General features: G+C 52.2%; 121 protein-coding genes, 5 tRNA genes and 3 pseudogenes (1 of these 129 only partly in view). 69 read left to right on the plus strand and 60 right to left on the minus strand.

The features are described 5' to 3' along the window. Window positions 1-392: 392 nt before the first annotated feature. The 6 genes from F8A88_RS04725 to F8A88_RS04750 all read left to right on the plus strand — a co-directional run bounded on the left by F8A88_RS04725 (window position 393) and on the right by F8A88_RS04750 (window position 4,345). Window positions 393-893: a hypothetical protein gene (locus tag F8A88_RS04725; protein ID WP_151149926.1), complete on the plus strand. Its 501-nt coding sequence runs from the start codon at window positions 393-395 to the stop codon at window positions 891-893. A 17-nt stretch (window positions 894-910) separates the two neighbouring features. Continuing rightward, the gene (locus F8A88_RS04730; RefSeq protein WP_151149927.1) at window positions 911-1,354 is read left to right on the plus strand and encodes a hypothetical protein; all 444 of its coding nucleotides are present in this window, start codon (window positions 911-913) and stop codon (window positions 1,352-1,354) included. 255 nt (window positions 1,355-1,609) lie between these two features. Beyond that, window positions 1,610-2,662, plus strand: coding sequence for a site-specific integrase (locus tag F8A88_RS04735; RefSeq protein WP_151149928.1), 1,053 nt, complete (start codon window positions 1,610-1,612; stop codon window positions 2,660-2,662). Between the two features lie 131 nt (window positions 2,663-2,793). Further along, window positions 2,794-3,063: a HigA family addiction module antitoxin gene (locus F8A88_RS04740; RefSeq protein WP_151149929.1), complete on the plus strand. Its 270-nt coding sequence runs from the start codon at window positions 2,794-2,796 to the stop codon at window positions 3,061-3,063. Between the two features lie 375 nt (window positions 3,064-3,438). Next, the gene (locus F8A88_RS04745; protein WP_151149930.1) at window positions 3,439-3,954 is read left to right on the plus strand and encodes a phosphoesterase; all 516 of its coding nucleotides are present in this window, start codon (window positions 3,439-3,441) and stop codon (window positions 3,952-3,954) included. Continuing rightward, complete coding sequence (locus F8A88_RS04750; RefSeq protein ID WP_151149931.1) at window positions 3,947-4,345, plus strand: hypothetical protein; 399 nt, start codon at window positions 3,947-3,949, stop codon at window positions 4,343-4,345. The genes F8A88_RS04745 and F8A88_RS04750 overlap by 8 nt, the downstream gene beginning before the upstream one ends. Window positions 4,346-4,813: 468 nt before the next feature. Here the strand turns inward: F8A88_RS04750 and F8A88_RS04755 are convergent, their stop codons facing one another. From F8A88_RS04755 to F8A88_RS04765, 3 genes are all read right to left on the minus strand, one after another. After that, on the minus strand, window positions 4,814-5,422 hold the full coding sequence (locus tag F8A88_RS04755) for a hypothetical protein (protein WP_151149932.1): 609 nt from the start codon (window positions 5,420-5,422) through the stop codon (window positions 4,814-4,816). A 105-nt stretch (window positions 5,423-5,527) separates the two neighbouring features. Then, entirely contained in the window at window positions 5,528-5,728 is a 201-nt protein-coding gene (locus F8A88_RS04760) for an antitoxin VbhA family protein (RefSeq protein WP_151149933.1), read from the minus strand. Window positions 5,729-5,753: 25 nt separating this feature from the next. Continuing rightward, on the minus strand, window positions 5,754-6,023 hold the full coding sequence (locus tag F8A88_RS04765) for a DUF6471 domain-containing protein (protein WP_151149934.1): 270 nt from the start codon (window positions 6,021-6,023) through the stop codon (window positions 5,754-5,756). Window positions 6,024-6,096: 73 nt separating this feature from the next. Between F8A88_RS04765 and F8A88_RS04770 the strand changes: the two genes are divergently transcribed. The 3 genes from F8A88_RS04770 (at window position 6,097) to F8A88_RS04780 (ending at window position 9,498) form a co-directional block, all read left to right on the plus strand. Further along, the gene (locus F8A88_RS04770) at window positions 6,097-6,321 is read left to right on the plus strand and encodes a hypothetical protein (protein ID WP_151149935.1); all 225 of its coding nucleotides are present in this window, start codon (window positions 6,097-6,099) and stop codon (window positions 6,319-6,321) included. 261 nt (window positions 6,322-6,582) lie between these two features. Beyond that, the gene (locus tag F8A88_RS04775; protein ID WP_151149936.1) at window positions 6,583-7,017 is read left to right on the plus strand and encodes a hypothetical protein; all 435 of its coding nucleotides are present in this window, start codon (window positions 6,583-6,585) and stop codon (window positions 7,015-7,017) included. Between the two features lie 282 nt (window positions 7,018-7,299). After that, window positions 7,300-9,498, plus strand: coding sequence for a DotA/TraY family protein (locus tag F8A88_RS04780; RefSeq protein WP_151149937.1), 2,199 nt, complete (start codon window positions 7,300-7,302; stop codon window positions 9,496-9,498). Between the two features lie 30 nt (window positions 9,499-9,528). On the opposite strand, the gene F8A88_RS04785 is transcribed toward F8A88_RS04780, so the two are convergent. From F8A88_RS04785 to F8A88_RS04795, 3 genes are read right to left on the minus strand one after another with little or no spacing between them, the layout of a single operon-like run. Then, entirely contained in the window at window positions 9,529-9,816 is a 288-nt protein-coding gene (locus F8A88_RS04785) for a hypothetical protein (RefSeq protein ID WP_151149938.1), read from the minus strand. A 10-nt stretch (window positions 9,817-9,826) separates the two neighbouring features. Beyond that, window positions 9,827-10,207 (minus strand): hypothetical protein, encoded by a 381-nt coding sequence (locus tag F8A88_RS04790; protein ID WP_151149939.1) that lies wholly within the window; start codon window positions 10,205-10,207, stop codon window positions 9,827-9,829. Between the two features lie 24 nt (window positions 10,208-10,231). Continuing rightward, the gene (locus F8A88_RS04795; RefSeq protein WP_151149940.1) at window positions 10,232-10,819 is read right to left on the minus strand and encodes a ParA family protein; all 588 of its coding nucleotides are present in this window, start codon (window positions 10,817-10,819) and stop codon (window positions 10,232-10,234) included. A gap of 930 nt (window positions 10,820-11,749) precedes the next feature. Between F8A88_RS04795 and tnpA the strand changes: the two are divergent. The 5 genes and pseudogenes from tnpA to F8A88_RS04815 all read left to right on the plus strand — a co-directional run. Next, window positions 11,750-12,043: pseudogene (gene tnpA, locus F8A88_RS16095) on the plus strand (IS66 family insertion sequence element accessory protein TnpA); the annotation flags it as partial. Next, on the plus strand, window positions 12,040-12,438 hold the full coding sequence (gene tnpB / locus F8A88_RS16100) for an IS66 family insertion sequence element accessory protein TnpB (RefSeq protein ID WP_151149941.1): 399 nt from the start codon (window positions 12,040-12,042) through the stop codon (window positions 12,436-12,438). The pseudogene tnpA and the gene tnpB, both read left to right, overlap by 4 nt. Next, a pseudogene (gene tnpC / locus F8A88_RS16105) lies at window positions 12,435-13,963 on the plus strand (IS66 family transposase). The gene tnpB and the pseudogene tnpC overlap by 4 nt, the downstream one beginning before the upstream one ends. Window positions 13,964-14,668: 705 nt before the next feature. Continuing rightward, window positions 14,669-15,025 (plus strand): hypothetical protein, encoded by a 357-nt coding sequence (locus F8A88_RS04810; RefSeq protein ID WP_151149942.1) that lies wholly within the window; start codon window positions 14,669-14,671, stop codon window positions 15,023-15,025. 121 nt (window positions 15,026-15,146) lie between these two features. After that, on the plus strand, window positions 15,147-16,130 hold the full coding sequence (locus F8A88_RS04815; RefSeq protein WP_241667342.1) for an HIT domain-containing protein: 984 nt from the start codon (window positions 15,147-15,149) through the stop codon (window positions 16,128-16,130). Window positions 16,131-16,251: 121 nt separating this feature from the next. On the opposite strand, the gene F8A88_RS04820 is transcribed toward F8A88_RS04815, so the two are convergent. From F8A88_RS04820 to F8A88_RS04845, 6 genes are all read right to left on the minus strand, one after another. Next, window positions 16,252-17,339 (minus strand): IS3 family transposase gene (locus tag F8A88_RS04820; RefSeq protein ID WP_151149943.1). Its coding sequence is split into 2 segments (ribosomal slippage): window positions 16,252-17,087 and window positions 17,087-17,339, totalling 1,089 coding nucleotides; the frame shifts between segments, so codons are not numbered across the junction. A 50-nt stretch (window positions 17,340-17,389) separates the two neighbouring features. Then, a complete protein-coding gene (locus F8A88_RS04825; protein ID WP_151149944.1) occupies window positions 17,390-17,851 on the minus strand; it encodes a DUF7830 domain-containing protein in 462 nt (153 codons plus the stop codon). Between the two features lie 94 nt (window positions 17,852-17,945). Continuing rightward, a complete protein-coding gene (locus tag F8A88_RS04830) occupies window positions 17,946-18,920 on the minus strand; it encodes an endonuclease/exonuclease/phosphatase family protein (RefSeq protein WP_151149945.1) in 975 nt (324 codons plus the stop codon). A gap of 173 nt (window positions 18,921-19,093) precedes the next feature. Next, window positions 19,094-19,585, minus strand: coding sequence for a protein-export chaperone SecB (locus tag F8A88_RS04835; protein ID WP_151149946.1), 492 nt, complete (start codon window positions 19,583-19,585; stop codon window positions 19,094-19,096). Beyond that, window positions 19,573-19,977: a hypothetical protein gene (locus F8A88_RS04840; protein WP_151149947.1), complete on the minus strand. Its 405-nt coding sequence runs from the start codon at window positions 19,975-19,977 to the stop codon at window positions 19,573-19,575. Before F8A88_RS04840 ends, F8A88_RS04835 begins: the two co-directional genes overlap by 13 nt. Before the next feature lies 1 nt (window position 19,978). Then, a complete protein-coding gene (locus tag F8A88_RS04845) occupies window positions 19,979-20,506 on the minus strand; it encodes a hypothetical protein (RefSeq protein WP_161598340.1) in 528 nt (175 codons plus the stop codon). A 489-nt stretch (window positions 20,507-20,995) separates the two neighbouring features. Here F8A88_RS04845 and F8A88_RS04850 point away from each other — a divergent pair, with 489 nt between their 5' ends. The 7 genes and pseudogenes from F8A88_RS04850 to F8A88_RS15950 all read left to right on the plus strand — a co-directional run bounded on the left by F8A88_RS04850 (window position 20,996) and on the right by F8A88_RS15950 (window position 25,682). Then, complete coding sequence (locus F8A88_RS04850; protein ID WP_151149949.1) at window positions 20,996-21,934, plus strand: zinc dependent phospholipase C family protein; 939 nt, start codon at window positions 20,996-20,998, stop codon at window positions 21,932-21,934. Then, entirely contained in the window at window positions 21,935-22,360 is a 426-nt protein-coding gene (locus F8A88_RS04855; protein WP_151149950.1) for a hypothetical protein, read from the plus strand. A gap of 14 nt (window positions 22,361-22,374) precedes the next feature. Beyond that, on the plus strand, window positions 22,375-23,259 hold the full coding sequence (locus F8A88_RS04860) for a nucleotidyltransferase domain-containing protein (protein WP_151149951.1): 885 nt from the start codon (window positions 22,375-22,377) through the stop codon (window positions 23,257-23,259). Next, a complete protein-coding gene (locus F8A88_RS04865) occupies window positions 23,259-23,921 on the plus strand; it encodes a Cap15 family cyclic dinucleotide receptor domain-containing protein (RefSeq protein ID WP_206666392.1) in 663 nt (220 codons plus the stop codon). Before F8A88_RS04860 ends, F8A88_RS04865 begins: the two co-directional genes overlap by 1 nt. Window positions 23,922-24,059: 138 nt before the next feature. After that, window positions 24,060-24,533 carry a GNAT family N-acetyltransferase gene (locus tag F8A88_RS04870; protein ID WP_151149953.1) on the plus strand — a complete coding sequence of 158 codons (474 nt, stop codon included), beginning with the start codon at window positions 24,060-24,062 and terminating at the stop codon, window positions 24,531-24,533. Window positions 24,534-24,615: 82 nt separating this feature from the next. Further along, window positions 24,616-25,014, plus strand: a complete 399-nt coding sequence (locus F8A88_RS04875; protein ID WP_151149954.1) for a hypothetical protein — start codon at window positions 24,616-24,618, stop codon at window positions 25,012-25,014. A 48-nt stretch (window positions 25,015-25,062) separates the two neighbouring features. Continuing rightward, window positions 25,063-25,682: pseudogene (locus F8A88_RS15950) on the plus strand (DUF5677 domain-containing protein). 38 nt (window positions 25,683-25,720) lie between these two features. Here F8A88_RS15950 and F8A88_RS04885 read toward each other — a convergent pair. From F8A88_RS04885 to rdgC, 6 genes are all read right to left on the minus strand, one after another. Beyond that, window positions 25,721-26,737, minus strand: coding sequence for a tyrosine-type recombinase/integrase (locus tag F8A88_RS04885; protein WP_151149956.1), 1,017 nt, complete (start codon window positions 26,735-26,737; stop codon window positions 25,721-25,723). 110 nt (window positions 26,738-26,847) lie between these two features. Further along, window positions 26,848-26,934: transfer RNA gene (locus F8A88_RS04890), tRNA-Leu, on the minus strand. A gap of 49 nt (window positions 26,935-26,983) precedes the next feature. Further along, complete coding sequence (locus tag F8A88_RS04895; RefSeq protein ID WP_151149957.1) at window positions 26,984-28,666, minus strand: YcaO-like family protein; 1,683 nt, start codon at window positions 28,664-28,666, stop codon at window positions 26,984-26,986. Window positions 28,667-28,700: 34 nt separating this feature from the next. Beyond that, complete coding sequence (locus tag F8A88_RS04900) at window positions 28,701-29,291, minus strand: arylesterase (protein WP_151149958.1); 591 nt, start codon at window positions 29,289-29,291, stop codon at window positions 28,701-28,703. A gap of 2 nt (window positions 29,292-29,293) precedes the next feature. Next, entirely contained in the window at window positions 29,294-29,815 is a 522-nt protein-coding gene (locus F8A88_RS04905; RefSeq protein ID WP_151149959.1) for a hypothetical protein, read from the minus strand. A gap of 10 nt (window positions 29,816-29,825) precedes the next feature. Further along, window positions 29,826-30,440 carry a recombination-associated protein RdgC gene (rdgC, locus tag F8A88_RS04910; protein ID WP_151149960.1) on the minus strand — a complete coding sequence of 205 codons (615 nt, stop codon included), beginning with the start codon at window positions 30,438-30,440 and terminating at the stop codon, window positions 29,826-29,828. 162 nt (window positions 30,441-30,602) lie between these two features. Here rdgC and F8A88_RS04915 point away from each other — a divergent pair, with 162 nt between their 5' ends. Continuing rightward, a complete protein-coding gene (locus F8A88_RS04915) occupies window positions 30,603-30,947 on the plus strand; it encodes a hypothetical protein (protein ID WP_151149961.1) in 345 nt (114 codons plus the stop codon). 3 nt (window positions 30,948-30,950) lie between these two features. On the opposite strand, the gene F8A88_RS04920 is transcribed toward F8A88_RS04915, so the two are convergent. Next, a complete protein-coding gene (locus F8A88_RS04920) occupies window positions 30,951-31,664 on the minus strand; it encodes a PilZ domain-containing protein (RefSeq protein WP_151149962.1) in 714 nt (237 codons plus the stop codon). Window positions 31,665-31,847: 183 nt separating this feature from the next. Here F8A88_RS04920 and F8A88_RS15855 point away from each other — a divergent pair, with 183 nt between their 5' ends. Continuing rightward, complete coding sequence (locus F8A88_RS15855) at window positions 31,848-31,991, plus strand: hypothetical protein (RefSeq protein ID WP_170283770.1); 144 nt, start codon at window positions 31,848-31,850, stop codon at window positions 31,989-31,991. An 84-nt stretch (window positions 31,992-32,075) separates the two neighbouring features. Here the strand turns inward: F8A88_RS15855 and rfbA are convergent, their stop codons facing one another. Continuing rightward, entirely contained in the window at window positions 32,076-32,945 is an 870-nt protein-coding gene (gene rfbA, locus F8A88_RS04925; protein ID WP_151149963.1) for a glucose-1-phosphate thymidylyltransferase RfbA, read from the minus strand. Between the two features lie 140 nt (window positions 32,946-33,085). Here rfbA and F8A88_RS04930 point away from each other — a divergent pair, with 140 nt between their 5' ends. From F8A88_RS04930 to F8A88_RS04945, 5 genes are all read left to right on the plus strand, one after another. Next, window positions 33,086-33,838 carry a DUF1614 domain-containing protein gene (locus F8A88_RS04930; RefSeq protein ID WP_151149964.1) on the plus strand — a complete coding sequence of 251 codons (753 nt, stop codon included), beginning with the start codon at window positions 33,086-33,088 and terminating at the stop codon, window positions 33,836-33,838. An 11-nt stretch (window positions 33,839-33,849) separates the two neighbouring features. Continuing rightward, the gene (locus F8A88_RS04935) at window positions 33,850-34,626 is read left to right on the plus strand and encodes a MogA/MoaB family molybdenum cofactor biosynthesis protein (protein ID WP_241667344.1); all 777 of its coding nucleotides are present in this window, start codon (window positions 33,850-33,852) and stop codon (window positions 34,624-34,626) included. A 103-nt stretch (window positions 34,627-34,729) separates the two neighbouring features. After that, a complete protein-coding gene (locus F8A88_RS04940; RefSeq protein ID WP_151149965.1) occupies window positions 34,730-36,073 on the plus strand; it encodes a TolC family protein in 1,344 nt (447 codons plus the stop codon). 3 nt (window positions 36,074-36,076) lie between these two features. Continuing rightward, window positions 36,077-36,289, plus strand: coding sequence for a dual CXXC motif small (seleno)protein (locus tag F8A88_RS16110; protein ID WP_421958074.1), 213 nt, complete (start codon window positions 36,077-36,079; stop codon window positions 36,287-36,289). Further along, a complete protein-coding gene (locus F8A88_RS04945; RefSeq protein ID WP_241667345.1) occupies window positions 36,189-37,220 on the plus strand; it encodes a lytic murein transglycosylase in 1,032 nt (343 codons plus the stop codon). Before F8A88_RS16110 ends, F8A88_RS04945 begins: the two co-directional genes overlap by 101 nt. Here the strand turns inward: F8A88_RS04945 and F8A88_RS04950 are convergent. Next, window positions 37,217-38,326, minus strand: a complete 1,110-nt coding sequence (locus F8A88_RS04950) for a glycosyltransferase (RefSeq protein ID WP_151149966.1) — start codon at window positions 38,324-38,326, stop codon at window positions 37,217-37,219. The two genes, F8A88_RS04945 and F8A88_RS04950, sit on opposite strands and share 4 nt — an antisense overlap. A gap of 223 nt (window positions 38,327-38,549) precedes the next feature. Between F8A88_RS04950 and F8A88_RS04955 the strand changes: the two genes are divergently transcribed. The 4 genes from F8A88_RS04955 (at window position 38,550) to F8A88_RS04970 (ending at window position 44,259) form a co-directional block, all read left to right on the plus strand. After that, on the plus strand, window positions 38,550-41,201 hold the full coding sequence (locus F8A88_RS04955; RefSeq protein ID WP_151149967.1) for a tetratricopeptide repeat protein: 2,652 nt from the start codon (window positions 38,550-38,552) through the stop codon (window positions 41,199-41,201). 72 nt (window positions 41,202-41,273) lie between these two features. Beyond that, window positions 41,274-42,017, plus strand: coding sequence for a 2,3-diphosphoglycerate-dependent phosphoglycerate mutase (gpmA, locus tag F8A88_RS04960; protein WP_151149968.1), 744 nt, complete (start codon window positions 41,274-41,276; stop codon window positions 42,015-42,017). Between the two features lie 12 nt (window positions 42,018-42,029). Beyond that, entirely contained in the window at window positions 42,030-43,127 is a 1,098-nt protein-coding gene (gene mutY, locus F8A88_RS04965; RefSeq protein WP_151149969.1) for an A/G-specific adenine glycosylase, read from the plus strand. A gap of 190 nt (window positions 43,128-43,317) precedes the next feature. Then, on the plus strand, window positions 43,318-44,259 hold the full coding sequence (locus tag F8A88_RS04970; protein WP_151149970.1) for a VgrG-related protein: 942 nt from the start codon (window positions 43,318-43,320) through the stop codon (window positions 44,257-44,259). A 49-nt stretch (window positions 44,260-44,308) separates the two neighbouring features. Here F8A88_RS04970 and F8A88_RS04975 read toward each other — a convergent pair whose 3' ends face one another. Both F8A88_RS04975 and dksA read right to left on the minus strand, forming a co-directional pair. Beyond that, the gene (locus F8A88_RS04975; protein ID WP_151149971.1) at window positions 44,309-45,817 is read right to left on the minus strand and encodes an NFACT RNA binding domain-containing protein; all 1,509 of its coding nucleotides are present in this window, start codon (window positions 45,815-45,817) and stop codon (window positions 44,309-44,311) included. An 18-nt stretch (window positions 45,818-45,835) separates the two neighbouring features. After that, the gene (gene dksA, locus F8A88_RS04980; protein WP_151149972.1) at window positions 45,836-46,198 is read right to left on the minus strand and encodes an RNA polymerase-binding protein DksA; all 363 of its coding nucleotides are present in this window, start codon (window positions 46,196-46,198) and stop codon (window positions 45,836-45,838) included. Window positions 46,199-46,401: 203 nt separating this feature from the next. On the opposite strand from dksA, the gene F8A88_RS04985 reads away from it, so the two are divergent. The 4 genes from F8A88_RS04985 to F8A88_RS05000 all read left to right on the plus strand — a co-directional run bounded on the left by F8A88_RS04985 (window position 46,402) and on the right by F8A88_RS05000 (window position 47,801). After that, window positions 46,402-46,476: transfer RNA gene (locus F8A88_RS04985), tRNA-Gly, on the plus strand. 8 nt (window positions 46,477-46,484) lie between these two features. Then, window positions 46,485-46,559 (plus strand) — tRNA-Cys (locus F8A88_RS04990). An 8-nt stretch (window positions 46,560-46,567) separates the two neighbouring features. Next, window positions 46,568-46,642, plus strand: a tRNA-Gly gene (locus tag F8A88_RS04995). A gap of 130 nt (window positions 46,643-46,772) precedes the next feature. After that, window positions 46,773-47,801, plus strand: coding sequence for a hypothetical protein (locus F8A88_RS05000; protein ID WP_151149973.1), 1,029 nt, complete (start codon window positions 46,773-46,775; stop codon window positions 47,799-47,801). Window positions 47,802-47,810: 9 nt separating this feature from the next. Here the strand turns inward: F8A88_RS05000 and F8A88_RS05005 are convergent, their stop codons facing one another. Further along, window positions 47,811-48,809 carry a metal-dependent hydrolase gene (locus F8A88_RS05005; protein WP_151149974.1) on the minus strand — a complete coding sequence of 333 codons (999 nt, stop codon included), beginning with the start codon at window positions 48,807-48,809 and terminating at the stop codon, window positions 47,811-47,813. A 126-nt stretch (window positions 48,810-48,935) separates the two neighbouring features. Here F8A88_RS05005 and F8A88_RS05010 point away from each other — a divergent pair, with 126 nt between their 5' ends. The 6 genes from F8A88_RS05010 (at window position 48,936) to leuB (ending at window position 54,938) form a co-directional block, all read left to right on the plus strand. Beyond that, entirely contained in the window at window positions 48,936-49,580 is a 645-nt protein-coding gene (locus tag F8A88_RS05010) for a phosphatidylserine decarboxylase family protein (RefSeq protein ID WP_151150270.1), read from the plus strand. A 35-nt stretch (window positions 49,581-49,615) separates the two neighbouring features. Beyond that, complete coding sequence (gene pssA, locus F8A88_RS05015; RefSeq protein ID WP_151149975.1) at window positions 49,616-50,386, plus strand: CDP-diacylglycerol--serine O-phosphatidyltransferase; 771 nt, start codon at window positions 49,616-49,618, stop codon at window positions 50,384-50,386. Window positions 50,387-50,536: 150 nt separating this feature from the next. After that, window positions 50,537-52,072 (plus strand): 2-isopropylmalate synthase, encoded by a 1,536-nt coding sequence (locus F8A88_RS05020; protein ID WP_151149976.1) that lies wholly within the window; start codon window positions 50,537-50,539, stop codon window positions 52,070-52,072. Window positions 52,073-52,074: 2 nt separating this feature from the next. After that, window positions 52,075-53,334 carry a 3-isopropylmalate dehydratase large subunit gene (gene leuC / locus F8A88_RS05025; RefSeq protein WP_151149977.1) on the plus strand — a complete coding sequence of 420 codons (1,260 nt, stop codon included), beginning with the start codon at window positions 52,075-52,077 and terminating at the stop codon, window positions 53,332-53,334. Window positions 53,335-53,345: 11 nt separating this feature from the next. Further along, window positions 53,346-53,837, plus strand: coding sequence for a 3-isopropylmalate dehydratase small subunit (locus tag F8A88_RS05030; protein WP_151149978.1), 492 nt, complete (start codon window positions 53,346-53,348; stop codon window positions 53,835-53,837). Between the two features lie 27 nt (window positions 53,838-53,864). After that, window positions 53,865-54,938: a 3-isopropylmalate dehydrogenase gene (gene leuB, locus F8A88_RS05035; RefSeq protein ID WP_151149979.1), complete on the plus strand. Its 1,074-nt coding sequence runs from the start codon at window positions 53,865-53,867 to the stop codon at window positions 54,936-54,938. Between the two features lie 57 nt (window positions 54,939-54,995). Here the strand turns inward: leuB and F8A88_RS05040 are convergent, their stop codons facing one another. Next, window positions 54,996-55,460: a hypothetical protein gene (locus F8A88_RS05040; protein ID WP_151149980.1), complete on the minus strand. Its 465-nt coding sequence runs from the start codon at window positions 55,458-55,460 to the stop codon at window positions 54,996-54,998. Between the two features lie 285 nt (window positions 55,461-55,745). Further along, complete coding sequence (locus F8A88_RS05050; RefSeq protein WP_151149982.1) at window positions 55,746-56,003, minus strand: GIY-YIG nuclease family protein; 258 nt, start codon at window positions 56,001-56,003, stop codon at window positions 55,746-55,748. Window positions 56,004-56,104: 101 nt separating this feature from the next. Here F8A88_RS05050 and F8A88_RS05055 point away from each other — a divergent pair, with 101 nt between their 5' ends. From F8A88_RS05055 to F8A88_RS05075, 5 genes are all read left to right on the plus strand, one after another. Next, window positions 56,105-58,069, plus strand: a complete 1,965-nt coding sequence (locus F8A88_RS05055) for an ABC-F family ATP-binding cassette domain-containing protein (RefSeq protein WP_151149983.1) — start codon at window positions 56,105-56,107, stop codon at window positions 58,067-58,069. Then, on the plus strand, window positions 58,059-58,451 hold the full coding sequence (locus F8A88_RS05060; RefSeq protein WP_151150271.1) for a (deoxy)nucleoside triphosphate pyrophosphohydrolase: 393 nt from the start codon (window positions 58,059-58,061) through the stop codon (window positions 58,449-58,451). Before F8A88_RS05055 ends, F8A88_RS05060 begins: the two co-directional genes overlap by 11 nt. A 121-nt stretch (window positions 58,452-58,572) precedes the next feature. Beyond that, window positions 58,573-59,445, plus strand: coding sequence for a methylenetetrahydrofolate reductase [NAD(P)H] (metF, locus tag F8A88_RS05065; RefSeq protein ID WP_151149984.1), 873 nt, complete (start codon window positions 58,573-58,575; stop codon window positions 59,443-59,445). Window positions 59,446-59,463: 18 nt separating this feature from the next. Then, entirely contained in the window at window positions 59,464-60,489 is a 1,026-nt protein-coding gene (locus tag F8A88_RS05070) for an aspartate-semialdehyde dehydrogenase (protein ID WP_151149985.1), read from the plus strand. Between the two features lie 20 nt (window positions 60,490-60,509). Next, complete coding sequence (locus tag F8A88_RS05075; RefSeq protein ID WP_151149986.1) at window positions 60,510-61,451, plus strand: aminotransferase class IV; 942 nt, start codon at window positions 60,510-60,512, stop codon at window positions 61,449-61,451. 37 nt (window positions 61,452-61,488) lie between these two features. Here the strand turns inward: F8A88_RS05075 and F8A88_RS05080 are convergent, their stop codons facing one another. Further along, window positions 61,489-62,385: a glycosyltransferase family A protein gene (locus F8A88_RS05080; RefSeq protein ID WP_151149987.1), complete on the minus strand. Its 897-nt coding sequence runs from the start codon at window positions 62,383-62,385 to the stop codon at window positions 61,489-61,491. Between the two features lie 368 nt (window positions 62,386-62,753). Here F8A88_RS05080 and F8A88_RS05085 point away from each other — a divergent pair, with 368 nt between their 5' ends. Further along, window positions 62,754-65,267, plus strand: a complete 2,514-nt coding sequence (locus F8A88_RS05085; protein ID WP_151149988.1) for a cyclic nucleotide-binding domain-containing protein — start codon at window positions 62,754-62,756, stop codon at window positions 65,265-65,267. Here the strand turns inward: F8A88_RS05085 and rfbD are convergent. The 11 genes from rfbD to F8A88_RS05140 all read right to left on the minus strand — a co-directional run bounded on the left by rfbD (window position 65,260) and on the right by F8A88_RS05140 (window position 74,167). Continuing rightward, a complete protein-coding gene (gene rfbD, locus F8A88_RS05090) occupies window positions 65,260-66,129 on the minus strand; it encodes a dTDP-4-dehydrorhamnose reductase (RefSeq protein WP_151149989.1) in 870 nt (289 codons plus the stop codon). The two genes, F8A88_RS05085 and rfbD, sit on opposite strands and share 8 nt — an antisense overlap. Further along, window positions 66,126-67,145: a dTDP-glucose 4,6-dehydratase gene (gene rfbB / locus F8A88_RS05095; protein WP_151149990.1), complete on the minus strand. Its 1,020-nt coding sequence runs from the start codon at window positions 67,143-67,145 to the stop codon at window positions 66,126-66,128. Before rfbB ends, rfbD begins: the two co-directional genes overlap by 4 nt. Before the next feature lie 94 nt (window positions 67,146-67,239). Beyond that, the gene (locus F8A88_RS05100; RefSeq protein WP_151149991.1) at window positions 67,240-67,683 is read right to left on the minus strand and encodes a tRNA (cytidine(34)-2'-O)-methyltransferase; all 444 of its coding nucleotides are present in this window, start codon (window positions 67,681-67,683) and stop codon (window positions 67,240-67,242) included. A 40-nt stretch (window positions 67,684-67,723) separates the two neighbouring features. Next, on the minus strand, window positions 67,724-68,437 hold the full coding sequence (locus F8A88_RS05105) for a molybdopterin-guanine dinucleotide biosynthesis protein MobB (protein WP_241667346.1): 714 nt from the start codon (window positions 68,435-68,437) through the stop codon (window positions 67,724-67,726). Next, window positions 68,434-69,111, minus strand: coding sequence for an ABC transporter ATP-binding protein (locus tag F8A88_RS05110; RefSeq protein WP_151149992.1), 678 nt, complete (start codon window positions 69,109-69,111; stop codon window positions 68,434-68,436). The genes F8A88_RS05105 and F8A88_RS05110 overlap by 4 nt, the downstream gene beginning before the upstream one ends. Then, window positions 69,108-69,800: an ABC transporter permease gene (locus F8A88_RS05115; protein ID WP_151149993.1), complete on the minus strand. Its 693-nt coding sequence runs from the start codon at window positions 69,798-69,800 to the stop codon at window positions 69,108-69,110. Before F8A88_RS05115 ends, F8A88_RS05110 begins: the two co-directional genes overlap by 4 nt. Window positions 69,801-69,861: 61 nt before the next feature. Beyond that, the gene (locus tag F8A88_RS05120) at window positions 69,862-70,680 is read right to left on the minus strand and encodes an ABC transporter substrate-binding protein (RefSeq protein ID WP_421958075.1); all 819 of its coding nucleotides are present in this window, start codon (window positions 70,678-70,680) and stop codon (window positions 69,862-69,864) included. A gap of 28 nt (window positions 70,681-70,708) precedes the next feature. Further along, window positions 70,709-71,116, minus strand: coding sequence for a winged helix-turn-helix domain-containing protein (locus F8A88_RS05125; protein ID WP_151149995.1), 408 nt, complete (start codon window positions 71,114-71,116; stop codon window positions 70,709-70,711). Between the two features lie 109 nt (window positions 71,117-71,225). After that, window positions 71,226-72,059 (minus strand): HesA/MoeB/ThiF family protein, encoded by an 834-nt coding sequence (locus F8A88_RS05130; protein ID WP_151149996.1) that lies wholly within the window; start codon window positions 72,057-72,059, stop codon window positions 71,226-71,228. Beyond that, entirely contained in the window at window positions 72,059-72,286 is a 228-nt protein-coding gene (locus F8A88_RS05135) for a MoaD/ThiS family protein (RefSeq protein WP_151149997.1), read from the minus strand. The genes F8A88_RS05130 and F8A88_RS05135 overlap by 1 nt, the downstream gene beginning before the upstream one ends. 153 nt (window positions 72,287-72,439) lie before the next feature. Continuing rightward, window positions 72,440-74,167, minus strand: a complete 1,728-nt coding sequence (locus F8A88_RS05140; RefSeq protein WP_151149998.1) for an aldehyde ferredoxin oxidoreductase family protein — start codon at window positions 74,165-74,167, stop codon at window positions 72,440-72,442. Window positions 74,168-74,345: 178 nt separating this feature from the next. Between F8A88_RS05140 and F8A88_RS05145 the strand changes: the two genes are divergently transcribed. The 4 genes from F8A88_RS05145 (at window position 74,346) to F8A88_RS05160 (ending at window position 76,398) form a co-directional block, all read left to right on the plus strand. Further along, the gene (locus F8A88_RS05145) at window positions 74,346-74,912 is read left to right on the plus strand and encodes a hypothetical protein (RefSeq protein WP_151149999.1); all 567 of its coding nucleotides are present in this window, start codon (window positions 74,346-74,348) and stop codon (window positions 74,910-74,912) included. Window positions 74,913-75,180: 268 nt separating this feature from the next. Beyond that, entirely contained in the window at window positions 75,181-75,474 is a 294-nt protein-coding gene (locus tag F8A88_RS05150; protein ID WP_151150000.1) for a hypothetical protein, read from the plus strand. Between the two features lie 55 nt (window positions 75,475-75,529). Next, a complete protein-coding gene (locus F8A88_RS05155) occupies window positions 75,530-76,024 on the plus strand; it encodes a hypothetical protein (protein WP_151150001.1) in 495 nt (164 codons plus the stop codon). After that, complete coding sequence (locus F8A88_RS05160; protein ID WP_151150002.1) at window positions 76,021-76,398, plus strand: phage GP46 family protein; 378 nt, start codon at window positions 76,021-76,023, stop codon at window positions 76,396-76,398. Before F8A88_RS05155 ends, F8A88_RS05160 begins: the two co-directional genes overlap by 4 nt. Window positions 76,399-76,477: 79 nt before the next feature. Here the strand turns inward: F8A88_RS05160 and F8A88_RS05165 are convergent. Further along, a tRNA-Val gene (locus tag F8A88_RS05165) sits at window positions 76,478-76,554 on the minus strand. Between the two features lie 292 nt (window positions 76,555-76,846). Here F8A88_RS05165 and F8A88_RS05170 point away from each other — a divergent pair. Together F8A88_RS05170 and F8A88_RS05175 are read left to right on the plus strand one after the other, a co-directional pair. Further along, the gene (locus F8A88_RS05170) at window positions 76,847-78,316 is read left to right on the plus strand and encodes an alkaline phosphatase (protein ID WP_241667347.1); all 1,470 of its coding nucleotides are present in this window, start codon (window positions 76,847-76,849) and stop codon (window positions 78,314-78,316) included. 70 nt (window positions 78,317-78,386) lie between these two features. Continuing rightward, window positions 78,387-79,535: a YibE/F family protein gene (locus tag F8A88_RS05175; protein WP_151150004.1), complete on the plus strand. Its 1,149-nt coding sequence runs from the start codon at window positions 78,387-78,389 to the stop codon at window positions 79,533-79,535. Here F8A88_RS05175 and F8A88_RS05180 read toward each other — a convergent pair. Continuing rightward, the gene (locus tag F8A88_RS05180; RefSeq protein ID WP_161598341.1) at window positions 79,522-79,803 is read right to left on the minus strand and encodes a potassium:proton antiporter; all 282 of its coding nucleotides are present in this window, start codon (window positions 79,801-79,803) and stop codon (window positions 79,522-79,524) included. The two genes, F8A88_RS05175 and F8A88_RS05180, sit on opposite strands and share 14 nt — an antisense overlap. Before the next feature lie 77 nt (window positions 79,804-79,880). Here F8A88_RS05180 and F8A88_RS05185 point away from each other — a divergent pair, with 77 nt between their 5' ends. Then, entirely contained in the window at window positions 79,881-80,528 is a 648-nt protein-coding gene (locus tag F8A88_RS05185) for a PilZ domain-containing protein (RefSeq protein ID WP_161598342.1), read from the plus strand. Here the strand turns inward: F8A88_RS05185 and F8A88_RS05190 are convergent. From F8A88_RS05190 to F8A88_RS05205, 4 genes are all read right to left on the minus strand, one after another. Then, on the minus strand, window positions 80,515-81,423 hold the full coding sequence (locus tag F8A88_RS05190) for an NAD(P)/FAD-dependent oxidoreductase (protein ID WP_151150007.1): 909 nt from the start codon (window positions 81,421-81,423) through the stop codon (window positions 80,515-80,517). The two genes, F8A88_RS05185 and F8A88_RS05190, sit on opposite strands and share 14 nt — an antisense overlap. A 156-nt stretch (window positions 81,424-81,579) precedes the next feature. Next, entirely contained in the window at window positions 81,580-82,680 is a 1,101-nt protein-coding gene (locus F8A88_RS05195; RefSeq protein WP_151150008.1) for a response regulator, read from the minus strand. A gap of 53 nt (window positions 82,681-82,733) precedes the next feature. Next, the gene (locus F8A88_RS05200; protein ID WP_151150009.1) at window positions 82,734-83,504 is read right to left on the minus strand and encodes an HD domain-containing protein; all 771 of its coding nucleotides are present in this window, start codon (window positions 83,502-83,504) and stop codon (window positions 82,734-82,736) included. Window positions 83,505-83,506: 2 nt separating this feature from the next. Further along, a complete protein-coding gene (locus F8A88_RS05205; RefSeq protein WP_151150010.1) occupies window positions 83,507-83,830 on the minus strand; it encodes an SHOCT domain-containing protein in 324 nt (107 codons plus the stop codon). Window positions 83,831-84,012: 182 nt separating this feature from the next. Between F8A88_RS05205 and F8A88_RS05210 the strand changes: the two genes are divergently transcribed. The 10 genes from F8A88_RS05210 (at window position 84,013) to lpxC (ending at window position 92,719) form a co-directional block, all read left to right on the plus strand. Continuing rightward, window positions 84,013-84,411, plus strand: coding sequence for a response regulator (locus F8A88_RS05210; protein WP_151150011.1), 399 nt, complete (start codon window positions 84,013-84,015; stop codon window positions 84,409-84,411). A gap of 34 nt (window positions 84,412-84,445) precedes the next feature. Then, window positions 84,446-85,153 (plus strand): TIM44-like domain-containing protein, encoded by a 708-nt coding sequence (locus F8A88_RS05215; protein ID WP_151150012.1) that lies wholly within the window; start codon window positions 84,446-84,448, stop codon window positions 85,151-85,153. 38 nt (window positions 85,154-85,191) lie between these two features. Next, window positions 85,192-85,911: a class I SAM-dependent methyltransferase gene (locus tag F8A88_RS05220; protein ID WP_151150013.1), complete on the plus strand. Its 720-nt coding sequence runs from the start codon at window positions 85,192-85,194 to the stop codon at window positions 85,909-85,911. Window position 85,912: 1 nt separating this feature from the next. Next, the gene (locus tag F8A88_RS05225; RefSeq protein ID WP_151150014.1) at window positions 85,913-87,634 is read left to right on the plus strand and encodes a YcaO-like family protein; all 1,722 of its coding nucleotides are present in this window, start codon (window positions 85,913-85,915) and stop codon (window positions 87,632-87,634) included. 220 nt (window positions 87,635-87,854) lie between these two features. Continuing rightward, window positions 87,855-88,172 carry a TusE/DsrC/DsvC family sulfur relay protein gene (locus F8A88_RS05230; RefSeq protein WP_151150015.1) on the plus strand — a complete coding sequence of 106 codons (318 nt, stop codon included), beginning with the start codon at window positions 87,855-87,857 and terminating at the stop codon, window positions 88,170-88,172. 157 nt (window positions 88,173-88,329) lie between these two features. After that, entirely contained in the window at window positions 88,330-88,557 is a 228-nt protein-coding gene (gene rpmE / locus F8A88_RS05235; RefSeq protein WP_151150016.1) for a 50S ribosomal protein L31, read from the plus strand. Window positions 88,558-88,801: 244 nt separating this feature from the next. Next, entirely contained in the window at window positions 88,802-89,677 is an 876-nt protein-coding gene (locus F8A88_RS05240) for a DUF1385 domain-containing protein (RefSeq protein ID WP_151150273.1), read from the plus strand. A gap of 2 nt (window positions 89,678-89,679) precedes the next feature. Then, window positions 89,680-90,750, plus strand: coding sequence for a peptide chain release factor 1 (prfA, locus tag F8A88_RS05245; protein WP_151150017.1), 1,071 nt, complete (start codon window positions 89,680-89,682; stop codon window positions 90,748-90,750). 14 nt (window positions 90,751-90,764) lie between these two features. Next, the gene (prmC, locus tag F8A88_RS05250) at window positions 90,765-91,619 is read left to right on the plus strand and encodes a peptide chain release factor N(5)-glutamine methyltransferase (RefSeq protein WP_151150018.1); all 855 of its coding nucleotides are present in this window, start codon (window positions 90,765-90,767) and stop codon (window positions 91,617-91,619) included. A 179-nt stretch (window positions 91,620-91,798) separates the two neighbouring features. Then, the gene (gene lpxC / locus F8A88_RS05255) at window positions 91,799-92,719 is read left to right on the plus strand and encodes a UDP-3-O-acyl-N-acetylglucosamine deacetylase (RefSeq protein ID WP_151150019.1); all 921 of its coding nucleotides are present in this window, start codon (window positions 91,799-91,801) and stop codon (window positions 92,717-92,719) included. A gap of 46 nt (window positions 92,720-92,765) precedes the next feature. Here lpxC and F8A88_RS05260 read toward each other — a convergent pair whose 3' ends face one another. From F8A88_RS05260 to F8A88_RS05320, 13 genes are all read right to left on the minus strand, one after another. After that, window positions 92,766-93,587 carry a hypothetical protein gene (locus F8A88_RS05260; RefSeq protein ID WP_151150020.1) on the minus strand — a complete coding sequence of 274 codons (822 nt, stop codon included), beginning with the start codon at window positions 93,585-93,587 and terminating at the stop codon, window positions 92,766-92,768. Beyond that, a complete protein-coding gene (locus tag F8A88_RS05265) occupies window positions 93,584-94,003 on the minus strand; it encodes a hypothetical protein (protein ID WP_151150021.1) in 420 nt (139 codons plus the stop codon). Before F8A88_RS05265 ends, F8A88_RS05260 begins: the two co-directional genes overlap by 4 nt. Window positions 94,004-94,085: 82 nt before the next feature. Continuing rightward, complete coding sequence (locus F8A88_RS05270) at window positions 94,086-94,409, minus strand: hypothetical protein (protein WP_151150022.1); 324 nt, start codon at window positions 94,407-94,409, stop codon at window positions 94,086-94,088. A 3-nt stretch (window positions 94,410-94,412) separates the two neighbouring features. Then, the gene (locus F8A88_RS05275; protein ID WP_151150023.1) at window positions 94,413-95,138 is read right to left on the minus strand and encodes a flagellar basal body-associated FliL family protein; all 726 of its coding nucleotides are present in this window, start codon (window positions 95,136-95,138) and stop codon (window positions 94,413-94,415) included. A 29-nt stretch (window positions 95,139-95,167) separates the two neighbouring features. Next, complete coding sequence (locus F8A88_RS05280; protein ID WP_151150024.1) at window positions 95,168-95,548, minus strand: chemotaxis response regulator CheY; 381 nt, start codon at window positions 95,546-95,548, stop codon at window positions 95,168-95,170. A gap of 19 nt (window positions 95,549-95,567) precedes the next feature. Further along, window positions 95,568-96,353 carry a FliA/WhiG family RNA polymerase sigma factor gene (locus F8A88_RS05285; RefSeq protein WP_151150025.1) on the minus strand — a complete coding sequence of 262 codons (786 nt, stop codon included), beginning with the start codon at window positions 96,351-96,353 and terminating at the stop codon, window positions 95,568-95,570. Then, on the minus strand, window positions 96,295-97,122 hold the full coding sequence (locus tag F8A88_RS05290; RefSeq protein ID WP_151150026.1) for a MinD/ParA family protein: 828 nt from the start codon (window positions 97,120-97,122) through the stop codon (window positions 96,295-96,297). The genes F8A88_RS05285 and F8A88_RS05290 overlap by 59 nt, the downstream gene beginning before the upstream one ends. 18 nt (window positions 97,123-97,140) lie before the next feature. After that, window positions 97,141-98,208: a flagellar biosynthesis protein FlhF gene (locus tag F8A88_RS05295; RefSeq protein ID WP_151150027.1), complete on the minus strand. Its 1,068-nt coding sequence runs from the start codon at window positions 98,206-98,208 to the stop codon at window positions 97,141-97,143. 6 nt (window positions 98,209-98,214) lie between these two features. Beyond that, the gene (gene flhA / locus F8A88_RS05300; protein WP_151150028.1) at window positions 98,215-100,317 is read right to left on the minus strand and encodes a flagellar biosynthesis protein FlhA; all 2,103 of its coding nucleotides are present in this window, start codon (window positions 100,315-100,317) and stop codon (window positions 98,215-98,217) included. A gap of 57 nt (window positions 100,318-100,374) precedes the next feature. Further along, a complete protein-coding gene (flhB, locus tag F8A88_RS05305) occupies window positions 100,375-101,436 on the minus strand; it encodes a flagellar biosynthesis protein FlhB (protein ID WP_151150029.1) in 1,062 nt (353 codons plus the stop codon). 12 nt (window positions 101,437-101,448) lie between these two features. Further along, a complete protein-coding gene (gene fliR, locus F8A88_RS05310) occupies window positions 101,449-102,234 on the minus strand; it encodes a flagellar biosynthetic protein FliR (protein ID WP_151150030.1) in 786 nt (261 codons plus the stop codon). Between the two features lie 121 nt (window positions 102,235-102,355). Continuing rightward, window positions 102,356-103,261 carry a M23 family metallopeptidase gene (locus F8A88_RS05315; protein ID WP_151150031.1) on the minus strand — a complete coding sequence of 302 codons (906 nt, stop codon included), beginning with the start codon at window positions 103,259-103,261 and terminating at the stop codon, window positions 102,356-102,358. Between the two features lie 68 nt (window positions 103,262-103,329). Further along, a complete protein-coding gene (locus F8A88_RS05320; RefSeq protein WP_151150032.1) occupies window positions 103,330-104,079 on the minus strand; it encodes a tRNA lysidine(34) synthetase in 750 nt (249 codons plus the stop codon). A gap of 183 nt (window positions 104,080-104,262) precedes the next feature. Here F8A88_RS05320 and F8A88_RS05325 point away from each other — a divergent pair, with 183 nt between their 5' ends. From F8A88_RS05325 to moaC, 4 genes are read left to right on the plus strand one after another with little or no spacing between them, the layout of a single operon-like run. After that, window positions 104,263-105,597 carry a DUF4340 domain-containing protein gene (locus F8A88_RS05325; protein WP_161598343.1) on the plus strand — a complete coding sequence of 445 codons (1,335 nt, stop codon included), beginning with the start codon at window positions 104,263-104,265 and terminating at the stop codon, window positions 105,595-105,597. Window positions 105,598-105,624: 27 nt separating this feature from the next. Then, window positions 105,625-105,846 (plus strand): DNA-directed RNA polymerase subunit omega, encoded by a 222-nt coding sequence (gene rpoZ / locus F8A88_RS05330; RefSeq protein ID WP_151150034.1) that lies wholly within the window; start codon window positions 105,625-105,627, stop codon window positions 105,844-105,846. 3 nt (window positions 105,847-105,849) lie between these two features. Beyond that, window positions 105,850-106,959 carry a molecular chaperone DnaJ gene (gene dnaJ, locus F8A88_RS05335; RefSeq protein ID WP_151150035.1) on the plus strand — a complete coding sequence of 370 codons (1,110 nt, stop codon included), beginning with the start codon at window positions 105,850-105,852 and terminating at the stop codon, window positions 106,957-106,959. Continuing rightward, on the plus strand, window positions 106,959-107,444 hold the full coding sequence (gene moaC / locus F8A88_RS05340) for a cyclic pyranopterin monophosphate synthase MoaC (protein ID WP_151150036.1): 486 nt from the start codon (window positions 106,959-106,961) through the stop codon (window positions 107,442-107,444). The genes dnaJ and moaC overlap by 1 nt, the downstream gene beginning before the upstream one ends. Window positions 107,445-107,497: 53 nt before the next feature. On the opposite strand, the gene hisF is transcribed toward moaC, so the two are convergent. The 3 genes from hisF to F8A88_RS16035 form a co-directional block, all read right to left on the minus strand. Further along, entirely contained in the window at window positions 107,498-108,277 is a 780-nt protein-coding gene (gene hisF / locus F8A88_RS05345; RefSeq protein ID WP_151150037.1) for an imidazole glycerol phosphate synthase subunit HisF, read from the minus strand. After that, window positions 108,270-108,908, minus strand: coding sequence for an imidazole glycerol phosphate synthase subunit HisH (gene hisH / locus F8A88_RS05350; protein ID WP_151150038.1), 639 nt, complete (start codon window positions 108,906-108,908; stop codon window positions 108,270-108,272). Before hisH ends, hisF begins: the two co-directional genes overlap by 8 nt. Window positions 108,909-109,029: 121 nt before the next feature. Continuing rightward, window positions 109,030-109,779, minus strand: the 3' portion of a protein-coding gene (locus F8A88_RS16035; RefSeq protein WP_151150039.1) for a J domain-containing protein. The gene runs 39 nt beyond the window's last position; 750 of the gene's 789 nt are visible here — the last part of the coding sequence; its start codon lies beyond the right edge, outside the window; it ends in the stop codon at window positions 109,030-109,032.

A 109,779-nucleotide genomic window follows, 5' to 3' on the forward strand; every position in this document is an offset into this window, starting at 1 on the left:
GCCGCAAGGGGGAATATGAGAGTTGTCAACAGGCCCGAAAATTAAGGAAGAGTTCCCTTTTGAGAAATATCATTAAGGAAGACTTCCCTCAACCAGGAAGACCGTTAAGGATGGCTTCCCCGAGTAATCGGGATTTAAGGAAGGTTTCCCTGAATGTTTAAGGAAGGTTTCCCCAAACGCGATGTTGCATCATATTATATATTCTTATCCTATTTCTTACCCCACTTACCCAAGAAAAGAAGAGAAGCAGAACGGTTTGGTGACTCCAAAAAAGGACCGCCAGAAAGCTGCCTACCGGCAGCGGCGGGTTACGAATGAAGTCGGCTTCGCCTCCAGCGCCTTCGGCGCGAAAGGCAGCCAATGAAAAAAGAAAGAAGCCAAAGGACCACCACATGAATAAATCAGGTGAAAATGAATGGCAAAGGACGCTAGCAGTCAATCATGTTTTGAGCGCTTTCTCTAATTGCGATGAGAATGGGGAAAAAGTTGAAAATGATGATCCATCTCTGTTTGAAGATCCGGCTTATTTTTTATGCTGGAAAACAGGAACATGGAAACTCGTGGATGTGGACGGTAAGCAGACTGATCCTGAGTTTGAGGAGAAGTTTCTTGTTGATCGAGCTGCATTCGACACTCAGGAGGGGGATATTGAAAGCCTGATTGGCCTTGCCGAGAGGCTATATCGGATTGAGGCAATGTCGAAAGCTGAAGTCGAATGTCTTGGAAAGCCCAAACATAAGGGCGGATGTTGGGTGAAGACCACGGGGAGTTTTTTGGGCAGCAGTTCGTGTCTTTGCCGAGCTCAGGAAGGTAAGCTCACCTGCCAGGTACACGAAGAGTTTGAAGAGGCCTCTAGGCTGTTCCTGGAAGCGTTGGAAAGATCTTCGAAGTAAAGGCGGTGGAGATGTCCTTGATCTTCGAAATGGCCCTTGATGATGAGCCGGAACGGGCAAATCAGGTGCGAACATATCGGGGAGAGCTCGATTCGCGCCTGAGGGCCTATGAGAGTCCGTATAAACCTCCCTACAACCATGACTTGGCGCATTTTCAAAGGCTATCACCGTCGGTCAAGTGGAACGCCTATTACTCTGGCAATTGCCACAATCTGCTGACCTATCAAGTCTGTCTGGCAAGCTGGTGCGTGCTGCCTGGTGCTGATCCAGAACGATTTGCATGGGATGTTTTGATGCAGATTTGCCAACGGACAGGAGAGGATCTTTGGAAGGCGGATATACCCGGTATTGAGCCTCGTGAATGGGCTCGTTTTGCTGTGCCGAACTGGCCATTACTCGCGATTGAAGACGCACAATCAGGTCGTGGGGGCGTGGATTTTCATGGCGCATTTGAAAGGTGAATCACGAGTAGTTTTGATATTCGCGGTAGGCGGTATTCGTCTACCGCGAATATAGGCTTATGGGACAAATTTGCTGCGAGAAGCATGACATTTTGAGCCTGCGAAAAATGGCGTGATTCACGCCGCGGATTTGGGCCATAAGCCGCCTAATCCCCTCTGTGAGGGGAGCTGCCCGGCAGGGCAGAGGGGAGGCTTGGAAAATCAAAATACACATCAATTGGGGCTGTCAAAGTGGATTTGAGGCAAGCTGAAATCATGGCTCGAAAGATCGTTGGTCGGAGCCTCAAAGCAAGTACACGGAAAGGGTATCTGAGATCATTTCATCAGCTCGATGATAGAGGGCTCACCCCGCAAGAGTATGCGAATTCGATGAGTCCGAAAAAGGCTCTTAGCAAGCGCAGGTACTATCCACTTAAGGCCGGCTATCAATACGGATTGGCCGATTTGATTGTCAGGCAACTTGAACAGGTGAAAGTGTTGCGAAGGATCTCCGAGGAAGGAGCTTTGGAGCAAGCTGAGCATCTTGAATCCAGAGTGTTGACCAACGCACGCCTGCTTGAGGAGCAGGCCCCAGATTATGACCGGCAGAGAAAGCGTGATGGGCGGCCTTCAGCACATCCAAAAGTGCAAGTAAATGAGAAGCCACGAAAGAGTAAACGTCAATATTTGGGTAGACTGAATAAATCTATTCCAAATTGGCAGATGGAGTTGTTCAGGGCTATTCCTCAGCAACACAGAATATTAATTCTTGTTTTGGCTGTGTCGGGTTGTAGGCCTGCGGAGTTATATCCGGGAAGGGATCTCGGCAAAGGCTTAGTGTCTGAAGGCGTACAGTTGAACATAGAAAACAATAAGCTTGTTTTGACATTTCACGGCGCCAAAACAGGCCAAGGCTATGGGCAGGTGAAACGCGAACTAATGATTTCACCCGTTTCAGTTTTGGAGCACGGACTCTATCGTTTGGTGCTGAAGGAGGGGGGAGCTCTCAGCGTTGAACCTGCAGCGAGTGATAGGGCCGTTCGAGGGGCTGTTGAACGTGCTGTGATTAAGGCTCTGGGGAAGCGATGGAAAGGTAAGGTCTCGATGTCGACTTTCCGGCATCAGTTCGCTGCTGATTTGAAGGGAGCTGGTGTCGCCAAAGAGCAAATAGCCTTGGCTATGGGGCATTGCTCGGATCGAACTCAAGGTCATTATGGGGTGGCCCGTCAAAGGCAAAAAGGAAGCAAACGTGGGCTCGTGCAGGCGACGGGATCACAGCCAGTAAAACGGCGTGTGTTGAAGCCTGCTTCGAATGAATCTCCGCGATAAATATGTGACTCACGCTTCCGGTGTTCGCCAACAACGAAATCATGGGGTAACGATGGCAATGACGAAGTAAAGCCGCCCACAAAAAAATGTTCAAGCTGTGATTATCGACTTTGGCAGAGAAGAGGGGAGCCGTGGCAGATTTTACTCCGATTCATCCTGGTGAGGTTTTGTTGAAAGATTTTATAGAGCCTTTGGAGGTGAGCCATGACAAGCTTGCTGCAGATCTTTGTACTTCTGAACAGCATATGGGCGAGATCATCACTGGGAATCGCTCAATTACTGTTGAAACAGCCATGCGTTTGGCTAGTTTCTTTGGGACTAGCCCGCAGTTCTGGTTAAATATGCAGCATCAGTATGATTTGGTTGTCTTTCAAAAAAATAATGGTGGCAATGGATGCTGACTCTCTCAATAGGCTTGCCGTTGGCTTTGATCATAATGATCGCCATCACTTTGTTTCATTTGGTGAAGCTCCGAAATATAGAGCGATTTGACCGTGGTCTATTTGCCCTGCATCGCTGTCAGCGATTGGCTTTTCATCTTTTTTTCAACAATTTTGAGAGGCTAGATAGGTGTGGGTTCTTGGCTCTGCAGAGAGTTTGTTCATTGTTGGAAGCTTTGATTGAGGAATATCGAGCTGGCAAAGGTGTTACATGTTCTGACTGTGAGAGGCTAAAAGAGGCTTATGAAGGAACGTTGTCGAATGAAGTGTGTCAGCAGCCGCATCACTGGTTGAGGCTGATTCGCGAAATATGTGACTCACGCTTCCGGTCTGTGGATGATTTGGAAAGTTGAGGGGGGAGACCTTTTGCATTTTTTTACCGCCGACGAGCATTATGGTCATACGAAGATCCTAGAATACGAGGATCGTCCCTTTTCTTCGGTCGAAGAAATGGATGAGGAGCTGATTCGCCGCCATAACTCCGTTGTGCGGTCGAGAGATACCGTTATTCACGCCGGAGACTTTGCTTTCTGCAAAACGCGGGAGCTGGCCCAGGAAAAGTATATTAGCCGGCTCAACGGCAAGCATGTATTTTTGTATGGATCACATGACAACTGGCTTGGGCCGCGTCGAGCTCCGGACATTCACACGGTCCAGGTCAACAAGCAGCTCGTTGTGATCTGCCACTACGCTATGCGAGTATGGCCACGATCACACTACGGGAGCTGGCACGTTTATGGTCATACCCACGGTAAGCTCGAATCCTTTGGCCTCTCTTTGGACGTGGGCGTTGATTGCCATGACTTTTACCCGGTGTCTTTTCAGCGGCTTCAGGAGCTATTTCGTGATTAAGCATATTCTCGCGGAGCAAGTTCTTCCAGGCTGGATAGCCAGTCTGGTTGATGCTGAGGATCATATCAAATGTCAGGAGGCGCTACGTGCTGAATTTGAGCAGCGCGTGGAGGCTTTAGGCCTGTCTCTTTCCAAAGAGGCCTACCGAGACTCACAGATTCATGGCGATTGTCGTGAGTTCCAACGCTTGAGCCTGTTCGTGAAGTACCACGCCAGCTATGGCGCTTGTGGGCTATGTACGAAAAAGCACTGGCTGGCGATCTGGACGTTCCCTAATGGGAAAGGGCCTACAAATGAAATTGAATTTGCGAGGGAAGTGGCCAAGGCCTTTGACCGGCGCTATCAAGATCTAGGGATTTTGTCTCTTCCTCCGGAGTGGTGGCAGATATGATTTTGATTGTAGGTGATCTTCATGGGGATTTTGAAGCCCTCAATGATTTAATAGAAGACAAACAGCCTGATGCCATTTTGCAAGTGATGACGGTGAAAAGTTTGAGGATACCTATTATTGGGAGGGGCCAAGCGAGCACATTCATACTAAGCTTCAGGAGGAAGTATGTCGAGATTAGCACTTTGTGATCGGAGCATCGAGCTCCCTTCTCTGATGAAGAAGCGGGAGAACTCATTGATAGGTATTTTGAGGCTCGAAGTCATCACGACGACAAGGGTGCTGAAAGGATAGCCAACATGTTCCCATTAGCTCCTTCTGTGGCCAGGGCATTTAAAAATGCCTACGGCGTAGACTACATCGAGAATTGTGGGCAAGACTTGTCACAAACGTAGAAGGCCTTTGGCGATGATTGGTTTGACGAATAGCCATACATACGAAGTGGGCTTAGTCATCCAATTTTATGTCTACTCAAAAAAAGCATCTAAAATCTTCAATGTGAACTATATTAGGCTGGTGTCTTTCGATGAAACATACGCTATTACCATCAACCTCTCCCCAGAATGTGTTGACATATAAAACAATTTTGACCCTAGAGAAGGTTAGGCCATTTTGAAGAGGCTCCCAGATGTTATCGAAGATTTCATTGGGGAGGCTTATCTGTAATGAACCACATCTGTTGTCTTTAGCGTTATTTCCAAGGATTAATGTTCCTTCGAGTGATTCGTTATGTAAAATGTTGGCTTCTATCTTGTCGAAAATTCTATGTTTTTTAGTATGCGGATCAAATCCTACAATTTCTCTTCCTATATTGCCAACTGCTTGAAATCGTTTGTTGTAATTGCACTCAGGGTGAACTGAGTTTTTGATTGTTTTCTGAGAAGCTGTGTCATCAAAAATGCAATTGACCCCAAGAGAGGCCTGAGTGAAGTTTAGGCAGAGAGAGAGGATGTCACGCTTTTTTTCAATCGTGCATTTTTTGTTTTTTTCAATCAATATCAAGTCATAGGCGTCGTCGGTGAGTTGGATGTATTTAACCTGGCTATTATCTATCAAGTCTTTTGTTCGTACTTGTTGCATTTTTTTGTAACCATTTTCTGTAGGTTGGAATTTTTTGGTATTTGTAACGGTTGGTAGAATGTTTAAAAATCACCAATTTCATTATATGTGAACTGGATGTCCTGACTAATCAATCCCCATACGTTTTTTAAGGTCGGCCACCATTTCATCACTCGTGTCGTAGGTCATCACAGTTTTGCGGACTTCTTTGAGGTCCTCAGGCGTCAGATTAAATCCCTCTATTGCGCATGATGCTAAGGCGTCCTCAAGAACACGCTCACGGCGTTTCATTTCTTCAGGTGTGAGTGTTGTGTGTTTTATGACCATCAATTGAGCCTGATAGTTAAATTTGTCATATATTCTTTGTTTCCAATTTTAGGTCGAGGGCTTTCAGGACTTGAAGAAACCATGCAAAGCTAAACGTTCCACGGTTCAATTTGAGTACGATGCTGTTTCTCGTCTCATTGACTCCTAGCTCCGTCAGTCTTTTTTGCAATTCCACCGCATTTACTCCATTCGATGCCATCAAGCCTTTCACGGTGTTGCGGGCTAATTCGTTCCACTCATTTTTCATCACAATTAAATACATGGTAAATTGTGAAATCACAAATGAATTAATCATGTCATTTTTGAGTTGAGATGTCGTGTCGAATATGACATGATAGTGCTGAATTTAACGCGAAAGGAGGCCGGAAGTGCAAAGCTATAGTTTAAAGGATTTTAAAAATGTGAACGCTGCAGAGTTTGAATTGTTGGCTGATCAAGTTGGTACTTTTGTTTTAGATCAAAGCGAGTTGTGTGATCTTCTAGATACGGCAGGGCAGGAAGCTCAGGAGACGGACGTGTATAAAAATCTCCTAGGCATTTTCTTACGCAGGGAGATTCTGGGGACAGGAAAACCGGGAATCGGCAATGCGTAATCCTGCAGACTCAGGAGGGATGAGGGATCAAAAGAGAAGGGGCTCAGTTTGTTCTGAGCCCCTTCAATTTTGCAATTTGGAGTCTCAAAATTCCAAAAATATGGCGACAAAATGGGAATTTGTGATGACAAAACACATTTCTCTGACGACAAATCTTGAATTTCATGTGTCGGATTTAAGATTTTGGAATTATTGAAATTTTGTGTGGTTGTGTTATGCTTTCAGCATTTAGCTCGTTAAATTTTGAATGGAGAATGAAGGATGAAGATTGTCAAAAGACTTATTGCTTGGGACGAGCATCGTTCGCTTCAAAAGACCATCGGAAAATTGATTTGCGGGTTGATTCCGGCGAAGCCAATCGCGCTCGACGATCCGGACGCACCGGACATGACGGACTGGAAAGAGGTCGAGAAGCATTGGGGCTTCACCGAAGAAGACAGGCCCCGCATTATTCGGGGCTATCAGATCGAAATGTTGCTGGCTCTTGTGCCGGCCTTCCTGGCTATTCTGATTATTTGGAATCAATTCACAACGTTTGGTCAGGAATGGAAAGGATGGTTCACTGTGGTAGGACTCTTCTTTCTTTCCTGTCTTATCATCTGTTCGCGGTGGTGGCGTATTTGGATGATGAAAAATAAAAAATTTCAGCCACTTTCGATGTGGCTTGGAGTCGAAGATGATGAAAAATATCGTTAAAGCATGGACCTCTTTTCTCTTCGTGGGACATGTCGTTCTCAATGTGTTGATTTCTTTTGTCTTGTCCTTCTACGCGGTTCTTTATTTATGGTTTCAGTCCAACGAAACGCACTGTTATAACTTGTTGGGAAATATCATATTATTCTCCATTTGGATCGCAGCCTGCCTCTACACACTCCCCATGCTTTTTTGGAGTGTTTTTGTTTTTCCCCGAAACTCCGAGTCCAGGTACAACGCGTGGCTTTTCAGAAAGGGAAAGTCCTCAGATAAGGCGGTGATCCAATGAAAAACCCCTACCCGTTGCCGGTTGACCCATCTCAGGGCTTCACCCTCCCAACCCTGGATCCAAACGATGTTTCCGGGCGGCTCCTTGATGCTGTTTTTGGCCCTGGTTGGCACTCCCTGCAGGCTGGCGGAGGTGCAAGTTCAGGCAGCAATGCAGCCGTTTCAATGATTCTGCCAATCTTTGAGCAACTGAATTGGTTGGGAACGAGCATGACCATTTTTTTGTTCGTTTGGATTTATACAAACGGAATGATTGGCACGGCGCACGAGGGTAAGCCGCTTGGACAACGTTACCACACACTTTGGGTCCCGGTGCGCGTTTCGTTTTCTCTCGGAATGGTTGCACCGGTAGCAAAGGGTTTTTGTCTTCTCCAAATTGCAATATTGTGGGCAGTCGCTTTTTCAATCCAATGTGCGAATTGGGCGTGGTTCGTCGCCCTGGACTACCAGGAAAAGCAAGTTGGGCAGATCGTGGCCACACTGCCGCCGAAAGTGGCAGAGCAGGCAAACAACCTGGCCAAGACAATCTTTGTGACTCAAGTCCATCAAGAATATTGGTCGCAGAATTACAGCAACCCCGACAATCCACTGTATTTTCCATTCAAGGGCAACAAAATTTATGAGCGCCGTGAGGAAACGCGAGACGGGCGCAAATACGTTCTTTTCGTTTGGACTGCCCCGCAAAACACAAACATACGTGACACCGAAATGGGCTACATCAGAATGCCGGTTGTGGCAGATTCGAATATTCAGGTCGCGCATGAACAGCTCATCGCAAATCTTGTTTCTCGATGCTATGACATTGCAAAAAATTATGTCGCAGATGAGCCGTTTTCTGTTTCTCCTCAAAAAATGCTGTGGCTCGCAGCAGACTCTTATAAAAAAGAACTTCGACAATACATGGCCGACTATTACGCCGCCGAAGTACCGGAAAAAAGGAAGGAAGCCTTTGCTGACTTCAAGGAAGAGGCCTTGTGGCGTGGCTGGGTAAGCGCCGGCGCGTATGCTTGGACCATGTCAGGGTTCCTGGAGGGTCTGAACCAGGATCTGAAAATATTCCCCTCGGCATTCAAGCCTGGCTATCGGGGAATGGGCAGTGGGCCAGACAAAGGCTTGTCGGTCATGCTGTCCAGGGCCGGGAAAACGGCTAATGAAGCCTTCGACATGAGCGTAGCCAGCGAAGCCGGCAAAGGCGGCAATGAAGAAGGTACTTTGTCAACGATGTTCAATGAGTTTTTCGGTGGCATGGTCAAGAAGGTGATCCGTGGCATGAATTCCGGAGATCCTGTTGTGTCGATGAGTGAAGTCGGCCACACCCTTATATCAATTGTGCACGTCTACATTACCGGAGTCGTGGCCATCAAAGCGGGATCTTCAGCAGTTAAACAAGCATCAGACAATGGTTTGATTGGAAAGATCGGAAATTTCCTTTCCGGAGGAATCTCCGGTTTTTTAATTGAGGCAGGAAACAAGGTCGTACAATTTCTTGGAGATTTCGCCATTGTTGGAGTAATTCCAATCTACCTTGCAGGCCTGGCCATGGCCTTTCTTCTGCCGGCGCTGCCGTTCGTTATTTGGTGGGGGGCTGTTATTAGCTGGCTGATCCTGGTCATTGAAAGTTTGGTGGCCGCTCCTCTTTGGTGTGTCGCCCATGCAATGCCAGACGGCGAGGGATTCGCCGGTCAGCACGGAAGAACTGGATACATGCTTCTCCTGAGCGTCCTCCTGAAGCCAATCCTCATGCTGCTTGGCTTGCTCTTCGCCCTCATCATCATCGCAGTTATAGGGCCGATTATCGCTGAAAGCGCAGAGATCATCATTTCGAGCGCTCCTATGTTGCCGGGAGGCACTGAACGGCACATAGGGTTGCCTGGCACGATCTTCTATATCGTGTTCTTTTGTGGGTTCATTTTGTTCATTGTGAACCGTCTCTACCAGCTCATCAATCACCTTCCGGATAACATCATGCGTTGGCTCGGCTCGATGGGAGCTGGAGCGCAGTTGATGAATGGGGCCGAGGATCACATGCGAGGATCCACGAACCAGGTCTTTGGGGTCTTCTCAACGACCGCGCATGCCGTAGGAGGTGGTGGGTCACCATCGGAGTCTGAATCGAAGTCAGGGCAAGACGAGGATGCGTCTTTGAATGAGAAATCGGAACGGGACTTTAAAACAAATCCGCTGAAAGGGCGTTAATAAAGAGGGGCGAGTTTATCTCGCCCCTCTTTATTTCATTTCCAACTTTGAGCGATGCCTATAAAAATCTTCATCAAGTTGTCTTTGAGAAACCTCTATTCCATGATTGTTCAGATATTCATGAAACATGTTGGTCATAGCATCAATTGTTAAAGTCGCCTCATCTAGCTCTTCGTCCAGTTTACGGATTCGCTCTCGGTATGCTTCTTCGGTTTCACGATGCTTCTGGAGAATCTTATCAGTCGCCTTTTTGTTGTAGCCCTTCTTGATTACAGGCTGACAGCTCCCAAAACCGAAGAGGCCTGTGTTTCTGGTCATATCTGACTCCTTACTTCACCGATGTGGCTGAAATACACTGTTCATTTGACTCTAGGCTCTCAAGGGCGTGTGCAGCAAGTAAGGCGATAACTTGAGCCTTAGGGCCTATTGTGTATTTGTCGAGTTTTGCAGCAAGGTCGGCAGGGATTGGGACATTCACGTTCTTCACGTTCTTTCGGGGCCCCTGGCCATAAACCATCACCAAAGGTGCTCGCTTCCCCATGCGGTTCTGCAGTTCGATTTGGAGACTTTTAACCGGAGGCTTCCCTTTTGCTCCGGGACGTCCCTTCTTAATGGCTTTCTTCTTATCCGTTTCTGCTGCGGCTAGGTCGTCGATCTTGGTGTCGCGACCGCTTTGTTCTTTTTCTAACCAATCGAATTCGTCAGACATTTAGATAAACTCCAATCAAAAATATTAATTGGTATTTTTAATCTTTTTTTTGGGCTTTGCTAGGATTCTTTTGATTTCCATTCTGGCGTCTTTAATAGCGTGGGCGGAGTTCAATGCTTCGTCAAAGATCGTGCGTCCTTTGTTCATGGCCACCCTGTAAACAGCACGATTTCTAACGACGCGTATATCTTCGATACCTAGCGTCTTTCTTGCTTGATTGTAGGTTGCCCTATCAACAGCGCGCCTGAAGTCGCAGTCATTAAACACTGTGATGACTTGTGCTGAGTTCTGCAAAGCCCTCATCGCTTTCAGCCCAGCCTGCATGTCAGGCCGACTTGGCCGCATTGGAAATACGACAAGAGGTGAATCTGGGAGTTCTCCGTACCCAGGAGGATGATCCAAGATGAGGAAGCTAGCCCCAGTTTTCGGGATCTCGGCACGAACTTCGTAAGGGAGATGGTTGTCTTCTGCTAGCATGGATGCTGTCCCTTGAGGATCTAAGTCTGCATAGATCACTGACTTTCCGCTGCAGGTAAGAGCAGCAGCTATATTGAGCGCAATTGTCGTTTTACCGACTCCACCTTTTGGATTCCAGATTGAAATATTAATCATATAACACTCTGATAAAATATAGTTTTAGTTAATTTTTATATAAATTATATTAATTAGTATTTTTTGTCAATATGGTGCAGTGTCAATATGTCACAGGGTGCCAACTAAGCACTTTCTTTTTTGCAAAGGGTTAGTGGACTTGACCTGGGTTATATGGTTCCATGTTTGGAAGTAATGTATAGCTCACATAATTATATCGATTGTCGGCAGAGTCAGGTCAAATCAACCTTTTTCTGTATCGTGGCATTGATTGCTGTAGCCATAGCCATTGATACCATTCCAATTTTTGCTTTGCTGTTTTCAGTAGTCTGGGCTGTTATCGCCCCATTCGTAATATGCAGGCTTGGACGGATGTTCTTGCCGACCTCATTGTTTTATTCAGCGTTTTTCTTGTGGTTTGGTATCTGTGATTATTTTGATTCTGTGCGAAATAGTGAGATCGAAACCGCAAGTAGAACAAATGACATCTTTGCCCAGATTGACTTCGCAACGAGTTCTCCATTTTACAGCAATGATTGGATTGTCGGCTCTGTTGCTGGGGTGTTGTTCATAGGAATGCTTGTGGCATTTATGTGGCCAACAAGGCTATATCGGCGGTGGGTATAATCTGGAGGGGCTGTGTTAGAGGTACGAAATGTTCTGGAACGGGCTGAGGATGCCGTCAACGCCTTGAAGGCTGGTGATGCTTTGAACTGGGAGTCTCTTTGGGTGAATGCTGTGGTCTGTTTGAGGTCCGTCGGTCATGTATTGGATAAAACAGACAGTAAGGCCAGCAAAGCTACCGGAAGAATTATTGCTGTAAGCGCTCAATGAACCCCTTATTACAGCAATACCCCATCAATGCCATGATGCCCTTCAGATCAAGGAGGAGCATCCATGGCCAAGACATCCCGAAAACAGAGAAAGCCCCATTAATCCGACTTTTGGCGTAAGTATGTCGATGGTTGGCGGGCAAGCAAGCTGACGCAGGCCGAATACTGTCGCAGGCACAAGCTCTCGGCAGGCGCGTTCTGGTACTGGAAGCGGCGTTTCCTTGATCAAAGCGAAGAATCCTCTCCCATCAACAAGCCGGACATCGTGCCCATCCCGGTGCAGCAGTTCACCATCAAGGAAGTCTGGCAGCCTATCATTTTGTATGCCTCAGGCTACCAGGTAGAGCTGGCAGGCGATTTTTGCCAGGCCACACTCGTTAAGCTCCTTGAAACACTTGGCCGGTTCGCATGATCTTGCCTTCAAGTACACGGGTCTACCTCGTGCTGGGTTCGACGGATTTACGCAAAGCCATCATCGGCTTGTCTCTCCTTGTCTCCGACATTCCAGAGATAGATGTTTTCAGCGGACAACTGTTCGTCTTTTGCAACAAAAGCCGGACGCTCATCAAAATCCTCTGCTGGGATCGCAACGGATTTTGTCTGTGGCAGAAGCGGCTGGAGAAGTATCGCTTCTTTTGGCCCGAGTGCAGGGAGCATACTCTGGAACTTGGGACACGTGAGCTTTCGTGGCTCCTTGAAGGACTCGACCCCATGCAGATGCAGGGCCATCCGAGTCTGAAATATTCGACAATTTTTTTGACTATTGCATCTATATTTCAATATATTATGTATACATATTTCCCATGAGCAACGCAGTCCTACCAAGTGACCCTAAGGCATTGAAAGCCATCCTTGCCGACCGGGACGAATACATTTCGGAGTTGCAGGAGCAGGTCCGGTGGTTCAAGGCCGTCACTCATGCGGCATCTTCCGAGCGCCGGATCAAACCCACCGCCAATGATCGGCAGTATTCGCTGTTCGACGAGGCGGAGGCTGTTGCTGCGGAGTTCTTGAAAGCCGACGACAGCAGCGTCTCCGCACCCAGTCATACCCGCAGGAAGCAAGGTCGGCGTCCCATCCCGCCAACTTTTCCCCGTGTGGAAGTTGTTCACGACCTGCCCGAAAAGGACAAGACATGCCCTTGCGGCTCTCCTTTGACCCTCATCGGTGAAGAAGTCAGCGAAAAGGTGGGCTTCATTCCGGCCAAAATTCGGGTAGTGCGCCACGTCCGGCCCAAGTACGCCTGTCGCGAGTGCGAGGGAGTGGAGGACGACGATCCCACCGTGAAGATTGCCCCCATGCCACCTAAGGGCATCGCTAAATCTGGTCTCCTGGCCTATGTCCTGGCATCTAAGTTTGTGGACGGGGTGCCGTTCTATCGCCAGGAGCGCATGTTCGCCAGATTGGGACTGGATGTCTCTCGGAGCACCATGTGCGGCTGGGCTTTGCGGGCTGCCGAAGCTTGCGAGCCGATCATGGATATTCTACACGAAGAGATTATGTCTGGGTCGGTCCTGAATTTGGATGAGACCACGGTGCAGGTGTTGAAAGAACCTGGCCGGAAGAACACGAGCAAATCGTATATGTGGCTCGCCCGAGGCGGACCTCCTGGAAAACCCGGCGTACTCTTTCATTACTCGCCCTCGCGTTCCGGCAAGATTGCCGAAGAGCTGGTGCGCGATTTTTCCGGCTACCTGCAAATCGACGGGTATGCGGGCTATAACGCCCTTGGTGAGCGTGAGGGCATCATCCATGTGGGCTGTATGGGGCGCACGTGCGGCGCAAATTCATGGACGTGCTCAAGGCCGGGACGAAGAAACGCGGCACGACTCAGGAGGTGGTCGATCTCATTGTTCAACTTTACGGACTGGAAAAACAGACCCGGCAAGCGGGTTTTGATGCGGATCGTATCCTGGCCATGCGTCAGAACCAGTCCCGTCAGATCATGGACACCATCAAGGCCTTGCTTCTGGAACGGGGACAGACCACGCCGCCGAAAAGTCTCCTCGGCCGCGCCATCTCTTATGCCTTGGGGCAGTGGGAACGGGTTGAAACGTATCTTGAAGACGGCATCTTGCTACCTGATAACAATCTGGCCGAGAACGCCATCCGCCCCTTTGCGGTTGTTCGAAAGAATTGGCTTTTCTCCGTTTCGCCCAGAGGCGCAGCGGCAAGCGCAGCGTTGTTTAGCCTGGGCGAGACTGCGAAGGCCAATGGGCTGGAATCGCTGCGATATCTGCACTTTTTCTTTGAAAGACTGCCGGGCATGAAGTCCGATGACGAGAGAAGAAGCTTGTTGCCGCAGTATCTTGCCGCTGAAGAGTTGGCGTGATAACAGGATGTGGAGGCTTGGAAGAGGTCAAAAAGTTTACGCTTACTCAGAAAAACTAAAAACAGTTCGCGGTCGGGTTTGATTGGGATATTCCTGCCAACACATCCTGATTACGGAAATATGCGGTTCAAACAAAAGACAATTCCAAAACGATTGTACCTAAACTACGAATGTGATTACGCAAACCTTTACGTTATTTCGCTCAGAGTTATTGACACTTCAGGCCAAGCTAAAGACATACACAAAGATGCTAGCTGATATGGCTGGTGTTGAGGATTTGACAGAGATGTCTTGAGTAATGAGTTAAATATAAACCATTCCCATTATTGTGCAGACAAAAAAAATGGACAAATGAACCGCATCCTGATCTTTGTCGTAGCCACCATCCTGCTCCTCCTACCCATCACAACCCTCGCAGGACACCTCCACCCCGAAGCGTACTACCAGGCCCAGTGGTGCGGAGATCACAACGGCACTATGGAGGTTGTTGTCGAGAGCGGGGCACGGTGTGACTGCCTGACAGCTACACATGCTGTCGAAGTGGGCTGAGGCAATCGGTCAGAGCCTTCATTACTCTGCCGAGACAGGTAAACGTGCTGGGATTGTGTTGATCATTGAGGACGAGGATAAGGACGCCTTGGAATATGGGCGTCTGGTTGATACGATTGTATATTGGAAACTGCCGGTGACGGTGTGGGGGATTAAATGAAAAATCTAGTCCTATGTTTTGTATTAGTCTTTGCGATTTTTGGTATAGCAAATTCAGGCAGCGACTTAGGTGTTGGCGATTCAAATGGGTATATTAAAATTACAGATATTACTATTGATCGTGTTGATTACGGTGCAACTATCAATATAACATGTCAGCTATTAAAAAAAATTCATTGGCTTTCAGACGAAGACGACTACACCATTCGTATTGATGAATACAACGAAAAGAATAGAGTTATTGAGACTTCACACCTAAGTTATTTCCGTAAAAATTTAAAAGAGGGTGAATACTATCAGTCTGCAATTTTTATCAAAAATAAAGTTAAAGATTTTAAATTATTTTTCAGATAATAAACCAAAGTATATAGCGATCATGACTGTCTGTTGTCTGGTATAGGTGTATGCGTTTGTTCGATGGCTGCATTTCGCCATCGCTGTATATCTATTTTTTTATTTATAAAATTGAAGCAACATGAATCAGCTCAACGACCTCATCGACTACCTCACCAACCGGATGAGGATGTCCCACATCTACCAGCCGTTGATGATCCGCAGCTTGGTTGAGGCGGACGGCACAGCCACGATCCGGCAACTCGCCCACGCCTTCATCATCCAGGACGAAAGCCAGCTCAAATACTACGAGGACCGCATCAAGAAAATGCCCCTGCGGATTCTCAAAAAGAACGGTGTCATCGACCGCCAAGGCGATTTGGTGGCCCTAAAAACCGGCAAGCTGACATTCGAACAAAGGGCCCAGATCAAGATGCTCTGTGACCAAAAGATGCAGGAATTTATCGTCAAGCGTGGCCTAAGCATCTGGGACTACCGACTCTTGGACACGCCTGTGAGCGGCAGTGTCTACTACGAGGCGATGAAAGAATCTGGCGGCCGATGTGCTCTGTGTGGGGCGACCAAGGACGAAAGACCTTTGGACTTGGACCATATCATCCCCAGATCCAAGGGTGGAAAATCCACCAAGGACAATTTGCAGGTACTCTGCTCCCGTTGCAACCGCACCAAAGGCAATAAGGACGACACCGACTTCCGCAAGCTCAAGCAGATCGATAGCTTGCCTGGGTGCAAGTTCTGCTTCACCGAGATCAACCCCGCTATAGTAGTCGAAGAGCACAACTCAGTGTTCGCTATCCTTGACAAGTATCCAGTATCTGAGGGGCATCACCTCATAATTCCCAAACGGCATGTGGCTGACTGGTTCACCATGACTACTCAGGAACGCCGGGAAGGCGAAGAGTTAATCCGGGTGCTCAAAAAACGTATCGAAATCGCTGACAAAACGATTACCGGTTTTAACGTGGGTATGAATACTGGCGAATCTGCCGGGCAGACGATATTCCATGCGCACATCCACCTTATTCCTAGACGAGATGGGGATACACCGCATCCTCGTGGCGGGGTGCGTGGGGCTATCCCCGAAAAAATGGACTATGGAGATTAGCCGGAGTTGATCCTGGCTAGTCGGTCTGAAATAAGTCTTTCAAAGGCACTTTCAACACGTGAGCTATTTTCTCAAGCGTCTCGGTAATCCTCCCATTTCTAGTAGTCTTGAAAAGTAGAGGCTACGCTACCTCGGCCAGTCTTGCCCTTGGGGGGATCCCCCCAAGGGCAAAATGCGGCCGTTCATTGTTGTATGTCCAAAGCCACTTGGTGGCATGATTCTGGACCTCTTGTATGCTTTCAAACAAATACTGGTTGAGCCAATCATAACGCACAGTCCGATTAAATCGTTCAACATATGCATTTTGCTGTGGCTTGCCTGGCTGGATGTAGTCAAGTCGGATACCTTTTTTCTTCGCCCTGGCCTGAAGACGATGGCTGATATATTCAGGCCCATTATCACAGCGAATAGCCTGTGGCATACCACGCCATTCAATGATTTGTTCCAAGGAGCGGATCACCCGACCGGCTGGCAATGAAAAGTCCACTTCGATGCCCAAGCCTTCCCTGTTAAAGTCGTCAATCACATTGAACAATCGATAGCTGCGGCCATCCCGCAACTGGTCGTGCATAAAATCCATAGACCATGCTTGGTTGATCGCCTTGGGTTGAACAAGCGGTTGCGGCTTCTCGCGCACTAACCGTTTTTTAGGCTTGATTCTCATGTTTAATTCCAATTCACAGTAGATGCGGTACACACGCTTGTGATTCCAGCCAAACTTTTTGACGTTACGCAAGTACAAAAAGCACAGGCCAAATCCCCAGTTGCGCTGATTCGTAGTCAGACGAATCAACCAATCCGCCACACGTTCATTCTCAGCCGACAGTTTTGGCTCGTATCGGTAACATGTCTGGCTGATATCAAAGGCTTCGCAAGACTGGCGAATGTTTAACCTCTTCCCTTTCACGGCTCTTTTGGCCATCTCGCGGCGACGAGACGGCCTTACCAGTTTTTTGCAAGTGCCTCGGCAACGATTTCGGCTTTGATTTTTTCGTCGGCATACATGCGCTTGAGCATTTGGTTTTCTTTTTCCAGCTCTTTCATACGTGCCATAAGTGAGGCATCCATGCCGCCGTACTTGGAACGCCATTTATAAAATGTAGCGTTACTCATGCCGTGCTCCCGGCAGAGCTGGGCCACGGGCACACCATTTTCGGCCTGCTTCAAAATATTCAAGATCTGACTGTCGGAATAACGGGACTTCTTCATGTAAAATCTCCTGCGTTGTCTTTACGAGAAAATTCTACTTTTCAGAACTACTATTTTTCGGGGGGATTACCATCTGGTTTACGCCATCTTCCTTCATCAGTTGTGCTCTTCCAGACTTTTTCGACTTTGATACTGCTAAAAGACGGGTCGACTTCAAGGCACTTGTACACAAAACCTTTCGTCTGTTTGTGTGCATGGCTTTCTCTCTGGCCATGAAAGCGCCTGGCCCTAATTTGCTCTTGTGAATATTCATGCTTTTCCATCCATCTGCAGGGCCAGTGCGCAAAGAATTGCCCTTGCCTTTCTACGCCGGATTTGAGGTAAATCGGAGTATGGCAAAGAGGACACAGATAAAGAGGAGCTCCTCGTAGTTTTGCTGTTTTGAGTTCTGTTCGAAGTGTTAGGCCGGTATGGTCGTCTTTCACCACATCACGAGCGGGGATCTCTTTCCCTGTCTTAGGGTCGTAAATCACGTCAATAAGAGAGCCTTTTTTAAAGCCATATGACGACATCTTTTCACCTGCCAATGGACAGAGTTAAACTCAATAGATTTTACACAATCCGATATGTTTCGCTAGATGTCTGTTGAAATAGAAAATCGTCAGTTTAATCATCATCACTTCTGGTAGACACAACGAACGCAACCGGATGGTGATCAGAATACCGCATTCGAAATCCCTTGTGGTTGTAAGGATTACCCGGGAAAACTCCTTCATTCGGATCCCACAATTCACCCATAGCATTTACCAGGTCGACAACCTGAAAGCGGTTGTCGCTCAGCTCCTGGGCGCTATACGCAGTATTGTAAATCACATGGTCATATGGCTTAGGGCCGTTGGGGTTCGTGTTGGTAGGGATGCAATCGCCATTCAGTGACGCATAGCCTGCCGGCATGATGCCGGCCAGCTCCTCACAGTCCTCGATGTTCATGTCCCCCAAGATGACGTAATCTCTTTCCTGGCTCTTCTGACCGTCAATCCACGCAAACATAGATTCAAACTCATGAGCGCGTCTTGCAGTCTCCTTTTGGCTTCCCCCGGGCTGCAGGTGTACCGAGATGAAAACAAGATCGGCATTCCCGGCCCGGAAAGGGAATGCGTAGGGAACACGTTCATAGTCCGGATGGTCTGAACGGTCATTGGCCAGAAATCCGTGCGGGAGATCCGGCGCCGGAGAAACCTGCAGGGGTTTGTAAAAGGCAACGAACCATTCGGTGGCAGAGGAGGCCTTGTGGTTCTCGGGGCCTGTCCCGGTATCTTCTTCGGAGAGGACGTAGGAGAAACCGCGGGATGCCATGGCGTCAAAAAACTCCTTGGATTCCGCGTCGGCCTTGTAGGGTGAGCCATCTGGATATGTGCCGGAAATAGGAGGGGCGACGAGCTCCTGGACAAAGACCAGGTCAAACGGCTCCAGGAGCGTTGCCAAGCTCTCATCGTCCTTGTTTTTGAAGTGCCCCAGAAATTGGATATTGAAGGACACTACTTTCAGGGAGTCGGCATATCCCAAAGTCCCGGAAAGAAGAAAAGCGAGTGAGAGCACTGTAGCCAGTGCTATCCGCTGTATGTGTGTTTTAAGAGGCATGGCAGATCTCCGTTAAGTACTGGAGGGGAGGGTAGATTATCAAAGAATCACGACTGTTGTTGATTAACAAGAAAGGCATTAATTTTGAAGTCTACTCAAAGTTAAAAAAAAAGGGAAAAGCAAAAGGGCCAAACTCCGAGAGAATGGCCCTTTAGAATGTGCTGGTTATGCAGTTATTCGATGATTGTGATATTGCAATCTTTCAATGATTCCTGCGCGTAGTGATGGATGTTAATAAGTGGGAAAATAAAATTGCCAAATCCTGCAGACGCAAGAAAGCCGGTTACAGCGCTTCTAAGATAGGGAAGCAATAACGTGGGAATGTGAAATTTCACCAACTTTTCTTCAATCGCCTTGTCAGCAAATCGTTCCTCGGTTGAAAAGGTGCCAACTATGCCTGCGTCTAGCTTCACCAGCTCTAGATCTTTGTCCCTTTCTGGGACTTCTTCTTTGGGGATAGTTAGAGCTAAGCGGATATCAAGGCCACCAAGATAGACCCCTCTCTTTACGAAGTAACTCGGGACACGAATTTTGAAGTCAATCTCCCATGCACTGGGATCTATAACGGATTGATCTTCAATCAACTCAACAAAAGGCTCAACGTTGAAAATAAACTTATCAACTTTGAACGAATTGAACTTGAAATCGGACCTTATGCTGCCCATTTGTAATCCATCCCGTCGTCTTCAATCGCGTAAGTCCTGTTTGTCTCAATATTGAAACTGATTTGAGACTCATACAGGTGGTAATGCTCAATAGAGACACTAAGATCAATGAAGGTTTTATAAAAGGATTTATTGGTAACAATTTTTTGGATAAAATCCTTATTAATGCTTGCAGACTGGATAAACGGTCTTTGGTACATCAAGTTGCAAGAGTATTTCCCCTCGTTTTGATAGTAACGATTGCCATCCACAAAGGCATTTGCTTCAACTAACATTGACGCAAATTCGCCATCACGGTGATCAGCCAGCGCTGCATTGAACTCATCGGTGTCCATTGACATCAAAGAATCAAACGCCTCGTTGATAGCGTTCTTCAAAGCATCATTAGACATTTTAGCACCACTCTTTATTTTTAATACTTATTAAATCAATGTCTTTAACAATGTAACAGTAGGGAAAGCCTAGTATCATTGTGTTATAGGTTGGTAGAAATTCCGGCTTAGGAGGGTTTATAGCCTTTCCAATGACTTTGAAAGCCACGTTTGCTTTTTCCTCTACGGTCTTAATAAAAAAATCGTATAATGCTGCAAGGCGCCCTCCAGTATTAACTCCTTTGGCCTGCGCAAGCTTATACACTTTGACCTTCGTGTCATCGTCCTCCAAGTTGAAGAACTCTGTTTCATCCAATGTCATGGATGCAAAAATTATGACACCGTTTTGATTCTCATCGCGCCGATAGCGTCCCTCGCTATAGCACTGATTGTACCACCCCTGTGCTAACTCGTTGGAATGAAGGCTGCTTTTCCAAAAATAGACACCTGTTCCTCCTCGACCAGGACGGTCTGGCATCTGAAAACCTGTCTCAGCGATCTGTCTATAGCGAGTAACGGTTGTTCCGTGGGTACCTTCAAGTGTCATCATTGTCATAATTTTAACAGTTCAATTTGCAATATTCGTGATTAAGACACCCAGCAAGAGTTAATCATATCGGAATAGAAAAGCAACCGGTTTATATTATATGGATTTTTAGATTAGTTCTAGACACTGAAAATGCACCGAAGAAACGCTTCGCTCCTTCTTGAGTCTGCTCTAGTCGATAAATGATATTAACTCAAGCCACATATAATAGCTATCAATTTTGAGAAAGAGCCCCTTTCTTCTCATCATTGGGGGCTTATGATTCAATGGGTTTTTTCGGTAATCGTTTAAAAAAAGAACCCACCGCCCCTCAAAGATATTACAGGCTCTTAGTCCTGGGGCGGTGGGTGTTGTCCATGTGGATGTGAGAACCTAAATAGTCTCGTATTTGTTGTCAACAATACCACTAGACTGAGCCCCATCATCCGTTTGACCTTCTTGAATTTAAGGCCTATATAGATCAATGAATGAATATTCAAATAAGGAGAATCCATGCCTGGAGCATATGCACATCTCACTATGGTCAATAGATTCAAGACCCCTCAATCTCTTGAGGGTGTTCAGGGCTTGCCACCTGACAAAGCCTACCAGGTAACGCGTTGGACCCGTTTTGTGGAGTTGGGGGCAGTCAGTCCGGATTACCCATACCTTTCTGTTATGGACGACGACGCCAAAGTTTGGGCGGACGCCATGCATTACACCAACGTCGGCGACCGGCTTAAAGCCGGTATCGAGGTCCTCCGGGATTTGGCTCCTCCCGTCCAGGACAAGGCCTTCGCCTGGCTGCTTGGTTTTTCTTCCCACATTGCCATGGACCTGACCATACATCCCATTGTCGAGCTGAAGGTCGGTGAATACGCAGAACACGCCGCTGAGCACCGGACGTGCGAGATGAATCAGGATGTCTTCATCTTCGATGAGATGAATTTCGGGCCGCTGGCCTTTGCGGAGTTCATTGACGCTGGCATAGGTCGCTGTAATGCCCCTGGAGACGATGAGTTGATTGATCCGGACATCAAGCAGATCTGGATGGAGATGCTCCAAAGAACCTCCACGGCCGCGGTGCTGGAGGAGACTCCCCCAGACATGGACAAGTGGCATCGCCGCTTCCGGACGATGGTCGACGACATCGCGGAAGAGACGCAGCGCTTGCCAGCCATTGCCCGTCACGCCCTCGCTGGCACAGGCGCGGCCTACCCGATTCGGGAAGAGGTCGACGACACATTCATAATAGGTCTTGAGACTCCTGATGGTGGACGTATTGACTATGCGCAGCTCTTCGACAAAGCGCAGGGCAGCGTTGCCCATCTTTGGTCCCTCGTGGCCAGGGGGGCCTTCGGGATCGACAACGAGTATGAAACAGCCATCCACAACTGGAATCTTGATAATGGCAGGCGTCCGGACGGGACGCTTGAGTTCTGGAGGTCATAAATGCAACGGAAAGCCATAATCCTTATCCTGCTCACGTTCCTCCTGATCGGCTTTGCCGGTTTTGGTTGTGCTGGCCAACACGACCAAGCAATGTACAGCTTGTCGGTCGAGCTCAACAAGCTCACGACCGCAGCCGAAGGATATGAACACTACATGAAACCCGATCCTGGCATGAGTGACGAAGAGTTCCTGAAAAATGCCACGGAGCATGATCCTGGACTTCTGAAACCCTTTGAGAGTTACAAGCTCAACGTGGAGCGGCAGGATGGGCACGTGAGCATCCTTGTTTGTACTCCGGATGGCCACCAGGCCCTCTTGCAAGACGTGGGCTGCACGAATCAATTTGACCAGCACCTTTGGCAGTCTGAACCGGCTATCCCCTGTGAAAGTGTCCAGGACGGATTCTCTGTCTGTGGTGCTAATTGAGGATTTAACACAGTATGACTGATTGGAATTCCAAATTCGAGACTTGGGGAAAGCCGCCGAGCCAGAGTGAAAAGGATCGATGTGACAATGCCGTTGTCGCGATCAAAAAGGCGATCAACAACTACGACGGATTCAAGGATAAGGATGTCAGGGTGTTCCTCCAGGGATCGTATCGCAACAATGTGAATGTGAAGCAGAACTCCGATGTCGATATTGGTGTATGCTGCCACAACACTTTTTATCCGGACTACCCTGAGGGAATGGGCGCCGAAGATTTCGGTGTCGAACCAGCCACCTATTTAAGTGGCGATTTCCGTCAGGATCTTCACAATGCGCTTGTTTGGCATTTTGGAACAGACGAGGTTGCGAACGGCAACAAAGCCTTTGATATCAAATCAAACACCTATCGTGTTGAGGCTGACGTAGCGCCATTTATGGATCACCGACGCTACAGCCCCAACAAAAGTTATCTCAAGGGTGTAACCCTTATTGAAAAGAGTGGTGGGCTTGGAACCGTCAACTGGCCTGAACAACATTATGACAACGGGGTCGAAAAAAACAAAGCGACTGGCGGCAAGTACAAACAGTTGGTGCGGGTGCTCAAAAAGCTCTCCCTGGAGATGGAAGCCGAGGGCAACGCAACAGCTCGTGTAATACCGGGATTCCTTTGCGAATGCCTCATGTGGAACGTTCCGAATGACAAGATCACCGGGAAGACTCTCTACGAAGGCCTGCGTGAGTCCATCGCCTACCTCTGGAATGCGATAAAAGACGACAAGCATACGGAATGGGGCGAGGTCAGTGAATTGAAGTATCTTTTTCGAACTGGCCAGAAGTGGACCGCTGAACAAGCGAAAGACTTCCTCTATGATGCATGGAATTACGTGGGGTATAAGTGATGCCCCTGAACATCAGAAGTGCGATCATCCTCCTTGCCCTGATCTCCATTTCGGCCTTTGTATGGATAGCCACCTTCACGGGGGCGGACATCTCAAAGCCGTTCGAGGTGTTCACGGTCGCCTCCAAGGTAGTGACCATAGACACAACCCTGGCGCTGGTGTTTCTGTTGTGGGCCTGGAAATGGCCCATGTTCCGGTGGGGAGGTTGGCTCGTGCCCTACCCCAACCTGAACGGGACGTGGACCGGATACATCTATTCCGACTGGCAGAATGAAAACGGCGACAAGACGCCGCCGATTCCGGTCATGATGACGATCAAGCAATCCTTCCTGAAGCTGAGCTGTGTCATGCGCACAGGCGAGATGCGAAGCGATTCCTATTGCAGCACATTCAAGATCGACGGTTCAGAACAGATCAAGAAGCTGATCTACGTGTACAACAGCCAGCCGCGGCCGTCGGTCCGAGGACGTAGCGAGTGTCATGAAGGAGCCATTGTGTTCGAAATCGTAGAGAAGCCCGAAGTCAAATTGAAGGGGCAGTACTGGACGGCACGTAAGACGACCGGAGAAATCATTCTTGACTATCATGGCAAGGAGATCCTGGACGATTTTCCAAGGGATTTTGAAGATCACCCCGTAACAGAGCCAGAGAACCAGAGGTAAACTACAAGAATTCGCCTATAGCCAAGGCCTGGTAACTTTCATTGAGATAAGTTTAGAGTGAAAGGAAGTTATGGCGACAAATGAATACAACCACTAGACTTGCAGAGGATGTGTATTGTCATTTTGCTTGGAGGTTGAATGCTTAGAGAAGCAACGCGTAGGGATTTTGATTTTATTTTTTCTCAGATCATCGAAGGGGCAGAGCATGGCCATTATGATAGAAAGATAGCCAATGATTCTAAAGCTGCAAATGATATGAATCGTGAACTTATGTCTATCATAGACAAGCAGCAGCGAATTGGTGGGATGAGTGCAAAAGCCTTAGTTTATGAAATCGAAAAGTGTCCTGTTGGATTTGTTGTTGTTTCATCAGTGGCTGCGAAAAATGGGATAGAGCTTTTGATGGCTGGAATTGAGGCGAGGCATAGAAGGAAAGGTCATGCAACGGCAATGATAAGACAGGTTGTTGATGAGTATAGAGGGCATAATGTCGTTTTATTAGCTAGGTGTGCACCGGAATCAGAATTTATGTTCAATATTCTCAAGAAGATTGGATTTGGTCATAAAAATACCGGTACGAATGGCTTTCGTGGTTTAGGCTATCTTGTCTAGTTTCGTTGATCTTAGTTCCTAACGATTTGCAGATTGTCGCGATTATTTTTGTGTATGAGTCTGCGTCGGAATAGCGCCGCTTATGAAGATACTCCATGAAGAATTTTTGAAGAGCTTGAGGGATGAATTGGGCGAACGGCAGGATAAAGCTGATGAAATACTCGATAAGTTAAATGACGAAAACTTCCTGTTGGATTTAACGAAAGATTTGTCTGCCGATGTCAAGCGCAGCTTATTAAAATATGTTGAGCAAGGACTTGAGGAGAACAAGGAGCAAACAAAGCAGTTTGTTGAAAAGAATTATAATCGTTGGAGAAGTGGATTCGACCTACTCGAAAAATTGATTTTGATATGCATTGATTCCGGCAATACTTTCAAGGACGATTACTTTGGGGATAAAGAGGAAATCCATAGTTTTTATGCCCATATTGTAGTCAGATTACATGCAAGATCGTGTCGTATTGCAAATGAAATCATGTGATTACTGAAGTCGGGATATGCGGATGCGGCACATGCTCGGTGGAGAGCTTTGCACGAAGTCACTGTTACTCAGCTATTTATTTCAAAGCATGGAGATGAGTGTGCTCAACGGTATGTTGATTATGAACTAATAGAGTCTTACAAGGGGATGTGTCAGCATAAAAAATATGAGCACCGCCTACAGGAGAAAGCTCCCGATGACAGTGAGATCGAGCTGTGTAAGAAGTACGTCGATGAGCTCACTGAAAAATATGGGAAAAGTTTTAAAAAAAGCAATATGGATGGGCTTTGCCGTTTGTCCATAAAGGCAAGGGCGGAAATTTTTCTGATTTAGAAGAGGACGTTAACCTTGACCACTTTCGTCCATATTATAAATGGGCAAGCCAAAGCATTCATGGTGGACCCAAAGGGCTTATGAGTCGGCTTGGACTCTGTGAAGCAGGGACAGACATCCTACTCGTTGGGCAAAGTGATTCGGGCATGACCGACCCTGCGCATTCGACGGCTTTGAGCTTAGTTCAGGCGACAACTAACCTTTTGGGGTTGGAACCGACAATAGATCATTTGGTTGTGACGATGATCATAGGCGATATGGCACATGAAATAGGGAAGGCATTTATTGAAATTGAGAAAGATGTGAAAAGTCTTTCTGTAGATACCTGGTCATAAATCCACAATTAAATGGCCCAAAAATGAATCACTTTGGGTTAGCGCTTTGCGCCCGCCAGTCTTTCTGCCAGCTTATTTGCCCTTAAATGGCTATACCGTGCGAGCATTTGCATTGACTTGTGCCCCGATATCATTTTGATCTCCATGGTGTCCAAATCTGTATTCTCAAATAAACGCGATATGGCCTCGTGCCTTAGGTCATGGAAGCGAAGGTCCACTATCTCTGCGGATTTAACGGCCCGTCTCATGTGGCCAGTAATCTGGTCTGCTGAAAGCTCGAAAACTGAGCCTTGGATTTGCCTGGGGAGTCGTTTGAGAATATCAATGGCTGTCGGGGAGAGTGGGATAGTTCTTTCTTCAAAGTTCTTGGTTTCAGCCAGGTAGAGAGAGGAGTTCTTCAAATCAACGCCAGTCCAATCAAGGCCGGCAATCTCAGCTCGCCTCATTGCGGTCTCAAGGGCGAAACGGATGATCGGCTTGAATTTGTCAGAAGCGTGTTCAAGCAATTTTTCCTCTTCTCCATCTTCTAGGCGCCGGGTTCGATTTTGACCCGTTTTGGGCTTGTGGGCTAATTTGGTGGGGTTGACTAGGGACTCCATGCCCCAGTCTCGACGCGCAACCTCAAAGAGCTTCGAGAGAAGAGCCAAATCTAGGCGGATGGTGTTCCCGACAACGCCTTCGGCTTCGCGCTCCTTAATGAAGGAAGCAATTTCTTTGCCGCGGATTCTGGCCAGGAAGAGTCTGCCGATGTCTCTATCCTTGATCGCATTGGCTCTGTCAGTTTCCCGTTTTGAGTGCTTTAGCCGAATTTTGATATACTCGTCGATGTAGCGCTCAATGGCTTCGGCTAGAGTGGTTCCTTCAGCTGCTTCCCTGGATACGAAAATACCTTTGTCCATTTCGGACTCGATGTCTCGCGCCCATTTGTCAGCATCGCCTTTGCGTTTAAAGGTCTTGCTTTGTGGCTTGTGTCCCTTGCGCCGAATGCGGGCTACATAGCGACTTTCGTTTTTTCCCTTGCTGTTGACGAATTTCTTTTTCCAGATTGTTGCCATTTGTGACTCCTTTCAGGTGTGATTTTTAATCATGGTGTCAATCAAATGTCAATTTGGCGGACGCAAGAAAAGGACTTATGGAATAATTATCCATAAGTCCTTTAATTTATTGGTGCCCGGAGTGGGGGTCGAACCCACACAGTATTGCTACCGAGGGATTTTAAGTCCCTTGCGTCTACCAATTTCGCCATCCGGGCAAATGGGGGATTATCTGTATCCCGGCCGGGCCGGGGCGTCAATGTTCCCTCAGTCGACCATACTCAGGTAATTTGCATACAAGCGCGGGCTGACGCGGCTGAACTGGTCGAAGTCCGAGATGATCTCAAGGCCCGGGATCAGGGCCCGGACAACCGGAATGTCGAGGTCCTTGCGGGTCAGGTCTGCGTAACAGGGCGTATAGCCGTTGGCCGTCAGCGTGTGCTCCAGCACCATGAGGTCGCCGTCCGCGCTGCCCGTTGCATGGTCGGGCAGGTCTTCCAGCTTGCGCGTGGGCAGGTCGGCCGGGGCCAGTGCGCTGGGCGGACCGGGGAAAGGGTACGGTGTTTCGGTCATGGCCGAGATCAGGGCGCGTTTGCCGCTCAGGTCTGCGCCGGTGCCGGTGTTTATGTCGCCGCGTTGTCCCGTGACAATGGCTTTGTAGCAGGGGATTCCGGTTTCCGGGGTCATGTCCATGAACCAGACGTGGATGCCGGAAAGCATGTAGTTGCCGAGCAGCTTGCTGATTTCCGGGTCGTCGCTGGCAATGCGGAAGCAGCGTTTTGGATCAAAGGGTGTGGTGGCTGCACAATCGCGTTCCACGGCTTCCAGCAGGCCGGAGACTTTTGCTTCTGCCAAGGTGTTGCCCGAAGCCAGCCCGGTGGACCCGAGCGCGCTGAACAGGCTTTGCTCGTCGCAGTTGCAGAAAAGATAGGCGAACTGCACCGGGATGAGCATGGGCGCGGGCGTGCCGTTTTGATCCGGCGCGGTCCCGGGCATCCACCAAAGCTTTTGGCCTTGATACGGCACTTCAAGGCCGAGGGATGCGGGATCGAGTGCGGGTTGGTCAAGCTCTTCATAGGCTGCGTGCGTGAGCGGGTATTCGTTTTTACAGCCGAGTATGCCGCGCGAACCGATGTTGGCATAGGATGAAAAGCGTTCGGCCATTTCCATGGAATAGGATGCCGTGGCCTGTTGTTCGTTCAGGCCGCGGCCATAGCTTGTCTGCATGCCTTGCAGGGTGTTGTTGTGGCGACCGTTGGATGTTTTTGTTGTGAAGCTCCAGTGTCGCAGCCGGGACACCGGGCTGAGCGCTGCCTTGTGAGCCATGGCCGGACCAAGAAAGGCGTCGGCCTTGCCCAGCGCGTCCAGTGCGTATGCAATGGTCTCTTCGAGAGGCTTGCGCTCCTTGGCGGGAGGAAGTTTGTCGGCCAGACGTTGGCGTATCGTTTCCACCGTCGTTGATTCTGTCTGTTGGGGCTGCGGCAGGTCGAGCGGTTCGATTTCCGCTTCCTGCGGCGAGAGCAGCGGTTGGTGATGAAAAATGTTGTTTCTGAAGAGGGAAGTCCATTTGCGGTGCAGGGGCTGGTCTTCAAGCAGGTGCGAACGGATATGGATGGACGGCGAGTGCTGGACCAGTTTCCTTGGGTCGATATCGTTGAACATGGGCAGGTATTTTGCGAGCCGTTCATGGGAAATGCAGGCCTCGAACAGCAGCGTTGTCAGCACCGGATCGGATTGCCCATTGTCGCGGACACATTCAACGATGAGTTTTTCCACCTTGCGGGGACGGTGTTTTCCCAGCGCCTGCAAGGCGAATTCGTGCAGATAGTCGTCCAACGGGGTAGCCCTGAGTTGGGCGACCATTTCGGAAAAGCTCAGGTTGGGACCGGGCATGGCCGCAAAGCAGCCCACCCCGGATTGCGTGTCCATCAATTGCAGCTTGTAGAGCATGAATACCCCCTGCAGCGGTTTGAAGAATTGTTCGTCATGACGGGATTCGGTTCAGATTGTGAACGAGTTTTTCGACCATTGGCAGCATGTCGCGTGCAATGGCGGCCACGCCGTCCTCGTTGGGATGCAGTCCGTCCATGAGGGTGAGCATGGAGTTGCCCAGATACGGGGCAAGGATATCCGGGTAGAGCGGAACCGAGTGGCGCTTTGCAAGGCGCTGAAAAATGGGGTTGAATTCCTTCCGGTAGTCATTCGGTATTTCCGCAACGGCCCGGATGCCCACGAGCAGAACCGGTGTTTTCGTTTTTGCAAAGGCCGACAGCATGGTGTCGAGATTGCGTTCAACAATGTTCACCGGTTCTTCAATATAAAAGTCGTTGGCCCCGAATTCCAGGATGACTGCGGAAGGCGGGTTGGCTGCAACGAAACCCAGCACTTTGTCGATGCGGGCAAGGCCGTCCGCAGAGGTGTCGCCGGATACGCCGAAGTTGACGGCGTTGACGACAATGCCCTGTTCAGCAAGGAGTTGCTGGAGCACGGCCGGAAGCGCATGTCGGGAAGACAGCCCGTATCCTTCACTGAGACTGTCTCCGAAAACGGCCAGTGATTCAGTGGTGGCACTCATGATCAGCTCTCGATCCAATCCTTGATCTTGTCGGCTTCGGCGTCCCAGCCTTTGTCCAGTCGCACCTTGAGGAAGACCGCGAACACGGTGTCCAGCATGTCGAGGCATTTTTCCAGCAGATAGATTTTTTCAAGGAATTTGGCGTCCGGATCGTCGCCTTCCTCGTCCTTGGTATTGATTTTGGGCGTCTTGAAACCGCTCAGGGAAAAGTCGTCGGCTTTGAGTTGCACGAACCATTCGTCCTGATCCATTTCAAAACGAAGTTGGGCGCGTTGCACCTTTTTTCCTGTACGAAGTCCGGTTTTGGCTTCGGTCAGTTCGCCGCGCGGGCTGCTGACGGAAGCTGTTTCCTTGCCTTCGCCTTCGCCGCCTTGCACGGAAATGCGTTGTTCCATGTTCACGTGAAAGGTGTGGTTGTCCCTGTTGGTGAACAAGGGTGATTCCGACTCGGTCTTGAACCAGAGCCAGGTCAGAAAGTCCTGTCCGATGAGGGTGTTTTCGCGTTCCACCAGTGCCAGATCCATTGTGCGCCTCCTATATGAAAATGGTGGGGTCGAGGTTTTCGAGTTTGCCTGCCGCGTCTTCGCCAAGGATTTCCATAGCCAGGAAGAACGGCGTGAGCGGTTCGATGTGGAGGTCGAAGGTCAGGGTGAAGTAGTCCTCGAATAATGCGCAGGCCTTGGCGTTTGTCGTGTCGATGTATATCCGGTTGGAGGCCGGGTCCCAGATGATATCGAACACGGCGGGGATGGGCAGGGACTTTGCGCGCAAACGCAGGGTGACCTGTTCCTTGATTTCCCGTTTGCGGTCGCGGGAAACGAAGTTTTTTCCCTGTTCCTTGGCTTGTGCCAGTTCCTTGTTCAGGGCGATGGTGAAATGCTTTTTGAGCACGGCCGGCTGGATGCGTCGGGTGTCCAGCCTGAGGGCAAATGTGAAGTAGTTGGCCTTTTCCGGAGGCGATTGCACCCACTCCATGTCGAGCATGTCGTCAAAGTTGGTCCAGCCGAAAGAACGCTCCTCGGCCGTGTTGTCGATGTCGATGAATTTGAACTGCTTCAGTTTTTCGGGAAGCTCGCGGAGAAAGTCGTCGGAAACTTCCTCGATGACCCGATAGCGGGTGAGTCCCGTGCTGGCGGAAAGAATGCTCAAGGCCGTGGCCCTCCGTTTCGTTGCTCATGAAAATGAATGGAATCATGGGTAGAATCATTCGCTTGTGTTGTCCAGTGAATTTGATTTGATCATGGAGTTGGTGCTGAGGACTTGCGGCGTGGCGTGAGGGCTACTATATACAAGGCAAACAGGAGAAAATGTATGCGTTCTCTCGATATTTATGCATTTTTATTGCAGCGGATCAATGCGGTTCACGATTTCGAGAAACTGGCCGAAGCCGAGCTTGGCAGCGAGGGGCAGCAGGCCTACGAAAGAGTGATGCGCCAGAAGGCAATGTTACTGGCCAAATTGGCCGACGATGCAAGGGAGCGTTTTCCTGATGCGGATGAGTGGGTACTTGACGGGTTGGAGCGTTTTTCAGCCAGTGCCCGCAATTCCTTGAAAATCGGGAGTGTCTTTTACATGTCCGCCCTGTTGTACCCGGAGGACCACAAGCCCGGACAGCCCAATGATCTTGAAGTGTTTGCAGAGAACCTTAAGGAATGATGCCTAGGCTGGCGGCTTCCATTCCTCGTCCCGTTTGCGTTGCCGCTTTTCCGCCATTTCCTTCTGTCCGATGACCACGAGTTCGTGGATTGCGTCTTCCTGATGTCGGTCCATGGCCAAGAATTGGCAACCTACCACGCCTCGGTCATGACGCATTATCTTGCAGGGCACCTGTTCGGCCCGGATGTTTTTCTTGTAGACGATGTCCAGTTTGATCTTGACCCCCAGCTTCAATCTGCGGCTGGTGTATTTGAAACCGATTCCCAGCGCGCTGATATCCACTGATTCCAAAAGGCCGCCCAATGGCTCGCAACGAATCTTCAGCCCGTCGAGCGATACCCGGAAGGCCTTGCGGCGGCTGGCCTGTTGTGCCTCCTGGTCCACGGATATGCCAAAACCGAGACTGTCCTCATCCACGGGAGCGGAGGTGAACTGCTTTGCCGGTTTCTTGTTTTTGGCGGTCTTCAGCTTGATGTTAGCCAGCAGTCCGGTTTTCTTTTTCTTCTTTTTCTTTGGTGTGGTTTTGACGTTCAGGGTCGTTTTTTTTGCCTTGTTGTTTTTTTTCTTGGTTTTTGCCGACTTGTTACGAATGATTTCAGCATCTTTTGCAATCTGTTCAGCGTTGATTGCATCAGGGTCTTTGGACGTATGCTTGCCTTTGGCTGGTTTTGCCTTTCGGCGGGGGAAAAACGATGAAAACAAGCGTGTGAATTTCATGAGGCACCACGGTGAATGTTGGTTTTGGAAACCATACGTGAATTATCAACGAGTGTTCAAGTTTATTATATATGCAAATTATCATTCGTGGTTTCGCTGACGAAGGCTTGACAAATCTCATGATTCCGGGGAAAGAATATTTATTGTTTCAATGTCGAGGGTTGCGAATTTAGGAGGAGCATAATGATTGGCGAATTGCTTTCCGGCATGGCGCATAGCACGGGCCCCGGTTTTGTCGGGGTTTCCCTGATTTTCATTTATCTTGCTTGGATTGTGGTAATCGGTTGCATTCGTGTACGCGAGGCCATGGCCGCAGATCATCACTAGAAACGGTTTTTTTGTACAAACGCAAGGCGCGGTTTCCTCTTGAGGAAACCGCGCCTTGCGTTTGTTGATGACTTTCGTGAGGCTTTATTCCTCGTTGAGAATATCCATGAGATATTTTCCATACTCGTTTTTGAGCATGTCTGCAGCGAGAGCTTCCAGCTGTGCCTTGTCGATGAATCCTTTTCTGTAGGCGACTTCTTCCACGCAACTGATGAGGTGACCCTGCCGTTCCTGAACGGCCTGGACAAAACCGGCCGCCCCATAGAGTGATTCGTGCGTCCCCATATCCAGCCATGCGTAGCCGCGGCCGAGCAGACGGACTTCAAGGTCTCCCCGCTTCAGGTAGGCATTGTTCACGTCCGTGATTTCCAGTTCACCGCGCGGTGACGGGCTCAGGCTTTTGGCTATCTCGATGACGTCGTTGTCGTAGAAGTACAGACCCGTGACAGCGTATTTGGATTTGGGTTTTGTTGGCTTTTCTTCGATGCTGATGGCCTTGAGGTTCTTGTCGAATTCGGCAACGCCGTACCGTTCCGGGTCCTTGACCTTGTAGCTGAAGACAATGCCTCCCTGCTTGAGGGATGCGCTTTCCTGGAGCATGCCGGAAAGGCCTTCGCCGTAATAGATGTTGTCTCCGAGGATCAGGCTGACCGAGTCATCACCGATAAAATCTTCACCGATGATGAAGGCCTGTGCAAGACCTTCCGGTTTGGGCTGTTCCCTGTAGGAGAGGTTGATGCCGAACTGGGAACCGTCGCCGAGCAGGTCCTTGAACCGGGGCAGGTCCTGCGGGGTGGAGATGATGAGGATGTCCCGGATTCCACCGAGCATGAGGGTGGAAAGCGGGTAGTAGATCATGGGTTTGTCGTAGACGGGTAGCAGTTGTTTGCTGACAACGCGTGTCAGCGGATACAGTCTCGTTCCTGAACCGCCCGCAAGGATGATGCCTTTCATGGTGCCCCACAGAGGATGAATTTACTTATGGTTCAACATGCGCTATCGCTTCTGCAAACGCGCAAACAGTGTTAGTATATATGCGTCATTGCGCAAAAAGCAACAGGCCGCGCCCATGGGGGCGGCCGGAGAATATGCACATGGTTCGTCCCCCGTATTTTCATTTTTCCGGCGGCCTTGTCTTTGCCGTCCTTTTTCTGCTCGCACTGTTTTTCTTTTTCATTTTTGTTCCGGTCAGTATCGTTACCGAGGCCTTTTCCCGTCTGGGCGTTACTCCGGGGCAGGGCATATTGCTTTTGACGGCCACGTTGTTGGGGCGCGCCGTGAATATCCCGGTGTACACAAGCGAACGGCTGGTCATGGTGCCGAGAGCCGGGGCGTTGGAGATTTCACAGAATCCTTTCGATGGACATATCCGTATTAATGAGCAGCCGGCAAATGAATTGAAAAAACAGGAGTTTGCCGTAAATTTTGGTGGATGTGTCCTGCCGGTCATCCTTTGTGTGTCGTTTTTTCTGCATTCGGTTCTGGGCAAGGGGCCGGACGTACCCGATGCGGGCGGGCTTTTGCTGTGGACCGGTTTGTGCTCCGTAGTTGTGGCCGTGGCATGTTATGCGCTGGTTCGTCCTGATGCGGTGCACGGTTTGCGTATCCCGCTTTTTGTTCCCGCCCTGGTGACCATGGTTACGGTTTTTCTTCTCGTGCCGCACGATATAGCCCCTGTTGTGGCGTATATTTCCGGTACACTGGGAACCATCCTTGGTGCGTGCGTCGCCCCTGTTCTTTCACCAAGGGTGCGCAACGGTATTGCCGCCCCGGTTGTTTCCATTGGCGGGAGCGGTACGTTCGGTGGCATTTTTCTTGCCGGAATTCTGGCGGTTATTTTTGTTTAGGAGGACAGGGCGTGCAACAGGACATGATCGTATCGGTCAGGCAGTTTCTGGGAAAAGGCGCCATGGTCGTTATCGGAGCCGGCGACACATGCGAAGTGCGATATCACGGTTATGCTCCGGTTTTGCGCGTAGGTGATCGGCTTGAATCCGATTCCGGGGCCTTGCTGGTCGTTTCGGTGCGTTGGACAACAGCGGACGGCCATGGTCCTGCCCGCAGGGAATTCGTGGCCGAAGTTGTCGAGGATTGTAACCCGGCTGAAGAAGTGGTTTTCGACGTTGTTCGTGAAGGATACGCCCTGGCTTGGGTTACCTTGAGCGACAAGGGGGCTGCGGGTTTGCGGGAGGACGCCTCCGGCCCGTCCATAGAGCGCATGGTGCGGGAGACGCTTGAATTGTCTCACGTGCAAGGATTCATTATTCCGGACGACGAGCCGGGAATCCGGGCACTGATCACGAGTCTTGCGCTTGAGCAGGGCTATGATTTGGTTCTGACAACTGGCGGGACTGGTGTCGGGCCGAGAGATGTCACTCCACAAGCAACATTGAGGGTGATAGATCACCGTTTGCCGGGATATGAACGCGCCATGACCAATGCCAGCCTGCAAAAGACGCCGCATGGGGCGATTTCTCGTGCCGTGGCCGGATGTTTGGGGAATGCTCTTATCATCAATCTGCCGGGCAGCCCCAAGGCCGTGGCCGAGTGCCTTGCGCCGTTACTGCCGACTTTGCGGCACACATTGCAGAAGTTGCACGGAGATCCTTCGGATTGCGCGGCATTGTATTTGTAATCAAGATGTTAATGGGCTTGCGGCCTGCCCTGTCAACTGGTAAGGCTGATAAAGATTGCGCTGTGGCGGATTTTCTCATGAATATCATTTCAAAGGCGATAGAATGAAATCCAGAGTTTTGTATATTTTAGCATTGGCTGCTTGTTGTACTCTGTGTCTGATGGGTAACGCGTTTGCCCAGCAAGAAGATGTACAGAAGAAGGCTGATATAACGGGTGATTACACTTTGGAGCGTTGTGTTACTCGGGCTTTGAAAGCCAATCCGTCGATTCTTGCTGCACGCGCAGCCCTGAAAGGATCCGAGTATGGCGTTGATGCAGCGACGGGCGAATTCCTGTTCAAAGTGAGCGGCGATTACGGCTACACCCATTACGATCGTGACCAGACATACGGCGATAATGACCAGTGGGTTGCCCATCTTGGTTTGAGCCAACCTCTGTTCACGGGTTTTCGCCTGCTTTCCTCGTATCAGAAATCCAAGCTGCTCAACGAGAAAAGCGATCTTCAGCTCTACAACGCCGAACTGATCGTCATTCAGGACGTTCAGAGCAATTTCCTCTCCTTGCTCAAGGCCCGCATGGATGTGAAAAGCGCCGAAGACTCGGTGGAGCGTTTGAAGTCTCAGCTCAAAGTCAACAATGCCTATTACGATGTCGGTCTTTATCCGAGGGTTGACGTTTTGCAGGCTGAAGTTGAATTGGCTACGGCCGAGCAGGACTTGCTGACGGCTCGAAATACGGTTTCCATTCAGGAGGCCCAACTCAATACTTTGCTGAACCTGCCTCTTGATGCCGATATTAACTATGTGGGCAGCCTTGACTATGCCCCCACCCAGTTTGATCTCAAACTCTGCCTTGAGCGGGCGTACAAGACTCGTCCCGATCTGAAGATAGCGTTCAAGAGTGTTGAGACGGCTCTCAAGGATGCCAAGATTGCTGCCAGCAGTTTTTATCCTCAAGTATCTGCAGATCTTGATTATTACCGCTCTGGTGATGATCCTGATGTTGATGGAGGCGACAACTGGTCCCATTCGGCGTCCGAGAATTGGCAGGTGGGCGTGAACATGAATTGGACCATGTTCGAATGGGGTGCCGATTACCATGATTGGAAGCAGACCAAGGAAACAGTCAATCAGTTGCAGGCCGAGTTGGAAAAATCACGGCTCAATGCCGGTTTTGAAGTCAAACGTTCCTTGTTGAGCCTGAAAGAGGCCGCGGATCGTATTCGGGTCGGTCGTAAATCCGTTGAGTCTGCAAAGGAATCCTACCGTATGGCCATGGCTCGTTATCAGGCGCAGGTGGGCACCAACAACGATGTTCTTGATGCTCAGGCCCGTGTTTCCGAGAGTGAGGCTCAGTTGAATACGGCCCTTGCCGATTATAACACCGCGCTTTCCACCTTGTATGTCGCCATGGGTGAAAAGAACCCCGGACTTGAGGCCCGTTAGTTCATGACGTTTTGGGGCAAGGGGCGCGAACCCCGTCTTGTTTCGGGAATGCGTTGCAGCAAGTGTGACGGACCGCTTGTCCGAATCCGCCGCTGTACGGAGGTTTTTCTCCGTTGTGAACGTTGCGGTGCTCGTTTGGAGGTCAGGGATTATGCACGATACATCGACGATTCTTTTGAAGAGGATGTCGCCCATGTCCCCATGGATCGAATATGATTTCAATACACGTATGAATCGACTCGGAGCCGTCCTTGTGACGGCTCTGTTCGTATTGTGTTGTGTTGTTCCGCTTTCGGTGCAGGCCGAGGAGGATCAATGGAAGCCGCTCAGGGAACGGTTGATCCTGGATGGTTTTGATCGACAAGAGGTCAATGCGATGTTCGCAAGGGCGGGCATGCGTTTTGATCCTTCGGTGATGGCCAGGAAAATGAATGTGCTGCTGTCCACGCATCTGACCAAATCCGGCTCGGTGGAAGTCGCGCAACCGAAACCCCTTACGCGGTATCTCAATCCCGTCCTTCTCGCCGGTGCGTATGCGTATCTCAGGGAGCACGCCGATTTGTTGCAGCGTATTGAAGGTGAATACGGGGTTTCAGATGACATCGTGGTTGCCGTTTTTCTGGTGGAAACCAAGCTTGGCAAGACAATAGGCGATGATCGGGCTTTTTCGGTTTTGGCAAATATGGCCTTGGGCGGTGACTTTTCTCGTATTGACCAGTATGTGGATACAGCCGGGCTGGATGATGACACGCGGCAATGGCTTGTGCAACGAACCTTGCGCAAGGGAAATTGGGCTTTTGAGGAGCTCAAGGCGTTGCTTACGTACTGCCGCCAGGCCGATGCCGATCCCGTAACGCTTCCCGCCTCGGTGTACGGAGCCATCGGGTTGTGCCAGTTCATGCCTACAAGCGCGTTGCACTACGGCAGGGACGGTGACGGAGATGGAAAGATTGATCTTTTCGTTGAGGCGGATGCCCTGTTCAGCATGGCCAATTACCTGAAGGAGCATGGTTGGAAAGCGGGGCTTTCTTTTGATGAGCAGGCGGAAGTCATCTACGCGTACAATCATTCCATGCATTACGCATTGACCATTCTGGAAGTCGCTGATCGCCTGCGCAAGACCGACAGCATTTTTGGCCGCAGCTAGTTCTTCTCCAACAGACCCGTGTACAGGTTGAGCGTCCTGTTCAAGAAATCTTCCCCTCCCAGTTGCGACATGGTTGCCTTGTGCAGTGCCAGATTCTTTTCCCTGAACTCTTCATCGTTGACGGCTTTGTCCAGAACTCGGGTCATTTCGTCCACGTTGCCCGGCTCAAACAGGGCTTCGGCCGGAACGATGTCGGGCATTACCCCAACGTCCGAACTGACAAGGACACGTTTTGCCGCCATTATTTCCAGAGCCGCCCGTGCAATGGCTTCGGACCATAGTGAAGCCACCACTCCCGTATCCATAGCCGAGATGCACGCGGCAACGTCGTCGCGTTTGCCGCTGATACGGGTGATGTCCTCGACATGGTATTCTTGAAGCCATTGCCGGATCTGGCTGGAATCCATGGCCGTGTCAAAGCCAATCAGGAACAGACGGATGTTTTCATTTCCCTGCGACCGCAGGCGTGCCACGGTCTCGATGAGCTCGCGGTGCCCTTTGACGCGGTCGAAACGTCCGAGCAGGCCGACAACATGGTTTTCGGAAGCGAAGTCGAATTCTTTCCGTACCGAGGTGCGTCCTTTTTCATCAAAGGCGAATTTGGTTTTGTTCACACCTCCCTGAATGAGCCAGACAGCGGATTCCGGAGTTTTCATCTTGCTCAGGAAATGTTGTGCCATGCGCCGATTGGTCACCACGACCGCATCTGCGACTTTGGCGTGCAACCAGCGGTTGAAGGCATCGCTTTTGGGTAAACGTTGGTCTCCTCGGGTGCGTATCAGCCGGTACCCGAAATTCGCGAGTTTGAGCAGGCCCCAGAGAAAAAAGCCCTCGCCGCGGTGACAGTTAACGATGTCCGGCCGATACGTGCGCAGGAGCGCGATTATCTGGCCACACGTTTTTGCCAGGCGCAACGGGTTATTAGTGTTGAGGTCCAGCGGGATCGTTTTCAGGCCCAATTCCCGCGCCTTTTGATCCGGAGGTGTGTTTTCAAGTGTCAGTACAATGACATCATGACCGTCGTCGGACAACAGTTTGCTCAGGTATATGGCGTACCATGCCGTGGCGTTGAACCATCGTACGTTGATGACTTGGAATATTTTCATGGGAAACTCCGTGTATATACTGTATCCTGCTGAAAGCATGACAGTTCCGTGTTTCATTGGCAAGCTTTGCCATTGGTCGTATCCTCTGTGGCGGCTACACCGTGTTGGTATGTATGCGTTCGTATTTGTTGTGGAACCGGTTTTGCATACATGGGGTAGAACGGGGCCGTGCATGCGTGCGGTTGCCCGCGTGTCGTGTGTATATGGAGTGTAAGGAGAAATAATGCCGAGTCTTTCTTCGTTGCTGGCGGAGTTGCCGGAAATAAAGCAGTCCCGCATGGTCAGTTCCGGTCTGGGCGTGTGGATGGCCTGGAGTGGCAAAAAACATAACGCCATTGAGAATACCATGCGCGATTATGGCGCGCTGCTGATGACCGAGGATAACAATCAGGCATTATGGTTTTGTCCTGACAACGAAGTCCTGCGCGCTGTAGCCCGGCTTCAAAACTGGGCTCGCGTCAATTCGCTTCCGGCATTTTGTCAGGTTTTTCCGGTAACATTTCTTGTAGCTCCCGACCTTTCCATTTCATTGTCTGTGCCGCAGGAGATCAAGGTCCAGGATGTGGTTGCTCCCTCCGATTTTGAAGTATGGCTGCATCCCAAGCTCAAGGAGCAGGTAGCCTCGGTCAAAGGGCTTGCCGTTCGTCCGGCCAATGCCATGGATGGGCTTGCCCCTCTTGAATGGAACACGCTGCATGCGGATTCGGGGCTGGACTATGAGTCCATGCTCAAATGGTATTTCATCATCAAGCCGCTCGGCAAGTTGGGGGACAAGGAAAGCATTATCGGCTGGAGGGATTTTTCCGCGGAAATTCAGGATTTATTGCAACGCCTTGGGCTTCGGTATATTTCCGACGTAAAAGAAGGGTTCATTTTTTTTCCGTTGAACAATATCCGCCTTTTGCGCACGTTTTGCAGCGATGTCCTGAACACCATTGCTGCGGCCAAAGCAGACGAGGAAAAGAAGTATTGGCCCGTGGTCATGGCGGCCGTGCCCCAGCAAGGACACAATTTTACGGAAGAATTGCCCAAGAAGGTGGGGGTTGACTGGAACCGTCTTGTGCCGGATTTTCCTCACCTGCGTTATGTTGACGCCTTTTTGCTCTCCAATTGGTTCAAGCTCAACGAAACTCGCTACGGTGGTGCCCAGGTCACTCTTGATTCCTGGTGCAACATTCGGCTGAAAGATGGAGGAGACGATGCCCGTTACGGCACCATGGAGGTAATGCTTCCCGTCAACATGGTGCAAAACGATGGCAGGGAGTGCTTTTATTGTGGCCAGAAAAACCATTTGCCGAGCGAATGTCCCACAAAACAATTTACTCAGCCAGCCTCACAGGTGTGGACGCAGCTGTCCAAGCTGGACCTTGATGCGCTGAATGACGCCGTGGTCGAGTTGGACAAGGCTGTTGATCCGGAGAATTTCGTTGCCACCATGGAAGCCCTGTTGGACAAGAAGAAAGGTCCGGCGGCTCTTTTGGCTCGTTGTATTTTTGAGATAAATTCCTGTGTGCAGCTTCGTCTGCTCAAGCTGGTTTGGCGCAGTCGTGGCAAGGAATGGCCCGAGGGTTTGCGGCAATTGGCACCGGAAGAAAGCAGCAATGCGTGGAGTGCCCTTGCGGCCTTGCAGGGCGGTGATATCGATGAAGCGGCCTTGCAGGCAAAGGAGGCCAGCCTCAAGCATCAGCGCAGTTTTCAGCCCCATTCATTCATGGGCTTTTTGTCCATGGAGCAGGAAGACTTCGGGCAGGCTTTGTTTCAGTGGCAGGAAGCCGAGCGTCTTGGCTACACGCCGCTGCAGCAGGGGTATCTGGAGTTTCTTCAAGGGCGTCTGCATGAGGTGGAGGGGGCCTACAAAGATGCGGTTTCTGCCTACAAACGTGCCTACGTTATTTCGCCCATGTGGCAGGAATGCCTGTATCGTCAGGCTGTTGCCATGGTCAAAATGGGGTTTGCCGGCCAGGCAATGGACCTGTTTCATGATCTGATTCAACGCGATCCCCACATGTTCAACCGTATCCTCATTGATCCGGAGCTTGACCGGGGGCGTGTGCAGATTCTCAGTGCATTGTGGGATTTATGGTACGATGTGGAGACCCGGGCTGAAGAGGCGCGCAAGCAGGTGGATGAATATATCGAGGACATCAACAAGCGTTTTGACAAAAAGCATGCGTTTTATGAGGCGGCTGCGGAAGATCTTGATCGTCTCAAGAAGATCGGTGCGATACGGAACTATGTTGCTTATCGGCAGCTTCTTCGAGGCGCGGAGAAGTTCAAGGAACAGCTCGACAATCAGGTCAAGCTCGAGGTTCGACGGGTCAACGGTACCGTGGAGTTTTTGACGGAACGCATCAAAGAGATTCAGAAAGAAGCGGCGTGGTTTCCTTTTCCGAGCCTGTTGCGTGATTTCAATCGTGATTTCAATTTTTGTGTAGAGAAGATCAACTGGATCAAGACGCAACAGATCAAGCAGGCCGAGAATTTTCGAAAGTCCCTGGATTTCATGACACAGATCGAGGATCATATCGATACTTTGCAGAAAAAGCTGGTCACGCTTCGTATTATCCGTGACGGAACGCTCTTTGTGCTCATGCTTGGCAAGAGTTTCATTTGGTTTGAGCTGGTCGGGCTGGGGCTTGCATTGATGGCGGTCCCTGCGTTCCTGTATTTTACCCACGGTGTTGAAGGAAGCTGGATTGTGGATACGATTCGAACGCAACAGTGGGAGTTCACAAAGGGGCTGGTGATCATTCTCAGCGTGTTGGCCCTGCTTTTTTCCGCGGTCAAGACGGCCCTCGGGTTCGAAAAAAAGAAGCGGGAGATGTTTGAGCAACTCGAGGAAGAGTTGCGTACGGTTGCGCCCAAGCGTTATTGATCGTATCTTCCAGTATCGGCTTTTTTGCGTGGCAATTGTTGCGCATCGTTTTCATGAACCTCGGGAGTTGGCATGCATACGCTTGTTCTTCTTCGTCATGGCCAGAGTATCTGGAATCTGGAAAACAGGTTTACGGGTTGGACAGATGTTGATCTGTCCGAGCAGGGGATTGGCGAGGCTCGGGAGTCCGGGGAATTGCTTCGCCAGCAGGGCTATGAATTCGATGTATGCCACACTTCGTTGCTCAAACGAGCCATCCGTACCCTTTGGCTGACACTGGATTCGCTGGATCGCATGTGGTTGCCTGTGGAGCGGACATGGCGCCTGAACGAACGCCATTATGGAGCATTACAGGGGTTGAACAAAGCGGAAACGGCACGCAAATATGGTGACGAGCAGGTTTTTGTCTGGCGTCGCAGTTTTGATACACCGCCTCCGCCTCTTGAGTTGGGGGATGAACGGTTTCCCGGGAATGATTCTCGTTATGCTCAAGTGGACAAAGGATTACTGCCCCGTTGCGAGAGCCTGCAGATGACCATTGAGCGGACCATGCCATACTGGTTTGACGTTATGGCACCCCAGATTCGGACCGGAAAACGTCTTTTGGTGGTTGCGCATGGCAATTCATTGCGCGGGTTGGTCAAGTATCTTGATGATATGGACGACCAAAGTATCACCCGGCTGAATATTCCTACCGGAATCCCTCTCGTGTACACGTTGGATGAAAATCTCAGGCCCATTGAAAGTCGTTATCTTGGCGATGCAGACAAGGTCGCCCAACGCGCTGAAGCTGTTGCCAACCAAGCCAAGTCCTAGTACGCCTTTCGGGTGAACGAATCCATTCTATCTTCCGCTTTGCTCGGCTGGTTTTCTGCCCATGGACGTGATTTGCCGTGGCGTCGCACCTACGATCCCTACCATGTCTGGATTTCCGAGATCATGGCCCAGCAGACACAGATGAGTCGTGCCGTGTCCTTTTTCGAGCGTTGGGTGGAGCGGTTCCCGTCCATATGCGATGTTGCCCGGGCCGATGAAGACAGTGTGCTCAAACAATGGGAAGGGCTGGGCTATTATTCTCGTGCGCGAAATATCCGCAAGGCGGCCCGGTTGATTTGCGAGCAACATGAAGGGGTGTTTCCTCGTGACTTCCAAGATATCCTTTCGCTTCCCGGAGTGGGGGAATACACGGCCGGAGCAATAGCCAGCATTGCCTTCAATCTTCAGTATCCCTGCGTGGATGCCAATGTGAAGCGCGTCTTCTCCCGACTTTTCGATTTGGACTTTTCCTTCAAGAGTTCTGCGTTGCACAAGGCTGTTGCGCGTCTGATGCGCGAACACATGCCCGAAGGTCGTGCCCGGGAGTTCAATCAGGCTGTCATGGAGTTTGGCCAATTGGTGTGTTCAAAGCGTCCGGATTGTTCGTTGTGTCCGATTTGTGAACACTGCAGGGCCTTTTCGCGCGATACTGTCTTGTTTCGTCCTGTCATGGAGGAGGCTGTGAAGCCCATGCGCATTGACATGGCGTCCGGTTTTTTGCTCCATGAGGGGAAGGTGCTGATACAAAAACGCCGAGCTGACGATGTTTGGCCCGGGTTGTGGGAGTTTCCCGGGGGAGTGATCGAAAAGAGGGAAACCCCTGAACAGGCAGTTGTTCGCGAATATCGAGAAGAGGTTGCCCTTGCTGTTCGACCGGTGGAAAAGATCGGTGTGGTGCGATTTTGCTATACCCGTTATCGGGTGACTCTGCATGGTTTTTTGTGCGAACTTGCCAATGGTGATTCTTGGGAACCTGTATTTCACGAGGCGCAGGAAGGGGGGTTTGTTGCACCGGTAGATCTGGGTGAATTTGCCTTTCCTTCCGGGCACCGCAAACTGTTGGAAACCATGCGGGCCGATGTTCGCTACTCGTCTTTGTTTTTGAAGTAATCCCCATAAAAACAGACTGTTGCAGTTGCTGGCGCAATCCTTGCTTGTTCCTTGTTGCCGTGGTGTACGCCGACGGATAATTGACAGCGAGGTATGTGTCATGAGTTTTGATATCAATCAGATTACCGCGATGATGCGGTCCGCCGACTCTGGGCAAATCTCTGCCGGCAAAGGCGCAGATGCCAGAAACATGGACGCAGGCAGGGCCATGCAACTGCAGGCGGCCTTCAGCAGCCAGATGCAAATGGCCCAGAGCCTTCTGGGACAGGGGGATACCCGCCCAGGAGTGGATGGGGCCGCAGGGTCGTTTGACGAAAGCATCATGAATGATGCCCTGATGTTTGACGCACTTTCCTCTTTGGCCAGCATCATGCGCGGCAGTTTCGGTGCGGCAAAGCCCATGAAACCCATGCAGGCTGTTGCCGATTATTCGACGGGTCGCGTCCCCAACGAGATTCGGCGCGCCGTGACACAGGCCGAGCCTGAGATTCGCGAGGCATTGGGGAGCATGAGTGCCATGTTTGAATCCGGCTCCCGTGGCATTGCGGCTATCGGATATGATCGTGTGGGAGGTACTTCCTACGGAAAATACCAGATCGCATCCAAGGTCGGTACCATGGACGCTTTCTTGTCATATCTCGACAAACACCAGCCTGAATGGGCGGATCGTCTGCGCGCTGCAGGGCCTGCGAACACGGGATCAAAGACCGGCGGCATGCCTGAGGTCTGGAAGCGGCTTGCCGCGGAAAGCCCGGAGAAATTTGAAGCCGTTCAGGGCGATTTCATCAAACAGCAAAGCTATGAGCCGGCACGGCGTATGATTTTGACCGGTACAGGGGTGGATATGGATAATGCCCCGAAGGCCGTGCAGGAGGTGCTGTGGAGCACTGCGGTGCAGCACGGCCCTACCGGCGCCTCACGAATATTCGGCAAAGTCATTGAGGCATTCCGCTCGGTCGATACGGGCGGGGATTTCAACCGAAAACTCGTGGAAGGCGTCTATGACCAGCGCATGACGCAATTCGGAGCGTCAACCGAGCGCGTACGGGCCAGCGTGCATTCCCGCCTCGGCAGGGAAAAGCAGTTGGCCGTGAACATGCTGGAAGGAAAGTCCCTGAACAGAACCGTATGAGTATGGAAAAAAGGAATTTATATGGGCGCGTCCACTTGGGCGCGTCTTTTTATTTGGCCAGTTTTGATTCAAGTTGTCGGGATGATTTCATGTCTACCTGAATCGTGCCGATGACCGAATCAACACGCACCTGTCCGTGGGCAAATCCTTTGACCTTGCGTACGTCCTTGACCTGAGCATACATGACCGTGGCTTTGGTGTCTTCTTTTCTGTAGCTTTTGAGGGCACACAGGGCCGCAGCCTGCTCCAGCGTTGTTTGCGGTATTTCGCGGTTCGGATGGTCGCGGCGGAGGATGACGTGGGAGCTGGGGCCGTCCTGAAGGTGGAACCAGTAGTCGAAGGCGCTGGCCGCCTTGCTAATGATGTCGTGATTGGCCTTTTTGTTGCGGCCGCGGATGATGGTGAATCCGTCCGTGGACGTGAATACGGATGCGGCAATGCCTCTGTATCGTTTGGGCAGTGTCGGAGCGGGCATGGCCGTTTCCCGTGTTGTCTGCCTTTCCGGAAGTCGGCCGCGTTCAAGGTCGTTCAATTCACTGTGGAGCTGTTTGCGTCTGCGTTTCACATGGCGCAGCCCCCGTTCTCCCTTGGCTGCCAGGCGGAAGTAACGTTCCATGTTTTCCGTGGGCGTCAGGAAGCGGTTCATGGGAACCGTCATCTCGCCGTGTTCAGGATGGGAAACGGTGACGTTTTCCAGTCCTTCTTCCTGTTTGAAACGGTACAGTTCGGCCTGCAACGCCTCGGCCATGATTTTGTCTTGAATGAATGAGCGCAGGCGTTCCTCTTCCTGCTCAAGTCTGGAAAGGTTGCGCCGCAACCGTTTGCGTTCCCGTTTAAGGCGGGTATTGTCTTCGCGCCCGGCTTCGGTATTCAACTGTTGAAACAGTGCTGATTGGCCAGAGGCGTTGGCCGCTTCAAGGGCGGAGGAGTACGTTCGGTCATGGTTCCCTGTTTTCCAGGTCAGAGGGATGGAATGAGCGGAGTCCTGACCAAGGTGGAATTGGTCGTTCATGCCCGCGGCCAGGTTCAGGTATTGCGCATGCGCCTCTGCCTCGGGCAAGGAATGCAGGTGCTTGCGAAGCGGGGGAGAGATGTGCGGATATTGTCGCCAGATTTCATTGTTCGCGAGGATGTCTTCAAAGGCTGGCCATTCAACGGCTGCAGCAAAAGAGTCGGGCAATTGGGTTGTCAACGAGACTTCGGTTCTCAGGTCAAAGAGAATGTAGTTGAAATCGTTGACCCGTGACGGAGTCAGTTCCCATGCGATTTTCAGATTGGTCCAATCCGTATGGAAATCAAGCAGGCGTCGCCCCTGTAGGTGTTTGCGGAACCACATGACCTGTGCCGTCGGTATGGCCGGGTTGTCTGGCTTGACCGGGGAAAGAAAAAGATGGCCCGCCGATTTGGCGGGCCGGAAGAGCAAATGCAGAGTTTCACCCTTTGCCTGCAGCTTGAATGTCCAGACTCCGGGAGCGGGGCCGAATATTTTTTCTATTCTGCGCCCTTTGAGTAGCGGACCAATTTCGGCCGCCAGAGAACGGAAGAAAATGGCTTCCATGATTATATGTTGCGAATTCTAGTCGCCGCGAACTTTTTCGTCTTCTTCCTGTTTGCTTTTGCAGTGTATGCACAGCGTGGTCATGGGGCGGGCCTTGAGTCTGGGGACGCTGATATCTTCTCCGCATTCCTGACAGACGCCAAAGTCGCCATCTTCTATGCGCTGCAAAGCCTGGTTGATTTTCTTGATGAGTTTACGCTCCCTGTCGCGCAGACGGAGGGTGAAGGCCCGGTCGGATTCGGCCGTTGCCCTGTCCGCGGGGTCTGCGTAAACCTCGCCGGATTCGGTCATGTCTTCAATGGTTGCTTCGCTCTTCTCAAGTATATCGGAGAGCATGCCATTGAGAAGTTCCTGAAAGTACTGAATATCACTAGCTTTCATTCACTGTCCTCCTAGAGGTTGGAAGAACGTGGCCTGGCGTTGCTTCAAAGACTATAATAATGAACTAAAGAGGTTGCGTAAACCAAAAAGCATCGGAAAGTAAAGTGTTTCTTTCATTGGTCATATTTTGGTTATTCGTGAAGTTTTTTGGGAAATTTCCTTGACACCTGATTGGGGCACGTATAAAAGAACTTCCCTCGTGAGCGGGAATAACTCAGTGGTAGAGTGCAACCTTGCCAAGGTTGAAGTCGCGGGTTCAAATCCCGTTTCCCGCTCCACACAACGAGGCGGCATAGCCAAGTGGTAAGGCAGAGGTCTGCAAAACCTCCATTCTCCGGTTCAAATCCGGATGCCGCCTCCATTTTTCGAGCGGGAATAACTCAGTGGTAGAGTGCAACCTTGCCAAGGTTGAAGTCGCGAGTTCAAATCTCGTTTCCCGCTCCATATTTCAGGGCCGTCCTCAGGACGGTCCTTTTTTTTGTTTTTTTGCCATGCTTTTTGGTGATTGCGGTACGGTCCGTGCAAAGTCGGGGCAAACGGAAAAGAATTCCTGATACCCAAGTGAGAAAAATGCATGGAACACAGCATATCCGATCCCGTCGCCGAAATATTGAAAATTGAACGCCCGACCGAGCGTTTTTGCCTGTCTCCATTGACCACAGCCGGATTGCAGGCGCGTAATTTCACCCGGGCCAGCATTTCTGTCTCGGAGTGTATGGCTCCCGAATTCTACGCGCCGAACAGGTCGCTTCAGGAAGAGTTTGAACGGCTGTGCGATCCAGGGTTTCCTGTTTCAAGCGAGGTTTTGCTTAACCTCGTGGTCAAATACTTCTGTGCCTATGTGGACGACTCTCTGGGGACGCGTCCTGTGGACTTTGCCGAGCTGGCAGGCGTGTTCGAGGCTTTTGGGAGGCACCAGAGCCTGAACGAGCCGCATGATGATATCGAGCGCATGAATCGCATGCGTCAGTGGTCAGGTGTGCTGCGCCTTTTGGCGGACGCGCCGCGCATGGCCCATGTGTTGCGCGATGTGCTCGGCATGAGGATACGCAAACAGGACGAGCGGTTCATTGGCGTGGATATGGGAACGGCTTCCGGGCTTATGGTTGTGGCCATGGCTGCCAACGCACGCAGGAACGGATTTGCCGATCCTCTGGTGCGCGGGTTTATGCACGATCCGGTAGCCGGGGAGCGAACCCACGATTTGTTGCGGTTGTTGGGAGCGGGAGATGTGCTGGCTGTTCTGCCTGCTGATCGCCGTTCTTATGCGTGGCTGCAGGGCCGGTCTCCATCGATGGTGGTGAATGAACGCCTTGTGGGCATGCAGCAACCGTTGGGCGAGCGGGACTTTTTTGCCCCGTATTCTACACTGGCCACAGTAATGCGTGACAACGCGGGTGATACTGTTTTTTACCCTGAAGGCGTGATTGCCTACTGTCGCGATGCCAACATGTCCATGGTCATCAGTCCGGATGCGGGGCTTCAGGTTTCCGAAGAGTATATGAGAGCCGGGTTGGCCATGCAGGGCTTTTTGCATGGTGGACAGGTTGTTCCAGTGCACCGCATGGGAGAAGAGTTTTACGGATATTTTTGCGGTGATTGATTGGAAAGGTCACTGGACGGCCTCTTCCAGAGTCTTGCGCAGCGAATGATTGAACTGCCAACTCTTCAGTCGGCCTTGGTCGTCGACAGTGCCTACGAGACGGAATGGTGGCTTTCGTTCGGTAAAGATTGACGTCATTACCGGATGGACGCTTGAAAAGCGCAGGTCGTCGAAAATCATTTCCGTACCGTTGCCTGTGTCGCGGGTCTTTATGATCGGATACCGGGCAAACCATTTCCATGTAGCAAACATGGAGGTTTGCGTCCCTAACTCCTCAAGCAGGCCCGGATTGGCCCTATGCCCGGAAATGGAAGGATATTCTTTGCCGGGGACGAACGTGTTGACCAGGGTCAGCGTATAGGTGTCCTTTTGCCGGGAAACGACCTTCCAGTATATAGGGGTGAATGCATCTGGGATAAAGTCAAATTCTTCGAATTGTATTCCCTGATTGGCGTATTGCTTGCTCATCATGTTTTCGAGCAATGATCCCGTCCCCAGGCTGGCAAGCGGATAAATGAACACGAATGCCAGTGCCCATTTGCCGATGACGCTTTCTTTGTTCTTTCGGATGAAAGCGACCACCATGAACAGCAGCAGGGTAATTGTATATATGGGGTCTATGATGAAAAGTGCATCCAGCGAAAAGCGTTCATTGGAAAACGGAGCCAGAATTTGGGTTCCGTACGATGTGATGTAGTCCAGCCAGATGTGAACATATATGAGGAAGAGTGCCAGCAGGAACGATTTGGCCAATGGAACTTTACGGGCCACAAACCTGTAGAGGATTGCCAGAATAACGGCCATGACCGCCCCCCCCGCAATGGATGTGCTCAGCCCGCGATGATGGAGCAGGGACCATTCAGGGTCTGCGTTGAAAAAGAGGATATCCACGTCTGGAATCCATGCACAGAGAATGCAGAAGGGCATAAACAGACGGGCTTTGGGAAAGTTTCGCCTGAAAGCCTGTGCGCCGATAACGCCTGAAGCCAAGTGGGTAACAGGATCCATGACGTATATATACGTATAAGTGCCGTGTAAGTAAAAAGGAATTTCCGTTAAGATATTGTCAGTTGATTTTCAGGGGATTGGTGAGTACCTTCCCCGAAACGAACCGGAACAAGGATGACGAGCATTATGCGTACCCCCTCTGTAGGCGTAGCCCTTGAAGGTATTCCTTATATTGTTATAGCCGCTTTTACCACGCTGCTTTTTGCTGTGCTGGAATGGCCCGTGCCCGCTCTTGTGGCGCTCGGTTTGACTGCATTCATCGGCCATTTTTTTCGTGATCCGGAACGGGTTGCCCCCGAGGATCCGGACGCGGTGTGCTCTCCGGCCGACGGCCGCGTATGCAAGGTCTCCCGCGAGGTTGACCCCGTGAGCGGCGATATGCGTCAGGTCGTCTGCGTATTCATGAACGTATTCAACGTGCACGTGAACCGCATGCCGGTTTCCGGCAAGATCGAGCGCACCCGGTATATCCCGGGCAAATATTTCAATGCCTCGCTGGACAAGGCCAGCACGGACAACGAACGGTGCGTGCTGGAAATCGTGGGCAAGGGCAACCAGCGGTTTACAGTTGTTCAGATTGCCGGACTGATTGCCCGCAGGATCGTGTGCTGGGCCGAACCGGCTGATAAACTCAAGCGTGGCGAGCGGTTTGGTTTGATCAAGTTCGGGTCCCGAGTTGACCTTTACATCCCGGATGGCTATGTTCCAACTGTGCATGTCGGTGACAAGGTCGTTGCCGGTGAGAGCACCATGGCCGTTCGCAAGGCGTAATGACGGCTACTGTCACAGCACAGGAATGAGATACGATGACTGGGGAAAAGAAATTGCCGCGCCATAAGAGCGTGTACATTCTGCCGAACCTGCTGACTGCAGCGAGCCTGTTTGCTGGCTTTCTGGGCATGACGTTGGCCATCAAAGGAAACTTTGAAGGGTGCGCGTTGTGTATTTTGATCAGTTGTGTGCTCGACGGTCTGGACGGCAAGGTCGCCCGGCTCACGGGAACCACCAGTGAATTCGGCATCCAGCTCGATTCTCTGGCCGACCTTGTGGCTTTTGGCGTCACCCCGGCCATCATGGCCTATCTCTGGCAGTTGCATGCGTTCAACCGTCTCGGCCTCATGGCCGCGTTCCTCATGATCGTGTGCGGTGCGCTTCGTCTTGCCCGTTTCAATGTGCAGACAAAGACATCTTCCAAAAAATTCTTTGTGGGCCTGCCCATCCCTGCGGCAGGGTGCACGTTGGCGACTCTGGTCCTGTTCTCTTCCTATCTGCCTCCCGAATTCGCCGCCAAGGCGTTGCCGGTGAGCACGTTGGTGCTGGTCTATGTGGTATCGTTCTTCATGGTCAGTTCCATTCGTTTTTACTCCTTCAAGGAGTTTGGGGCTCTCAAGGCTCACCCGTTCAGTGCGATGGTCACCGCGATTCTGCTTTGCGTGCTGGTGGCATCCAAACCCAAGCTCTTGGGTTTTCTGATCTTCCTCGGGTACCTTGTTTCCGGGCCCGTCTACACCATTTTCTTCCTTTCCCGCAGGAGCTCCCGACTACTAGGAGACTCCACTTCCAAAAAGCTATCCTAGCCCGATAGCGCGATTCGTCTTTTTCCATAAGTTTATCATGCGGTTTTCGGGCCGTGACCCTGATGCACAATTGCGTTCCGGTCACTGCAGAAATCGTGTTACAACCAGATAATCCCTGTTCGGTACAGGGCCTCATAGCAGGAGGAAATCATGTCTGAACGTGTGTATATTTTCGATACTACGTTGCGTGATGGTGAGCAGTCTCCCGGCGCCACCATGAACCTTGACGAAAAGATTCGTATGGCAAGACAGCTGGAAACGCTTGGTGTGGATATCATCGAGGCGGGTTTTCCCATTGCCAGTCAGGGTGACTTCGAGTCGGTGCGAGCCATAGCCAATGCTGTTGGCGATGTGCAGGTAGCCGGGCTGTGCCGTTCAGTGGTCAAGGACATCGACCGCTGCTGGGAAGCGGTCAAGGTTGCCAAAAATCCCCGAATTCATACGTTCCTGGCCACCAGCCCCATCCATATGGAGCACAAGCTCGGCAAAACCCCGGAGCAGGTGCTGGTAATGGCCGACGCCGCAGTGCGCCATGCTGCCCAGTATACCACGAACGTGGAATTTTCCGCCGAGGATGCGTCCCGGTCCGATTGGGATTTTCTGGTCAAGGTTACGGAAACCGCCATTTCCGCCGGGGCCACGACCATCAATATCCCCGACACCGTGGGCTATACGCAGCCGCATGAATTTCATGAACTGATCAAGTACCTCATGGACAATGTCTCCAATGTGGACAAGGCTGTTATCTCGGTGCATTGCCACAATGATCTCGGACTGGCCGTGGCCAACACGCTGGCCGCCATTCGTGCCGGTGCGCGCCAGGCCGAGGTTACGGTGTCCGGCATTGGCGAACGTGCGGGAAACGCCGCCCTCGAAGAGGTGGTCATGGCCATGAATACCCGCAAGGATCAGTATCCGTATGAAACGGGCATCAACACCCACGAGCTGTTTCCTTCCTGCCGCAGATTGTCGCAGATTATCGGGCAGCCCATTCCTCCGTACAAGGCCATTGTCGGTCCCAATGCCTTTGCCCATGAGTCGGGCGTGCATCAGGACGGGGTCATCAAGAACCGCCTTACCTACGAAATCATGACCCCGGAATCCATTGGCCGGGCCGGAAACGAGATCGTCATCGGCAAGCATTCCGGCAGTCACGCCATTCGCAAGAAGGTCGAACAGCTCGGTTATTCGCTGGACGATGCGCAACTCGGCGTGCTTTTCAATGCGGTCAAGGAGCTGGCGGACAAGAAGGAACAGGTCTTTGACGAGGACGTGGAAGCCCTGATTCTGGAAAAGGTTTTCCGCAGGCGGGACAAGTTCCGCCTTGCGGACATGAGTGTGTTTTCCGGTGCCGGAGAAGTGCCGCCCCATGCGGCCATGGTGCTGGAATTTGGTGAACCGGGAGTTGACGCTGACGTGCGCACGGTTTCCGAGTTCGGTGAAGGATGCGTTGACGCCGTGTTCAAGTCCATCTATTCGTTGGTCGGAGTAACACCCCGTTTGGTTCGCTACTCGGTCAACGCCGTAACCGAAGGTTCGGATGCCCTGGCCGGTGTAGCCGTGCGCATTGAACACGACGGCGTAAGCGCCGTGGGTCGCGCCAATGACGCGGACGTGGTCAAGGCAAGCGCCCTGGCAATGGTCAACGCGCTCAATCGCATGGAAAAAGCAAAAGAGGAGAGATAGGAATGCCACAAACTCTGGCAGAAAAGATATTGCAACGGCACACGGATCAGGACGTGCGCGAGGCCGGACAGATCGTCCAGTGCCGCGTGTCCATGGTTCTGGCCAACGACATTACTGCGCCGCTGGCCATCAAGTCGTTCAAGGCCATGGGAGCCAGGCAGGTGTTCGACAAGGACAAGGTCTCCCTTGTCTGCGACCACTTTACTCCGAACAAGGACATCGAGTCTGCGGAGCAGGTCAAGGTGGTCCGTGATTTTGCCGAACAGATGGGCATTACCCATTATTACGAATGCGGCGAAGTGGGCGTGGAACACGCCCTGCTGCCGGAAAAAGGCATTGTCGGCCCCGGCGACATCGTCGTGGGTGCGGACAGCCACACCTGTACCTATGGCGGGCTGGGCGCTTTTGCCACGGGTATGGGCTCCACGGACATTGCCGGGGCCATGGCCCTCGGTGAAACGTGGTTCAAGGTGCCGCCCACCATCAAGGTGGAAATCGAGGGCACGCCGCAGGAATATGTGGGCGCCAAGGATTACATGCTCAACCTCATCGGCAGGATCGGTGTTGCCGGCGCCCTGTACAAGGCTCTGGAGTTCAGCGGCACTGCCGTGGATGATCTTACCGTGGAAGGGCGCATGACCATGGCCAACATGGCCATTGAGGCCGGAGGCAAGGTCGGATTGTTCGCCTCGGACGCCAAGACCCTTGCGTATGCCGCTGCTGCGGGCCGTTCCGGCGACATCGAACTGAGTGCCGATGCGGGCGCGATATACGAGCGGGTGGTGAACATTGACGTGAGTGACATGGCGCCGCAGGTTGCCTGTCCGCATCTGCCGGACAACGTCAAGCCCGTGGATGAAACCGCAGGGTTGCGGATTCATCAGGCCGTGATCGGCTCGTGTACCAATGGGCGTATCGAAGACATGCGCGAAGCCGCAGCCATTCTCAAGGGGCGGACCGTTGATTCCAAGGTCCGCTGCATTGTCCTGCCTGCCACGCCCGGCATTTGGAAGCAGTGCCTCAAGGAAGGGCTTATGGAAATATTCATGGCCTCGGGCTGTATTGTGGGACCGCCCACTTGCGGACCGTGTCTTGGCGGGCACATGGGCATTTTGGCGGGCGGCGAGCGTGCCATTGCCACCACCAACCGCAACTTCAAGGGCCGCATGGGCAGCCTGGAGAGCGAAGTATTCCTTTCCAATCCCGCTGTTGCCGCTGCCAGCGCCATTGCCGGCGAAATCATCAACCCCGCCAAACTCTAGGAGCGAGAATCATGAAAGTGACAGGAACCGCCCACAGAGTGGGCGATCATATCGATACGGACGCCATCATTCCGGCCCGTTTTCTGGTGACCACGGACCCCGATGAGCTGGGCGCCAACTGCATGGAAGGCCTTGAAGAGGGCTGGATCAGCCGCGTCAGCAAGAATGACGTGATTGTGGCCGGAGAGAATTTCGGCTGCGGCTCTTCGCGTGAACACGCGCCCATTTCCATTCTCGGAGCGGGCATCCCGGTGGTCATCGCCAAAAGCTTTGCGAGGATCTTCTATCGCAACGGTTTCAATATGGGACTGGTTCTGCTGGAGGTCGGCGACGGCATCGAAAAGATTGGCGATAGCGATTCCATTGAAGTGGATACGGAAAAGGGCGAGGTTCGCAATCTGACCACCGACGATGTGATCCCCTGTTCCCCGGTGCCCGAGTTCATGCAGGAAATTCTGGATGCCGGCGGACTCGTGCCGTACGCCAAAAAGAAATTGTCCTGACCCGTTGGTCAACTATCAGGAGAGACAATGAAAAAGATATGTGTATTGCCCGGAGACGGGATAGGACCGGAAATTGTTGCGCAGGCCTTGGCCGTGCTGGACAAGGTCGGTGAACGGTTCAACCATTCCTTTGAGTATGAGGAAGCCCTGATTGGTGGCGCGGCCATTGATGCCGACGGCGTGCCCCTGCCCGAAGAAACCGTTGCCAAGTGCAGGAAGGCCGATGCCGTACTGCTGGGCGCGGTGGGCGGACCCAAATGGGACGAAATTGATCCTTCCATCCGACCGGAAAAGGGCCTGCTGGGCATCCGCAAGGAATTGGGACTGTTCGCCAACGTGCGCCCCGCAACCCTTTTTCCGCAACTCAAGGAGTCCTGCTACCTGCGTCCTGACATCGTGGAAAAGGGACTGGACGTCATGGTCGTTCGCGAACTGACCGGGGGCATCTATTTTGGCGAACCGCGTATGGACGGAGAAAAGGACGGACAGCGATACGGCTTCAACACCATGGTCTACTACGAGGACGAAATCCGTCGCATTGCCCGTGTTGCCTTTGAGGCAGCCCGCAAGCGCGACGGCCGCGTCTGCTCGGTGGACAAGGCCAATGTGCTGGATGTTTCCCGGGTCTGGCGCGAGATCGTCATCGACGAACACGCCAATTATTCGGACGTGGAGCTGACCCACATGTATGTGGATAATGCGGCCATGCAGCTGGTGCGCGATCCTTCCCAGTTCGACGTCATGGTTACCGGCAACCTGTTCGGCGACATCCTTTCGGATGAAGCCGCAGCCATTACCGGTTCCATTGGCATGTTGCCCTCGGCCTCTCTGGGTGCGGGCAATCCCGGTCTGTTCGAACCCATCCATGGTTCGGCTCCGGACATTGCCGGGCAGGACAAGGCCAACCCTCTGGCCACGATTTTGTCCATTTCCATGATGCTGCGGCATGCCTTTGACATGGCGAAAGAGGCGGACTGCATCGACAAGGCCGTGCAGGATACCCTGTCCAATGGGTTGCGGACCGGTGATATCATGTCGGAGGGTTATCGTCTTGTGGGCTGCAGGGAAATGGGAGAGGCCGTATTGAGCGCCTTGGATTAGCCTGTCGGACCGATGCAAGACAAAAACGAGGCCCTGCCGAATGGTGGGGCCTTTTTTCTATTTTTCGGCAAAAAGCGGGGAATGGTGGAGTTGCAGACTTTTGACGATCCCGCGGGCCTTGTCCAGATCGATATAGCCGAGGGCGAGGCATGTTCCCAGAAAGTCCATGTTCAAATTTTCCATTTTATCGAGAGCTTTTTCATTTTGTTCCACGGTGAGGAGCCCTTTTGTCACCATGTGGTCGCTGATGCGCCGTGTGTCGTCGCGTTGGGCATTTTCTTCCTCGGGAACGTCCAGGCGCGGCTTCATGTCGTGCGCCATCAGGGTCAGGGCGTTCTGCATATCCGCGATTTGTTTTTTGAGTTCCTTGTTGCGCCTTCTGTTGAACAGATATTTTTCCTCGACGGCCTGTTTTTCCTTGTCGAGCCGCTTGATGTGCGCGTCCAGATTCGACTGCATGCCGCGTATGACGGCAATAAGCAGTATGACGGAAAGGGTGCAGAGCGCGAGGGAGAGCCACATAATTATCCCCTGCAGGCCTCGACCTCATTTTTGAGGTCGTCCAATTGCTGGGAGAGAATGTCGTTTTCCTGGTCGAGAACTTCGATTTTTTCCCCGAGGCGTTTTTTCAGCGTTTCAACGATTCTGGTTTTTTTTTGAAGTCTGTCGCTATAGTTTTGGTGTTGCAGCACCAAAACGGCAACTTCGACGAAAAAAACGAGTGCCAGAAGCATGTATGTGGTGTTGTCCATATCGTTTAACGTGGTCGTGGATTAGTGTGAGAATAATTCTTACATGAAGATTGGCTCAGGACCATGATTTGTTATGCACAGCAGCGATTTTTTTTTCTCGGGGCAATCTTTTTACAAACAGTTCTGCTCGCAATGCCTCGGATTTGTCGCCTACCAAAGTGCTGGCAGTCAGGGATGCCGGAAGTCTGGCGCGTGTGTATTTCGATGCCTTGCCTGCGTTGTGCTGTGCGAGTCTGCGTTGGACATCGGTCGTGATGCCGCAATAATAGGACTTGTCTGAACAGGTCAGCAAATATATGAACCATTGAGCCATGCGTGGGTTTACTCTTTGGCTTATCGTTCGTCAAAAGCCTTCTTGCCATTCGTAGGTCGGCGATTTATTGCTCTCGCCGAACAGCAAGGAAAACAGGATATATGTCACGAATTACCATACAATCTCTTGAGAAGTCATACGGTGGAGAGGCTCTTTTCTCCAATCTTTCTTTTGAAGTGGGGCCGGGCATGCGTCTGGCTGTTGCCGGTCCCAACGGCTGCGGAAAAAGTACACTGCTGAAAATCGTGGCAGGACGAAGCGAAACGGATGCCGGGACCGTGAATATCGAGCGGGGTGCGCGTATCGGTTATGTGGCGCAGGAGTTTGCCGAGCATGATCTGGACAGCAATCTGCTTACCTGGGTGCTGGCCGCGTTGCCGTCATGGAATGAATTCTGGGAAAAGTGGGAAAAGGCCGTTGCTGCCAAGGATCAGGAGGCCATTGAGCGCCTTTCGCACCGTCAGGCCGAGTTCGAGGTGAAATACGGATACAATCCGGACCACAAGGCCAGGGCCATCCTCGGCGGGCTTGGCTTTTCGGAAACGGATCTCTTCAAGCGAATACGAGAGCTTTCCGGTGGTTGGCGCGAACGCGCCAAGCTCGGGCGTGTGCTGTTGCAGGGAGCCGACATCCTGTTGCTGGACGAACCTACCAACCATCTGGATCTTGAAGCCGTGGAGTGGCTTGAGCAGTATTTGCTTTCCTTTGCCGGGACGCTCCTTTTTGTGGCCCACGACAGGGTCTTTCTGAATCGTGTCGGATCCCATGTGTTGTTTCTTGGGGGAGAGCGTGCCCAGCTGCGCAAGGGATCGTTCGATGATTTTTTGGAATGGGAAGCCGAAACTTCCCGCCAGCGGGAGCGGGAGGCTCAAAAATTATCGGCCCGCATTGAACATGAGCAGAGCTATATCCGCCGCTTTCGTGTCAAGGCACGCAAGGCCGCGCAGGCCCAGAGCAAGATCAAGAAGGTTGAAAAGCTGGAGTCCGAGCTTGCCCGTCTCAGGGATTCCGGCATGGGCGGTCATTCCGGCCGTTCGTTGAGCTTCCAGCTGCCCAAACCGTCCCGGGGGGACAAGGTGGCCGTTGCCGCCGTTGATCTTGAGTTTTCGTATGAAAATGGACCGAGCGTCTGGCCTGCATTGAATTTTCAGGTGTATCGGGGGCGCAAGATTGCCTTGGCCGCTCCCAATGGTGCGGGCAAGTCGACGTTGCTCAAGATTCTGACGGGCGAACTTGAACCCTCCAAAGGGTTTTCCAAGATCGGTTCCAATACGAAGATGGCATATTTCAGCCAGCATCAGACCGAGATATTGCGGCCGGAGAATTCCGTGTTGTCTGAACTGCGGCGGCTGTGCGATCCCAAGCTCACCGAAGAGCAGCTCATGAGCGTGCTCGGACTTTTCCTTTTGGGAGAGTCCTATTTCGAACGCAAGGTTTCTGCTTTATCCGGCGGCGAAAAGAGTCGCTTGCTTTTGGCCAGTCTTTTTCTTTCCGGCGCAAATCTGTTGGTGCTGGACGAACCCACCAACCATTTGGATATCGAGTCCCGGGAAGGGTTGATTCAGGCTCTGCGGCATTTTGAAGGCACGCTTTTCTTTGTGGCCCATGACAGGTACCTGCTGACCAGTGTGGCCGAAGAGGTCTGGGAATTGACCGGCGAGGGGCTGCAGCACCATCTTGGCGGTTTTGAAGCTTACGATGCGTCCCGTCGGGAAGCCCTCGCTGAATCCGAACCGGAGCGGGAAGCCCCGGAAAAGCGGCGGATGAGTAAGGAGGAAAAGAGGCGGCAGGCGGAATTGCGCAACCGCATGTATCGAAAGCTCAAGCCGCTGAAAAAGGAATATGCCAAGATGGAAAGCGAGCTGGAGGAGGTCTTGAGCGAGCAGTCTCAGCTGGAATCCGAAATGAACGATCCGCAGACCTATGAACAGCCGGAAAAAGCTCTGAAGCTCAATGCCCGATACCGGGAGGTGGAGGATTGGGCCGAGCATCTTATGGAACGTATGGCCGAAATCGAACAGGAAATGGAAGCAATTTCCGGGGAGGGCGGTCTTGATGAAGAGTGACGTCATGGAGGTCGTGGCCGGAATCCTTTGGGACGGTGACCGTTATCTGGCCGTTGAACGGCCCCAAGGTACGCGCATGGCCGGACGGTGGGAGTTCCCCGGCGGCAAGATCGATGCCGGGGAAACCCGGGAGCAGGCGCTTGTACGTGAATTGCGCGAGGAGTTGGGCATCGAATGTTTGCACACCGAATTTTGGCGTGAAGTACGTCATGATTATGCCGAATTTCCCGTGCGGCTGCACTTTTTCCATGTACATGAATTTGAAGGCCCGGTGCGGCCCATGGAAGGGCAGCGCATGGTTTGGGTCTTGCCCTGCGAAGGTACCGATTTGAATTTTCTTGAAGCGGATATTGAGATTGTCGAAGCCCTCAAAAGCCGGTAGCACATGCCTTTTGGGCCAAATTGACAAAATCGTGCGTTGAAGGTTTGCGCGTTTCCCGCTATTATTTTCGACCTCGTCGCAAATTCATGCGAATCGCGTATTTTGATTCAAGGAGTGCACATTGCGTATTGTCGATCTCATTAAGCAGGAGTCTCCGTTCCTGTCGCTTGAGTTTTTTCCCCCGAAAAACGAGGAGGCTTGGCCTTCTTTTTTTGGAGTGGTTGAAAAACTCAAGGAACTCAATCCATTGTTTGCGTCCGTGACCTATGGCGCAGGTGGAGGGACGCAGAGCAATTCTTTGGAGATAGCTCGTCGGCTGAAACAGGATTACGACCTGGAGCCGTTGGCTCATTTGACCAGTGTCGGCGCTACCAGTTCAGGGCTGACGGAATTTGTTTCCAAACTCGAGGAGGCCGGGATAGAGAATATTCTGGCTTTGCGAGGCGATGCTCCCAAAGATGTTGAAAATTTTGATTTTTCGGCTCAGGAATTTCAATATGCCACGGATCTTGTCACGTTTTTGCGAAGCAAGTTCAAGAAGATGTGCGTCGGTGTGGCCTGTTATCCCGAGGCTCATCCGGAATCCCCTTCCGTGAGCTTTGACCTCGCCATGTCCAAGCTCAAATGCGAAATGGGCGGCGAGTTCATGGTCACCCAACTCTTTTTCGACAACCGTATTTATTTCGATTTTGTGGACCGCATGAAGTCCATGGGAGTCAATGTTCCGGTCATTCCCGGGGTGCTGCCCATCATGAGTATCAAATCCGCCAAGTTCATCCTGTCCTTGTGTGGGGCGAGCATTCCCGGTTCATTCCTCAGCGCACTGGAAAAGGCGCACGACGAGGGCGGTGACGACAAGGTCTATGAAGTGGGTATGGCGTATGCCATCCGGCAGGCGCAGGACCTGCTTGATAAGGGTGCGCCAGGGGTGCATCTGTATACGTTGAATCGCGCCAAGGCCTGTCTTGAAATTGGCAACAGCCTCAAATTTTAAATATTTCAGAGGAATACGATGAGCAAAATGTATCGAGTAGCCGTGTGCGGCGCCACCGGAGCAGTCGGCCGTGAAATGTTGAAGGTGTTGGAGCAGAGGGATTTTCCCTGTTCGGAAGTGATTCCCATGGCCTCTGCCCGTTCGGCCGGTTCCAAGGTCGAGTTCCGTGGCGAGGAGTTGACCGTCGTTGAAATGAAGGATGATTCCTTTGCCGGGATTGATATAGCTCTTTTCTCGGCGGGCGGATCGCCTTCCAAGCATTTTGCACCGCTTGCGGCAAAAGCCGGTTGCGTTGTGGTGGACAACTCCAGCGCGTGGCGCATGGACCCCGAATCCCCGCTGGTGGTTCCCGAGGTAAACCCGCACGATCTGGACTGGCACAAGGGCATAATCGCCAACCCGAACTGCTCCACCATCCAGATGGTTGTGGCCTTGCAGCCCATTCATGAAAAGGCCCGCATCAAAAGGGTGATCGTGTCCACATATCAGGCTGTATCCGGCACAGGGCACAAGGCCATTGCCGAGTTGGAAAATCAGGTGGCCCGACTCATGAACGGACAACCTGTGGTGGCAGACGTGTACCCGCACCAGATTGCTTTCAACTGTCTGCCGCATATCGATGTTTTTCTGGAGAACGGCTACACCAAGGAAGAAATGAAGATGGTCAATGAGACCGTCAAGATCATGGGAGATGAAACCATCAAGGTCAGCGCGACCTGTGTTCGTGTCCCGGTTTTTTACGGTCACAGCGAATCCGTGAACATCGAAACCGAGGAAAAGCTTTCCGTGGAAGAATGCCGAACCATTCTTGCAGCGGCTCCCGGCGTGACCGTCGTGGATTACCCGGAAAAACTGGCGTATCCCATGGCCATAGACGCGGCCGGTGAAGACGATACTTTCGTGGGCAGGATTCGCGAGGATGAAACCTGCGAAAATGCCCTGAACATGTGGATCGTGTCTGACAACATCCGCAAGGGCGCGGCGCTCAATACGGTTCAGATTGCCGAGAATCTGATCGAGAGAGACCTTGTTCGGGTCCCGTAACAGGAACAAAGGGGATTGATGTGAAAGAGGTTGTGGATTTCGAGTCCTACCTCAAGGACATGCTGGCCGCCTATCGACCAGGGATGTCCGAGGTGCAGGCCTTCTATGAACACCGCGTGGGCAAGATCTGCAGAGATCCCAAATTGATGCTCATGCCGTGGGACGACCATCTCGTGCATCGCGGGGATGGGGTTTTCGAAACCATGAAGTTCGTGGACAGGAAGCTGTATCAGCTCGATGCCCATGTGGACCGCATGAAGCGGTCGGCCAAGGCCATTCATCTCAAGGCCCCATGCTCATGGGAGGATCTTGGTGAAATCATACTGGATGTGGCTCGGGCCGGGGATGCAGACAGCGGCCTTGTCCGTGTTCTTCTCGGGCGCGGCCCGGGCGGTTTCGGCATTGCTCCCGACGAGTCCCCGCTTTCCAGCTTGTATGTGGTTTCATACAACATGCACCCCAGACCGGAATCCCTGTATGAAAAGGGCGGAACCGCCTTCAAGACGTCCATTCCGGCCAAACAGCCGTATCTGGCAACCATCAAGTCTATTGATTATTTGCCCAACGTGCTCATGAAGCGCGAGGCTTCGGAAAAAGGATACGATTTTCCCTTCTGTTTCGACAGCCATGGCCTTTTGGCCGAAGGTGCCACGGAGAATGTGTGCATTGTGACGCAGGATGGCAAATTGGTAATCCCCGAGTTCAACAACGTGCTGGCGGGCACCACGCTGATGCGCGTTGTTGATTTGATGAAAAATGAGATTCCCATTGTTTTCCGTGGCATTCGTGAAGACGAGATTCTTGAGGCCCGGGAAGTGATCATCGTGGGAACGTCCGGTGACGCCATCCCTGTGGTTCGTTTCAAGGACAAGCCGATTCATAATGTGAAGCCCGGTCCGGTTCAGCAGAAGATGCGGGAGCTTTTACAGAAAGATCTGGCAGAAAACGGAATACCGCTCTGACATAAAGCATACGGCCGCTCCTTGGGGGCGGCCGTTTCTATATGGCTTCGGTTGTGGAGCCTTCGTCCTGAAAGTCTTGGAACGCCTGTTCCTGTAACCTGTTTCCTCCCATCTTCTGCACGCAATGATCGTGCATCATCTGCGTTACCTCCAGCGATGTGGGAATGCGCATGAATGCCCACGGAGAGGCCCATTGATCGCCTCGCAAATATGCCATGGCCCAGCGAACCGTGTGCATGTGGAAGAATGCATGATTGTTGATCACCAGCAGGGCCTTGCCCCTGCCGTCTTCTGCTCGCTGCCGGAAGCCGGGTGTGTTGACCTCACCGGATACGAGGCATTCCTGAATATGGGCAAAGCTGAACTCGAGCAGTGTTGCCTGAATCCATAGATCCCATTCATGGTAAATGGCATTGCTGCGGAAATGGGCGGCTTCCCATACCCGTTTTCGTACAAGTACCGCAGGACCAAGGATGTTGCTTCGACGCAGCATGTCGGCGTTGAAATCCGGAAGTGATGCATAGCCGGAGGTGGAACGGATTTCAGGGGGGGGCATACGCAAGTGGTCCGGATAAATGATGTCCGGCGGGTTTGTGTCCGTTATGAGTTGCTCCATTGACCGCATGTAGTCCGGGGAGAGACGGTTGTCCTGGGTCAGGCAGGTGAAGCAGGAGCCTCTGGCCTTGAGCAGACATTGGTTCTTAGCTTCGGCTGTGCACGTCCCATTTTCAATAAGACATGTATAAATGGTGTTGTCACCGTTGATCGTGTTCCATTGTTGCAATTCGGCGATGACTTTGGAATCGGACGTACCGATAATGATTTCATAATCAAGCCCGTGCGGATGCTGATTCCGAATGGTTTGCAGCAGTCGCGGCAGGGTCGGCATTTGTTCGTCGACATAAATGATTATGGAAAGCAACTCATTGTACACGGCACATTCCTGTTTCGTCCGATAAAGGATATTTTTATGCTTTGTCGTATCGATAATATCGGTTGGTTTAGGGTAAACTTTAGGGGCTGCCCTGAAGAAAATGAAAGAGATTTGTTCAAGAACCTGCTGTCGCTTGCACCGGGCCGAGGCTTAACGTATGATTGTTAAGTCCTTATCCAAATCGCCGGAGCCGGGCTGGCCGGTTCTTGTCAATCCATGGAGTTCTTGTGGCAATATTCAGGTGTGTCGGTTGCGGGCTGGAGAAGAAGGTTTCTGATATTCATGTGGACAAGCGCGTCAAGTGCCCCAAGTGTTCGCATGTAGTTCGTGTTTTTCCCGACTCGGATACTACACAAAATGAACTCTCAATGGACGATGTCAATGATGCGGTCTCGGTCACAGAGGGCGAAAAGTCGGATATACTTTGCCCGGCCTGCGGAACGGTTCATTCCGGGAACGGTAACCATGAGCGTTGCCGTAAATGTGATCGTCCTTTTTCCTCTGCCGTCGTTGACGAACCAACCGAGGATGACGTCGCTCTTGACGATTTGGCAGAAGTGAACCCACCACCCCGGATATGGGAAGGAACAACGATGGAGGAGGGAGGCGCTTCCGTCGGAGAGGGAGCTTCGGTTGACACAGATCCTGCAACGCAACACTCCATGTTGCTTGCCGGAGGCATCTTTCAGAATGTGTACGCCGGGTGCGTGACTGGACTGACCGGCTTTTTCTTTGCTGTTGTTTATGGAGTTTTTGCTTCTTCCCAGGTCGATTTGCCCGGATTCATGCCGTATCTTGTCAGTACTGCACTTCTGGCAACGGCTGTCGTCGGCTTTGTCGTTGCCTCAAGGAGTCGAATCCCCTTTGCCGCGGGCGGTCCAGATGCCATTTTGGCTGCATTGCTGTTTTTGTTTCTTGGTTCGATATATCGATCCATGGACGGTGTTCAGCCAGTGGATGTGATTTTTCCCACACTTGCGGCCGCAGTTGCTGTTGCCGGTTTTGTTACCGGGGTCGGCCTCTGGCTCATGAGCCTCTTCAAAGCGGGGCGCTGGATGCGCTATATTCCAACTCAGGTTCTCGGTGGCGTGTACGGCGCCATGGGAGCAATGGTCTTGCTCGGGGCTTGGAGCGTGATTTCGGTGGGAACCAATCCTGAAAGCAATCAGTTCGTCTTTGTCAATTCCCTGATGCGTTTTGTTGCCCAAGGGAGTTGTGACTCGCATTGGATACCAAGTGCGGCGTTTGCTTTGGTTTTGTTCGGATTTTTGTATCGGACTCGCAATACGCTTGTCCTGCTGGCCTTGTTGATGGTCGGTGTCGGTATAGGGCATGCGGCCGATTTTTTGAATATTCCGCATGTTGGCACCATGTTGGGGGCGGGGCTTTCGCCCTCGCTTGGAGGATTGGACCATCTTGTTGCCATGCTTGATCCGCAGGTAATTGAACGCATCGATTGGCAGGCCATTTCCCGGCAGAATCTGTATCTTGGAGCCATGGTGGTGCTGACCTTGCTGCGCATGATGGCCAGAAGCACTCGAATTGAAGCCGAGTGTGATATTCGGGCGGACCTGGATAACGAATATGGTGTTGTCGGTGGCGGCGGGATGCTGGCCGGCCTTGTTGGCGGAATGCCGGCTTCCATTTCTTATGGGCGGACATTGGGCAATTTCGCATTGGGAGCACGCGGCAGGCTCTCCGGGGCCGTGGCTGCCGTTGTGGCGGCCGCACTGTTCTTTTATTCGGGGCAGGCTATGTCCATGGTTCCGCGTTTCGTGGTCGAAGGGTTGCTCATCTATGTGGGGATAGGCCTGATAAAAAGCTGGCTTTTTGATACCGCAACGGCGTTTACCCGTCGGGACGACAGGCGGTTGGCCCTTTTCGTTTTCGTGTCTTCATTGGTGTTTGGCATGCTGGTCGGTGTTGGTGTAGGCGTTGCTTCGGCCATGATGTTGACCGTGAGCCGCAACAGCCGTAACGCGGCCGTCAAAAACGAGTTGTCTGGTGCCTATTACAGGAGCAATGTTGACCGTGCCCCGGCACAGTTGCGGATTCTCAAGGAGTATGGGGATCATATTCACATCTTGCGGCTACAGGGCTTTGTTTTCCTGGGAACGATTTACGACCTTATTGATCGCATACGGGCCCGAATGGATTCTTCGGAACACTTGCCCATGGAGTATATCGTTATCGACTTTTCCCTTGTTTCCGGTTTTGCTTCTGCCACTGATCTGGGATTCTCCATGCTTCGTGATTTTGGCCTTGAGCATGAGGTGAACATTATTTTTACCAATGCGCCCTTGGAACTGGCCGACCATCTGGAACGGTCGGGGTACGTGCTCAATGACGTCGAAGGTTCCTTCAAGTTGTTCATGAATCTGGATTATGCGCTTGAATGGTGTGAAACCCAGATTCTTGACGGGGAAAACCATGCCGACATGCATCAGCTGTCATTGCATGAGCTTCTTGCCCCGGTTTTTCCCGAGCCCCGCTATATTCCATTGTTCATGAAGATGCTCACCAAAGTCCATGCAAATAAGGGCGAGGTGGTTATCGAGCAGGGGGACTATTCAGATACCATGTATTTTGTGGAATCGGGCACGCTGAACGTTGTCATTGAATCGGAGGACCACAAGCCCGAACGCATCAAGAAGGTCGGCCCGGGGGCAGTTTTTGGGGAAATGGGTTTTTATACGAATGCGCCGCGATCCGCCACGGTTCAGGCGGCCGAGCGATGCGTGTTGTATCTTCTGGACAGGAAAAAACTGGCTCTTCTGGAAAAGAAGGCACCGGTGCTGGCGACAGCCTTCAACCGCTATCTGGTCAATGTTTTGTCTGAGCGTCTGGTGACCGCAAACAAAAAGGCACAGGAACTCAGGTAGATTCCAGTTCAGTAATGTATTCCTGTAATGCCTGCCGCCAATGCCGTGGGGTCTGTCCGGTAATCTCACAGAATGAAGTTAAATCCAACACCGAGTAGGGGGGGCGCACTGCCTTTGTGGGGTATTCGCTGGTGCTGATCGGTTGTACCGTGCACTTCAGTCCAGCAAGAGAAACAGCCTCGCTGGCCAGGTCGAACCAGGTGGCAATGCCGGAGTTGGCTACGTGTACGATGCCGAAGTGGTCGCGTTTGACAAGTTCAAGAGTGCTGGCGGCTACGTCCGGTGTGTATGAGGGGGAGCCTGTTTGATCGCTGACCACGTTCAGCCTGTCTTTGTCTTTTGCCAATTCCAGTATCTTTTGCACGAAATTCATTTTGCCGGGGCCGAAGAGCCAGGATATCCTGACGATCAGTGTCTTGTCATATCCGAACTCGAGAAGGCTTTTTTCACCGCCTGCCTTGCTGATTCCGTATACGGATTTTGCATTGGGCCGGTCTTCTTCGTGGTAGGGGGTATTCTTTCTTCCGTTGAACACAAAATCCGTACTGAAATGCACAAAGGGTATGTTCCGGGACGCTACAAGCCGTGCGGTGAGTACGGGGGCCGTTGCATTGAGGGCAAAAGCCTTTTCTTCTTCTTCCTCTGCCAGATCAACCTGCGTGTATGCTGCGGCGTTGAAAACGATATCCGGTTGTTCGTGATCCAGGATGGTGTTCATGGTGTTCTGGTCGAGCATATCGGCGTCTTGGCTGGATAGCGGCTGAACGGATGCTCCTTCATTTTGAAGCGCGTTCGTCAGGGCTTGGCCGAGCAGCCCTGTTTTACCGCCAAGGACAACGGCTTTGGCTCCTTTCAGGTTCATGCCTTGCGCTCCTTGTACCAGTCGTTCATGAACGTACGGTATGAACCGTTCTGCACGGCTTGAAGCCATGGGCCGTTGTTTTCATACCATTCGATTGTTTTGGCCATGCCGTCCGCAAAACTGACCGACGGGGTGAAGCCCAGTTCCCGCTGAGCCAGCGAGTAGTCCATGGCGTAGCGTCTGTCGTGGCCGGGACGGTCTGTGACATACGAAATCAGGGACTCGGGCTTGTTGAGTATCTGTAGAATGGTTTTGACAACATTGATGTTGGTTTCCTCGGCATTGCCGCCGAAGTTGTAGGCCTGTCCCTCGCGTCCCTTGAGCAGGGTCAGTTCCACGCCTGTGCAGTGGTCGTCCACGTATATCCAGTCGCGCACGTTGAGGCCGTCCCCGTATACGGGCAACGGCTTGTCGGCTTTTGCGTTCAGGAATATGAGTGGAATGAGTTTTTCCGGGAACTGGTACGGACCGTAATTGTTGGAGCAGCGCGTGATGAGGATGGGCAGTCCGTATGTTTCAAAGTATGCCCGCGCCATGAGATCCGCCCCGGCCTTGCTGGCGGAATATGGGCTGTTGGGAGCAAGCGGGGTGGTTTCCGAAAATTTTCCTTCGGAGCCAAGAGAGCCGTAGACCTCGTCCGTGGAAACGTGCACGAAACGTTCGATGCCGTGAATTCGTGCACATTCCATGAGGTTTTGGGCGCCTTGCACGTTGGTGGTCACGAATGGCGAAGGGTCGTTGATGGACCTGTCCACATGGGATTCGGCGGCAAAGTTTACCACGGCCTTGATGTCGTGCTCCTCAAGGACCGACTGAACCAGCTGTCGGTCGCAGATGTCGCCTTCGACGAAATGGTATTTGTCGTCTTCCTGTTCAAGACGGGCAAGGTTGTTTCGGTTGCCCGCGTAGGTGAGTTTGTCCAGGTTGACCAGAGTCCAATCCGGGTGCCGTTGGCGCATGAGCCGGACAAAGTTGGTGCCGATGAATCCGCAGCCGCCGGTTATCAGAAGTCGCATTGAATTTCCTTGGCCTGTCGTGCGCAGGCAGCGTCTGTGTTGTCGATATCTGGCAATATAGCCGTGTGAGGGGTTCCCGGCAAGGCGAGAATGTCTAGAAACCGTCAGTTTGCCGCAATCCTTCGTAGAGCATGATACCGGTGGCCGTGGACAGGTTGAGACTGCGGACCTGTCCCTTGATGGGCAGGTTGATGACATCGGGATACTGGTCCGTCATGGTTGCGGGCAGTCCCGTTGTTTCGGGGCCCATGACAATGCAGTCGTCCTGCCGAAAGGAAAAATCGCAGTAACGGGTCCCGGTGCGGGCGCTGGTCAGCACGATGCGGCCATATTCGTGCCGTGCAAAGTCCTGCCAGTCGGAATGTACGGTTACGTTTACATGCGGCCAATAATCAAGGCCGGCGCGCTTGAGGTGCTTGTCGTCAATGGTGAAACCCAGCGGCTCTATAAGATGCAGCGGAGTTTTCGTTGCCGCGCAAAGCCGGGCGATATTGCCCGTATTGGGCGGTATTTCAGGATGATAGAGTACAATTCGCATGATGATTGCTCCAAAAGGGCAAGCTATAGCCTTGCCGGGCCTACACGTCCAGCTTGATTACGGCCTCGCCGTTGGTGAACCCCTTGAATTCGCGGAGCAGGCCGCGAATGGTGGAAGCCACCAGCCGTCCCATGAAGGTGTTCATGCCCAGTTGCCTGCCGTTGATTTCCACATGAACCGGGGAATCAAGGGCGACACAGTCTTCGGGATCGGCCTGTCCGGCAACGATTTCACGGGCCAGCTCGCCGCAATCCGGCCTGCCGCACGAGCCGCAGTCCAGCCCGGGGAGCATAAAGGCCTTTTTCTGGATCAGGTCGGCCAGTTCCCGTATTGATGATATTGTGGGTACGCCGGGAATTGAGGCCTTGCCAAAGACCGCGATGGCTAGTTTCGGGGAGAGCCAGTCAAGACCTTCGTCCGGGATCGTGTCCAGAACCAGAATGCGCGGCAGCCATTGCAGTTTCTTGCAGCCTTCCACAAGCAGCAGGTCCGCGTCGACGAGTGGCAGCAGCGAAGTCAAATCCCGCTTTTCGGGCCAGCGCACAAAGCTTTCGTCTGGCCCCATGCCGAGAACAGCGCATCCCGTTTGTGCATATTGTTCGGTATCCGTGTCCTGTCCATCGAATCCATGGTGGCTGGATTTGGCGACGGCCACGCTCAGGCCCTGCTGGCGCAGTTGATGTATCAGTTGCAGTCCCAGAGTTGTTTTTCCGGATTTTTTTGGTCCGACAATGGAGATGGCCCGCATGTTCATGCCTCGTTTGTAGGATTTGTGGTTTCAACAATTCTGCCGCGTTCCATGAAAATGACATGGGTGCTTACGGATTGCAGCCATTTGATGTCGTGGCTGACAATGACAAGGCTGGTGCCATGCCTGTTTTTCATTTCCGTTGCTGCGTTGCGGACGGTCTGCGCACTTTTCGCGTCGAGGTTGGCCGTGGGTTCGTCCAGCAGGAGGAGCATGGGGCGCAGGGCCAGCCGGGCAGCAAGGGCGACCCGTTGCGCTTCGCCCCCGGACAGTTCGTGCCACATGCGGCGCAGAAAATCATCTTCATCCAGGCCGACCATGCGCAGGGATTCGCGGATTCGCGCATCGGTCTGGTCTGCGTTTCTCACTTTCAGGCCGTAGCCGACATTGGCGCGTACGCTTCGTTTGAGCAGGTAGGGTTCCTGACCAAGCAGGCAGATTTTACGATGCACTGAATTTGGGGTGATTCCGTAGGGGACGCCCTCGAACAGCACATTTCCGCTGTCCGGCTTTTCCAGAAAGGCGAGCATGTTCAGCAGGGTGGATTTGCCGCAACCGTTGGGACCGGAAATCCCCAGAATATCTCCGGCTTCGATACTGAGATGTTTGATGTCGAGAACCGTGCGGGAACCGAACGAGTGCCGTATGTCGCGGATTTCGCAGAGGGGATGGGTGGTCATGCGGCCCTCCTGCGCAGTGTGGCGACGCCGAGATTGACGGCGAGCGCCACGGCCATGAGCACCAATCCGAGCGCAATCCCTACGGAAAATTCTCCCTTGCCCGTTTCCAGGGCGATCGCCGTGGTGATCGTGCGGGTGTGCCATTTGATATTGCCGCCGACCATCATGGAAATGCCCACTTCCGAGACAATGCGGCCATACGCGGCCATTGCCGCCAGCATCAGGCTGTGGCGTGCCTCCAATATCGTGGTGAAGAGCATTTGGCGTGGGGTGGCCCCAAGAGTGGTCAGTGTGGGCTTGAGCCGTTTGTCGAGCGTTTCAACGGCCGTAGCTGTCAGGGCCACGATGATGGGCAATCCAAGAATAGTCTGGCCCACGGCAACGCCGGGCAGGGTGAACAGCAGGCCGAAATCGCCCAAAGGGCCTTTGCGGGAGAGAAATGCATAGACCAGCAGGCCGATGACCACCGTGGGAAAGGAAAGCAGAGTGTCCACCAGTGTGCGGACGGCTTTTTTGCCCGCAAAGTCGTTGACCCCAAGTCCGAAACCGAGGGGAATGCCGATCAGCAGGCTGGCGGCCATGGACATGGTGGAGACCGCCAGCGTGGTGCCGATGGCGGAGTACGTTTCCGGGTCTCCGGTCCAGAGCAGTTGAAATGCCTGAAAAAAACCGTGCAGGAGAAAATCCATGTATGTTCCCGTAAGCGGACCGAACAATCCTGTCCGGCCCGCCTGTCATGTACGTGCTACGTTATTTGGCGGCGTTGGGGGTGAAGAGCACCTTGCCCAGCAGTTTGAACTGGCCGATGGCCTTCTGGGTGGCCGGAGAAGCCATCCAGTTGATGAACTTGGTGGCCAGCTCGTATTTGACTTTGGGGCACTTTTCGGGATTTACGGCCAGAGCGCTGTACTGGTTGAAAAGGGTTTTTTCGCCTTCCACCAGAATTTTTAGCGGAGCGTTGCCGTTGTGGTTGGCCTCATATTTGATGTAGGTGCCGCGGTCGGTCATGGTGTAGGCGTTTTTTTCCGCTGCGATGTTTATGGTGGAGATCATGCCCTGTCCGGTCTGGACATACCACTCCTGGGCATCGGGAACGGCCATTTCAGCTTCTTTCCAAAGTGAGATTTCCTTTTTATTGGTGCCGGAATTGTCGCCGCGGCTGGCAAACACGGACTTCGAGTCCGCAATGGCCTTCAGCGCCTGAGCAACGGTTTTCCCCGTGATCTTTGCCGGGTCTGCTGCCGGGCCGATGATGACGAAGTCGTTGTACATCAACTGGGTGCGGTCGATGAGCACGCCGGCGTCCACGTATTTCTGTTCGGCGGCCGGTGCATGAACCAGCACCGCGTCAACGTCGCAGTTTTCGGCCATTTTCAGAGCCTTGCCCGTGCCCACGGCCACGAATTTGATTTCGATTCCCGTATCCTTGGCGAATTGGGGAACGATGAGTTCATCAAGCAGGCCGGTGTTGGCGGTGCTGGTGGTGGTGGCCAGCATCATGGTTTCTGCGGCATGGGCAGGAACCGACAGCAGCAGCATCAGCGCGAAAGCGCACAGAAGTTTTTTCAAGACATCCTCCAGATTGTTTATGGTTGTTTTATTCCATGTCGTCGACATAGAATTCACTGCATTTGACGACATCCATGTTCAGAATGTCGCGGGCACGCTCAAGGGCGTATTGTTCGATATCCAAATAAAAATACAAAAATTTATCCATGATTTCGCGGCCCTGAGTCGTGAGGGTGAACCGCTGGCCTTCTCCTTTGCGTTTTTCGACTAAAGGAAAGCCCATGCGTTGCTCGATTTTCTTGAGTTTGCCCCATGCCCGTCTGTAGGACATGCCAAGCTCTTCGGAGGCACGTTTGAGGGACCCGAGTTTGTCCAGCTTTTGCAGCAGCAAGGTGCTGCCGATGCCGATATACAGGTTGTTTTCACGCTCAATCCAGACGCGCAAGCGGAGGGCTGCCTTGTCGTGCGGAACAGAGTTGCAGAGTGTTTTCTTCATGATACCCCCGTAGCGTCTTTGTCGTTCCTGTTGAAGTATTATGTCCGTTTCGACAGCTTTTCCGTGTACACGCGCACCAATGCCCGGCCATGGAGGAAAACCATAGGCGTTAGATAGTGACGATTTCCTGTGTCAATGTGTTGAGATCGACAATGAGCATGCGGCCCGAGAGCGGGCTTTTCCCCGTGCACAGCAACCGTATGCATTCATGGATCATGATCGAGCTGATGACGTTTACTGTCGTGACCGGGCACCCCAACCACTCCTCGGCGGCATTGTCCGTTCCCATGAAATGTGCGGGGCCGGATTGTCCCGGCATGACAACGGCAACGTATCCGGTCCATCCGGCGAGTGCGCCGCTGACCATGGGGATGTTGTTTCTCGCTGCGGCCTGTTCCAACGGCAGGCGCATCTCCAATCCGCCAAGGGCGTCAATAACGACATCCGCGTCGCGGAGAAAGTCATCCAGTGATTCATTCGTCAGTTGTTGTGCAAGAGCCTCGAACGCCACTGAAGGGTTGATGGCGGAAAGTCGTCGGCGCGCGGTCTCGGCTTTGGTCATGGACAGTGTGTCCATGGTGGCCAGAGCCTGACGGTTCAGGTTGCTTGGCTCGAAAGAATCATGGTCCGCCGCACGAATCCGTCCGACACCTGCACGGGCCAGCGTTTCCACGGCAATGCCGCCGAGACCGCCCAACCCGACAACAGCCACGCGGGAGTTGAGCAGTTGCGTCTGGCCGGTGGCATCCATGGCCTGAGCGTTGCGTTTGTAGCGCGAAGGCGTGATGCCGAGTTCCAGACTGCGGGCTTCGATCTGCCACCCCTGCAGGCCGGTTTGTCCGGCAATGTGCATAACAGATTCCGGCACGAGTTCACGAGAGTCGGAATTCGTGTCGTTTGATAATTTTTGGATCAGCCCGTCCAGTTGTGCGTGCGCGTCCATCAGCCGCCACCCACTGCCGGGAAAAGGCCGAGCCTGTCACCATCCTGCAGTTCAGTGTCCAGATAGGCGCGGGCGCTGTTGACGAAGATCAGGTTGATCTCGTCGGGATCGATGCCGATCCTTTGGGCGACTTCCGCAACGGTTTCTCCCTTATTGATAGGGAAATCATCTGAATTTTCAGGCAGGTGAGGGGCCAGCGTGGCAAAGCATTTCACGATGATTTTCATGGGGTGACAATAGCGCTTTTTGTGGATGATACGCAATCAAGTCGTATCGCATACGACTTCTGGATACAGGTTGTGGCATCGTCGGCATGTGCTGCCGCACAACAAGCGGGCCGCACTGCAGTATGCAGAACGGCCCGCAATGGTGTTGTTCGATTATTCTACCTTGGCGGCCTGCAGTTCTTCGACCGAGAAATCCCAGACCACATTGTGCGGCGGCAGTTTTTCGGTGGAGAAGAAGCGCGGGAGCTGGTCGTCGGTCTTGGTGAATCCGGCGCGTTTGTTGAAGTCCAGCTCGTCCTTGAGGCAGTTGACGCCAAGGGCCAGGAAGTCGTCCACGCTGAAGGGTTTTCCGGTTTGCGCGGTCACGAGATCAGCCATGATCTGTGCTCCGTTTTCCGCATCCAGAACAGCAAAGGCCACGAACAGGCACATGCCCAGGGCGTCGATGGAGGCCGTGGCGATTTGCAGGTTCTTGGAGGTCTCCACGTTGCCTTCCTTGCCAAGGCCGTCCACGTCGCCGCCGACCTTGAGCACGTTCTGGCACACGCCGTAGCCTGCGGTGTGGTCGCCGCCCATGGGGGTGGTGGCGTACGTTACGCCAACGCCCTTGACCGCGCGCGGGTCGTATGCAGGTAGGGATTGGCCTTTGCAGGTGGGCAGGCGGTCCACGCCAAATGCTCCGCCGCAGAAGTCCACGCCGTTGGCGATGATGCGGCCCAGATGGTCTTCGGATCCGCATTTTTGCAGCAGGTCGATGGCGGCTTGGCCATCCCCCCACGGAATGATTCCGCCTTCCATTGCAATGGCGACCGAGTTGCCGATTTCGATTGTATCCATGCCTTTTTCATCACAGATGCGGTCCATGGTGGCAATGGCGTCGATGTCCTTGATCATGGAGTTGGCGCCGAGTGCCCAGATGGTTTCGTATTCGAAACCCGAGGTCAGGTATTCACCGTTTTTGTCGTTGTACTGCTGGGAGCACTGGATGACGCAACCGGTATGACAGCCTTCCTTGACCTTGCCGCCGCGTGCTTCAATGAGTTCGGCGATTTTCTCGCCGGAAATGTCGGCTGCGTGGTCGCATTGACCGTAACGGAAGTTCTTGGTGGGCAGTGCCCCGGCTTCGTTGATCACGTTGACCAGAACGGCGGTGCCGAATCCGGGCAGGCCCTGGCTGGTGACAGGGTGGTTTTTGAGGATGCCCACCCATTCCTTGCGTGCGGTCTTGAACGCTTCGGCGTCGACCGGCTTGTACGGCTCGTTGGCTTCGGGATCAAGTACGATTGCCTTGACCTTTTTGGAGCCCAGCACCGCACCCATGCCGCCGCGACCTGCGGAGCGGGCCGGGCGTTTGTACGGGTCCGTGAACTGGATTGTTGCGGTCTTGCCGCATTTTTCGCCCACAGGGCCGACAAGGGCGGCAATGAGTTTGTCGCCGTATTCGTCCAGCAGCTTGTCGTGGGCAGGGTAGTTGTCCATGCCCACGATATTGGAAGCGTCCTTGAATTCCACCTTGTCGCCGGAAATGAAGACCGTGCAGAAGGGTGCATCGGCTTCGGGTTTGTCTTCAAAGACGATGGCCAGCAGGTTGAGTTTGGGCATTTTGTGGGCAAACAGACCGCCGGAATTGGATTCCTTGATGCCGCCGGTCAGCGGGGATTTTGCACCCACGGAGACTCTGCCGGAGTTGGCTGCGGTGGAGCCTGCCAGAATGCCGCCGGCAATGACGAGCTTGTTTTCCGCGCTCAGCGGATGGCAGTTTGCCGGAACTTCCGTGTTGATGAGCCGTGAAGTCAGGGCGCGTCCGCCGAGGTTGGCGTATTGCCCCATGTCTTCAAAAGAATATTCCCGGGTTCGGGTATTGATGCGCAAAATTCTCATGCCTACCTCACCTGTTGTGTTTGTTTGATATTTCGATAGATTACTCGTTCAAGTAATCACATACTATTAACTATACATCCTTGAAGAAAAAAATGTCAAAAAAAACAAACCATTGTGCTGTGTCAGGCATAATGCCTCAAGGTCAGGAAAGTGGTATGTCCTTGCGAGGAGGAAGGACATGTCTGAAATGATTCGAATCGAGTTGCCGTTACGTCCCGCTGTGGTTGCCCGGTGGTCTGCTTGTGCGCAAAAGGGGATGGCGATTCCCTGTCGTATCGGCGAAAGTCTCGCTGATATTCTTACCAAGCAGCTGGGGATGGACGCCCAGTATCTGGAGACCGTTGTGCGGACGGTGTTTCATAATTCCAGTCCGGTGGATTCTTTGGACACGATCATGGTTGCCGATGGAGACATGATCGCTTTGGCCGGTGCCATGCCGGGGCTGGTAGGCATTGCCATGGGGCGCAACAGCCCGGTGGGCGGATTTCGGAGCGATATCAGCAACCATTCAATGGATGTGGTTGATGCAGGCAAGGGCCGGATAACAATCAAGGCTTTCAACGTGGTGGTACCGGAATTGGTGCGCTTGGCATTGGGGCACGGCGTGTTTGTTGAAGCGGAATTGGCTCTGGAGCTGTTGCAGGATGCAGTGGGGAGTACGGACGATAAAGGACCGGGTGTGCTGGAAAGAATCGGGCAAATGCGTGGTGAGGTCTTGCTGGGCGTGGATTGGCAACAGACGTGAATCGAGTGTAGACGACGTTTTCGGACGTCGCATGGTGCGAATTTTTTCCAAAAAGAAACCCCGACCTCGGCCGGGTCGTGGCCGCCAAGGACATAACGGATTGGTCCGGCGGGCAGGGCATGTCCATGCGCTTCCCTGTCCCGTTGACAGCTTTAAGGGGTATGCTTATGAAAAACACCCCACCTCGCAGTGAAAAGCTTATAGGTATTGAGTGTTGCATATAGGAATGTCAGACCAAATCTTTTTGAAAAACGCGCAGAAACTCCCCATGAAGGTTGTTGTTACAAGCCTGTTGTTTGTTACAGCGCTTTTACCTGTTCCTTGGTTGGCAAACGGCATCAATTTGTCCGACTCCATAAACATTGCATGCCATACGCACCCCTTTGTCGTATCCTTTATGATCGCTGCGTATGCCATTTTCTTTTGGTCGGTCTTGGTCGTGTGTCGCAAACCAACAAAAAAGAATTTGTTGGGAATGTTTTTTTACGGATTGTTTCCAGCCAATTATCCCGGTTATCTGGTGGCAATGTTTCTGGCCATGCGCTTCTTTGGCAGCCGGTAAACCTCTTTCCCTTCCATTCCCATTCCCATAACCCCATCTCGCAGGAGGTGGCGGCATGATAGCACGCATCGAGCAGAATGCCGGCGGCTGCGGCTTCGATCTGGTGCGCGACCCGGAGTCCGTATTTCCCGCGAGTGCCATGGCGTGGGCGGCGATTTTTATGTGTATGCGCTTCCTGAAAAGATTGAAGGTTGGGAGGCAATCAGTTATGAAATATAGCTATGAAGATCATTTGTGCTCGAATATATTTGGCTTTACTGGCCGGAACCATGCTCTTTATTTTTTGGTGGACCAGAGTTGGTCCCGAGTCTGTGGCATGGTGGGGAATCCCCGTTGCCTTGGCCGGTTTAGCCTGTGCGTTTTGGAAACCTGTCCGCTGGCGGGTGACGCTTGCCAGCGTTCTGCCTCTGTTTTTCCTTTTTGTGTTTGTATATATCATGCTGCAACCTCCGGTGTTTCCGGGTGGCGGCGGCACCTCTCCCTTTTAGCCTCCCGCTTTCCCTCCCATTCCCATTTTCATAACCCCATCTCGCAGGAGGTGGCGGCATGATAGCACGCATCGAGCAGAATGCCGACGGCTGCGGTTTCGATCTGGTGCGCGATCCGGACACCGGGCGGATTCAACTGTCCGGCACCGAGCAGCAACGCCAGACCTCGCTGACCATCATGTCCGTTTTTTCCAACCGGCTGGCCGAGGGCGGCGACGAGCTGCCAGCGAGGCGCGGCTACTGGGGCGATTATCTGCTGCCGCGTATCGCGGGCAGTGAGGACAGGCTCGGTTCCAAACTCTGGACCCTCTCGCGCGAGGTCATCCGGCAGCAGGTGGGACGGACGAAAAGGACCGGATGTGATGAAATGCATCAGGCAAATGCGTGGGGAAATTTTGCCGGGCGTGGATTGGCAACAGACGTGAATCGAGTGTAGATGACGTTTTCGGACGTCGCATGGTGCGAAATTTTTCCAAAAAGAAACCCCGGCCAAGGCCGGGGTTTTGTGTGCTGGGTGGTGGGCGATACAAGATTTGAACTTGTGACTTCCACCGTGTGAAGATGGCGCTCTAACCAACTGAGCTAATCGCCCAACAGGAGGTGGTTTATATACGTTGGCGTGGTGGTTGGCAAGAGCTTTTTTAAGTTGTCGGTCATGTTTTTGTTTTTTCGGTTTTCATTCGGTTTGGCCCTTTTTGATCAAAGGGGGGCATGTCTGTGTTTCCATGCATGACCCTTTGATAATCCCGGATTCAATTTGTTTCAGTTTCAGTGGAGATGTGTAACAAAGACGATACATTAGCGCGTTATTTTGTAACACTGCATTGTTACTTCAACCTCACTACAAAAAGATGTTTCAAACCGTTTTTATGGAGGTTGAATTGATGATTATCGGCAACAAGACAATGAAATCATTCATTGCCATTCTGATTATGGCTGCTGTCATGATTTCCGGCAGCATTGATGCCCGGGCCGCAAAAGGCGCGAAGTATGTCTTTTTCTTCATCGGCGACGGCATGGGCATCCCCCAGCGCACCGCAGCCGAGCAGTTCACCGGCAAGAAACTGCTCATCGACACCATGCCTGCACAGGGCATTACCACGACCTACGCCAACGACCGTTTCATCACCGGGTCCGCGGCTTCTGCCACGGCGCTTGCCTCGGGCCAGAAGACCAATATCAACTATATTGGCGTGGACCCGAATTTCAAGGCGGTCAAGACCGTTGCTGAAATGGCCAAGGAGCAGGGCAAGAAGGTCGGCATCGTTTCCAGCGTTTCCATTGACCATGCCACCCCGGCCGCTTTCTATGCTCACGTGAAGACCCGCAAGATGTATCATGAGATTGATTGTGCGCTGGCCAACAGCGGTTTTGACTTTTTTGGCGGCGGCGGTTTGAAGGATCCGGCAGGAAAGAAGTCCAAGAAACCTCTGGGCGATGCCCTGAAAATGGCCAAGGACAACGGCTACAGGATCATCAACAACAAGCGTGATTTCATGGCGCTGAAACCCGGCGACGGCAAGGTGTTGGCCTGGAACGAATGGCTGCAGGACGGCAAGGCCATGCCGTATGTCATGGACATGACCGACAAGGACATCACCCTGCCTGAATTTACCGGCAAGGCCATTGAAATGCTGGACAACGACAAGGGCTTTTTCCTGATGGTCGAAGGCGGCAAGATTGACTGGGCATGTCATGCCAACGACGCCACCGCGTCCCTGATTAACACCCGCTCCTTTGACGATTCGGTCAAGGTGGCCATGGATTTCTACAAGAAGCATCCTGATGAAACCCTGATCATCGTCACCGGCGACCACGAATGCGGCGGTCTGACCCTCGGTTTTGCCGGAACCAAGTATTCCTCCAACTTCAAGCTGCTCAATGCCCAGAAAACCTCCTTCCAGAAGTTCTCGGACGAAATCATCAAGAAGTTCAAGGCAGACAATGGTGCCAATGCTTCCTTCAACGCGATGAAGCCGATCATCACCGCCAATTTCGGCCTGAAGTTCGAAGGTGACGCCAAGGCGGATCCTCTGGTGCTGGCTCCGTATGAGGTAGAAATGGTCAAGGCTTCCTTTGACCGCTCCATGAGGGGCGACAAGGAAGGTTCCAAGGACAGTGAAACGTATTTGCTCTATGGTGAATATGAACCGCTGACCGTTTCCCTGACTCACATTCTGAACAACAAGGCCGGTCTTGCCTGGACTTCCTACAAGCATACCGGCGTCCCGGTTTCCACCTCCGCCATCGGTGTGGGGTCCGAAGCATTCAACGGCTATTATGACAATACCGACGTGGCCAAGAAGGTCATGAGCGCCATGGGCATCGCTCCCAGGGTGTACGCGGCCAAATAAGACGTCAAAAACGCATAACTACCGGGCGGAGCGGCTGATGCTGCTTCGCCCGTTTTTCATCAGGGGCATCATGTCAGAACAACGCACCGCACGAAATCGTGACAGGTTTCTCGTCATCTTTTTTTGTTTTCTCACCGGGATTTTGTATTTTGTTCCTTCGGGGTTCGAAGGCCATGTCCGGCAGGATTCCATTCGCAGCAAGGCCAAGATTCTCTCCGTGGACAATGCCAACGTGCAGATATTCGGCATGATCCAGAAGGGCGAACAGGATGTGACCATGGAAATACTGGACGGTCCTTTTGCCGGACAGCGTTTTGACGGCTACAACCAGTTGCTGGGCCAGATGGACCGGGACAAGATATTCAAACCCGGGGACACGGCTTTGGCCGTGATCAGTCTGGACCAGCATGGCGGTGTGGAGCTGGTCAATCCCTCCGACCATTATCGGCTTGATCTGGAGTTGTTTTTGCTGCTGCTTTTTTCCGGGCTTTTGCTGTTGTTCGGCGGGTGGACCGGTGCCAAGGCTTTGCTTTCCTTTCTTTTTACAGCGATGACCATATGGAAGGTGTTGGTGCCGCTTTTGTTGCAGGGCATGAATCCCATTCTTCTTTCCCTTGGCATCGTGGCATTTTTGACTGCCTCGGTGATTTTTCTGGTGGCCGGTCCCACACGGACAGGAGTGGTCGCTTTTATGGGTGCCTTGCTTGGCGTGGCAACAAGTTGTTTTCTGGCGGAATATTTTGCTGGGCAGTTTCACGTGCATGGCGCGGTCATGCCGTTTGCCGAGACCCTTTTGTATTCCGGCTATGGGCATCTGAACCTGACGCATATTTATGTTGCGGCGGTGTTTATCGCCTCATCTGGTGCCGTCATGGATTTGGCCATGGATGTGGCGGCCAGCATGAACGAAGTGGTCGAAAAAAAGCCCGATATTTCGCGTGCCGAGGCGTTCCGTTCCGGAATCCGGGTCGGCAGGGCGGTTGTTGGGACCATGACAACCACGCTTTTGCTGGCCTATTCGGGCGGGTTCATCACTCTGCTCATGGCCTTCATGGCACAGGGGATTCCGTTAGCCAATACGTTCAACTTCATCTATGTGGCCGTGGAGATTCTCAAGACATTGGTGGGCAGCTTCGGGCTGGTGACAGTGGGACCGTTCACAGCCATGATCGGCGCGTTGCTGTATGCTCGGCGTCGAGATGTCGTCAGCGTCGAATGATTTTCAAGAGAGCTCCGGTTACGCAGAAGAAAAGACCGATCCACCACAGGGCCAAGGCCAGTTGGGTCGTGACCAGCACATAGGTGAGTTTTGCGGCCCATTCAAGAGGGATGTGTTGCAAAAGGGTCAGGCTGTTCAGGTCCAGAAAAGGCTGGATCGCATCGGCCACGGTCAGGGATGCATCGGCCCCCAACAGGTGGCAGCCGCCCTGCCACGCCAGTGCGCCAAGACAGCCGCACCAGAAAAGTATGCATAGTTTCAAGAACATGCATGGCAGTATCGCATTGTCCGTCCGCAAAGTCATCATCAATAATAGCCTTGAAAAGTTTGGAGTCATATCATGATTTGAAGAAGCAAGGAGTAATCATGATTTTGTCGGTGGGAGACAAGGTGCTCATGCAATATGCGGCATTGGGCGACCGCCTGTTGGGTGTCGTCACCGACATCCGTCCGGGCGAATCCATAGTCGTTTATTCACCGTTGTCTTCCCTCGCAAGAACGCGGTTGCGCGAAAACAGCACGGCGTTGCTGAAGTATGTGCATGAAGGTATTCTCAAGGGATACAGGACCCGCGTTGTCCTTGACGCATTGAATGGCGACAGTCTCGTTACGCTTGCCTATCCTCTTGAAGAGGTTTTTGTGGAACGTCGAAACGAGCCTCGTTGCCCATGTTGTTTTCCGGCCCGTATCACTTTGGATCAGGTCGAGTACAAAGGGCATGTTGTTGACGTTTCTCCCCGGGCCGTTCGTGTACGTTTTGAAAAGGATGGTCCCGGTCTTGATGCTTTTGATCAAAACCGGGACGTTCATTTGGCTTTTCACGTTTTCGAGCCGGAGAATCGCTACAGCGCCTTGTGTTCGGTGCTCAAGTCATTCATGGCCGACAGTGCAGTGTATGTGGTGTTGACAATTCGCGATGGCGAGGCCGTCCGCGATACCCTCGCGCGATACGTGGAAGATCAGTGTCGCGGAGGAGCACTCAATCACGTTTGAGTCGTTTGGCGAACACTGCAGCCTCGACGCCCGCCACGCAACCTTCTCCCACAGCCTTGGCCATTTGCAACGGTGGACCGGTTATGTCTCCCGCCGCGTATATGCCTTCCACATTGGTTTGCATTTTTCTGTCTACGGTTACGTACCGCATGTTGTCGTCCAGAGCGATTCCCAGTTCGCTGGCCAATTCGAGAACCCCCTTGGCCCCCAACTCAATGAAAACGCCCGCCACGTCGATGTTGGAACCGTCATCCATGTTGATCGACTGAACAGCGTTTTCTCCCTTGATTTCAGTGATCGATCTGCCTTCGTGGATGGTTACGGAGCTTTCCTTGAGGCGTTGTTTGAGGGCATCTGCTATATCCAACTTGTCGCAGACAAGATGGACGGCAGAGGCATACTGGGTCAGGGCCAAGGCTCCTCCTGCAGCGGCACTGCCGCAACCGGCAACGGCCACTATGTCGTTGCGGTAGAATCCGGCATCGCAGTCCACGCAATAACTGACGCCTTTGCCAAGCAGGCGTTTTTCTCCCGGAACTCCCAGTTTGTTTCTGGTGGTCCCCATGGCGATGATAATGCTTTTTGTCGTGATGACCTCGTCATTTTCCGGAACGATTGAAAAGAGGCCGTCCTGTTTGGAAATGGAAAGGACATCCTGTTCCATGAATTCCGCGCCGAATCCAGCGGCCTGTTCCCGGCCGGTTCTGAGTATTTCCTCGCCGCTGATTTTGAACATGCAGCAGTAGTTTTCTACGTGTGCCCAGTACAGGCTGCTGTTGGTGACTCGTCCGAGCATGAGCGTGCGGGCTTTTTTGCGCGCCGAGTGGATGGCGGCCTGAATGCCGGCCGGCCCGGAACCGAGAATGACGACATCGTATGGAGTGGGATTCTGCATGATGTGATCCTGTTGGTTGTCGGTTTATGCGCGGATAACGGGTAGCGTGCAATATGATAAACATTTTTCACGGAAAGGGGTAGAGGGGGATCATAAAAAAAAGAAGCCCTGCAGTCGAGCAGGGCCATTTTTCAGAGGATTTTGGAGTACAGGGATTCAGACGTCTTTGGCTGATTTGGAAGTGGACGTACCTGTCCTGGGAGGGGGGGGTTTTTTGCCTGCCGACGGAGCCCATGGTCGGCCGTGCACCCGTTGAAAGAGTTTTTGGGCTTCGGGGAAGTTGGCGTTCAGGCGCAGTGCGAGGTCGGCATTGTCTGCGGCCTCCTTCTTGTGCCCCATGAAATAGTATGCCTTGCCCATGTTGTAATAGATGTTTTCATCATGGGGCGTCAGTTGCAGGGCCTGTTTGTAGGCATGCAGCGCTCCCGGATAGTCGCCCTGCTTGCGCAGTTTGACCCCGAGGGAGTTGAAGGGATTGGGCACATCCGATTCGTATTTGAGAATCTCGATGAATACTTCCTTGGTTTCCTCAAGGCGGTCGAACTGCGCATACACGTCAGCGGCCTTTTTGAGGAAGTATTTGCAGGAATCATCGTCGCCGCGCCCTTTGTAGGCATCGGCGAGCCCTTTGTACGCTTCGGCAAAAAGATCATTGATCTTGACAGCTTTCTTGAAGGCCACAATGGCCTTGCCGTATTTTTTTTGGACCAGATAGGTGCAGCCCATGTCGTAATACTTCTGGGCTTCATCCTGATAGGAAATGAGCTCCTCAAAGGCTTCGATGGCGTCATCGAAATCTCCCCGGCTGACCATGTCTTTGGCTTCCTGAAGCTCAAGTTCTTCGATTTCCGGGTAATTATCCAATTTTTTGGCGAGGATGAGATAACGCTCGAACGTATTGACCGAATAGGGGCGCAATACGTACCCGATGCATCCGGCCGCAATCGCGTCGAGAACGTGCTCCTTGCGGTTTTCCAGCGTGATCATGACAATGGGTAACGGTTTGCGGCTCATGTTCTTGCGGACGATTTGCGTAAATTTAATACCGCTCATATCGTCAAGAGAACTGTCGCACAGGACCAAATCAACAGGATATTCCGAAAGATAATCAATGCCTTCGGAACCATTGGAGAACGTCTGCACGATTTCGGCGCCGAACTGCTTGACGGTTTCGGCGTCGCGGCGTGCATGAACTTCCACGTTGGTCATGATGAGAACGTGTTTATATGCTCCGTATGCGTGACTTGATTTGCTCATGATTGCTTCATTGTTTTGTTGAGCATGCGTAATAAACGCCTCGAGGTCATTTATTATAAGCAGGATCGGGCATAGTTTGTGACCATTTTTTTAAAATTCCTGCATTCAGGGTCGTCCGGTAGTCCCTTGAAAATCTGTCCGAGATAATCCTTTTCGTCAAGGATTGAATATGATTCAGGAAAATTGAGAGAAAAGGCCCAGCTTGCCATGAGCAGGCGGCAGTCATTGGTCCAGTGTACAAGTGAATAATCGCCCGTGCGTTGATTGCAGACGTCGGACAGCAATTGTTTTGTATATTCTTCGGGGTGCGGCGCCGCCCCCATGACCACGACAGGGCTGACCCTCTCCTGATCGAGATGCTCCAGAAGTACATGCATGATGTCGAGTTTGTCACTGTCGCGAACAATGTGGCAGACAGTGCCCAGATGTGGCGAGAGGGGCGGAAGGTCCTTTTTATTGTGCAGACTTACTGCTCCGTAGACAAGGCGGCGGATTGTCTCCGGTACATCCGCGAGAAATCCGTTTTGGCGAATGGTCCTGACACCGAGCAGTGCGTGGTTCTCGGATTTACCGTCTTTGTACGTCTTGTACCGTGCGTATTGGGGAAAGCGTCCGGTGTCATGATACAGTGCAGCCAGACAGGCGGCTTCCCGCGCTGTTTTCGTCAGGTCGAGAGAGGCGGAGATGCGCTGGGCAATGCCAAGCACCCGCATGGTGTGATCGATTTTGAGGCGGATGTTGTCTTGGTCTTCAATGCTGCCGTATTCAAACGTCTTGGCAAATTTGAGGAATGCAGAGACATGTTTTTTCAGGAGTTCGGACATGTTCAGCGTAGAGCCTTTTTCCGGCGTTTGTATTCGAGTTCGGAAATTTTGCCGTCGCTGAACTCTTGTTCCAACTCGGCCAGTTCCTGTTTTCGTTCGGCTTCGGCTTCGGCTTCGAGTTCCTTGTCGCGCCAGATCCCGCCGGGGCCGAAAAGTATGCGCAGGAAAAGCATGATGGCACCCAGTATGGCTGCCGCAAAAAGCAGCCGAGCCAGCGAGGGAAGCAGGGTGTCTCCGTATCCTGGACCGAAAGGCCAAAGTCGCCATTGTGGTTGGCTGAAGAATTCCTGCAGGCCGGCAGCGATATTCATAAGTGCTGTTTGCATTATTTTTTGTCCGGTGTGTTCAGTTTTGTTTCAAGGCATGTTTCTACGTGTGATCATGTCGGGTTGCAACCCTGCAGGGTGAAGGCACGTAACATGTCGTTATGTCGGCATGGGGGCTTATTTGTCGGTTGTGAGAGTTCCTGTTATGAGTTACCTACGAACAATGTTTGCAAGGGGTGTCCATGAGAATCCTGATTGTTGAAGATGAATTCACAAGCCGCAAGTTGCTGACATCCCTGTTGTCCGACTACGGCCACTGCGATACGGCCACCGACGGTGTCGAGTGTGTGCAGGCGTTCAGGGCTGCTCTGGATGAGGGCAAACCGTACGATCTCGTTTGCCTCGACATCATGATGCCGAACATGAACGGGCATCAGGCGCTCAATGAGATACGCAAACTCGAATCCGAGCGTGGGATCAAGCCTTCGGCCGAAGCCAAGGTTATCATGGTTACCGCTCTCAATGATCCCTCCACAGTGGTCAAAGCGTACTACAAGGGGGGGGTCAGTGCTTACCTGCCCAAACCCATCGAGATAGACACCCTTTTGTCCATTCTTCGCGATCTTGATATGATTGATTAATTCTTTCAATATATTACCACGGTGTGAAGTGAACATGAATACGTCCAGATTTGTTCGTTCCATTTTTTTTGCTGTGCTTTTTGTTGCTTTGGTTGCGCCTGCTGCCCATGCGCAAGGGGAAGCTGCCAAGACTCCGAGCCTTCTGGACATGTTCTTGCTCGGCCTTATCATTTTTTTGCTGGTGCGCATGTTCCGTCGTCGATTCGGGCGTTGGAATCGGCCGGACAATGAACAGAGGCATTCCGATACGGATCATGACGCTGGCGAGCAGCAGACCCGTGACAGGTATGACAATGCCCGGGCCACTTGGGACATGTTGTCCGGCGACGGTGCAGAACAGGCTTCCGTCCGCACGCCCAAAAGCGGTTCTTCCGATTTTGATGAGGCAGAGTTCCTCGAAGGCGCCAAGCTTTTTTATCATCGTTTTATGGAAGCTGCGGATTCTGGAGACTGGGATTCCGTGGCTGGCTTTCTGGATTCTGCCTTGCTTGACGAGTTGCAGCGCAACAAGGATTTGGCGCAAAGCGATCGGACCAAAGTCATGTTGCTGGAAGCCCGGATTGCGGATTTGCAGCAGCAGGACGGTACAACCAGGGTTTCCGTGTTCTTCGATGCACAGCTTCGCTTTGGGGAAACGGGTGACAGGCAGGCGGTAAAACGGGAAGTCTGGGAATTTTACAGGCCGGATCATACTCCCGGAGCACTATGGACTCTGGATGCCATGAATACGGTTGATCAATAGCGCATCCCTGCGCAATTTCATTATATTGGAGGAAGACGTTGCCTGAAGTCGGTTACGATCTGGAACGCCCCATGGATGAACTCCTTGAGGTGGCCCGTGCCAAATTTGGTGAAGTGATTTTTGAGGAAGTGTCCATTGGCGAGTTGAAGTTGAAGATTCTGCAGATCAAGGACATGCCTGCATATATTGACAAACTGGTGGCCAAGGCCAAGCCGGGGAAAACAGTGGAGCTGCCGCTTTGGGCCAAGATATGGCCTTCCTGTCTTTTTCTCGGTCTGTACCTGCAGCATGCAAAGCTGGCCGATGTTGATTCGGTTCTCGAGCTCGGTGCCGGCGTTGCCGTTATTGGTGTTGTGGCTGCCAAGATGGGGCATGCCGTGACTGTGACGGACATTGAAGATGATGCCTTGCTTTTTGCCCGCATCAACGCCCTTGCGAACGATGTTGCCGACAAGGTGACCATAGTCAAGGCCGATTTTACCAAGGATTCTCTTGATGTTCGTTTTGGCTACATAATCGGATGTGAAGTTCTCTACAACGAAAGCACATATAAAAAAGTCGCCGGATTTGTGGACAAGCATCTTGCCGAAGGTCCTGAAGCGGAAGTGTTGCTGGCCATGGACAAGAAACGTCAGGCACAGGAGTTCTTCAGGGCGGCAAGCGAAAAATTCGTTTTTATGCGCAAGCAATTCGATTTTTCCGATGGAGAATCCGGAGAAGGGCAGGTCGTTAATTTCTATCGTATGCGTCGAGGGTAGAATGATCACGCTTCAAGCCTGCCCCAAGGCATATACAAAGGATCAGGATAAGGCCTTCGCTCCCGCGGAAACCGTAGCCCGCGTCAAGAAGCTTATGGCAGCCAAGTGCCGGGGCGTGCTTGCCGAGACCGAGAGGGTTGATACCGGCAGGCTCGGCATCCCTGTTTTCGTGAGTACTTGTGGCCCACAGGCCGCGCAGGTAATGCCTACCCGCAAACAGATGGGCAAGGGGGCCTCCCCAGATCAAGCCGAAGCTTCGGCCTTGATGGAACTGGTTGAGCGTTTCAGCTTTTTCACTTTCTGGGAAGACGATTCCAATTTTGAGGAATTGACCTGGAGTGAGGCGCAACAGCGATGGCCCGGAACGGTGATCGGTGTCGAGCGGATGTTGCAATCCGTAGGCGAGGAGCTGACTGAGGAACAGGCCGTCGCTGTCCTGGACCTGGTTGCCTGGAAATTCCATCCTGCATTGAATCTTGCAACCGAATCCGTGGAGTATGTGCCTCTGGATTGGTTCAAGAAACTCAATGAGTTCAACGGTTCTTCCGCAGGGAATACGTTTGAGGAATCCCTGGGGCAGGGGCTGAGCGAGTTGGTCGAACGCCATGTGTGCTGCCGGATTGATAGGGAACGCATGGAATTGCCGACCATTGATTTGGATTCGTGTGATGATCCTGTGTTTCGCGATCTCGTACAGCGATACCGTAATAACGGCATTACCATCATACTCAAGGATTTCAGCCTCGGTTTTCCCGTTCCCACTGTAGGCGCTCTGGCCTATGACGAGAAAACCTTTCCGGCTCTCAGCGAGATCGTATTCACTGCCGGTACTGCGGCTTCACCGCTGAAGGCGGCTGTGCGTGCGCTGACGGAAGTGGCCCAGCTTGCCGGCGATTTTGAAACCAGTCGGGTATACGAAGCTTCGGGGTTACCCAAGTTCACTTCGTTGGATCAGGTTGGTTGGCTTGAGGATGGTCCGATCATATCGCTGGATTCGTTGCCGACAGTAGAAGACAACGATATCCTTGTGGAGCTTCGGCATATGGCCGCGGGGCTCAAGGCCATGGGCTTCACGGCATATGGTGTGGATACAACGCATCCCGACCTCGGCGTTACCGCAAACTATGGCTTTGTTCCCGGGTTTGATTTTCGGGAGCGCACACCCCATGCAAGTCTGGGCATGTTCGTGGGGTGCATGCTTGCGGAGGATGCGCCGATCGACGAGGCGGATCACGGTCTTGACGTTTTGGAGACGTTGTATCCAGATGCTCATTTTCTGCCGTTTTTTCGTGGTCTCCTAGCATTGCGCATGCAGGATCCAGGTTTTGCGGCCATCATGTTCGAAGTGGCCGAACCCCTGCAGCCCGCGCCGCAGGAGCGCGCTTTGGCCGCCTTTTATGCGGCCTATGCCATGTCCCTTGAAGAGCGTTGGGATGAGATGGTCCCCCATTTGGACAAGGCCATTGCCCATGACGACGAGGTGAAGGAGTATTTCAACCTTCGGGGTGTTGCCCGGTTCAAGGCCGGAGAGTATCAGGTGGCAGCCGAGGACTTCGAGGCCGCGCTTGCCATCGACAGTGGGTCGCCTGAAGACCTCGCCAATCTTGGGCTTTGTCATAAATTGATGGGCCATTCGGAACAGGCGCGTGATTATCTTGAGGCCGCGCTCGGTTTGAATCCGGAATTGCAGTATGCACGTGATCATCTTGAAGAGTTGATATGATTCAAAGGTTTAGATGATCATGCGTGGCCGATTGGGGCTGGCGGGGGGCGGTCAAGAGTTGACAAATATCGTGTGAAGACATATGAAAATAAATCACGTTCATCACTGAACGCAGGCTATGCATATAAACAGCGGATAGCTGTTTTATTTGGATATGGCTGGTTTCATTTTTGAAACCGCAAAAACAATTGATTCCGTATTCCGTAACAGGAGGAATGAAATGGCTGTTGTCGAATTTAAGGGCAAATCGTTCGAGGTTGATGAAGACGGCTTCCTGCAGCGCTTCGAGGACTGGACTCCCGAGTGGGTCGATTACATCAAGGACACCGAAGGCATCAAGGAAATGACCGACGATCATCAGAAGGTCATCGATTTCCTGCAGGACTACTACAAGAAGAACGGCATCGCACCGATGGTGCGCATCCTTTCCAAGGTCACCGGCTTCAAGCTGAAGCAGATCTACGAGCTGTTCCCGTCCGGACCCGGCAAGGGAGCCTGTAAGATGGCTGGCCTGCCCAAGCCCACCGGCTGCGTCTAATTCGCATCCGTTGCATTCAAAAAGGCGGAAGCGCATGCTTCCGCCTTTTTTTCATGGCGTGTCTTTTTTTCGGGGTATGTCATGTTTTTGCTTGCTATGCGTGGGCATTCTCAGTATAAGGCCGAGTTCAACGCAATTAATATGACAGGAGATCGTCATGAAAAAAGATATTCATCCCAAGCTTTTTGATGCAACCGTTCGTTGCAACTGCGGTTATGAAACCACGCTGAAGAGCACCAAGGGCGAAGACGTCCATGTTGAAATTTGCTCTAACTGCCACCCGTTCTACACCGGCAAGCAGCGCTTTGTTGACACCGCCGGTCGTATTGACCGTTTCCGCAAGAAGTACGCTAAGTTCGAGCAGAACAAAGACGCCGCCAAGTAGGTATTTCGGTTTATCCGAACCAGTGTGCCTCTGCCGGGTTGCGGCAGGGGCACATTGTTTTGCCGGATTTGGGTTTACTTTTGGGGGACAATCGTTAACTATTTCGGTTGTCACGACCTCATTGAACGTCAAATCCCAGGCGGTGTGAGCCGCCCGAACCGAGGATACCTCTTTGAAAATCCGAAATATTCTTTTTGCAGCCGCTCCCCAGGCGGTTGGTGGTCAGGCCGTAATCGAGGGCGTCATGATGCGTGCCCGCAACAGCCTTGCCATTGCAGTCCGCAAGCCTGATGGCGAGATTTCCGTGGAAGTCCGCCCCTGGTTCACATTCTCTTCATGGAAGCTTTTCCGTAAGCCGTTTTTGCGGGGATTCCCTGTGCTTATGGAAACTATGGTCAACGGCATCAAGGCGTTGAACTATTCCGCCTCGGTGGCGGTGGAAGAGGATGAGGAGGCGGGTGAACTGACCAATTTCCATCTTTTCCTGACCCTGCTGTTTGCCGTGGCAGCCGCTTTGGGCCTTTTTGTGGTCCTGCCCCATTTCATATCCGTGTGCATGGAGTGGCTCGGCTACGGCGGCGACGTCGAATCGCTCAGCTTTCATGTTTGGGACGGTGTGTTCAAGATGGTTGTCTTCATCGGGTACATTGCCGCCATCTCGCTTATCCCGGACATTCGGCGTGTGTTTCAGTACCATGGGGCCGAGCATAAGGTCATATGGACCTACGAGGAGGGGCGTGATCTTGCCCCGGCATCGGCACGCGGTTACAGCCGCCTGCACCCCCGTTGCGGCACGGCATTTTTGTTGTTCGTTTTGGCCGTCAGTATTCTTTTGTACGCCTTTCTGGTACCTTGGCTGCTGACGTTTTACAGCCCGGAACAGTTTGTTTTCAAGCATCTGTATATTGTGGCCGTGAAACTTTTGCTTATGGTTCCGGTGAGCAACGTTGCCTACGAATTGATCAAGTTTTCTGGAAAGTTCAACAAGAACATATTGTGCAAGGCCCTGTGCTGGCCCGGTCTCATGATGCAGATGCTCACTACCAAGGAGCCTGACGACGAGCAGATCGAGGTTGCCATTGCCGCCTTGCAGTGCGCAGTACAAGCCGAGGAGAAATAGTCATGTTTGCCAAGCTGGAAGATATAGAGCAATCCTATCTCGATCTTGAAAAGGAGCTTGCGGCTCCAGAGATATTCGAAGATCAGAAGCGCTATATGAAGGTCAGCAAGGCGCATGCCGATCTTGGTGAAATCGTGGCCGTATTCCGCGAGTACAAGAAGCTTTCGCAGGAGCTTGAGGACAACCGCGAAATGCTGGAAGACGATGATGCGGACATTCAGGCCATGGCCAAGGCTGAAATCGACGATATTGAGCCGCGTCTTCCCGAATTGGAAGAGCAGCTCAAGCTGTTGCTGTTGCCCAAGGATCCCATGGATGAAAAGAATATCATCCTCGAGATTCGCGCCGGAACAGGCGGGGAAGAGGCGGCCTTGTTTGTTGCGGACCTGTTCCGCATGTATTCCCGTTTTGCGGAATCCTGCAGATGGAAGGTCGAGGTCATGAACTCCAGTGAAACCGGCACCGGCGGTTTCAAGGAAATCATCGCTTCGGTTTCCGGGGACAAGGTTTACAGCAAACTGAAATACGAATCCGGCACGCATCGCGTGCAGCGGGTGCCCGCTACGGAATCGCAGGGACGTATCCACACCTCCGCGGTGACCGTGGCCATCATGGCCGAGGCCGAGGATGTGGATGTCGACATCCGCAACGAAGATCTGCGCGTGGATGTATTTCGTGCTTCCGGTCCCGGAGGACAGTCCGTCAACACAACGGACTCGGCTGTACGCATCACCCACGTTCCCACCGGGCTTGTGGTTTCCTGCCAGGACGAAAAATCCCAGCACAAGAACAAGGCTAAGGCACTCAAGGTTTTGCGCTCCCGGCTTCTGCAGCTGGAGCAGGAAAAAGCCAAGGCTGAAGAGGATGCCGTCCGCCGCAGTCAGGTTGGCTCCGGCGACCGTTCCGAACGGATTCGTACCTATAATTTCCCGCAGGGACGCGTGACCGACCATCGCATCAATTTGACCTTGTACAAGCTGGATCAGGTCATTGAAGGCGACCTTGGCGAACTGTTGAATGCCCTGATCAGCCATTACCAGAGTGAAGCCCTTCAAAAGCAGGCCGAAGGCTAGGCCGGGAACGGATCATGGGTCCGACCGTTCGTCAGGTACTTGACGAAAGCCGGCAGCGTTTGTCCGCTGTGGACTCGCCGGTTCTTTCCGCCGAAGTGCTCATAGCCCATGTGCTGGATGTGCAGCGCTTTCAACTGCACCTTGATATCAATCGTCCCCTTGAAGAAGCTCAGGTCAGCCGTATACATGAACTGGTGGCTCGCCGGGCGGCAGGGGAGCCTGTGGCCTATCTTGTCGGGCGGCAGGAGTTCTATGGTCTCGATTTTTCCATTACTCCTGACGTACTGATCCCCAGACCTGAAACCGAACATATCGTTGAATATTGCGAGCAACTGTTTGATTCGCAGGATTCGTTTGTGTTCGCAGATTTTGGTACGGGGTCAGGGATTCTTGCCGTCACTTTAGCCGTACTTTTTCCAAAATCCCGGGGCGTTGCCGTGGACTTGCTCCCCGGTCCTCTCGCCCTTGCCCGTGTTAATGCCAAGGCGCACGGTGCTCTTTCCCGCATACATTTTGCACAGGCCGATTTCACCGCACCGTTGTTTCGACCGCGCAGCCTCGATCTTGTGGTTTCCAACCCGCCATACGTTACGGAAGAGGAGTATGCCGATTGTTCACCCGAGGTGCGTGAATTCGAGCCGCGCACGGCATTGACGTCGGGGCATGACGGGTTGGATCATATTCGTCAGCTTGTGCCTCGTGTGGCGAATGCGTTGGCGAGTGGTGGCTCATTTCTCATGGAATTTGGTTGGCGTCATGGTGAGGCTGTTAGAAATATCCTGGAGTCGCAGCATGGGGATTTTGACGGAATTTCAATAAACAAGGATTATTCCGGGCACGATCGCTTTGTGGCGGCGCAGAAAAAATAATGGAAAAAAAGCAACAGCTACCGTCTGTTTTTGTTGAAAAAATACAACGAATTGAGTTTGTGCAACATGTGCTTAGATTCTCTTTTTTTAATTTTTACTCACTATTTTAGGTACTTATGCGACACCTCAGCTCTGGCATCTTTTTTGCTTATTGATAGGTGCTTTCAAGCGGAGGGATAATGCTACAAACTACGATTCACAAGACTGTTAGCTGCGTTGGTATCGGGCTTCATAGCGGCAAACAGGTTGAAATGACCTTGCGCCCCGCAGCTGAGGATACCGGAGTTCTCTTTTCCGTTCGCAACGGTTCAGGTTCTTCCTTTATCAGTCCGAAGCCCGGGCTTGTTGTTGAAACCGGATTGGCCACCACCCTTGGCAACGGTCAGGATTCCGTTTCTACCGTCGAGCATCTGTTGTCTGCTGTACGCGGTATGGGCATCGACAATATTCAGGTAGAAATCAATGGCCGTGAAGTGCCCATCATGGATGGTAGTGCTGCCCCGTTTGTTTATCTTCTCAAACAGGCCGGTGTCCGCAGGCTTTCCAAGCCCCGCAAGATTCTTTCTTTTAAGAAGCCGGTTAATTTCGAAGCCGACGGAAAATATATCAAGGCCCGTCCGTACAATGGCCTTCGTATTGATTATACCATTGAATTTGCTCATCCGCTCATCGGCACCCAGCATATGGTGCTGGATGTGACCCCCGATAATTTCATTGCCGAAGTCGCCAAGGCCCGGACGTTTGGTTTTCTCAAGGAAGTCGATTATTTGCATGCAAACGGCCTTGCCTTGGGCGGTTCGCTCGACAATGCCGTGGTTCTCGATGACTACGGTCTGCTGAACTCCGAAGGCCTGCGTTTTGATGACGAATTCGTCCGTCACAAGCTGCTTGATTTTGTTGGTGACATGGCGGTTATGGGACAACCGTTGTATGGACACTTTGAAGTGTTTGCCTCCGGTCACGCCATGAACAACGAATTCTTGCGTCATATTGATGAAAACAGGGATATTTATTTAGAAGAAATCGTTCTTGAACCGCGGGTTGTCCCGCAGCCCGAGGTTGAACGCGAGTTCTCAGGCGCTTTGCCCAGTGTGGCCTGATTAGTCTTTTTTTCATGAAAAAAAACCCGCTTTTACGCGGGTTTTTTTATGTCTGAAGCAGAAGCTCGGCCAATAGACCTGCGTGTCTGGATTTCGGCAGGCTGTCTACCTGAAGGCAGTGGGTGTCGATACCTGGGGGCACGAGTGACTGAGGCGGGGTGAAATCATTTTTTGTGAATGAGCCTTTTCCGTGTTGGAGATGAACCCTGTAGCTTGCCTGTGGATGGCGGTATAGCAGTTGAATCTGGACCAGCCCGTGTTGCCTGGATTCAAATTCATGCACCATGTCATGAAACGGTTGATTGTCCTGTTTGATTGTAAGCGTGGTTGCCTGCCCCGTGGCTCCGGGCATAAGCCACGGCCAGTAGCTGAAAACCGTTTCCATGGCGAGGATGGTGTTGATTGCAGCAACACAACCACTAACACGGACAAAGGCGTCGTGTGCTTCGGGAAAGCTTTCCAACGCTGCGATAAAGGCATGGTAGCGTTCGTCTGGGTCGTCAGAGGCGCAGGACGGCCATACCGGGATCGATGCGGTTTCAAATTGGGACCGTAGTGCGTTGAATTCGTTCAGCAGGTCAATGGAACCAAGGGCGCCGCTTGTTTCTTCGGCGATTTCTTTGAGTATGATTTCGGGCAACAGCTGTTGGATGACAAAAGTGAGGCGAGAACCCTTGGCCGGTTTGGATGAAATCGATGCCAGCAGATGCTGGTTATCGATGCTGACCCATCCCAGTCCGGTTTTTTCCCAACGAAGCAGATAGCCGTGGACCTTTTGGCCAACCGAGTGGGTGCGGCGAAAGGTGCTGGCCCGATGGCCATGGGAGAAATTATGGCCACCGTAGTTCCTATCGTCTCTAATCTTCACCGTTTATTCCTGCTTTGATTGATGATGAGCTCAACCTCTTCAAGACTGAGCCCTGCCTTGCGGGCGAGTTGTGCCGGTGATTTTCCTGATTTGTGGCCGTCAAGAACGATTTGGCGCAAAAATTGGGGCGAGCGGGTGTATTCATCGGCTTGACGCATCAGTTTCTTGAGTTGCCGAACCTTGTTTTCCAGTTCGTCGTTGAGTTCGGCCAGCTCTCCCTGGCGTTGTTCAAAGGTGGCAACCATTTCATTTTCGAGCTGGGCATTGAAATGCAGACGGTTGATGAATTCTTCCTGCTTGGCCTGGATTCTCGACAGGAGTGCTTCTGATTTTTTCAGGCGAACGAAGAAGGCGATGACAATGCAGAGCAAGGCAATTTCCGTGAGGGAAAAGAAAACGAGCAGAAGGGTGGACATGTTGTTCAGCCTGTTAGGGTTATGGAAAAAGTGAGCATATTATTGCCTTTTTCCATGCGGGAAGGCAACAGAACTGGCAAAATCAGATTTTGACGTTGACGATGTTCCCGGCCCAGGGGGAGGCGTTTGAAGTAATGGTTTCCTGTTCCTTTTCCTTTTGTTCCTTTTGTTCCTCTGCATGCTGCTGCGGTGTATTTCCCTTGCCGTCACGATCAACCGCGTTTGTTTTTTCCTTGGGATCTATGTTTTGGACCTGTTCCTTGCCTTGCTGGCGAAGGTGTTCGGCAATGATCGGGCCAAAGAGTTGCTTTTGCAGTGCCGGGCTTGTCTGTTCAGCATGGGCGAACTTCTGCACGTAGTGCAGCTGGGAGATGAGAACTGGAAGATCCAGCGGCGAAGAGCTCATGGCTCACCTCACAAGGTATTGTTCAAACAGCAAGGACTCGAACCGGCCATAGGCCATGTACTGGTTGACGACAGCCAGCAGTTCTTTTTTGAGTTTGTCCGCATTCTTCTTATCGGACAAAAATGCGAGATCCTTATTCTTCAGATAATAATAAATCGCGTTGCGTATTGTGAACGTTTCCTGCTTGAATTGTTGGGCCAGTTCGTCGTTTGTCGTGTTCAGTACGAGGCGCACTTCCAGAAAGCGTATGGTTCCCTCGGAATCCTTCTGTTCTATAAGAAACGGGTCCAGACGCAGGAGGATGTCATTTGGTTTGACGTTTTCCGGCTCGACAACAGGTTCCGGGGCCGGTTCTGTCTGCTGTGTTTCAGGGGGAGGGGGAGGTGGTGCCGATGGACGGCTGAACAGGAGAACTACAATGACAATCAGCAGCAGGGCAATGGTAAGGCCCATATAAAAAAGCTTGTTTTTGAAGATCGGAGGCAACCCTTTTTTCTTTTTGGGTTCCTCATCTTCAAGAGCAGGTTCTTCCGGCTCTTCAAGCTCTATTTCTTCCTCTTCTTCGTCTTCAAGAAAAGGAGCATCGTCGAGGTCGAGATCGACTTTTTGCGTTGCCTTGCTGGCTTCGCTGTCATCAAGCTGGGCCTTGGGCTGCCCGGATGATTCAGCAGAGGCATCCACGGGAGGTGCCGCGACCTCTTCGGAATCATCCGGGACAAGCAGGACCATTGAGTTGCCTTATTCGCGGAATTCCGCGCCTACTGGAAAATCTTTTCGATCTTCTGGCTCAATGTTTCCGGTGTGAACGGCTTGACAATATAGTTGGAAACCTTGGCCTGAACCGCTTCAATGATGTTTTCCTGCTGAGCTTCAGCTGTCACCATCAGGAAGGGGATGTCGGCATATTCCTCACTGTCACGTACCTTGCGCAGAAGTTCGATGCCGGACATTTTGGGCATGTTCCAGTCGGACACGATAAAGTCGATATTATCTTTGTTCAGAGTGTCCCAAGCCGTGGTGCCGTCGTCAGCTTCGACAATATTGGTGAAGCCGAGCTGGCGAAGGATGTTTTTGACGATTTTTCTCATGGTGGAAAAATCATCCACGACAAGAATACGCATGCTGGTGTCGGCGGCCATCTAGGGTCTCCTTTGAAGTTTATTCATTTTCATATCGAGATTTAAAGTTTTTTCTCAGTTTGATCAAGGCCTGGGAATGCAGTTGGGAAACTCTGCCTTCGGTTATGTCCATAACCTCGGCCGTTTCCTTCATGTTCAATTCCTCGCCGTAGTACAATGATATTACCAGTTTTTCTCTTGGGGTCAATTCATCAATGAGATGTGCAACCTTGTCAACAAGTTCCTGAAAAGCCGTGGATTGAAACGGCTCGTCGTCCTGCTTGTCTCCCTTGGTCAGTATGTTTTCGTGAAAGGCATCTATACTGATGCACATCTGGTTTTGCAGGGCTTCAAGGCCTTGCTGAACTTCTTTTTCTGAGAGTCCCGTATGCTTTTCAATCTGGCGCGGCGTGGCCGGGGCTCCGGTTTCGTGTTCTATCTGGCGCATGGCATCTTCCAGTGTTTTCACTTTCTGACGCAAGCCTCTGGAAAACCAATCCATTCTACGCAATTCGTCAAGCATTGCGCCTTTGATGCGGTTCTCCGAATAGGTCTGGAATTTGATACCTAATTCGGGGTTGAATTTGCCCAAGGCATCAAGCAACCCCAAACTGCCGGCACTGATGAGCTCGTTGAGCTCAACAGATTGGGGCAGCTTTGCTTTCATTCGCAGGGCGAGGATGCGGATTTTGGGAGCGTAGTGGCGGACAATGTTTTCCCTGTCCCGAGGGGAGAAGTCCTCCCACGCCGTTGCTCCCGCCTCCAGATCAAGCCACGGACTGCTCTTGAAAGAGGAGTTTTTTCCAGAAGAATTTGATATTGCCATCTGTTGCCGTCGTTGGTTTCCAACCGTTCACAAGCTTTGCCGCCTGCACCAGCGCCCTGCTGGCAGGGGTGTCCGGCTCGCCGTGGCAGAACGGAATCTGCGCCACGACCGAGTTGCGGACGTTTTTGTCAAAGGGAATGAACCCGACAAGATCCAGAGAAACCCCGTCCAGAAAATGGTCGCAGGCATTGGCCAGCTTTATGTATACATCCTTTGCGGTCTTTTGGTCTTTAACCATGTTTACCAGAACACGGAAGCGTTCCACGCCGTGGTACATCTTCAAAACCTTTATCAATGCATAGGCATCTGTCAGCGACGTGGGCTCAGGAGTGAGGACCACAAGCCGTTCCTGCACGGCGAGGTTGAAGTAGAGCACGTTGTCGTTGATGCCGGCTCCGGTGTCCACGATCAGGTAATCTATTTCGTCTTCCAGAGCATCCATGGCATCAAGAAGATCCAGTTTCTGCCCTTTGTCCAGATTGACCATGTCGCTCACTCCGGAGGATGCCGGAAGTATGCGAAAACCATAAGGAGTGTCCAGCATGACTTTGTCGAGGGTCATGTCTTCCTGAAAAAGATGAAATATATTGTACTTGGGAGCCATCCCAAGAAGAACGTCCACATTGGCCAGACCGAGGTCTGCATCGAGCAGGACGACGTTCTTGCCGGACTGGGCAAGCGTGTATGCCAAGTTGACGGATATGTTTGTTTTGCCGACGCCGCCTTTGCCGGAGGTGACGGAAAAAACCATGGGAAATCGTGAGTTCATGGTTATTGGAGGCCTCCTTTAATTGTCGCTTCCAGGCAACTGTCGCATGAAGAGCATGCGCCAGATCATTTCTTTTTCAGCAGGCGTTATGCTGTTTTTCAGTCCGGAACCGTAGGAAAGTGCGGAAATCGGCAGTCCGCTAGCACATGCCGTATTCAGTATTGCACCGAATGTACAGGCTTCGTCCAGTTTCGTCCAGATAACGCTTGCAACCTTTGGAGATTTATACCTCTCCATGAAAATTTCAAATTGGCGGGAACAGAAATACGGGTTCAGTACCAGGTGAACGGCAAGTTCTTGCCAATCAAGCAGTCCGTGGACGTCCAGCCATTCGTTGAGATGTGATTGAGCCGATATTCCCGGAAGGTCGATGAGGACCATGTCGAACCGGCCTGCTTCGCGTCGCAACGCGGCCACATCCTCGTGGGTGATGAATTCCCGGTGGGCCATGCCGGAGAGCTCGGCGTAGTGCTTGAGGATCAGGCGTCCCTTGCCTTGACTGCCGTCAGCGGAAACCAGACAGATGTTGGCCGTCGGGTTGTTTTCCTTTTCCTGAAGGGCCACGCGGATCAGACTTGAAGTCTTGCCGCTGCCGTGTGGGCCGGCAAAGGCGTGAACCTTTCTCTGCCAATGCTTGCCTCCGAGCGGTTTGGTTGTTGCCATGGTGTCCAGAACCGAGAGGATGGAGCGTTTTCCGTCCTCGCGCAGTGAGCAGAATACGTTGAACAGCACTTCACCGCCGACTTCTTCACGCTCAAGGTATTCCATGGCAAGGCGTTGGCGGGGGGAGAGCTGCTCAAGATTCATTTGCGGGCGGAGCAGGGCCATGATTTGTCCCTTGATCTGTCCCCATTCCTGCTGCCAGCCGTTGCTGGCCTGCAGTGCCTCGTCCAGAACATCGTCGCGAGTGGGAGCAGCCGTGATATCCGGGGCGCTTTCATCGATCGCGGCAACGATTTCACAGCATTTTGAGCCGTTTTCGGAAACGCTCTTGTTGGAAAGGATGACGGCATCCTCGCCAAGTTCCGCCTTGATCATCTCATATGCGACCGTCTGGGTCGGAGCTCTGAATGTTTTCATTCTCATGGCTGTTTACTGAATCTCCACGGTTGCCAGCGATTGAATCTTGATGTCCGCAGGAATTTCTGCCTGGGAAAGAATCGGCAATGTCGGAATGAATCTATGCAGCAGCTGTGCCAGATGGGGCCTGAGTTGCGGGCTTGCCAGCAATACCGGTTGGCCTTCGGCCACAAAAGCGTTCTCAACCGTGTGATTGATGGCCTGGATTATCTGTTGTGCCGTTCCCGGCTCAAGGGCGAGGTAGCCGCCTTGTTCGGCGGGACGAAGGCCTTGTGTCAGAGTTTCGTCAATGCCCGGATGCAGGGTGAAGATGGACAGGGTATTGTCTTCTCCGAGATACGGCTTGACTATGGTGCGCCCCATGCGGGACCGCACATATTCTATGAGTTGTGCGGGATCCTGGGTGGCGATGCCATAATCCGCCAGAGTTTCCACGATGGTGAGCAGGTCTCTGATGGAGACGTTTTCCTGTACCAATCCTTGGAAAACCTTCTGTACAGCACCCAGAGAGAGGACACCCGGGACCAGACTTTCCACGGCCTTGGGAGCACGTTTCTGAAGGTTGTCCAGCAGGTCTTGCACTTCCTGGCGCCCGATGAACTCGTGAAGGTTGCGTCGGAATACCTCGGTAAGGTGGGTTGCCACAACAGTGGCGGGGTCCACCACGGTGTATCCTGCCAACATGGCTTCTTCTTTTTGGGCCTCGGGAATCCAGACGGCAGGCAGATTGAAGGCCGGCTCCACGGTTTCCACACCTTCGATGCGGTGTTTTGCATCGCCGGGATCCATCGCCAGGTAGTGGTCGATGAGCAATTCGGCCTGTGCGACCGGGTTGCCCTTGATGAGCAACCTGTATTCGCCGGGCTTGAGCTGCAGGTTGTCGCGCAGGTGCAGGGAGGGGATGACCACACCCATGTCGAGTGCGTACTGTCGGCGTATGGAGCGGATTCGCGACAACAGGTTGCCGTTTTGCTCCTCGTCCACCAGTGGAATGAGTCCGTAGCCGACCTCAAGTTCCAGCTGGTCCAGCGGCAACAGTGCCTGAACCTCTTCGGGCGTGTCCAGTGTTGGCGTATCGGGTGTTTGTTCAGAAGCGTCCGCATCGCCGAAGGACTGGTGTTGCTTGCGGGATATTTGTGAAACCACGAAAGTTATGGTCGCCAGAGTCATGAAAGGCAGCGTGGGCATGCCCGGGACGATGGCGAATACGAGCAGGATGGCGGAAACAAGGCGCAGCGCACGGTGGTGGAAGGTGAGCTGGCCAATGAATTCTTCGCCCATCTTGGCTTCGGCTGCGGCGCGTGACACGATGATACCGGCGGAAGTGGAAATGATCAGGGAGGGAATGGTTGCAACCAGACCGTCACCGATGGTCAGAAGGGTATATGTATGCGCCGCGTCCATCCAGTTCATGTCTTTTTGCAGAATGCCGATGAAAAAACCGCCGATGATGTTGATCGCAGTGATCATGAGTCCTGCGTTGACGTCACCCGAAACAAATTTGCCAGCACCGTCCATGGCGCCATAGAAATCCGATTCCCGTCTGATTTTATCACGTTCGGCTCGAGCCTGGTCTTCGTCGATCAGCCCTGCATTGAGGTCTGCCTCAACAGCCATCTGCTTACCGGGCATGGAATCGAGGGTGAACCGTGCCGCGACTTCTGCGATGCGTGTAGTACCTTGGACGATGACCGTTTTGTTCAAAATGAAGAGAATCATGAAAATGACAACCCCAATGACGTAGTTGCCACCAACCACGAATTCACCAAAGCTCTGAATCACTGATCCTGCTGCACTGGTTCCTTCATCGCCGTGCAGAAGGATGGCGCGTGTGGTTGCCACGTTCAATGCCAGCCGAAGCATGGTGGTTACCAGCAGCAGGGAGGGGAAGATCGAGAATTCGAGCGGGGATTCCATGAACATTGAGGTGATGAGCACGACAAGGCCCAAGGATATGCTGACCGTGAGCATGAAGTCGATGAACATTGTGGGCAAGGGAATGAGCATCACAAAAAGGATGACAACAACTCCGATGGCCAGAAGCAGATCGCCCTGTTTGGCGAACTTGCTGTAGTCGACGTTGAAAATGTCAGACGCGGCAGCTTTTTGAGACATATTTTTGACACCCCTCGCAATACTTTTTCATCGTATGCCCGGAAGTGCCAACTGCCTTTATTTCTTCTTGAATTTATCAAGCTTGGCAAGGATGGACGCAACTGCCTGAAACAGTTCTTCCGGGATCATGTCACCGATCTCCACCTGTTTATACAAGGCTTGTGCCAGAGGCTTGTTTTCCTGGATGGGAATGAGGTTTTCGCGTGCAATTTCTTTGATTTTCTCGGCAATAGGGCCCGCGCCCTTGGCAAGGATGAGCGGTGCCGGAGCCTCAAGAGCGTTGTAGCGAAGGGCGACAGCAATATGGGTAGGGTTGGTAACGACCACATCGGCGCGGGGTACATCCTGCATCATGCGTTGCGCCATGAACTCCATCGCCTTTTGTTGCTGTTTTTGCTTAACCTTGGGATCGCCTTCAGCCTGTTTTCTTTCATCCTTGATTTCGTCTTTGGTCATTTTAAGACCTTCCTCGTATTTGTAGAATTTGTACACGAGGTCGGCGATGGCTATCAGCAGCATGGGGACCAAGGCGTAGCACACCATTTTGTATCCGGTGGACAGGATGTAGGCCGCAATGTTTGCTGGCGTAGCATAGAACATGGGCAAGAGTTTGCCATACTCCTGCTGGAGCACGATATAAGGGGCCATTGCCACTGCTGATGCCTGAAATACGCTTTTGGCCAGGCGGACGAATACTTCCGGACTGATGAGGATTTTCTTCAATCCGGAAATGATGTTGAATATTTTTGAAAATTTGGGTTGCAGGGGTTTGGTGGTCCACAATTTTCCGACTTGAAGCCGCATGGTGAGAAAGGAAAAAAAGGCCAGCAAAAACATGATGGGCAGAACGATTACGGCTATTTGTTTCACACACCATGCAAACAGGGGATAGGCATTGTCGCGGGTTATTTCGAGGCTGATTCCCTCCGTGAAGGCCCAGTAGAAAATTTTGGCAATTCGTTCGTAGAGATAGCCGATCAGAAATCGGATAGCCAGCAAGCCGGTAACGAGTCCGACGACTTTCTGGATTTCTTCTCCTTTGGGTACCTGGCCTTCCTTACGGGCCTTGTTGCGACGTTTTGGAGTCGCTTTTTCTGTTTTGCTTGGGTCCTGGGCCATTGCTTTCCTCGGTCAGCCTTGGGAAATGGCTTTGAGCATGTTGATGAAAAATGGACCCAGGCCGCGAATGAAAGCCTCGACATGCATGGCGAGAACCGTGAAAAGGCTACCCACAAAGATGAAGCCCACGCCGATCTTGACGGGAAAACCAAGAACCAAAACGTTCATTTGCGGCGCAGCCTTTGAAATAAGTGCCAGCGACAGGTCAACAAGGAAAACAGCAACCATGACAGGGGCTGCTATCTTGATGGCCAGTATGAACAATTGCTTGCTGTAGGTGAACACCTGTTCCGCTATGACTGAATTGATCAGGAATTTGCCGGGAGGAATGTATTCAAAGCTCGAAGCGAGGGCCTGAAGCAGGTACAGATGGCCGTTCAGCGCGAGAAAAGTCAGCATCGTACACATGTAAAGAAAATGTGCGGTTACCGCCTCACTGACGCCGGTAAGGGGGTCGACCACGTTGACCATGGCAAACCCCATTTGGAAGCCGATGATATGGCCCCCGGTCTGGACGGCCGAAAAAAGAATGCGCACCATGAGTCCCAAAGTCATGCCGAGCGCCACTTCTCCGAGGAGCATGACCAGAATGTTCCATGGACTGGCCGGAAACATTGAGCCCGGAAAAGACAACTGGGGCCATATTGCCAGAGATATGGCCAGGGCCAAAGCAGCCTTGATCAGAGTGGGTATGGACCTGCCGCCGTAAAAGGGAAGCAGAAAGAGTACTATGCTGACCCTGAAAAAGGTCAGATAGAAGCTCATGACTTCTGCAGGTTTGAAATTGAAAATATCCATGCACCACCTTTAGCAAAAGGTGAACCAGAAAATGATTTTGGTCAACATGTGAACGGGTTCAAAAGAAAAGCGCCCCCTTGATGGGCAAGGGGGCGCTGCAAATTGCTGTTCACGATGCGCGTTAGTTGAGAATGTACCGCTTGGGATTGACGGGTACTCCGTTCAACCGCACTTCGTAATGCAGATGCGGACCGGTACTCCGTCCAGTGTTGCCCACATAGCCGATAAGTTCACCACGAGTGACTGTTTGTCCAACCTTGACGGCCAGACGATTCATGTGTCCGTATCGAGTCGTCAGGGAAGAGTTGTGCTTCAGGCGAATGTGCAGGCCGTAGGATCCATCATGGCCGGCAAATTGGACCATGCCGCGAGCCGGTGCATAGATGGGAGTGCCGCGCGGGGCAGAAATGTCGATGCCTTTGTGGAATTCCCTTTTGCCGGTAAATGGCGAGGTTCGCCACGCAAAGGGGGATGTAACCCAGCCGGATGTGGGCCAGATAGACGGTGTTGCTTCAAGAATGTCCTGTTTTGTACGGAGGCTTTGAACAATTTCCTGTTGTCTGACTTCTTCAAGCCGGGCCTCGACGCTGAGTTGATGCAGGAAGTCATGCATCTTTCTCGCCAGCAACTCCTGGCGATATAGCGGCAGATAACTGTCGGAAAAATTTTCGTTTGCAGATCCGCCCTTGGCGGAAGCAGTCTGGGCAGATTCCTGGTCAAGATTGATCATGACGCGCAATTTGGAATCGAAATCACGAATGCGGGAAAGGCTTTTTTGCAGGGCGTTGATTTTTTGGGAAAGACTGAGCAGTTGTGTCTTTTGTTCCTGCACGGTCTTTTCAGCCATGCTCAGAGTTTTTTCCAGTCCCGTCTGATTGATATATTTATTCCATAAGATGATGTTTCCCGCACCAAGACCAACCATCAAAAAAAAGAGGGTGAACATCACCCATCCACGCATTTGAAGCTTGCGGCAGGAGCCTTGTTTGTCCTTGAAGACAACAATGTGGTATTTTCGGAACAGCATATTTTTTGTGTTCTGTATGGGGCGACCCGTTTAAATTGTGTACGGAAAAAACTTAAAGTGTAATTAGTCTAGACTTTTTTTCTTGTCAAGTCAACTTGTTGGCGAGAAATAGCATTGAAAACATTGGCCTTTATTCGTTTGTCACCTTTCCAAATTTCCTCAAGCCATGAGCGGACGTCATCTCTTTTGGTTAAACCGTTGGAAGGACAGGTGTTTTCCCAGACAGGCAATTCCCATTGACGAGCTGCCGTGCGAATCTTTTTTTTGTCGAGAAGCAGGGTGGGGCGAATTACCTGGAGTTTGCCATCAAAAAAAGATTCGGAAGAGGTGATGCCGGAGGCTCTTCCGTTTTGGAAAATATTCATGAAATATGTGATGACGTTGTCGTCAGCGTTATGACCAAAGGCGAGATGTGTGAGTTCGTATTTTTTGCAGAGTTCGAAGAGTGTTTTTCGTCGCCGCCAGCTGCAGTAGAAGCAGGGAGAGTTTTTTCTGTTTTCCTCGGAGTGAGCTTTAGGGCCATGGTCGGTAAGGGCGAGGTGTGCAGGCACGCCTCGTTCTGAGCACCAGCGGGCAAGTACCTTGTGATTTTCCGGGTCGAAGCCGGGATTGACGTGCAGCACCATGAGTTCGATGGGGAAAGGCATTATTGCCTGCCGAATCAGCATTATCTGCAGCATGGCAAAACTGTCGACGCCTCCGGATATGGCCATGCCCACACGGGAGTGCGGTGCCACCATCTCCGTACGTTGCATAAGTTTGCCCGTGAGCGAAACGCACTGCTTTTGTGCAAAGGTCAATTTTCCCCATGAAGCCATTGTTTTTTTATTACCTCGGTGTCAGAATGGTTTCGATCCGTAGCTGCACATAGTGTATTGCTGCTTGACTTGCAAGCTTGGGCTGGCATATGAAAACAGACCGTTTGATATCAACGTGCTTGGTCCGTAGTCCTTTGCGGGCCTTTTTTTTTCGGTAAGATGATTTTTTCGGGAGTGAGCGCTTTGAGGCGATTGTTTATATATTCATTAATTACTGCTGTCGTCATTTTGGCGGGAGCAGGGATATATTTTCAGTATATTGAACCCAACATCTTGGGCAGCACGTCGATTCCCCTGAAGCTTCAGCCAAAGCTTGTTGAAACCGTTTCCGTGCAGGGGCGTCATGGTGAGTTCCTGCTTAACCGCGAAGATGGTTGGGTTGTTTCCGTACATCAGGACGGGAAAGATTTGTTGGTTCGAGCGGATACCACCAAGGTGGCAACCCTGTTTCATGATCTTTTCAACATGAAGCCCCGAGCTGCTGTTTATGGCTATTCGCCTCAACAGCAGAGTGACTATGGTTTTAACCAACCCGTTGCTGAGCTTGTGCTTTCTGAAGGAGAGCGTGGCAAAGGGCGAAGCACCAGGATCGTTTTTGGCCCCCGAGAAGATCATGTCGGCCTGTACGCCTGGCTTTCTTCCAAGGCCCACCGGTTGTACCGCGTGGACGACTTCCTGCTTGAACACGTTTCTCGTCCGTTTTCTTTTTATTATGACAAGCGAGTGCTGCCTTTCGATATCTCTTCGGTTGAGCGTTTCCAGTTGACTCAGAAATATGCCGGTGGGTGGACTGTTGTTCGCGACAAGGAAGGCTTTGTTTTTGAGACGCCCGCCTATCTGAAAGGGCGGCGGGCATCGAATTCCGAAGTCCGTTTTTACCTTCTCATGCTGGCAGGCTTGAAAGCCGATTCTTTCGTTTCCGTGGGCACAGAACTTCCCGGAGAGCCGGAAGCCGCATTACGTGTTTGGTTTGATTCAAAGTCTTCCATACGGATGGATATTTATAAGAATCTTCCCTTTGTTGGCGGAGGATTTACTGCAAGGTCGTCGTTTCAGCCTGAAGCATTTCGGTTGGACGATGTCAGCGTACGCCAACTGTTGAAGACCCCTTTTGATATTCAGGGACGTAATGTGGTTGATTTGGATATCGGAAAGGTCGCCAGCATCAAGGTGCTCGACCCGAATCAGGCTTTGACCGTGACCAAGATTGCTGATGGGTGGTTTTTTGGAGACACGGAAAAGCGTGTCACAGGCATTGACATGTCGCTTTGGCGATTTAAAGAATTGAAGTTTGAGGCTCTTCCCCTCACAGCGTTGCCGCAGACCGCTTCCTGGTTGATGACGTGTGAGTTTCGGGATGCCGAAGGCAACAGATTGGCTGCCCTCAAGTTCTTTTCGGACAGCAGCCTGCCTCCCGGGCAGAGTTGGGTCAAGAATGGCGGCGACTTGTATTATCCTGTTGCTAGTCAGATTATGAATGATTTGCGGGGATTGCTCCCCGGAAAATCGATGAAATAGACGTCTGAGACGTTAAGGAGAATACTCATGGCAAGGATTACCGTAGAAGACTGCCTGGCAAGGGTGGGCAACCGTTTTCTTATTACCCAGATGGCCATCAAACGGGTGAAACAGTATCGTGAAGGCTACGAGCCGTTGGTTAAAGCCAAGAACAAGGAAAACGTCATTGCCCTGCGTGAGATCGCTGCGGGAAAGATTCATCCCGATAATATCGACATGGTTCAGGGCGAAACAGCCGGAAACGAATAACCCATGTCCAAACGTGATTATTACGAGATTCTCGGAGTTGCTGCAGAAAGCTCCGGGGATGAGATCAAGTCGGCCTACCGAAAGCTTGCCTTCAAGTATCATCCGGATCGCAATCCGGACGATCCCGAAGCAGAAGCAATGTTCAAGGAAGCGGCCGAGGCGTATGAGGTCTTGCGAGATCCGGATAAGCGGGAACGGTATGATCGATTCGGTCATGACGGCATAAATGATAATGGTTTTTCCGGTTTTTCCAATGCGGACGACATATTTGGCGCGTTCAGCGACATCTTTTCCGATGTGTTCGGTTTTTCCGGCGGTGGAGGCCGGCGGGCCAGAGCCGGATCGGACCTGCGCTACAATCTGGTCATTTCTTTCCGTGATGCTGCCAAGGGCGCGGAAGTGGATATTCGCATCCCCGTTGAGGAAACGTGCGGTGAATGTGATGGTAGCGGTGCCCGCAAGGGAACCACACCACAAACCTGTCCCCAGTGTGGCGGGACCGGAACCGTTCATCAGACACAGGGCTTTTTCAGGGTTGCCGTCACTTGTCCCCACTGTCGTGGCCGTGGCGTTTTGATCACCGACCCATGCCACGAATGCATGGGCCGCGGATCCGTGGTCGTGGACAAGGACCTCAAGGTCAGGATTCCTGCCGGTGTGGACAATAATTCCCGTCTCAGGCTCCGAGGCGAAGGCGAGGCGGGGCTGTATGGAGGCCCTCCGGGCGATTTGTACGTTGTCATCCAGGTGGAGCCAGACAAGACTTTTGAACGGGAAGGACAGAACCTTATTCTGAGCCGGGAGATTTCCTTTGTTCAGGCGTCTCTTGGCCATCGTATGCAAGTTCCCACCCTTGACGATCCCGTTGATCTGGATATTCCCAAGGGAACCCAGAGCGGTGAGATATTCCGTTTGCGAGGGTTGGGTCTGCCGCATTTGGGCAGCACGCACAAGGGCGACCTTCTCATTGAGATTCGGGTCAAGACACCTACGCATCTGAACAAGCGCCAGGAAGAACTCTTGCTTGAATTCCAAGAGCTTGAGGAAGGAAAACCTTTGAAGAAGGCCAAGGACTTTTTCAAGAAGGCCAAAGACAAGGTCATGGGGGAATAATGTCCGAGCAAAGCGGTTTTTCTCATATGGATTCCGACGGCAACGCCCGTATGGTGGATGTGTCTGACAAGAAGGCCACCAAGCGCACGGCGATCGTCAAGGCCGAGGTTCGTCTGTCTCGGGCCACCTTTGACCTGCTCAAGGCTGACGCGCTTCCCAAGGGGGATGTGCTGACGACCGCCAAGATTGCCGGAATTCAGGCCGCAAAAAGGACGCATGACCTTATTCCCATGTGTCATCCGCTTCCCATCAGTTATGTCGACGTTCGTTTCAACGTCATTGACGCGGACGCTATCGTGGGCATTGAAGTCGAGGTGCGAACCGCGGCTGGAACCGGTGTGGAGATGGAGGCGCTCATTGCTGCACAGGTCGCTGCGGCAACGATCTACGACATGTGCAAGGCCGTGCAAAAGGATATCGTGATCACCGACTGCCGTCTTGTATACAAGTGTGGCGGCAAGAGTGGTGAGTTCAGAAATGAATAGGGCCGCAACAAAGATAAAAAAAAGACCCGCGCCTTTTGGCGCGGGTCTTTTTTTTACCATATGGTTCGCATGGTGACGTTGTTGTCCGCCATGTACTGCTTGATGTCGGGGATCGTCCATTCGCCATAATGCACGATGGAAGCGATGAGTGCGGCTGAGGCCTTTCCCTTTGTCACGGCATCCACCATGTGACTGGGGTGCCCGGCTCCCCCCGAGGCGATCACGGGGATGTGAACCGATTCCGAAACCAGTTTGGTCAGCTCAATGTCGTAGCCGTCCTTGGTGCCGTCCGCGTCAATGGAGTTGAGGCAGATTTCTCCGGCCCCGAGCGCCTCACCGGTTTTGGCCCATTCCAGAGCATCCATGCCCATGTATTTGCGACCCCCATGGATGACGACTTCAAACCCGGAAGGGATGTCTTCGGACTTGTCAACCCGTTTGACATCCATGCCCAGAACGACACATTGGGCACCGAAGCGGGCCGCCCCTTCGCTGATGATGTCCGGATTCTTGACTGCTCCGGAGTTGACCGAAACCTTTTCCGCACCGGCGAGCAGAACGTCGCGCATGTCCTGCACCGTGTTGATGCCGCCGCCCACGGAAAAGGGGATGAATATCTGGGAAGCCACCTTTTCCACGACGTCGAGGAAAATTCCCCGGCCATCCGAGGATGCGGTTATGTCGTAAAACACGATTTCGTCCGCGCCCTGTTCATAGTAGGTGCGTGCTGTTTCCACGGGGTCGCCGATATCCACATTGCCCTTGAACTTGATTCCCTTGGTGAGCCTGCCGTCGCGGACATCCAGGCAGGGGATGACGCGTTTGCTAAGCATGGTTTTCCTCCAGGCAGTAGTTGTGGAAATTTTTCAGCAACTGCAGGCCGGGACGTCCGCTTTTCTCCGGATGGAACTGCACGGCCCACAATCCCTTGCGGCCATGCACGGAACAGAAGTCGCGACCATAGCGTGTGGTAGCGATGACTGATTCCTGGTGCGGTGCCGGAAAGTAGCTGTGAACGAAATAAAAATTGGCGTCCGGGTCAATGCCTGCAAAGAGTTCACATTCCTGATGCAGGTCCAGAGTGTTCCAGCCCATATGGGGAACGCGGATCGGAATGCCTTGGTAGTCTTCCCAGGAAGGGTTGAACAGGCGACACTCTCCGTGAATGATTCCCAGGGCCTTTGTGTCGTTTTCCTCGCTGTAATCGAGGAGAATTTGACAGCCGACACAGATGCCAAGCATGGGCTTTTCCTGCCAGATCAGGCTTTTCAGGATTTCGTCCAGCCCCCCGGAGGTCAATTCGTCCATGGCCTGTCCGGCCGCGCCAACTCCCGGAAAGATGATTCCGTCAGCCTTGTCGAGCTTTTCCGGATCGTTGGTTATTTCATTGGGAATGCCGAGATGATCCAGCGCTCGCTTCACACTGGTCTGATTGCCGGCATTATATTCAAAAATAGCGAGCATGTGTATTCCTCCTTGGACTGCTTTTACTAGCGACTAGTAAAAAACACAGCGGAATACAAGTCGCATGACGGGAAAAAAGGCGATGGGAAATGCCGAGCCTGTTGTTTTATCGGCCCGAAGTTCAGCTTTTGGGCAGGACGCGCAACAGCAGATCGCCCCTGATTGGCCCCAGGCGTCTCCCCAACCCCTTGAGACGGATGGGACGGCCGACAACAAAGTTGTGCGGCAGGGTGACTTCGATTGTTTTGGGGCCGCGGGAGAATTTTTGTTCCACGGTAATTTTTATTTTGCGGCCGGGCATGAGCGTGTGCGCCGGGAAGTATACTGTCTGTTCATAATCGAGTTGCGACCTGAACCATGAACGAACACCGGCCCCCAAGCCTGAGGACAGGTCAAGGTTGATGCGTTTTTTGCCAAGTTTGAGTGACAGGTTTCTTCTGTTGAGTGAAACCGGTCCCTTGAAGTTCGGGTTGTCCTTTTTTACCTGGCTGTAGATGTCTTCAAAAACCTTGCGCGCAAACGGGTCGTTGAGCAGATCCTTGAGAACGTCTTCTTCCTTGAAGTAGAACTTTTGCGATCTGGATCGTGTGGATTCGTATCTGGACTTGTCCGACGGTTTGCCCTGTCGCTGCTGGCGTGCGTATGCTTTGGCACCCTGTTTGGGCTTGGCGCTGGCCTTTTCCCGGTTCTGGCGGGTCTTGTGCGCATGGGGTTGTTCGTAGCCGTTGTCCGCTGCATCCTTGAGGATGACATACGCTTCGTTGACTTCACGAAAACGTGTTGCCGCCCCGGGAGAACTGTTCAGGTCGGGGTGATACTTGAAGGCCAGCCTCCGGTACGCCGACTTGATTTCATCAAGATCGGCTCCGGG

The organism is Pseudodesulfovibrio senegalensis (genome assembly GCF_008830225.1).
In the GTDB taxonomy this organism is placed as follows: Bacteria; Desulfobacterota; Desulfovibrionia; order Desulfovibrionales; family Desulfovibrionaceae; genus Pseudodesulfovibrio; species Pseudodesulfovibrio senegalensis.

What these genes read in the sequence shown, in the direction of transcription:
- F8A88_RS04765 (WP_151149934.1), bottom strand. Translation starts at nt 6,023, where the DNA reads ATGATTAATTCATTTGTGATTTCACAATTTACCATGTATTTAATTGTG.
- F8A88_RS05145 (WP_151149999.1), top strand. Translation starts at nt 74,346, where the DNA reads ATGTCTGAAATGATTCGAATCGAGTTGCCGTTACGTCCCGCTGTGGTT.
- F8A88_RS04795 (WP_151149940.1), bottom strand. Translation starts at nt 10,819, where the DNA reads ATGATTAATATTTCAATCTGGAATCCAAAAGGTGGAGTCGGTAAAACG.
- F8A88_RS05070 (WP_151149985.1), top strand. Translation starts at nt 59,464, where the DNA reads ATGAGCAAAATGTATCGAGTAGCCGTGTGCGGCGCCACCGGAGCAGTC.
- F8A88_RS05210 (WP_151150011.1), top strand. Translation starts at nt 84,013, where the DNA reads ATGAGAATCCTGATTGTTGAAGATGAATTCACAAGCCGCAAGTTGCTG.
- F8A88_RS05240 (WP_151150273.1), top strand. Translation starts at nt 88,802, where the DNA reads ATGATGCGTGCCCGCAACAGCCTTGCCATTGCAGTCCGCAAGCCTGAT.
- F8A88_RS05085 (WP_151149988.1), top strand. Translation starts at nt 62,754, where the DNA reads ATGGACGATGTCAATGATGCGGTCTCGGTCACAGAGGGCGAAAAGTCG.
- F8A88_RS05280 (WP_151150024.1), bottom strand. Translation starts at nt 95,548, where the DNA reads ATGGCCGCCGACACCAGCATGCGTATTCTTGTCGTGGATGATTTTTCC.
- rfbD (WP_151149989.1), bottom strand. Translation starts at nt 66,129, where the DNA reads ATGAACCTGAAAGGAGCCAAAGCCGTTGTCCTTGGCGGTAAAACAGGG.
- F8A88_RS05200 (WP_151150009.1), bottom strand. Translation starts at nt 83,504, where the DNA reads ATGTCCGAACTCCTGAAAAAACATGTCTCTGCATTCCTCAAATTTGCC.
- F8A88_RS04840 (WP_151149947.1), bottom strand. Translation starts at nt 19,977, where the DNA reads ATGTCTAATGATGCTTTGAAGAACGCTATCAACGAGGCGTTTGATTCT.
- F8A88_RS04905 (WP_151149959.1), bottom strand. Translation starts at nt 29,815, where the DNA reads ATGGATCTGGCACTGGTGGAACGCGAAAACACCCTCATCGGACAGGAC.
- F8A88_RS04940 (WP_151149965.1), top strand. Translation starts at nt 34,730, where the DNA reads ATGAAATCCAGAGTTTTGTATATTTTAGCATTGGCTGCTTGTTGTACT.
- rfbB (WP_151149990.1), bottom strand. Translation starts at nt 67,145, where the DNA reads ATGCGACTTCTGATAACCGGCGGCTGCGGATTCATCGGCACCAACTTT.
- tnpB (WP_151149941.1), top strand. Translation starts at nt 12,040, where the DNA reads ATGATCTTGCCTTCAAGTACACGGGTCTACCTCGTGCTGGGTTCGACG.
- F8A88_RS04900 (WP_151149958.1), bottom strand. Translation starts at nt 29,291, where the DNA reads ATGAGTGCCACCACTGAATCACTGGCCGTTTTCGGAGACAGTCTCAGT.
- F8A88_RS05265 (WP_151150021.1), bottom strand. Translation starts at nt 94,003, where the DNA reads ATGTCCACCCTTCTGCTCGTTTTCTTTTCCCTCACGGAAATTGCCTTG.
- F8A88_RS05290 (WP_151150026.1), bottom strand. Translation starts at nt 97,122, where the DNA reads ATGAACTCACGATTTCCCATGGTTTTTTCCGTCACCTCCGGCAAAGGC.
- F8A88_RS04885 (WP_151149956.1), bottom strand. Translation starts at nt 26,737, where the DNA reads ATGGCAACAATCTGGAAAAAGAAATTCGTCAACAGCAAGGGAAAAAAC.
- rpoZ (WP_151150034.1), top strand. Translation starts at nt 105,625, where the DNA reads ATGGCAAGGATTACCGTAGAAGACTGCCTGGCAAGGGTGGGCAACCGT.
- F8A88_RS04875 (WP_151149954.1), top strand. Translation starts at nt 24,616, where the DNA reads ATGAAGATACTCCATGAAGAATTTTTGAAGAGCTTGAGGGATGAATTG.
- F8A88_RS04760 (WP_151149933.1), bottom strand. Translation starts at nt 5,728, where the DNA reads ATGGTCATAAAACACACAACACTCACACCTGAAGAAATGAAACGCCGT.
- F8A88_RS05105 (WP_241667346.1), bottom strand. Translation starts at nt 68,437, where the DNA reads ATGAACATGCGGGCCATCTCCATTGTCGGACCAAAAAAATCCGGAAAA.
- F8A88_RS05115 (WP_151149993.1), bottom strand. Translation starts at nt 69,800, where the DNA reads ATGGATTTTCTCCTGCACGGTTTTTTTCAGGCATTTCAACTGCTCTGG.
- F8A88_RS04850 (WP_151149949.1), top strand. Translation starts at nt 20,996, where the DNA reads ATGCCTGGAGCATATGCACATCTCACTATGGTCAATAGATTCAAGACC.
- F8A88_RS04810 (WP_151149942.1), top strand. Translation starts at nt 14,669, where the DNA reads ATGAAAAATCTAGTCCTATGTTTTGTATTAGTCTTTGCGATTTTTGGT.
- F8A88_RS05020 (WP_151149976.1), top strand. Translation starts at nt 50,537, where the DNA reads ATGTCTGAACGTGTGTATATTTTCGATACTACGTTGCGTGATGGTGAG.
- F8A88_RS05230 (WP_151150015.1), top strand. Translation starts at nt 87,855, where the DNA reads ATGGCTGTTGTCGAATTTAAGGGCAAATCGTTCGAGGTTGATGAAGAC.
- F8A88_RS05060 (WP_151150271.1), top strand. Translation starts at nt 58,059, where the DNA reads ATGAAGAGTGACGTCATGGAGGTCGTGGCCGGAATCCTTTGGGACGGT.
- gpmA (WP_151149968.1), top strand. Translation starts at nt 41,274, where the DNA reads ATGCATACGCTTGTTCTTCTTCGTCATGGCCAGAGTATCTGGAATCTG.
- F8A88_RS04920 (WP_151149962.1), bottom strand. Translation starts at nt 31,664, where the DNA reads ATGAAATTCACACGCTTGTTTTCATCGTTTTTCCCCCGCCGAAAGGCA.
- F8A88_RS05315 (WP_151150031.1), bottom strand. Translation starts at nt 103,261, where the DNA reads ATGCTGTTCCGAAAATACCACATTGTTGTCTTCAAGGACAAACAAGGC.
- F8A88_RS05215 (WP_151150012.1), top strand. Translation starts at nt 84,446, where the DNA reads ATGAATACGTCCAGATTTGTTCGTTCCATTTTTTTTGCTGTGCTTTTT.
- moaC (WP_151150036.1), top strand. Translation starts at nt 106,959, where the DNA reads ATGTCCGAGCAAAGCGGTTTTTCTCATATGGATTCCGACGGCAACGCC.
- dnaJ (WP_151150035.1), top strand. Translation starts at nt 105,850, where the DNA reads ATGTCCAAACGTGATTATTACGAGATTCTCGGAGTTGCTGCAGAAAGC.
- prfA (WP_151150017.1), top strand. Translation starts at nt 89,680, where the DNA reads ATGTTTGCCAAGCTGGAAGATATAGAGCAATCCTATCTCGATCTTGAA.
- F8A88_RS04845 (WP_161598340.1), bottom strand. Translation starts at nt 20,506, where the DNA reads ATGATGACACTTGAAGGTACCCACGGAACAACCGTTACTCGCTATAGA.
- pssA (WP_151149975.1), top strand. Translation starts at nt 49,616, where the DNA reads ATGACTGGGGAAAAGAAATTGCCGCGCCATAAGAGCGTGTACATTCTG.
- F8A88_RS04785 (WP_151149938.1), bottom strand. Translation starts at nt 9,816, where the DNA reads ATGACCAGAAACACAGGCCTCTTCGGTTTTGGGAGCTGTCAGCCTGTA.
- F8A88_RS04775 (WP_151149936.1), top strand. Translation starts at nt 6,583, where the DNA reads ATGAAGATTGTCAAAAGACTTATTGCTTGGGACGAGCATCGTTCGCTT.
- rpmE (WP_151150016.1), top strand. Translation starts at nt 88,330, where the DNA reads ATGAAAAAAGATATTCATCCCAAGCTTTTTGATGCAACCGTTCGTTGC.
- F8A88_RS04780 (WP_151149937.1), top strand. Translation starts at nt 7,300, where the DNA reads ATGAAAAACCCCTACCCGTTGCCGGTTGACCCATCTCAGGGCTTCACC.
- F8A88_RS05320 (WP_151150032.1), bottom strand. Translation starts at nt 104,079, where the DNA reads ATGGCTTCATGGGGAAAATTGACCTTTGCACAAAAGCAGTGCGTTTCG.
- F8A88_RS04895 (WP_151149957.1), bottom strand. Translation starts at nt 28,666, where the DNA reads ATGCTCTACAAGCTGCAATTGATGGACACGCAATCCGGGGTGGGCTGC.
- F8A88_RS04865 (WP_206666392.1), top strand. Translation starts at nt 23,259, where the DNA reads ATGCCCCTGAACATCAGAAGTGCGATCATCCTCCTTGCCCTGATCTCC.
- F8A88_RS05285 (WP_151150025.1), bottom strand. Translation starts at nt 96,353, where the DNA reads ATGGCAATATCAAATTCTTCTGGAAAAAACTCCTCTTTCAAGAGCAGT.
- F8A88_RS05160 (WP_151150002.1), top strand. Translation starts at nt 76,021, where the DNA reads ATGATAGCACGCATCGAGCAGAATGCCGACGGCTGCGGTTTCGATCTG.
- F8A88_RS05135 (WP_151149997.1), bottom strand. Translation starts at nt 72,286, where the DNA reads ATGAAAATCATCGTGAAATGCTTTGCCACGCTGGCCCCTCACCTGCCT.
- F8A88_RS05055 (WP_151149983.1), top strand. Translation starts at nt 56,105, where the DNA reads ATGTCACGAATTACCATACAATCTCTTGAGAAGTCATACGGTGGAGAG.
- F8A88_RS05150 (WP_151150000.1), top strand. Translation starts at nt 75,181, where the DNA reads ATGAAGGTTGTTGTTACAAGCCTGTTGTTTGTTACAGCGCTTTTACCT.
- F8A88_RS05195 (WP_151150008.1), bottom strand. Translation starts at nt 82,680, where the DNA reads ATGAGCAAATCAAGTCACGCATACGGAGCATATAAACACGTTCTCATC.
- F8A88_RS05275 (WP_151150023.1), bottom strand. Translation starts at nt 95,138, where the DNA reads ATGGTCCTGCTTGTCCCGGATGATTCCGAAGAGGTCGCGGCACCTCCC.
- F8A88_RS04860 (WP_151149951.1), top strand. Translation starts at nt 22,375, where the DNA reads ATGACTGATTGGAATTCCAAATTCGAGACTTGGGGAAAGCCGCCGAGC.
- F8A88_RS16110 (WP_421958074.1), top strand. Translation starts at nt 36,077, where the DNA reads ATGACGTTTTGGGGCAAGGGGCGCGAACCCCGTCTTGTTTCGGGAATG.
- F8A88_RS04955 (WP_151149967.1), top strand. Translation starts at nt 38,550, where the DNA reads ATGCCGAGTCTTTCTTCGTTGCTGGCGGAGTTGCCGGAAATAAAGCAG.
- F8A88_RS04950 (WP_151149966.1), bottom strand. Translation starts at nt 38,326, where the DNA reads ATGAAAATATTCCAAGTCATCAACGTACGATGGTTCAACGCCACGGCA.
- rfbA (WP_151149963.1), bottom strand. Translation starts at nt 32,945, where the DNA reads ATGAAAGGCATCATCCTTGCGGGCGGTTCAGGAACGAGACTGTATCCG.
- fliR (WP_151150030.1), bottom strand. Translation starts at nt 102,234, where the DNA reads ATGGATATTTTCAATTTCAAACCTGCAGAAGTCATGAGCTTCTATCTG.
- F8A88_RS05050 (WP_151149982.1), bottom strand. Translation starts at nt 56,003, where the DNA reads ATGGCTCAATGGTTCATATATTTGCTGACCTGTTCAGACAAGTCCTAT.
- F8A88_RS04970 (WP_151149970.1), top strand. Translation starts at nt 43,318, where the DNA reads ATGGACGCAGGCAGGGCCATGCAACTGCAGGCGGCCTTCAGCAGCCAG.
- F8A88_RS05190 (WP_151150007.1), bottom strand. Translation starts at nt 81,423, where the DNA reads ATGCAGAATCCCACTCCATACGATGTCGTCATTCTCGGTTCCGGGCCG.
- F8A88_RS05225 (WP_151150014.1), top strand. Translation starts at nt 85,913, where the DNA reads ATGATCACGCTTCAAGCCTGCCCCAAGGCATATACAAAGGATCAGGAT.
- flhA (WP_151150028.1), bottom strand. Translation starts at nt 100,317, where the DNA reads ATGTCTCAAAAAGCTGCCGCGTCTGACATTTTCAACGTCGACTACAGC.
- F8A88_RS04745 (WP_151149930.1), top strand. Translation starts at nt 3,439, where the DNA reads ATGATTTGGAAAGTTGAGGGGGGAGACCTTTTGCATTTTTTTACCGCC.
- F8A88_RS05005 (WP_151149974.1), bottom strand. Translation starts at nt 48,809, where the DNA reads ATGGATCCTGTTACCCACTTGGCTTCAGGCGTTATCGGCGCACAGGCT.
- dksA (WP_151149972.1), bottom strand. Translation starts at nt 46,198, where the DNA reads ATGAAAGCTAGTGATATTCAGTACTTTCAGGAACTTCTCAATGGCATG.
- F8A88_RS05180 (WP_161598341.1), bottom strand. Translation starts at nt 79,803, where the DNA reads ATGTTCTTGAAACTATGCATACTTTTCTGGTGCGGCTGTCTTGGCGCA.
- F8A88_RS04790 (WP_151149939.1), bottom strand. Translation starts at nt 10,207, where the DNA reads ATGTCTGACGAATTCGATTGGTTAGAAAAAGAACAAAGCGGTCGCGAC.
- F8A88_RS05155 (WP_151150001.1), top strand. Translation starts at nt 75,530, where the DNA reads ATGATAGCACGCATCGAGCAGAATGCCGGCGGCTGCGGCTTCGATCTG.
- F8A88_RS05295 (WP_151150027.1), bottom strand. Translation starts at nt 98,208, where the DNA reads ATGAGAATGAAAACATTCAGAGCTCCGACCCAGACGGTCGCATATGAG.
- F8A88_RS04755 (WP_151149932.1), bottom strand. Translation starts at nt 5,422, where the DNA reads ATGCAACAAGTACGAACAAAAGACTTGATAGATAATAGCCAGGTTAAA.
- F8A88_RS05130 (WP_151149996.1), bottom strand. Translation starts at nt 72,059, where the DNA reads ATGGACGCGCACGCACAACTGGACGGGCTGATCCAAAAATTATCAAAC.
- F8A88_RS05205 (WP_151150010.1), bottom strand. Translation starts at nt 83,830, where the DNA reads ATGCAAACAGCACTTATGAATATCGCTGCCGGCCTGCAGGAATTCTTC.
- leuC (WP_151149977.1), top strand. Translation starts at nt 52,075, where the DNA reads ATGCCACAAACTCTGGCAGAAAAGATATTGCAACGGCACACGGATCAG.
- F8A88_RS04815 (WP_241667342.1), top strand. Translation starts at nt 15,147, where the DNA reads ATGAATCAGCTCAACGACCTCATCGACTACCTCACCAACCGGATGAGG.
- F8A88_RS05010 (WP_151150270.1), top strand. Translation starts at nt 48,936, where the DNA reads ATGCGTACCCCCTCTGTAGGCGTAGCCCTTGAAGGTATTCCTTATATT.
- F8A88_RS04855 (WP_151149950.1), top strand. Translation starts at nt 21,935, where the DNA reads ATGCAACGGAAAGCCATAATCCTTATCCTGCTCACGTTCCTCCTGATC.
- F8A88_RS15855 (WP_170283770.1), top strand. Translation starts at nt 31,848, where the DNA reads ATGATTGGCGAATTGCTTTCCGGCATGGCGCATAGCACGGGCCCCGGT.
- F8A88_RS04870 (WP_151149953.1), top strand. Translation starts at nt 24,060, where the DNA reads ATGCTTAGAGAAGCAACGCGTAGGGATTTTGATTTTATTTTTTCTCAG.
- F8A88_RS05170 (WP_241667347.1), top strand. Translation starts at nt 76,847, where the DNA reads ATGATTATCGGCAACAAGACAATGAAATCATTCATTGCCATTCTGATT.
- F8A88_RS05040 (WP_151149980.1), bottom strand. Translation starts at nt 55,460, where the DNA reads ATGTGGCTCTCCCTCGCGCTCTGCACCCTTTCCGTCATACTGCTTATT.
- flhB (WP_151150029.1), bottom strand. Translation starts at nt 101,436, where the DNA reads ATGGCCCAGGACCCAAGCAAAACAGAAAAAGCGACTCCAAAACGTCGC.
- hisH (WP_151150038.1), bottom strand. Translation starts at nt 108,908, where the DNA reads ATGCTCGCTATTTTTGAATATAATGCCGGCAATCAGACCAGTGTGAAG.
- F8A88_RS04825 (WP_151149944.1), bottom strand. Translation starts at nt 17,851, where the DNA reads ATGTCGTCATATGGCTTTAAAAAAGGCTCTCTTATTGACGTGATTTAC.
- lpxC (WP_151150019.1), top strand. Translation starts at nt 91,799, where the DNA reads ATGCTACAAACTACGATTCACAAGACTGTTAGCTGCGTTGGTATCGGG.
- F8A88_RS05110 (WP_151149992.1), bottom strand. Translation starts at nt 69,111, where the DNA reads ATGACCACCCATCCCCTCTGCGAAATCCGCGACATACGGCACTCGTTC.
- F8A88_RS05030 (WP_151149978.1), top strand. Translation starts at nt 53,346, where the DNA reads ATGAAAGTGACAGGAACCGCCCACAGAGTGGGCGATCATATCGATACG.
- F8A88_RS05000 (WP_151149973.1), top strand. Translation starts at nt 46,773, where the DNA reads ATGGAACACAGCATATCCGATCCCGTCGCCGAAATATTGAAAATTGAA.
- hisF (WP_151150037.1), bottom strand. Translation starts at nt 108,277, where the DNA reads ATGCTTAGCAAACGCGTCATCCCCTGCCTGGATGTCCGCGACGGCAGG.
- F8A88_RS04975 (WP_151149971.1), bottom strand. Translation starts at nt 45,817, where the DNA reads ATGGAAGCCATTTTCTTCCGTTCTCTGGCGGCCGAAATTGGTCCGCTA.
- F8A88_RS05270 (WP_151150022.1), bottom strand. Translation starts at nt 94,409, where the DNA reads ATGAGCTCTTCGCCGCTGGATCTTCCAGTTCTCATCTCCCAGCTGCAC.
- F8A88_RS05140 (WP_151149998.1), bottom strand. Translation starts at nt 74,167, where the DNA reads ATGAGAATTTTGCGCATCAATACCCGAACCCGGGAATATTCTTTTGAA.
- F8A88_RS05175 (WP_151150004.1), top strand. Translation starts at nt 78,387, where the DNA reads ATGTCAGAACAACGCACCGCACGAAATCGTGACAGGTTTCTCGTCATC.
- F8A88_RS05100 (WP_151149991.1), bottom strand. Translation starts at nt 67,683, where the DNA reads ATGCGAATTGTACTCTATCATCCTGAAATACCGCCCAATACGGGCAAT.
- F8A88_RS04830 (WP_151149945.1), bottom strand. Translation starts at nt 18,920, where the DNA reads ATGCCTCTTAAAACACACATACAGCGGATAGCACTGGCTACAGTGCTC.
- F8A88_RS04725 (WP_151149926.1), top strand. Translation starts at nt 393, where the DNA reads ATGAATAAATCAGGTGAAAATGAATGGCAAAGGACGCTAGCAGTCAAT.
- F8A88_RS04735 (WP_151149928.1), top strand. Translation starts at nt 1,610, where the DNA reads ATGGCTCGAAAGATCGTTGGTCGGAGCCTCAAAGCAAGTACACGGAAA.
- prmC (WP_151150018.1), top strand. Translation starts at nt 90,765, where the DNA reads ATGGGTCCGACCGTTCGTCAGGTACTTGACGAAAGCCGGCAGCGTTTG.
- leuB (WP_151149979.1), top strand. Translation starts at nt 53,865, where the DNA reads ATGAAAAAGATATGTGTATTGCCCGGAGACGGGATAGGACCGGAAATT.
- F8A88_RS04835 (WP_151149946.1), bottom strand. Translation starts at nt 19,585, where the DNA reads ATGGGCAGCATAAGGTCCGATTTCAAGTTCAATTCGTTCAAAGTTGAT.
- F8A88_RS04915 (WP_151149961.1), top strand. Translation starts at nt 30,603, where the DNA reads ATGCGTTCTCTCGATATTTATGCATTTTTATTGCAGCGGATCAATGCG.
- F8A88_RS04930 (WP_151149964.1), top strand. Translation starts at nt 33,086, where the DNA reads ATGGTTCGTCCCCCGTATTTTCATTTTTCCGGCGGCCTTGTCTTTGCC.
- F8A88_RS05125 (WP_151149995.1), bottom strand. Translation starts at nt 71,116, where the DNA reads ATGAAGAAAACACTCTGCAACTCTGTTCCGCACGACAAGGCAGCCCTC.